The organism is Psychrobacillus sp. FSL H8-0483, assembly GCF_038637725.1.
Lineage (GTDB): Bacteria > Bacillota > Bacilli > Bacillales_A > Planococcaceae > Psychrobacillus.
The window spans coordinates 878,873-994,215 of sequence record NZ_CP152052.1 but is presented as its reverse complement, the minus strand read 5'-3'; the positions used below and the strand labels follow the sequence as shown (position 1 = coordinate 994,215).

The window sequence follows — 115,343 nt, the reverse complement described above, 5'->3', positions numbered from 1 at the left end:
TCAATTGCCCTAAAGAATCAAATAAATATGCATTGTCGTGTTTTGACGTATAGTTTTCAAGGATTTCATTAATTTGACGTCCTCCATTATCCGCATTTGCCTTCGTAAACACCAAATTCACATGCTGGTATGAGTCCAATGCTTTCAATAAGGGATAAATACCGTCTGTTTGAAGATTTGTTTCAGGATGATAAGTAATTAAGAACATAGGTTTATCTTCATTTAACTGTAAATTCGCATACAGCTCTTCCTTTGTCATCAATGGAAGATTTATTATATTTTCTATACCAATTGCCCCTACGTTCCAAACTCGTTCTGGATTTTCCCCTAGCTGAATCACTCGATTTCGGTGAGACTCCGTACTTGTAAAATGCCATGTAGCCATTTTCGTAATCGAATGACGAATCGCATCATCATAAGCACCAAAAGTACACTCCCCCCCATGAATATGCGCTATTGGAATTTGCATGACAAGTGCAGTTTGAGCCGCTGCAAGCATCTCAAAACGATCACCTAATATTATGAGCAAATCAGGTTTTAATCGTTGAAATGCATCTGAAAATCCAATGGTTGCTAGTCCAATCGATTTAGCAACACCCGTAGATGTATCTGAAGAAAGTAACATTTCTACCTTTTCGTTAATAACAAATTCATCTGCTTCTATTTGTTTATATGTTAAACCAAATTCAGCTGACAAATGCATACCGGTTACTATGAGCTGTAGTTCAAAATCAGTTGATTGTTGGATAGCTCTCATTAAGTTGGATAATAGCCCATATTCTGCTCTTGTTCCAGTTACGACACAGATTTTTCGTTTCAAAGCCTACCCCTCCCTTACTGGCGTACTAGGGATATTAATAATTTTTTGATTGAGTCGTTCTGTAGTTGATAAATCAGCTTTTGGCATTTGCGCGTACAGCTTCAATTCGTGCATAGGTGTCCAAATCGGTCGACTCATTACTCCATTTTCATTTAAAAACGTTAGTACTTCGTCTCTTTTTAAAGTATCATCTAAAATCAATGTTTGTAGCCAATAGTTACTAGTCGTATGCTCTGGCTCTTTAAAGAGCGTTACACCTTCTAATGGCGCTACAAGTTCTTCAAAACAAGCTGTTAACAGACGTTTTTGCTCGATAAATTCTGGCATTTTTTCAAGCTGAGCGCAGCCTAATGCTGCGTTTATATTCGGTAAGCGATAGTTATATCCGATTTCATCATGTTCATATTCCCAACGATGTGGCACTTTTGCTGTTGTCGTAATATGCTTTGCATAATTTGCAAGTTCTTCATCATCAGTCAAAATGGCACCACCACCACCTGTTGTAATGATTTTATTGCCATTAAAGCTAAGTGCACTAACTTTACCAAAGCTTCCAGTATGCTTCCCTTTATAGTAAGAACCTAATGATTCCGCAGCATCTTCTACTAATACTAAATGATATTTTTCGCAAATAAGTTGTATTTCCTCTATTTCAACAGGATGTCCAAAAGTATGCATTGGCACGACGGCACGAATGATACGCCCTGTTTCTTTATTGATCAACTGATTTCCTATTACTTCACCAATCTCTAAAATATGAGCTTCTAGCTTATGCGGGTCGAGACCCAATGTCTTTTCAGACACATCTACAAAATGTGGAACTGCTCCTAGATAAGAAGTTGCATTTGCAGTTGCAATAAATGTCAGTGCAGGCATGAAAACTTCTTCATTCACTTGTACTCCTGCTACCTTTAACGCAATATGTAATGCAGCAGTTCCATTCATAACAGCAACAGCACGCTTTACCCCTGTAAAACGTGCTAGATCCTCCTCAAAACGTGTCACATACGCGCCAACTGACGATACCCATCCTGTTTCAATACAATCTGTTACGTATTCGAGTTCTTTACTATTGAAAGTCGGTTCATGCAGTGGCACAAAATCCTTCTTATAATGTTCTTTAATCTGACTTGTAAACGCTAACCATTGTGTATTCATATATTATATACATCTGCCTTATATTGAGCTAAATTCTTCGGATTAGTGAACCATTCAATCGTTTCTTCTAAGCCACGACGGAATCCATCTTTATTGCCATATTGAGGCTGCCAACCAATCAATTCTTTTGCTTTTTTATTTTCAGCCCATAAACGATTTACTTCACTTTTCTCTGGACGAAGGCGTTGTTCATCTGTTTCAATCGATAAATTCACACCCATAATGTCAGCAATCATTTCGGCTGTTTCTCCTATAGATACTTCATAGTTCGACCCAACATTAATTACTTCTCCAATAGATTTTGGTGAGTTCATGACAGAAATAAATCCGCCCACACTATCTTTTACATAGTTGAAATCACGCGTTGGGCTAATAGCACCTAATTTAATTGTCGTTTGTCCACTTGCTAATTGACTAATAATCGTTGGAATAACTGCACGTGCTGATTGACGAGGACCATATGTATTGAATGGTCGAATGACTGCTATAGGTGTATCAAATGAACGATAATACGATAAGGCCATTTGATCTGCTCCAATTTTAGAAGCTGAATATGGAGATTGACCTTGTAACGGGTGATCTTCGTCAATCGGTACATATTGTGCTGTACCATAAACTTCACTTGTAGATGTATGCACAACCTTCTCTACATTTAACTCACGTGCAGCTTGCACGATATTAAGTGTCCCATTTATATTTGTGTCAATATAAGTAGCTGGAGAATGATACGAGTAAGGAATAGCAATAAGAGACGCCAGATGCAGTACATGTGAGCACCCCTTCATCGCTTCTTTTACTCCAAATGGATCTCTAATATCTCCAGAGAAAATGTCTAATGATTCTTTCACTTCTTTAGAGGATTGATCTAACCATCCCCAAGAGTTAAAAGAGTTATAATAAACAAATGCTCGTACATCACACCCCTGTTTAACAAGTTCTTCAGTTAAATGAGAGCCGATAAAACCATCCGCTCCAGTTACTAGGATTTTTTTAGTCATATCTATTACACCTTTTCATGTTATTTACTGTTTATGGTATCGTACAAAATCTTTTTATAATCGGAGTCACTGATAATCGGTATCTATAAGTTTGTTTATCACCTGAGGTGAAGGTCTGTTATGATAACTGTATGAGGAACTTCCGATAGTTTTAGTTCACTTTTAGTGTTGATCCCAACATTACACAAAACAAGCCTTTTTAACTTCTTTTAGTAGTTCCACTGTTTGTTTTAATTAAGGTTCTGTCAACACATAATTTTCCCTTTTCGCAAATAATTCCATTTCATTGCAATCCAGAAACCTCTACATTTAGACATTCTAAGAAGAATGGTTGAATTTCATACTCAAATATATCGGCAACCAATACATAATCTTGTATCTCTAATCCATTGTTAATTTCTTGCAAAAAATAATTTATTTTATCTGTTCTCAAATCAACCGACAAGCTATTTTTATGAAATAAATCGCTTGCTTCCGATAACCATTTAGCACCATCGGTAAAATCTATAATTTGTTGCAATGCAAAAGTAATATGATTTCCACGCAAATTATCGGAAATTGTTTGGCATCCGGCAGGAACTTTTTTAATATATTCATTATAAGATTCAACCACTTCATATAGTACTTCGCTCATTCTATTCATCTCCAAGTTTTGTTTTTTTTATTTGATCTAATAAATTTTCTGTATATTGTCTTGAAAGGTTTGTTGCATTCAAAAGGCGATCATACAGAGTTTGGTTTTGTTCAAATACTCGCTTATATTCTCCCTCTATATTTTCTCCTTTTTTTGGTAAAAATCTCTCCAAAACATCCATTGTGATTGGTTCCACAATGCTATTCATTGAAACCTTTTCAAATAATTGTTTTAGTTTTTTATCCACTTGATTCAAGCCTATAATTGCTTTTTGACTAAACTTATTTTTAGAAGGATTCTCTTTTAAATGTCGTAGTCCTTTATTTAATTGAAGTGTGATTTCTTCATAATCTTTAATTTCTGCTTGAATTCTTTCATGTAGTTCTCGCCAACTCACCAAATCTATAATTGAACTCATCAAATCATTGTTCTCATTTTTCGCTTCCATCGGTTCAATGTCGTCACAAAATTCTTGAAAGGTTTTTTGGTTAAATCCTTTGATTCTCACACCACCCTCTGTACAATTAAAGAAACGCTTTACTTCTTCCGAAACTTCAGCAATCTGTTCAAAACCTTTTTTCATCGAAAGAAAGACAGTATCTGTTAGTACCTCGTTACCATCATATCCTTCTGTAAAGAAAGTTCTCCTTTCTTCTTTGAACTGATCGTTCACATTAGAAAAATATTTATTATGCTCTGCGTGGGTTTTGTTATCCGTGTAAGATAAATCTTGGCCAATCAACGCAATAGGACCGTTTGAAATATATTGAGCAATCGTGAGTGTGTAATTAGCGACCGAAGCACCTCCAAGTAACGTTGGTAAATTTTTTTTAGTCATTTTTTTAATATGTTCATAAACACCTGGTTCGAATACAGGAATAAAGCTGAATGCCGGACCTTTAAACTGTTCTCTAATTTTATAGTGGTTCCTTATACTATATATTAATTTAGATTTTTTAAAGGTACTATCTTTAAAATGATTATAATTCGCTATTGAACCATCTACTGAAACAATATAATCCGCTTCAATATCGTAGTGCAAAAGCGTGGTAACAGTTGATCCTGCTGCAATAAGGAGTATTTTATCTCTTACCTTTTTAAGCAAAGGAATTTGCTTTGTTAAGGAAGGGCCTCCAGAGGCTATCACTACTGGAAGATTATAGCTATTCTCTAATTTAGTTAAACTATCATCTTCAAAAACGTAAAAAAGATTTCGAATGTAATTTTCCTGCCATATTTCAGCAAAAAAATTGACTGTGTTAAAAAAAACAGTATTCATGCTCAAAACATCTTTTACTGTTTTCAGCACTACTTTATATTCGTTTGGAAATAATTTATCGTAATTTGGTGAACATATTAACTTTACATTTACATTATAATCGTTTAGTAAATTATTCAAGGCTGTTTCAATATTTTTTTCCGTAACAGCAGAGATTACATTATAATCTCCTCGATTTGTAAGCGATTCTATCTCTTTAAAGAGTGGGTCAATTATGATTAATCCGTCATTTTTAGTTAATTTATCTTTCAAAGCATCGGCAAAATAACCAAGACCCAAACCAAATAATATATGTACATGATTTTCGGTATATTGACTACTTGCAAACTGCTCAGCTTCTTTTTTCGGATTATATTTACTATGTAAAAAAAAGCTATTGACTTTCAATGTTGGAAATACTGTTTTCGTTTGCATTTTTTCGATGTTAAAATCTTGAATCACACTTTTCACCTCATACTTTATATCGACAAATACATAAGAATATAAAGAAATCCCACTCTATAAAATAGAGTGGGGTAAAAAATAAAAATTGAATTATTGTAAAAGTTGTAGAACACCTTGTGGCTGTTGGTTAGCTTGTGCAAGCATAGATTGTGCAGCTTGCGTTAAGATGTTATTTTTTGTGAAATTCATCATTTCTTTCGCCATATCAACGTCACGAATACGAGACTCTGCAGCAGTTAAGTTTTCTGATGAAGCACCTAGGTTGTTAATTGTATGCTCTAAACGATTTTGAACAGCTCCTAATTTAGAACGTTGTGTTGAAACTGACTCAATCGCTGTATTAATAGAAGTAATTGACTTACTAGCATCCCCTGCAGTAGCAATCTTCACAGCACCCGCAGTAACTTTCAACGCTTTAGAATCCATTGTTCCAATGCTTAATTTAATTGATTGCCCAGAGTTTGCACCGATATGAAATGTTTTTCCTGTGAATTTACCATCTAATAACTTCTGTGTATTAAACTCAGTGTTTCCAGCAATACGATCAATTTCAGCAGTTAATGCAGTTAATTCATCTTGAATTGATGTACGGTCTGTTGCTACGTTTGTATCATTAGACGCTTGTACTGCAAGTTCACGCATACGTTGAAGGATTGAATGTGTTTCATTTAATGCACCTTCAGCAGTTTGGATTAAAGAGATAGAATCTTGAGCGTTTTTTGTTGCCATGTCAAGACCGCGGATTTGTCCACGCATTTTTTCAGAAATCGCAAGACCAGCAGCGTCGTCTCCAGCACGGTTGATTTTGTAACCAGAAGATAATTTTTCTAAGTTTTTAGCAGATGACCCTTGGTTAGCTGTTAAGTTTCTGTGTGTGTTTAAAGCTGAAATGTTGTGTTGAATTCTCATTGTGAGATTCCTCCTTGAATTTTGGTTTATTTAGTTCCACGTCCATGTGGAATTTGTTTGGCAGTATAAGGTCGGCCGCCCCATTTCTGCCTTACATTAGTATTATCGTACCAATCAGAAAATGTTTAATAGTTTTTTAAAGATTTTTTTTAGTAATTTGTTCTATTAACGATTTGGACACATTTAATGCTTCTTTATTTTGTTGCTGAATGCTTTCATATACCTCAGAGCGGTATACTTTTACGTTTTTCGGAGCCACTATACCAACTTTTACTTGATCACCATCTACACTTAATATTTTCAGTTCAATTTGATCGCCTATCATAATGGATTCATCTTTTTTTCGGGAGAGTACGAGCATTAGAAGTCGCTCCCTTCAATAGGGAATCTTAATGGATATGCGTTCCCATCCTGTAATACTAGTTGTTTAGCAATTTTTTGTTCGTGATTGATGAGTACTGGTGCTTGTAAATTTAATGTTGAACTATTAAAAGGTTCTTTTAAAGTTACTATAGAATACGTTAGTAAATTCTCTGAAGATTTTATTTTGAGTTCCTCTTTATCTTCATCTGATAATTCGAATGCATAATCTTTTTTAAATAAAAAAGGAAGAGCAAGTACGAAACCTATTTCTCGTTGTTTTACTGATTGTAAAATTGCAAATGGAGAATCTATTTCTAATGGTAGGATGACAAATTCTGTTATGTCTTCAAAACCAGGCAACCCGTTTTGAAAGTGGATGATTTCTTTTTCTTCTATAGTAACTTCACCTAGAAATTTTGTTTCGATGTTCATGTTTAAGCTCCTTTTAGACAATAACGTCTATTTCTATCGATGGGTTTTGTAGCATATATCCAGATACTTTACCTGGTGTATATTCGTGAACTGGTTTATTCACTTGTGCACTAATTTTCGCTTCTTGTGTTTGTACATTAAAGTCTAGTTTCGCAGGTGTATAATCTAATTTTACAGATCCAATAGAAGGTATAAAGTCTATCCCTAGCTTTGCTGAAACTGGAAAAGTATTTTTTTTTGAAATCGAGACTATTGCATTTGAATTATGGGCAATATCCATCATTTGCCTGCCTTCACTTGCACGTCTAGCTATTCCTTCCATTGCTTTTTGACTACCTTCTGAGGCATATTTTTTGGTAGATTCTAGTGTACCAATTAACCCTATATCTCGCCTTGCTTGGGAAGAATCAATTCTCATAAATCCTCGTGTAGTTTCAATATCAACAATTGCTGCAGGTTGTTCAATTTGTTGTGTTGCTTTTGGTTGACGAATTATTTGCTTTGGTTCTTCAATAGAAAGACCTAATCTAGCATCTGTTGTTCGAATCTGTATTTGCGGAAAGTTCATCTATCTCACCTCTAAAGAAAGCGTTTGAACAAGTTGTCCAAACGCTTTCTATTATCTAATAAAATCTACTAGTGTTGCTTGAATAATTTTAGCCCCAACAGAAAGTGCTGCCTGGTGAATAGATTCTTGAGTTATCATTTCTGTAATGGCTTTTTCATAATCAATATCTTCATTGTTTGAAAGTTGTTTGGTCACAATGACTTCTTGTGCCCCGAGTCTGTTTTCCATCATTTCTACCCGATTTTGACGTGCTCCGATATCTGCACGGGCGGCTAAAACAGTTTTTTCATTATCACTTTTCATTGTTAAATATTTATCAAAATCTTTACCTGTCTTATTTGGATCTTTTAAATCAGCCTCTAACCCGGTAATCATTGCATCTATATTTTGGAATATATCGAGTCCCTTAGTATTTACTGTAATTTCTACTCCATCGTAAACTTCTATATTAACATCCTTATTTACACCTGGTGCTGCTCCCGTCGTTAAAAAGTTTGTACCATCATGTAAAGGTGAATTAGTATTCGTTCCGGAAAAAATATATTTATCCCCAACTTTTGTATTACTCATATCACGCATTTGTTCTTTAATTTGTGTAATTTCTTTTTCAATTTTCGTACGGTCATCTGGTGTTAAAGTGTCAGTAGAAGCTTGTGTAATAAGTTCTTGCACACGATGAAGAGCGATTCCTACTTTATCAAGTGCGTCATCTGAACTATCTAACCAGTTGTTTACTTCTCCGAGATTACGTTGATATTGCTCTACTTTGTTTAAATCAGTACGATAACCTATTCCTTTAATAGCTACCACAGGATCTTGCGAAGGGCGAGTTATTTTCTTACCTGAGTTAATTTGTTCTTGTAGTATTCCCATTTTGTTATAACTTTTTGATAAGTTACGAAGCATATTAGTTGAAAGCATTGATTGTGTTACGCGCATGTGATTGACCTCCTATTGTCTAGTCTTCAGCACCTAGCTACTCGAAGTCAAAGGAATAAATTCTGTGGTGGCTATGAACAACCATGCTCGATTTTTTCCATTTGCTTAAGTTTGCAGGAAGCAGATCACAAAGGCGTTCTCCACACGACTTGGAGACTTTAGCCTTTGTTCTACTCAAAACAGGCGCTTATCCTTTTCTAGCTTATAATCCAACTCGGCCCATGCCGTTGATGATTTTGTCGAGTGTTTCGTCCACTACTGTAATCATTCGCGCTGATGCGTTGTATGCTTGTTGGAAAGTAATCATATTTGTCATTTCTTCGTCTAAAGAAACTGAGCTGACAGCAGCACGATTATTTTCTACAGTTAACTTGATTGTTGCTGAATTATAAGCCAAACGATTTGCTTGTTCCCCATCTACTCCTAGTTGTCCAATCATTGATTGATAAAATGATTGAACAGTTGCTCCTCCTAGGCCTGTCAGTATTCCGGACTTCATATTTGCCAAGAGTATTGCATTTGCTCCGCTTCCTTCTTCACCTATCCCAGAAGAAGCAGCTACGCTTCCAGGATCTTTGATAATGTCAGCATTGACTTTTATACCTGCAGCTCCTGAGCTTGTAACATCAAAGAAATCCGCAATATCAGCACTTCCAGCTAGTGGGTGTCCCTTTTCATGAATAACATTAAAGGCTTTTGCAAACTCATTAGCCATTTGATCTAATTTTGCGAGCATTTCTGGATAGTAACCTTGCGCATTTTTAGAATCTGTTCCATGCCCATATGAATTTATTTGAGACAACATTTTGCCTTTGTTTAATTCCATGTCATCATATGTTATCGGTCCACCTACTACAGCGCCACTTCCTGCCACAGTGAATCCATTGAAAGGTTCAAAATTTTCATTGTTGGACATTCCATTTGGTGAAAGCTTCCCTGCATCTTTACCGTTAATTATCTCTATACTACCGGTTTTTGTTTTAATAGATACTTTTACAGATCCTTCGGCAATTGCTAATGAATTACCCCCGGATTTTGTATATTCAATATCGATCGGAAAAAATTGCGATAACTCATCTAGCAATGTATCACGAGCATCATATAAATCGTTCGGCATATACCCATTTGGTTCAATTGCTTGAATTTGTTCATTCAAAGAAGCAATTTGGTTCAAAATAGAGTTTACATCATCAGTGGATGTTAGAATTTCATTTTTTAAGTTTCCTTGAATATCTGAAAGTTGTTTATGGATATAGTTAAATGATTCCGCTACACCAATACCGCGCTGTACTACTACTTTACGAGCTGCCGCATTTTCAGGGTTTGTACTTAAGTCCTGAAGTGATTTCCAAAATTGATCTAAGGATGCATTTAATCCAAATTCAGACGGTTCCGACATAATGTCTTCCATTTCAGCAATTGCTGTCGATCGTGACTCCCAATAGCCAAGTTTAGTAGTTTCTTGGCGGTACTGTCGGTCAATAAATTGATCGCGAATTCGTTGTACAGATTGTGCTTGCACACCGGTTCCTAAATGACCCGGCATTTTTGGAGCATTAAGTCCAGTTCCCGGATAACCTAGAGTTGCTTCCATATTTACACGTTGGCGTGAATAGCCTAGTGTATTTGCGTTCGATATATTATGACCTGTTGTATAAAGAGCGGATTGTTGAGTATAAAGTCCGCGTTTACTTGTTTCTAATCCCATAAATGTGGAGCCCATGGGGTCGCCTCCTTAAGCTTGAGAATCGAAGTAGGTTTTCTCCTTGGATGGACCTTTTACTTCGTTTTTTGAGTAGTTTATTTGGTCTGGCTTTGGTCTTAACATATCTAAAGTTAAATTGACGAATTGTAGTGATTGAAGTGTTAGTTTTTGGTTTAAATCATTTTGGTACTTTAGTGTTTCTATCGTTAGAAGTAAATTTTTACGGGCTGCTCCTAGTAGTGTTTTTTCTTCGTCTGTGTTGGTATTTTCTAAGACATGTGCAACAGTTGGGTTGTCAGTAGGAGCAATTCCTTTTGCTCGTAGGTAATCCGTTACCTCTTGCTGACGCTGTAGCTCAAGCTGTGAAATACCTGCTACATGTGCTTGCTCATCCTTGAGCAGTTGGTCTAGACTGTCCATGTCACCTGTTTTAATGGCTTCTGTTTTTTTATATGCAACTTCTAGTAAACTTTTGTGTAGCATATCTAGTTTATCTAGGGCTTGCAGAATCTTTTCGATGGACATTTTATAAGCTCCTTTTACATACGGTAATAATTGAGAATGTTGGCTGCTAGTTTTTTAGCATCTACTTTATAAGTGCCAGCATCTATATCGGCTTTTATTGCAGCAACGCGTTCTGCTTGTTCTACTTCTACAGGTGATTTCGTTTGCATGCTTTTGGCAACAGATGAAATCTCCAATTGATCGGCAGTTGTTTTTGATGTGTTTTGTGCTTTCTCGGATAGCTGTTGGTTGCGTTTATATGGATTTACTTGGTTTAAACCAATGTTAGAAATTTTCATGATTGGTTGGCCTCCCCTCTTCTTTATAAAGTGTCTACTGATTATTTCGGTTAAAAATGCGATGTGTTTAGTGTTTTTTGTAGGAAATGTTGGAATATTGGTTGTGCCGTATAAAATTTCTATTTTAACATGGATTATGGGTTAAGTTTTCTTTCGAAGTTCGGTTATAGCTCCTTCGAGTCTTAATTTGAAGTTGTTTTGCTGAGTTCAGTGAGGTTTATGCTGGATTCAGACCTGGTTATGCTCACTTCAGATGAGTTTATACTGGATTGAACCTGATTACAAAAAAACTCCCACGCTACGTGAGAGTTTAACTTCTATCTTTACGATAAGTAGTAGCTTCTTGGTTGTTTACTTTTTCACGAAACTCTTTTGCAGCGTCGAATTGACGTAGTCCAGCTTGTAGTTTTTGGCTACAGCTTGCGCATAGCTTTCCAACGTTTGTTAATTTTCCACAGTTGTCACATGGATAGCCAAGGTTTGGGAACATGGCTGGTTGAAGTCTATTTTTACGTACCCATTTATGTAGAAGCGATTCCTCTACGCCAGTTGCTTCTACAATTCTCTCAACGGTTGCTGCTCGATTTTCACGTTTACGAAGGAATCGGTATACGATTTCGTATAGTTTTTCTTCATTCATCGCGCAGTTATTACATACCTCTCTTAATCCTGTATAGTTAAAAAATTCGCCGCAGGACGGACAATTTTTTAGTTCACCCATTATGATATCCCCCCAAGTACTTTGCTGTCATTTTCTCCTTTTTTATATCGGCTGTTTATCCTTTTATTAAAGTGATGGCATCCACTCTCCTTGCTCCTGTTTCCTTCAAAACTTTCGCCGCGTGGTGAATCGTGGCGCCAGTTGTGTAAATATCATCGAATAAAATATAATTTAGCTCTTCGACTTTACCGATTACTTCAAATAATGGGTTCGCTTCTAAACGTTCCTTTTTCGACTTTTTCCCTTGCTCACTTGTTGCAGTTTTAGCGAGTATATGCTGAAAAGGAATTCCTGCACTATTTAATAGCTCGTCCACCTGTGCAAAGGTTCTTAACACTAGCTTTTCCGGATGCATTGGGATCGGTACCACTATTCCTTCTCTTTTCTCGAATACATGACTTAACTCTTCAGCAAAAATATGTGATAACGCAACATCTTGGAGAAATTTATACTGATGTAAATAGCTTTTCATCGCTTCGTTATAGGAATAAAGTGAAGTAACAGAATCGACTGCCCCTTCATAGCGAGTTCCTTTAAAATTCAAAAAGTCGATTTCTGTCTCAGCTTTTTCAAATTTACTCCAGCACCTACTACATGCAGAGGCTGCTAATTCATATAAAATCAAGCTTCTCCAAGTAGGCGGTGATTGAAAGTTGCTTCCGCAAAGTAAACAGTTCAACTCTTATTCCACCCTTCAATTGCTGCTTTTGCATTGTCCATTTCGTAGCTAATGCCGTGATGGAAAAAGACAATATCTCCAGCAGGATACTGAAAAGAACGCCCGACTCGCCCACTTATTTGAATTAGAGCGCTCGATGTAAAGATTTTCTGTTCTGCTCCAACCACTGCTACATGAACATTTTCAATGGTGATGCCTCTTTCTAAAATAGTCGTTGTGAGTAGGCCTGGAATTTTCTTTTCACGAAGCTGCATGACGATTTCTTTTCGTTTGGGATGCTCGGCGTGGACCCTTGGTAAATGACCTGGAAAGCTTTCGAGCATTTCAATAGTTGGTAAGAAAACGAGAAATGGAATATTATTTGTTGTTTTTTCTTCGATCCATTGCTGCAATTTGTAAGGAACGCTGCCTTTCTTCAATTTTCTTGCGTAGCCATATAAGCTAGCAAATCTAGGGACAGGTAAATCATGCCCGTGATATCTACGGGAAAGAATGGATTGGTTCGTTGTTTTCAATGACTTGGTAGGAGTGGCTGTTACATAGTGAATGGCGGCGTGTTGTTTGGCAGCTTTGATGACGGCTTGCTGCAATGTCTCGTCTGCATAATAAGGAAAGGCATCTGCTTCGTCGACAAATACAACATTAAATGCCTTTTCGAAACGGTACAGCTGATGCGTTGTTGCGAGTACTAAATCAGCGAAGCCTTCTTGATCTGGAGCTCCACCATAGAGTGCATGGATGGTCGTTTTCGGAAATACTTTTTGAAAGCGTGGGAAAAGTTCTAGTATTACATCCGTTCTTGGAGCTGCAACGCATACTCGTTTTCCTGCTTGTAAGCTAGCAAAAATAGACGGAAATAGTAGCTCGGTTTTGCCTGCTCCGCATACTGCATGAAGAAGATGAGATTTGTTTTGACGGACACTTGCTAGAAGTTCTTCACTTGCCTTTTGCTGAGGAGGGGTTAGTTGGCCGCTCCATGCAAACACATGAGCGTTCGCGCCGCGAGCATGCTCTTTGCTCCAAAGTAGAAGCTCAGAGCAACTACTCACCCGCCCCATCCGAATACATTGGCGGCAATAAACGCATATTTGGTTACAACGTGCACAATGAAATGAGTGAAATAAGGTTTGGTTTGTGTTGTGGCACCGGTTACAGACGTACTTCTTTAATTGCCAAAACAAAAAAGAGCTTTCGTCTGATTCGATACCTGGTTTGAGGTGGATGTGGCCACTGTCGATGTGGGCGTCGATGACTTCGCGCGGGAATGGGGTATGTTCGCGAAGCCATATGCGGCCAGTAAGAAATTGTTGTAATTGTTCGTTCATGGGCATCTTCCTAACGTGTTAGGCTAGTCGATTTTCACCCATCCGAGGCCCATCGAGCCTTCACCTAGGTGAGTGCCGATCACTGGTCCGAAATAGCTGATCGTAAAGTGAACATTTGGCATAAGTGGTTGTAACTCGTTTTTCCATGTGATTGCTTCGTTTTCGTTGTTCGCATGAATGATGGTTGCTTGCAGGTTGGCGTGTTTGTTTGCGTCTTCTTGAAGTAGGTCTGCAATTCGTTTCATCGCTTTTTTGCGTGTCCGAACTTTTTCAAATGGTACGATGACTTTGTTTTCGAAGTGTAGAACTGGCTTGACCTGAAGCATCGTGCCAATGACACGTTCGATGCCGTTTAAGCGCCCACCGCGGTGCAGATGATCTAGGCTGTCCACCATGAAGTATGCGCGCACCGTTTGTTTCATCGTGTTCAGTTCTTGCATGATTTCATCTGGATGAGCACCTGCTTGTGCCATTTCTGCAGCACGAAGGACGTAGAAGCCTTGTACCATACAGGAAATTTCCGAGTCAAATGGAAGTACTTTTATATTGTCCACCATTTCGCCAGCTTGTTCGGCACCAGCAAGTGTTCCGCTGATTCCGCTCGATAGATGGATGGAAATGACTGCGTCGTATTCTTTTGATAGTTCTTCAAATGTTTCAACAAAGATTCCGAGGGACGGTTGCGATGTTTTGGGAAGCGCGCGTTCGTTTCGGATTTTCTCGTAAAATTCAGCTGCGTTGATGTCGATTTCTTCTCGGTAAGTGTCATTTCCGATCACAACGCTAAGTGGTACCATGCGAATGTTTAGGCTTTCGCGAGTTTCTTGTGGGATATAAGCCGTACTATCCGTTACTACTACCGTTTTCATGTAAAAAAATCACACTCCTACTCCCTAGTTTACTGAATGTATTAGGGAAATGAAAGGAAAAAATCCCCTGACATGATACATACATGCGGGGGATATCTTTTGTTATTCAGCTGTATCACCAATAAAGTAAACGCTGGTGACTAACCATTTGCCGTCTTCTTTCGCGAAAACAGTTACTTGGCGACCATTACGATCGAGTTTCGCACCTGTCCCTGTTTGTTCCAGTGCAATATGTAAATTGGTAAAAACTTGCGCTTGCGCTTCTGAATCGTCGTATTTAATAATGGTTACGTCTTCGGCAGTACGAATTGTGTCGTACTCATCAAAGGCTTGTTCGACCACGACTTTTTCATCGTTATAGTTGAAGCCTTCTGGTTTTTTGGAGATAACATTCATGTAACGGTCGATATCTTCTGCGTTAAAGGCATCCATATACTCGTCGAATGCCGAGAGTATAGCTGTTTTTTCTTTTTCTGGTACGTTGGTTGCCTCTTCGATGTTGCCACCAGCCATTTCGAAGCCGACTTCGGATTTGTCTTTTGCTCCGTGGTCTGTTACCGTTTGTGCATCTGTTGGGGCTGCATCATTTGCAGATCCTGCGTTTTGCTTTGTATCTTCGGTGCTATTGCAAGCAGCAAGTGTTAGGGCGCATGCTGCGAGAGTAATTGCTTGTATGAGTTTCATCTAGTTCTCCTCCTGCTGCTGATTCTGATAGTTATTTTGTCATAGTTATGACGAAAACTCAATTAATAGGTTTCGCCTAAAATGATAATGAAATTTTCTGACTTTTGAAGTGTGATGTAGGTAGATTGGAGGTGAGTATTTGCAAGGTCATTTAGCTTTATTAAAAAGATTAGGTAATACGCACGAGAATGAGAGTTTTATTCGTGAAGAGATTCGAAAAAAAGAGGCTGGAGAGCGCGGTGAGGATAGACTTTTAGTAAAGCTTGGAGAGTTAAGATTGCTAGGTACGTTTCGGATTATTTCGGATGTAGCGTTGCATGAAGGTGATTGGAAGGTGCAAATCGATTGCCTTGTTGTGACGGATCGTTGTTGCATTGTGTTAGAGTCTAAAAATATGAGTGGAGATTTGAATTTCGATACGAGCACCGAGGAGTTTTATAGACTAGAAGGAAATAATCTTGAAACGCCTTTCCCAAACCCATATTTTCAATTGATGCGTAATATACGATTTATGAAAGATTTGTTACGCAGGTCATTCCCCGAACTTCAAGTAACCGGAGCCATCGTCATGACATCCAAATCGTGTCGAATCCGGAATAAACCTTCCCATTATCCCGTGTTTAAATTAGAAAGCATTATTGAGAAAATTATTCATATGTACAACCATTCTTCTCCTGATTTCCTGTCTGATAAACAGCTGGCTACTCTTGAGCACATGATTCGAGGGGAGCAATCCAAGTTTACGTATCCTCCGTTATGCGAACATTATCGTATTTCTCCGAATGATTTGATTAGAGGTGTGGAGTGTCCGCATTGTGGTGTTTTGGGAATGAAGCGCTTATCGACTACTTGGACATGCTTAGCCTGTAAGAAAAATCATCGCTACGCACATATTTCTGCTGTAAACGACTATTTTCTGTTAATCAAAAAAGAAATTACTAATAAAGAGATTCGAAGATTTTGTGGAATTGAATCCATCTATTCAGCATCTCGCATGTTAAATAAGATGAATTTAGAAGCACACGGCTCCGGTCCTGGGAGATATTTCACGCAGAAAAGTGATAAATAAAGAGAATATGAGAGCAAGTTTTGTTACACGCAAATTTGTCGAGCCTACTCACAATATTGTGGGGGTTATTCGCAACATTCACTCTCGTATGCGCAATATTCCGAGCTGTATTCGCAATGTTTTTGTTATGCGCAACATTATCAGGCTTACTCGCAATATAGCGGGCATTATTCGCAACATTCACTCGCGTATACGCAATATTTGGAGCCGTAATCGTAATGTTTTTGCTTTGCGCAACATTATCAGGCATACTCTCAACATTATAGGTGTTATTCGCAACATTCACTCGCGTACGCGCAATATTTGGAGCGGTATTCGCAATTTTTTGTTATGCGCAACATTATCGGGCCTACTCGCAATATAGCGGGCATTATTCGCAACATTCACTCGCGTACGCGCAATATTTGGAGCGGTAATCGCAATGTTTTTGTTACTCGCAAGATTATCGGGCTTACTCGCAATATAGTGGGCATTATTCGCAACATTCACTCGCTTATGCGCAATATTCCGAGCGGTATTCGCAATGTTTTTGTTACTCGCAAGATTATCGGGCTTACTCGCAATATTATAGGTGTTATTCGCAACATTCACTCGCATACGCGCAATACATTAATGTATTCAAAAACCCTCTTGCCCAAGGGCAAGAGGGTTCATAACTTTTATTTATCTCACTTCAACCCAGCCGTTTTTGATGCCTGTTACTACTGCTTGGGTGCGGTCGTTTACATTCATTTTTTGAAGTATGCTTGATACGTGGTTTTTTACTGTTTTTTCAGAGATGAATAGAGTTTCTCCGATTGTACGGTTACTTTGTCCATCTGTTAATAGTTGAAGTACTTCGCATTCGCGCTTTGTTAGTAAATGGAACGGGCGGCGAATTTCGGTTTGATGGAAGTTTCCTTTATTTTCACGTTCGCTTAGGCGACGGAATTCTGCTACAAGGTTACGAGTTACTTTTGGATGTAGGTATGATCCGCCTTTTGCTACCACTTTAATAGCAGAGACGATTGCTACAGCATCCATTTCTTTTAGCATGTATCCAAGTGCACCTGTTTTTAATGCATGGGATACGTATGATTCGTCGTCATGAATGGAAAGCATAATTACTTTCGCTTCTGGGAATTTTTCCATTAACTCTTCTGTTGCATCTACGCCATTTTTCGTAGGCATATTAATATCCATTAATACAACGTCTGGTAAGTATTGTTCGTACAAACGAAGTACGTCACTACCATCGCTGCCTTCTGCCACAACCTCGAATGTATCTTCGAAATCTAGTATACGTTTTACTCCCTCGCGGAAAAGTTGGTGGTCATCTATAATAATAATTTTTGTCATGTTCATTTCCTCCTATTTAAAAATGGCTATAGTTACTATTCCTTATTTATTGGTATGCTAAACAAAATGGATGTTCCTCGACCAGGTGCTGATATAATTTTCATCGTCCCATCAAGCAAATCAACGCGCTCTTGCATTCCAATTAAACCAAATGACTTTTCTTTTACGACTTTTGGATCAAATCCAACTCCATTATCTTTGACGAAAATATTCATCTTTTGTTTCGTCCATTCGATTTTCACGGATGCTTCTGTGAACTTTCCGTGTTTGATGCCATTTGTTAAGCATTCTTGGACAAGGCGAAAGATTGCTACTTCGAAATTTGGAAGTATTCGTTGTTCTTCTCCAAAGGTTTGGAAATTTATTCTACACATTGGATTGTATTCTTCTGTAGTCATTATGTACTTTCGTAGCGTTGGAATCAATCCTAAATCATCAAGTGCCATTGGACGAAGATCATAAATTATACGCCGAACCTCAGAAAGTGCATTACGAACCATTTCTTTCAGCTCAATGATTTCTTTCATCGCTTCGTCGCCACCGCGTTGTTGATAGGTAATGTTGATCAAATCTGTTCTAAGTAACACATTGGCCAACATTTGCGCGGGTCCGTCATGAATTTCACGAGAAAGTCTTTTACGTTCTTCCTCTTGTGCTTCAATAATCTTTAGTGTGAAATCTTGTTTAATCTTCGCATTTTCCAACGCTTCACCAACGTCTTTTAAATCAGAAGTTAAATAATTCATTACAATATTTACTTGGTTAACGAGCTGGTCCGCTCGTTCGATCATTTCTAAAATCCCCTGTAATCTACGTTCTAATTCATCTCTTCTTTGTCTTAGTTGTCTTTCTTCGTTGCGTTTAATCAAAAGATTTATTTGAATTTCATTAGCAGTTTCATATGCACTACGTACTTGTGGTTCTTCATACGAATCAAAATTCTTGGAGACTTCAGCTAGACGATTTCGTGCTAATCTGGATTTTGATTCGAGCGAATCCCCTTCAATAATAACCGTTTCAATGTTCCCGCGAATTATTTCTAACTCTACTTTCATTTCTTCGAAGCTTTGACGACTTTGTTCGCTTATAATGAATATATCCTTTTTCGAATGATCCATGACTTCGACCATTCGATCGAAAATAACATCTAACGATTGCACTTCAAGATTCTTATTCGTCATCTGTTTTTTCTCCTTTGTACATTCAAATGAGTCTTCATTCATTAGTGCTGACAAATTCTATTATAGCACTTAGTGACTAAAAATAAATTAAAATTAGTTTACAACTATGTTTCAATCGATACAGAAGGGAATTTTTATAATGCGAAATAATTACAAAACAGTAAAAGGCTACGGAGAGTGCGAGATTCTTATTCAAAAGTCGCGCTTTATCACTTACGTTGAACGTGCCGAGACAGAACTACAAGCACAAAATTTTATCAATAATATCAAAAAAATACATAAAGATGCTACACATAACTGTTCGGCATATATAATTGGCGAGCACGATAACATTCAAAAAGCGAACGATGACGGAGAACCAAGTGGAACTGCAGGTGTTCCTATGCTTGAGGTGTTAAAGAAACAGGGTATAAAGGATACTGTAGTTGTCGTAACACGTTATTTTGGGGGTATTAAGCTCGGTGGTGGAGGTTTAATTCGAGCTTACGGAAAAGCGACAACAGAAGGAATTGACGCAGCAAAATTGGTGGAACGACAGCTACATCATTTAATGAAAGTATCTATAGATTATACATGGCTAGGAAAAGTGGAAAATGAAGTGCGAAATTCCTCTTATCCTTTAAAAGAAATTAGTTACGCAGATTTAGTCGAAGTATTTGTCTACACCAAAGCTGAGGATGAGGCAAAATTTGCAGAATGGATGACCGAAATAACAAACGGCCAAGCAAAAATGGAACTTGTCGAAAAAGATTTTCTAGAGTTCGAAGTGAATTAAATTTACCTATTCCCTAATCCGTTGTATAATAAAGGGCAGGTCTAATCTATTGAAACTTATTTATCTATTGTACGTCTAATACTTAGCTATTTGTACGACTGAATAGTACCTAGATTAAGGGAGATAAAATAATGAGAAGAAAATCATATAAAAAAGAAAAAAAGAGGAGATCTAAAAAGCGTACTATATTAACAGTTTCTTTAATAGTAATTGCTTCTTTATTAATCTCTTTATCAACATATGCTGCATATTTGACGAAAAAAGCGGAAACGGCTGCAGACAAAGCATTTGAGGTAGCTGGAGATCGCGGCAAGGGGTCGGACAAGCGCACTGAGAAAGTAGAACCTATTAACGACAATGTTTCCGTTTTATTTATTGGGATAGATGATAGTGAAAAGCGTGATCAAGGTGATTCAGGTAGTCGCTCGGATGCATTAATGCTTGCTACATTAAATAATAAATCGAAAACCGTGAAGCTAATCAGTATCCCTCGTGATTCCTATGTATATATTGACGAGGTTGGCTATAATGATAAAATTACCCATGCCCATGCATATGGTGGAACAAAAGCCGCGATTGAAACGGTTGAAGATTTACTGGAAGTTCCAGTCGATTATTATGTGAAAATGAATTTTAACGCTTTTATTGATGTCGTTAATGCTTTAGGTGGAATTGAAGCTGAAGTTCCTTATAAATTAGTGGAAAAAGACGAAAATGATCAACGAACGGTTAATTTACAACCTGGATTACAGGAGTTAGATGGTCGAGAAGCTTTAGCCTTAGCAAGAACGCGAAAATATGATAATGATATAGAACGTGGAAAACGTCAACAAATGATTCTTTCAGCGGTTGTTAAGAAAGCTAGCTCCGCTTCATCATTCACGAAGTACGGCGAAGTTATTGATGCTGTAGGAGATAATATGAAAACCGATATGACGTTTGATGAGATGAAATCCTTTTTTGAGTATATCAAAGGCGGGGTCCCTCAAATTGATACGCTTACTCTAGAAGGTTACGATGATATGTCAACCGGTACTTATTATTGGAAGCTAGAGGAAGAGAGTTTAGAAGAAACAAGAGATATACTAAAAAGCCACCTTGGACTTCAACCTGAAACGAGTAATATTTCAGACAACAATTCCAATCAAATTAAAGATTATGCTTCCGATGATGATGAATCATAACTAGTAAAGAGCTAGAAAGGGTTTGATAGTTAACCCTTTCTAGCTCTATTTTTTTGTTAAAACTATTTATATATAGCAATATTCCAGAAGAAAAGCCTCCTATTCTATTATAGAATAGGAGGCTAAAAATCTGCGCAATACTTTCAATATATGCTTATATTACTGAAATTGTCATTTACCGATCGTTTTTACAAAGTTTATAAGTGGTCGATAATTCTTTCCTGCTAATCCAATAGCTTCTACAAACAACTCTATCGCTAACAGCATCACCATTAATAAAATAATTGCTCCCCATACGGTTGCCTGTGAGAATATGATTGCTGCAATACCAAACATGGCTGCAATTGCATAAATAATAAGCACAGATTGACGATGTGTGAAACCTACATTCAATAAGCAATGATGTAAGTGTGATTTGTCTGGTGCTGATAAAGGTTGCTTCATACGAATTCTTCGGACGATAGCAAAGAATGTATCTGAAATTGGAACTCCAAGCATAATAATAGGGATTACCAATGCTACAACAGTAACATTTTTATATCCAAGTAAGGCTAGGACAGAGATCATAAATCCTAAAAATAATGCTCCTGTGTCACCCATGAAAATTTTTGCCGGATAAAAATTAAATACCAAAAATCCTAAAGTACTTGCTGCTAATATTGCTGCCATCGCTGCAACAAAAGGATTCCCCATCATAATCGCCATACCTGAAAGCGTGATTAGTGCGATCGCAGAAACACCTGCAGCAAGACCATCTAATCCATCAATAAGGTTAATTGCATTCGTTATACCAATAATCCACAAAATGGTTAATGGGATAGCGAAATAACCAAACTCTAATTGTCCACCAAATACACCAAATGGTAAGTTAATAAATTGTATTTGTAATCCACCATATATAACAATACTTCCAGCTGCTAGGAGCTGACCAAGTAATTTAGCTTTTGCGGTAATCTCAAACATATCATCTAAAACACCTGTAATAATAATGATTAATGCACCCAATAGCATCGCTTTATCGTATTGTCCATCTGGACGATAAAAAGCAAAAGCTACTAAAAAAGCTAAAAATATTGCTAGTCCACCAAGTCTTGGCATGATTCTAGCATGAACTTTTCGGTGATTTGGAGTGTCAACTGCCCCCAAGCGAAATGCTAATCTTTTTACAAGTGGAGTAAATAGTACGGATGCGACAAATGCCAGAACAAGTGTAAAGGCAAGCATCTTCTCTCCTCCTCCTCAACAATATATAATGTTTTAAAACCATTTGTATTATAGCACGTATACAAATAAATATCATTTTTTTTTCTATTTAATTAACCTTTTTACCATACCATTAAGTTTCACTAAAATAGATTTCGCTTCTTTTATTCCAAATAAAAGGAAAATACCTGCAAAACTTATAGTAAAAATGCTTAATCCTACTATAAATGTTAGCCATTTATACTCAAATATTAGAAACTCACTTGATAGATAAGTAACTATTCCAATTAATACAATGGAAATAAAAATCTTCCCAAAATCTTTATTCCATTTATTAAAGAAAGTCAATTCGAATTTTCGATTCGCATAAATAGCTAGCATGATGTAATTTATTGCCGAGGAAATAAATGTCCCCCATGCAATCGCCATTGCACCATGTGAATCAATGAATAAATAAATAACACTAATGTTAATAAGAAATACATTAATAATGCTGAAAATTACAGGTACATATGAGTTCCCTTTTGCATAATAGAATCTGGTTACATAAGTATTTGCCGCTAAAAAAAACATCGATAATAAGAAAACCTTTAAAATAGGTGTTGTGATTGCGGTAGATTCTGGTGTGAATTTTTTGTATTCAAAAATAACTTGTACAAGATTTTCTGCATAAAAATAGGAAAAAAGAGTTACAGGGACTAATAGTATGATTAAATATCTTAGTCCAGTCGTATATAAATTCTTTATAGCCGTTTCATCTTTCTCCGCAACTTTTTTACTTAACATCGGATAAATGACAGTAGTAACTGCTGTCATCAATATAGCTTGTGGGAATTGTGTAAGCTTTGACGCATAGTTTACAGCGGAAACAAATCCATCTGAAAGCATTGCAGAAAATATACGCTGAATAAGCGCGTAAAACTGAATAGTTGCTCCTCCGAGCATAATCGGAAGTGCTAGTAACCAAAGCTGTTTCGTCGATTCTGATTGTTGAAATGAAAAACCAATCGGAAACTTATCCAATTTTTTATACCCTTTTATCAAAAATCCAATCATCAGTATTGCACTAACTAATGCACCAATTCCGTATGCAACTGGACCATACCAATAATACAGGACTAATGAAATAATTAAAAAAGCAGCATTATAAATTAAAATAGAGAAACTGGATAGATGAAACTTAGCATTTACATTTAATAGCCCACTATACCAAGTAGATAAAACTAAAAATATAGTCGAAGGTAACATCCAATAAGACAAGTTTTGAGTAAGTTCTCGCTCTTTTTCGGTCAAATCTCCAAAAAATAAATCGATCGTTGGATTAATAAATAGGAGTACTACTGCAATTAATGCTACTATCGTAACCAAAACTGTTGTAAAGGTTTGCTTAATAAACAATCCTTGATTTGTCTTGGTTTTATTATAGACAGATATAAATGCTGTGGTAAACGCCCCACCTACTACTAAATATAGAAAATTTGGTATAGTATAAGCTGTAAAAATGCTATCTGCTATATAGCTTGTCCCAAATTGATAACCTATAATCATTTCTCTTAAAAAACCAAACAATCTAGCAATAATATTTATAACAGCGACTGCTCCGATAATTTTTAAAAACTTATTCATTGTCTGTCACCCTGTTTAATTGCTGATTCGTAAATGGCAATTAGCTTTTCTGTAATTATTTTTTCATCATGCATGTTTAGTACAGTTTCTGCACTTTCTTCCACGTAATAGTCTGTCGCATGAATGGAGCGTAGCATTTCCTCTGCAAGTGCTTGTGCATTTTGTACTTCAACTAAATGGCCAGCTCCATTCTCAAGCAATGAAACAAGTCCTCCCACACGTGACGCAATGACAGGTGTCCCTGTAGCAATTGCTTCTAATGCTACTAATCCAAAGCCCTCAATATGAGAAGGAAGTACAAATACGTCACTTGCCTGGAACCAAGTAACCAGCTCTGATTGTTTCACTGGATCAATTAATAGAACATCTTCATTAACTAGTGGTTTAATTTTTTCTATAAAAGACATATCTCTTCTAGATCCGATTATAGCTAGTTTTACTTTCACATCTGTCCGTTCTTTTACCTTTTGAAAAGCCTGAAGCAGTTCCTCTACTCCCTTTTGTTGTATAACATTTCCCACAAAAGTGAATAGGTATACGTCCGTATTTAACTGAAGAGCTGTACGAGCTTCATTTTGATCGCCACGTTTAAAAATTTCTCGATTTACCCCCATACTCATAATGGTAATTTTACTAATGGGGATCTTAAAATCTTCTTCTATTTGCTTCGCAAGAACTGGACCAACCGCAATGACATGAGCACTTTCTCGCAAAATCATACCTGTCCATTTACGAATACGCGCATTTTTTTTCGCCATTTTTTCAATATCACCACCGTGAGCTGTCACTACATAAGGAATGCCAAACATCCTTTTTAATAGTAGAGAGAACATTCCGGATGGAAAAACGTAATGTGCATGTGTGATAGATATCCTTTTACTTTGAAATAATCCAGTTTTCATGACACGTAGACCCCAGGCTGCATACTTTTTCAATGCATTTTTCGCACCTGTTGCAGGATTTGTATTTACCCCAACCTCCACGTCCATTCCAGCCTTTTTTAGGGAATCTACTTGATTTTTCACAAAAATTCCGAAAGAGATATGGTCTTGAGTTGGATACATATTACTTATGACAAAGACTTTTTTCATTTTGAATTCACTGCCTTTTGAAATTGAGAAACTCCCTTTAATGCTTCTTGATTTAGATGAGCGGAAACCTTCTTCGTATTCTCTACAGTTGACTTCCAATCTTGAGCCATCTTACCAAAAGCTGCTGCAAATAACGTAGCATCATGTTCCACTGCATCCATTGAAAAACAATATTCCCCAAGATTTGCAAGCTGCATAAAATCATTCACTTTCTTATGATAAGAAACCGCGATAATTGGCGTTTGTGTATCTGTCGCAAGAATAAGTGAATGTAGTCTTGTTCCGATGACGATATCTTGTTCTTTTGTAATAGCAAGAATTTCTTGTGGTGGCAAGTTACGATCGATAATCACTACATTGTCCTTTGATGTCATTTTCGCTAGGATATCCTTTGTTACTGCAGCATCCTGTGGATATTTTGTAGCAAAGAAGGTAATTTCTACTTCACGTTCCGCAGAAAGATTATCTAAATTTCTTGCCATACTAGAAATATAAGCATCATACTTCTCTTCATTGCCTTCTGGCCAGTAATTAGCATTGTAGTAAGGTACAGCTGTCACACCTATTTTTCTTGGAGCCGCTGCATGGACTTTCCCTTCTCGTTTCAACGTAAATGCTGGGTCTCCAATAATAGCAACTGGCTTCTTCACTCCAATTGATTCTAAAAGTTGTTTTGACTGAGGATCTCGAACAGAGACACTATCTGCATGCTTGCACATATAGTTAATAAACCATTTCCCTAGCGAAGTATTGAGTGGACCAGCTCCACAGCCATAAACTACATAACTTGTCCCAGATCGTTTTGCCATCATTGCATACGAACCATATAAAGGGGCTTCTCGTTTATACAAATCCATCAGAATGCCGCCTCCACCTATGACAAGCATGTCGAAAGCAGCTACGTATTTTTTATTCAATTTATACGTTTTAATAAATGTCTTCACTGCATTTCCATTTTTATAATAAAGCGGGTAACTTTCTACACCATACCGCTCAGCTGTTTGAGCCGGGTTATTACTAAATACAGTAATATCCTTACTTTTAATAGAGAACGTGCTTAATAATTGCTCAATAATACTTAATAAAATAGCTTCATCGCCATTATTGTCATTTCCGTAATTTCCTACAATACCTATTTTCATATACTTTCATCCTTTTACACATAATTATTGATTATATCATAACAAAAGCCCCTCTACATAACGCGGAGGGGCTCAAATTTATCGATGAATAGATCGATATAAAAATACGCTAAAATGCATTCGAGTGACTGGGACACTTGGCTTAAATGTGCCATCTGCATAACCAGTTGTAATATCATTAAATGCTAACGCTGAAATGGATTTCTCAGCCCAGTATCCACTCTTCACATCACTAAATTTAGTAGTGGAAGTTCCTGTTAATTTATATGCATTGGTTAAAATAGCAGCCATTTGTGCTCTTGTTAACGTTCCTTGTGGATCGTATAAATTATTTTCTTTTCCACCAACAATTCTTGCATTGGCAACGGCAGCAATTTCTCTGTAATAAGGATGTGTGGTTGGAACATCTTTAAACCCAGGATCCGTCACACTTGTTAAGTCAAGTTTCAATGCACGGCTTATCAATACTGCAGCATGAGCACGACTTAAATTTTGTTCCGGTTTAAAAGTCGAATCCTCATACCCATGAATGTATCCATTATTTGTTAAATACACAATTTCTTTTAAATAAACATTTTTATTAGAAACATCACTAAAAGGTGATTGGAGAGAAGATGCAGGTTCTGTTACTTCTACATCAACAGATACTTTCTTTGTCCCTAGCTGGGCAATTATCTTTCCTTTTCCTGCAGTGTTGCTAGCAGTGAACTTTCCATTACTTGCAATAGTACCAATATTACCCTCCACACTCCAACTCAATTGGCTTGGATTATAGAGAAGTCCATTACCAGCGGCATCTTTTGCTGTCGCAGAAAAATTAATGGTTCCACCAGTATTTACTGTTTTAGCGGAGGAAGCTATAGAAAGTGTCGCAGGTTCCGAAACAATCGTCACAGGGAACGACTGGACTGCAGATTCATAGTTTAGTAACACTCGATCTTGCCCTACTTTGGAAGCTGTGTAAGTATATCCGTTTATGTTTACCAAGTTGTTCTCGGATGAAATAATTACTTTTGAAGGATCAATCGCAATATTATTATAGTAAGCGTCCATAACATAGTTTAATTTTAATGTAATGGAAGAACCTAGTAACATGGTTCCAACTTTATCTCGAGAAGCATTAATATGAGCTGGGCTACTTGTCGGTGCGGTACTTATAGCTTCTAAAATAGTAGAAACTCTCCGTTCATATCCATCAGATGGTCGATTCGCAAGCACAACATTGTTGCTTCCGTAATTACGAATGCCCATAGTTGTAGAGCCGCCACCATCTAAATTAATCGCTCGGTCAAATCCTAACTTTACAAGGTAATCTGCAAATTGCGTTAAAGACATTCCTTTGCTAAAGGACCCTAATCGACCATCTACTGTCACTAAATGAACTTGCTTCTTGTCAGCACTAATCGCTATAGCACTACGTGGAGCTAACTCTGTTGCTCGACTACTACTTGTGTTCATTGTTATATATCTTTGACCGTCTTTTACAAGCATCGGTCCACTTCCAAGCATGAACTGCGAATTTTTCCAGTTTTTATTTATATCAAAACTAACGCTTACTTGCTCCCCAATTTTCATATTTTTAAAGGAGTCAATCCACTTTTTCCCATTTACCGATAAAACAAAACCGTTCTTAGGAACTCTAATGACGTCCTCTGAACCATAATCTCTTATTTGAGTGATTTTACCAGTCAATGTTTGACCAAAATAATTAGACGTAACAGGTTCTTCCGTTTCGATAACAAATTCTAATCCAAATTTATTAGACCCTGTAGTCGTACCTACTTTTTGAGGCGTAAAAATAATCGCTTCATTTTCTTGTCTTTCTCTATTTAAACCAGTAATTTCATAGTCTTGATTATTGTATGAGAGGTTAATATCAAAATCAAAGCTTTCAATATCTGCCGTGCCATCTTCTTTAATCCCAAAAGCAATTGGTGAACTAACATAAGCCGAATACGAATCTGAAAGTACACCACCATTGACAATCTCATTATTTTGAGAGATTAAGTACATGGGAAATCCAGTAGACATATTATAGAACCCAGCATTCACTGCCCCTACTACTCTATTCCCTTCAAAAGAATGACTATTAGCAATCTTAGTTGTTGTCGCTACACTATTAATGGGAGATGGTACTCCAATTTTAAGTGCAGTATATGGATCTTGTAAGTTAATTGCTAGGTGATTAATCGAATTTGTATATGTATTCTTGTAAGTATAATTCTTATATTGAACACCTGACGAAAGTGGTAAATCCTTATTTACTTCTTGAAAAGCGTTCGCTTGTACTGGTAATGCAAAGATTAATACTGCAGCAATTGATCCTACTATAAATTGTGTCCATTTTTTCATCATGTATTATCGCTCCAATTATTTTGAAGCTCCACACCATCCTTTCGTATTGCTCCTAGCATAACAAAAGAAAATCTACTTTTCTATGAAACTATGGATACATTTTCAAAAAGATGGATATTATCGGAAAGAAATGACTACCTTTACGAATTTTAGTCGAGAGGTTATGCTGATTTCAATTCTACTTATACTGGTTTCGATCCTATGTATGCTGACTTCAATTCTACTTATACTGGTTTCAACCACATTTATGCTCATTTCATTCTACTTATGCTGGTTTCAACCATATTTATGCTAGATTCGACTGTTTATGCTGATCTCGATCCTATGTATGCTGACTCCAATTCTATTTATACTGGTTTCAACCCCATTTATGCTCATTTCATTCTACTTATAGTAATTTCAACTCTGTGTATGCTGATTTCGACTCTATTTATCCTGACTCCTCCCTATTTTTATTCCACAAAAAAAAGCAGGAAATCCATGGAGGACTCCTGCTTTACATTATTTATCTTTAAAATGAATAGTGGGATACCATTTATTCATAGCTGCAAAGCTTCCTAAAATGATAAAGAAGAAAATTGTGTAGGCCTTCAGTTCCCAAATATTATAATAGAAACCGGAGAAACCAGTTGAGAACCATAATGCAATCATAAACTTCCCAAACGTAGTATGTCGCTCTTTCCAAAATAACAGAAGCATACCTACTAGGAAACCTGCAAACAATAGAACTCCAATTACACCTGTTTCCGCAATTACTTGAATGTATTGATTATCCGAATAGAAGTTCTTACCACCATATATATCGGAGCGGATTCCATAATTATCGTATATAGGGGATCCGTATGATAATGTTGCGGCTCCACCAAATGTTCCAAATCCAGAACCAGTTAATGGATAATCACTAAATACTTCAAAGCCCTTTTTTAAATAAAAGATACGTCCGCTCTGTGTCATTAACGCTAGATTATCTTCATTAAATGTTTCTTCAAAACGTCCACCAATACTACCTGTAGGACCCCGTTCAGGAGATTCTAATCCAAAACTTTGGAAAAGGGATACCCCTAGGTTGACAGGATAATAAACCAAGATAATCGATGCTATTCCAGCAATGACTAGCCTTTTAATAAGCTTCCAATCTTTAGACAGGAAAATGAAAACTGCTCCTAAAACTGCTGCAGAAATAAATGTCCCTCGTGAATATGTCAAAATAAATATACCGATAAACATTACTAAGCTTACATTCAAGAAAACCTTATAAGATTTATCCTTATATAAATAACTTAAAAATAGTACTGCAACAATTCCAAACATTAACAATAAAGCTAATGAATTTGGATTTCCAGGCAAGCCATAAATTCTTACAATATTTGTGGCAGAAAGCGTTTTATACTTCCAAACTTCCGGCAGGAGCCATTGACGCATCGATAGTTTTTCTACTAACCCATGAATAGAAACTAGCCATGAAGTTAAAAGAGTAACCCACGCAAGACGTTCCAACCATGAAGCAGGTAGTATCGTGCGGGACAAAATATAATACAGCATATACATAATAAGAAATGTTCTTAACTGGAAAATAACAGATGCTATGCTGACGTCATTCAATAATCCAATGATTGAACCAAAGAATAAGAACGCGAAAAATAACCATTCAAACCATTTAAACGTAAGTAGACTTTTTAAATTTAATTTACTTGAAACAAGTAGCTTTGCAAAAACGGCAAATGTGATTATATCTCCAGCTAATTTTAGGCCTGGGTTTATTTCGAGTAAAATTGGTCTTATCGAAACATAGAGAACTAAGAACAGTAGGCTTTGGAATGGCTTAATATACGCAAAAGCCACAAAAAATATAGAAGTAATTATTATTGTTAAATTTGGTGGTAAAAACATACTGATAATAAGAAATAAACAAGCTGCTAGGAAGGTTACAAGATCCTTCTTTGTGATATGTTTCTTAATTTGTGACATTCGATATTCCCTTTCTAGTTCAAAACTTTTTAAAGCTAACCTATTATAACATCTATTTGACTAATTGGCGTATAGTTTTCATTACAATTTCAAAACAATTAATTGGACAAAATGCCCTTATTTTACTATCAAATTTCTGATATTATAGTAGATAGCTTATAAGTTAAAGGGAGGTATTGGCTAGTGAAGAAGCTTTTGGTCCTAGCAATAACAACATTATTAATTTTTAGTACATATTTTTCAAATCTTGCATATGCAAGCGATGTTGATTCTCACCAAATGAAACATGAATTAACCTATTGGATCGCGAAAGATGTCATTCGGGCTGATGCAAAAGGAAATTACAATCCGAATAAAGCAGTAACACGAGGAGAATTTGCCTCATATATTACTCGAGCTTTTGAATTACCACCTTCTACTAAGTATAAATTTAATGATTTAAAAGCGAATAATAGTTTAACAATTGAAATCCAAAACGCTGCTGGAGCCGGAATATTAAGCGGATATCCAGATGGATCATTTAAGCCAAACCAAGAAATTACTCGTCAACAAATGGCTGGAATGCTCTATAAAGTGTTCAGATATTTGGAGTTACCTTTAGAAGAAGTTCAGCTAACTTTTAAAGATGCTGCAAAAATTGACCCTTCTTTTACTAAAGCAGTATCAGCGAATGTAAATTTAAATATTATTCGAGGAAGTACTGAAAAAGCGGGTGTCTATTTCTATCCAAAACGAAACGCAACGATAGGACATGCATCGGCATTTTTATATCGCATGGTGGCAGCAATCGAACTACTTAAACCAGAAGTTGAAGAACCTACAACACCCGAAATACCTGTGGAACCTCCAGTAGAACCACCTACATACCGACTGGACACAATGGTGAATGGAGAAATCTTGAAAGGAAATAAATATAATTCCTATGAAGAAGCATTAGCTAAATGGTCGGCTGGCACACAAGTAATCACTTATAATGATAAGATTGTAAAAATGAATTCTGGACTAGCAAGTGCAGCAGACACAAGTAAAAATTATACTTCTATCTATAGTAATAAAACTCTCACAAATGAGATTACGTATACTACGGAAGGTCGAGAGATGAAATACATAGGAAGTGGTCCTGACTACGTAATCGTTCAAGTTGGTGGGACAATAGGATATGCAAAACATAGTGAAGTAAATTTAACCCCGACTCAAGCAATAACAGAAGATACAAGGGACAGATATGTGAAAAATGGATCTGGGATGTTAAATCACTATATCTATAATCATCTTACGAAGAAACTAGATTACTATACGGTAGGTCCAGCTCCAGATTTCATGGTTCCATTCACTGATTATTTTAGCTATGACGGTGTTCAATTTTACGATGCAAAAGGAACTCTAAAAGGAACTTTCTATTCTTATTTCCAATTCCAATCTCTGAGACAAACAACCAATTACACAGCAGAGGAATTAGACAGTTACATTATGAATGTACTCGCTGAAAAAGAAGCGACGAAGATTGCTCGTTATGCAAACGCGACACAAAAATCCAAAATAATTGGTCTAGGCACTTACTTGAAAGAGATGGAAGCAACATATCGAGTGAATGCGATGTTTATTTTAGCTGCAGCAATGCATGAAAGTGATTTCGGTATTAGTAATTATGCACAAACTATCAATAACCTGTTTGGAATTGGTGTTTTTGATTCTGATCCAAATGCGACAATGTATGCAAAACCAGAAAATAGCGTGTTTGCATTTGTCACACGTTTTATTAATGCAAATTACGGGCTTCCATCAGCAAAATATGCAAATGGATTAGTCCCTGGCAATAAAACAACTGGCGTCAATGTGAGATATGCATCAGATCCATATTGGGGTGCTAAAATTGCCGGACATATGTATCGCATAGACTTGGCACTTGGTTCAAAAGATTATCAGCAAGCAACACTGGCAATGACAACTCCGAATAGCATATTAAACGTTCGCGCTACTCCAGAAGTAACCAGTACAAATAAACTATATACTTATGCTCAAAAAGAGTTAGGCGTAAATGAAGCATTCGGATATCCAGTGGTAATCGTAGACGAAGTACAAGGAACTGACGGCTACACTTGGTACAAAGTTCTATCGGACACACCACCCCCAGCAGATTTTGGTTGGATACGTGGCGATTTCCTTAAGAAGATATCCTATTAACTATTAGAAATGGGTTTGTCATAAAAGTCGTGAAAATCGACTTTTGCTGACAACCCATTTTTTTAGATAGCTCTGTTAAACAATCATGTTGTTACCTGTCGAAAATCCGCTCGCTCTCAGCGGAAGAACTGCCAAGCCTCCTCTTGGCTGGTCATAGGCCCTTCTGAGTCGAAATACGGAGCCGATATACGCAAATCCGTTGCCACATTTATTTTATGGTGATTGGATTGGAAGGCGGCGACTCCAGCGGGAAAAGCATGAGCTGAAGGCCCCGCAGGAGCAAAAGCGACGAGGAGACTGAAGCCATGCCCGCGGAAAGCGTCCGTCTGCAACGGAATCACCTAGATAGAAGTTCTTTTAAGCAACTTGTTCTCCATATTTTCGGATTGCTTTCGGCAGTCTTTTGACATGTCATCACCGAAGGATAATAAGAGTAGAGGGAAATGAATGACATCACTTTCGAGGTCACTGAAAAAGTCTATTAATCATTTCATAGTGAGTTCTTGAACGACATTCTCTTTTTGATTAAATTTAACATTCAAATGATCTATCTCTTAAAAGTGCCCGATTAGCTCTTTTCTTAATTTAAAACACACAAAAATAGCTGGCCCGAAGTCAAATTTATACTTCTGGACCAGCTATTATTCTTTATGTATTTTATTTAGTTCTTTCCAAGAATGTTTTCATTTGTTTATGTGTTACGTAATCGTTAAGACCATAAGAACCGTCTGGTTTTCCAATTGTAATTCCATTTTGTGCTAGGATTTGCACATACTCGCTTGCCCAATGTGTACTTTCAACATCGGTAAATGCAAAAGTTCCCTTTCCTGGCTTTAGATCAAATGCTTCCACTAATACCTTTGCAACATGTGCTCTTGTCATTGGCTTAGAAGGATTGAATTTCCCATCTTCATTACCTGAGAAAATTTTAGCTTCCGTTACTGCATTAATTGCATGGAAATAGTCAGATGTCGCTTTCACATCTTTGTATCGAATGATGCTGTCTGTACTTGATAGTTTTAATGTATCTGCAAGCTTCTGTGCTACTTCTGCTCGACTTGCATAAATGCTCATATCGATCGATGCAGATTTCACTTCTTCTACTCTTTTAGCACCTATGTATTTATCTCCCCAATAGTATGGATCATTTATAGAAGCAACACTTACTCCCTTAGAAGTAGCGGAACTAATAAATTGGTTAGCACCAATATATATCCCTACGTGAGAAACACCTTTTCCAGTTGTATTAAAGAATACTAAATCTCCTACTTCTAAATCACTTTTGCTAACGCTAGTACCTAATTGATATTGGGACTTTGTATCTCTCGGAATATCTATCTGTAAGTCTTGAAACACCTGTTGTACAAATCCGGAGCAATCAAATCCTTGTGATGTAGTACCTCCATATAAATAAGGAACACCTATGTATGTATGAGCTTGCGTTTTAATTTCGTTAGGAGAAGCAGCACCAGCTACTGTAGTATTTATTAAAAGTATAGAAGAACTAAGTAAACAAACTTTCAAAATCTTTTTAAACATTCTCTTTGAATCTCTCCTTTATTCTTTCTATTAGTAATACTATCATCTTTAAATAGCTTCCAACATTACAGTTATATATCAAATAGATAACAAAAATTTCGCTTTAGTAAATGCATAAGCCTTTAGAACCTCGATAGCTAAACTCTTGTAGGATGTTATTCACAACAAAATTTTAATAATTTCCTAGACAACAAAAAACCATTTCGCAAAATTACGAAATGGTTTTTTGCCCCATAATATTAAGGAGCTGAATAATAATCTACAATCCCGTTATAAATAGATTGAGCATATATCTCTAAAAACTTATCACTAATCAATTTATTAAGATCTGCTTGGTTTGTAATAAACCCTAGTTCAACTAAAACAGATGGTATATCTACCATCCTATTAACATAAAAATCCGCTTCTTTTATTCGGCGATCAACCATATTTGCATTTTTAACAATTTCAGAATGAATTTTAGTAGCCAGTACTTTACTTTCAGCTCCATTCTCATTTGATGTCAGATTATAGAACGTCTCTGTACCAGTTACGGAAGCATTATTAATTGCGTTTACATGAATACTTACATAAATTTCTGAAAAAGTTGATTTTGATAAAGCAACACGATCCGGAAGTGTTGGATAGGTATCACCTGTTCTAGTCATTATAACTGTGGCACCTTGACTTTTAAGCTTTTGCTCTACCAGTTTTGCAACTTTAATAACAACGCTTTTTTCAGTTACTCCTTGACTAGAAGATCCTGGATCTGTACCACCGTGGCCTGGATCTATCAATATAATTCTATTTTTCAACACACTACCTGATTGATTCAATAGCTTTAAATATGATTTGTGTGTATAACCTTCTCCACCTGCATATTTCACTTTCGCCCAATAACCATTAATACTTTGTACAGAAACCATCATACCTTTTGTTAATTTTCCTACATTTGGATAAGAAGCACCTGGACCACTGCGAACATTTAATGAAGGAACTGTTACTTTACCAGCTAGATTTCCTAAACCAGTCGGTGGTGGAGTACCAGGTTCTTCTGGAGTCTCAGGACCGTCTGTTTCTGAACTTGTGTACTTAGCATTAATATAGCCTGGAACTCCATTCATTTTTACTAAGTACCATCCATCGTATAAACCGTATGTTTCTACCTTTTCATTTAAGAGAAGCACCCCAACTACACTAGAAGTCGCTAATGGTTTACTTCTTACATTCAACTCAGCAGAAGTAATCTGAACTTGTCCAGTAGATTCTTTAATAGGTTGTCCATTGATATCTAAGAAAGCTGTAAAATCACTGCTGATATAATGTAACTCTCCCTGATAATCTACCTTCAACCAATCGCCTATTTTTTCATAAACTTCTAAAATGTCACCATTATTTACTTGGCCAACAATTGTACTAGATGTATTTGGCTCAGTTCGAACATTTAATGTATCATTAGTTAGAGTAACGATTACTTTTCCAATGGATTGATCGCTATCCGGGGTAGTTATCCCCCCTACTTCTAGCTTAAAAGAATCTTCCATTCCACGAGCTACGAAAAGTGCAAAATGTTTACGTGTAACTCCATTATGAGGCAAATACTTATTACCGTCCCCTTGCGTAAGTCCATTATAGTAAATAGCTTTCACATACTTTGCAATATTGCTAGTTTCCGCTATATCTGTAAAGATAATTGGCTTATTTGCAAATTCTGTTAGACTCAAGTTGAATGCTTTTGCTAAAGCAATACTCATGTCATCTCTTGTTAAAGGTTTATTAATTCCAAAAGTTCCATCACTATTTCCTTTTAAGAAACCAGACTTTACAGCGCGTTCTATGTAGCCTGATGCTTCAGTCCCCACCTTAACATCTGTAAAACTAGATTTGCTTACGATTAAAGGTTTTTGATTACTAGCTTCCACAAGCATTTTTGCTGCTTGAGAACGTTTTAATACTTCGCCTGGCTTATAATATTGCTTACCATTAACTGTATATCCTTTTATTATTCCTTTGTTATATATGTATTCAATTTCTTGATATCCTTCATCGGAAGTAGAAACATCCGAAAATATTTGATTTGCACTCGCTTTAGTAGAAAACGAAGTAGCCGCAATAAGCACGAGACTTGCAATAACCATTTTTTTTAAAAAACCTCTCACTTTTGTTCTCCTCTCTATCCGTCTTTATTAGATACTATCAAAGATGTCCATCAAATAATATCCTACATTTTTACTCTATTCGCTATTTTTTCACTAAATTCCATGTTTCAATAAAAAGAAATTTGGATATTAAATACATTAACTTCATATAATCCCTTCAAATGACCATACATTTTAATAGATTTATTTGTTATGATAGTTATTGACATAATTTTAGGAGGTAATATTTTTGAGAATAAGAAAGTTTTTTGTATTTTTTCTAACAATATCCTTTATTTTCAGCATCCATACCACTATTACGCAAGCAGAGTCTATAGATCAAAAATTTATTGATATACATAATAATTATTGGGCCAAAGATGAAGTTACTCAATTAGTTGGTTTAGAAATTATTAATGGATATCCTGATTTACATTTTAGACCTTCTGTCGACGTATCACGTGGGCAAGCCGCGAATTTATTGACAAGTGCCTTAAAACTTCCCGATTCTCCCTACCAGCCCATTTTTACAGACATTAGTGCAAAATCTAGTTATTTAAAAGGGGTTATGGCCACGTATAAGGCAGGTATTTTTAACGGAAAACCAGACAAAACGTTTGGGGCTGGAGATACGTTAACTCGTGAGCAAATGGCTTCCGTTATTGCGAGAGCTTTTGAATTAGAAAATACAGGAGAAGAAATTTCCTTTAAAGATGATTCGAAGATTAGCGCGTCCCATAAAGAAGGTGTAACACTCCTTGCACAACACAAGATCACTACAGGTAAAGAAGATGGTACGTTCGATCCGAAATCAGGAGTTAACAGAGGAACATTTGTAGTGTTTTTACATCGTGCAATGGTAGCAACAGGAAAGATTGAGCCATTATCAGATGTTACTTTTAACGAAGCACCAACAAATGGCAAGTTGGAGACGGTTCGAGAAGTACAAAATATCGTTGAGGTCCCTCTATCTACTGGTTATAAAACATACATTCGCTCTAAAAACGATTTAAAATATTTAGGTGAAACAACTACTGAATACGGATATGCAACTGATACTGTATATACATATCGAGTGGTAAATTCAAAGGCAACTCTAGAAATTACAAGAAGAGATTTTCCAAATAATGACTATCTCGTTTTCACTAGTTTAATTAATGATTCCAGTACGCCTATTCAGCTTGACTTACTGATGAAAACATCAAATATTGAGAGTTCTAAGTTAATAAGTTATGACCGTTATCCAATAGAGAAAAATGAAGATGACACTTTTGGATACGACCCTACTACCTATCCCAAAGGTATTGTCGAAACTAAAACAGTATCAAACGATGTCTATCAAACTATGTTTAGTAAGCTATATCGTTCGAAGCAACTTACACTCACATATTCAGACGAAGCAAAGAGTGTAACAAGAGATCTTAAAGCAGAAGTTGATGCATTTTCCGATATTCAGCTTGGAGATGCACAACTCACGGTTATACCACTTAAATCTTTAGGTTCAGACATTGTCGATTATTGGTTTATGAAATCGAATGAACTTCTATTTAAAACAAGAGCTTCTATGGACAGTTGGATGCTGGAATCAGCGGTGAACTACCGCAAGCGAAACTCATGGTATACAGCAGATGGACCATATAATAAGATGGCTGTTACTGTCGAACCAATGCCTTCTTCGTACAATGGATTTGGTCGAAACTTACTGATGGTAAAAGAAGATCGTATATTGAAACTCTATGAAGAGAATAAAGAACGATATTTTGAGAATCTACTAATTAATTCATTTGTTAACCTTCAAGTTTTTAAAGGTGATAAGACTTATTGGGAGACGGAAGTAACTAGTACGTATTTAAAAAGTTTATATGGGATTACTGCACCTTTTGTAGATACTAGATTTAATGAGCAGATTGCTCTTTTCCTATATAAAAGTGGAAAAGAGTTTGGTCATGATAATTATAATGAAGCACTAAGAAATTATGCTAATCTATTAACTACTCAGAAAAGTAAAGGAAATTATATTCCAGTTGACGGTAATTCTTACTATATCTCTGACTACTTCCCTGTTGGGCAAAATGTCACTACTCATACTCATTCATCTATGAACCACGTACTTGGGGGGATGAATATTCTACTAACTGCTTATAACGAGTTTGGTGATGTTAAATATTTAACAACTGCTACTAGTATTCAAACAGCAATTAATAAAGATAAGAATTTGTGGATTCGACCAGATCATGATATATGGTACAAAGTTTCTCCGAAAAGAGAATTTGTTGGAAGAGACTATAATCATCTAACGCTGGAAGATTTAATAAACTCCTATACACTTTGGCAGGATATCGACCCAAGTCACTTACCATTTATTAAGGATTTAATTGTTTCAAAAGCTACGTATTTAGATCAAAATCAATTAGGGTACACAACTAAGATTAAAGAAGGCTTTGAACGACTAGGTATGCTGGATTTATTACCTAGTGGCCCGGAATATACGGACGCTAATTAAACAAGCGAAAAGCGACATTTAAGTATTAAACCTGTTCGAGGATGTTTCCGGATTTGCTTTGGAATGAACTTTTGTTACATCATTACCGCGCGATTTATTGTAGAGGAGGATCGTGACTAGCGTCACGATCCTCCTCTACTTTTTCGGTACTCTTGTGACTCTCGTCATTCCGTCGCCTTCCTGCTACTTTAGGCAACAGGTTAGTACTGTTTTGGATAATGAGAGAATAGATTCTTTCTTACTAACGTTGAAGGCTCCCGAAGATGCAATTTCGGGAGCTCTTTTACTGTTTTATAAGTTGGATACTATCTATTTTTCTGTCATAAGACTGTTTACAAGCATTAGAAATTAGTGAAAAATTCTATTCTAAAATGCATTTTTTTAAAGTTATAGTTAACAGATCAACGCTTTCCACATAATGAATGGGGGTTTCTTATTTTAAGGGTATGTTAATTTGAGGGTAGGCACTGAAAAACTAGAAATTAGTATTTTGTAGGTACTATTGCTGTATTTAATTTAAGAGAATTTAGCGCGACGCATGAGACTCCTGCGGGAAAGCGAGACAGACGAGACCCCGCACGAAGCGTAGCGAAGGAGGAGGCTCGTCGCTCGCCCGCGGAAAGCGAATGCCAAAGCGCTAAATTCTCTTAGCGGCTATTTGATAGACAATTTATTAGAATAACACTTTTTTAGTGCCCTTTGAGAGCTTAATTAAAAAAGCATGAAACCGAGGAATAGTTCCCCTGTTTCATGCTTTTTTTATTTACTTGAAAACATATGAACATAATAATAGTTTTTATTTGAATCTAACGCTATACCTACACCAATATTTGTATACTTTTCATTTAAAATATTGGCACGATGTCCTTTAGAATTCATCCAGGCAGTTACAACATTACTAGAATTTTTATATCCATGGGCAATGTTTTCCCCAAACGTTCTATACGTATAACCAAATCCCTCTGCCATGTCCCAAGGCGCACCATATAAAGGAGACTCATGTTCAAAATAATTATGCATGACCATATCCTGTGCTTTGACAAATGCAATTTGATTAAGTTCGGGATCTTCCACTAATATAGGCAGACCCATTTTTTGTCGCTCTTCATTGACAAGTTGAATTGTTTCCAATACAAATTTATCATTACCTTGCTTAATCGTTTTATATTCTTTTACGAATGGATCGTATAATACATTGTTCACACTAGGATTTTCTTTAAACTTAGCGCTCTTATCAATCAATACTATCATTTGCGCACGTGTAACAGCTTGAGTAGGAGCAAACGAATTTTTCGATACTCCAGTGGAAATACCATTTTTCGCAAGAAAAGCTATGTACGGTTTTGCCCAGTAATCCTCTGGTACATCATGAAAAGGCAATTCCACATCCTGTTCTACTGTAAACTCAAACATTAGCACAATAATTTTAGAAAGATGAGCCCTTGTTAACGATTTATTTGGATGAAAGTACTCACCATCTTTAAATATTCCAGCTTTCGTGAGTGCAGCAATTTCATTGTATGCTGAATGCTCCAAACTTACGTCTTTATATGCTGGTTTATAGTCACCTACTTCTGGTAGTTCAATAATTTTACTAATAATTTTTGCCGCTTGTGCCCTTGTTATAGATTCGTGTGGACGAAATGTTCCGTCTTCATATCCTGTAATAATTTCTTGTTTTTGATTGGATAATAAATAAGGATAATACCATGCTTGCTCTTGCACATCCTTAAAAATAGAAGCACTTGCAACGGACGGTAGCAAAGTAACTATTGCTAAAACCATAATCATGGACTTACTTAATAGCTTCATATAAACACCTCCTCTTTTATTATACAGAAAAACCCCCCCATTTTTACAAATGAGAGGATTTTTTTTATTATTTGAGTTAATTTCATATTGCTTTGTCATTAAAATTCGAACATTATCACTTTGTTAATTGAAGCGGCAAGCGGCGACTCCAACGGGATGAGTGAGACAGATAAGACATCACAAACGACGCGTGAGCTGTGGTGATGGCTTATCGCTCACCCCGCGGAAAGCCTCCGCCTAAAGCGGAAAGAATTTAGCTGCATGCGAAAGAGTTGCAATCTTTGTTGGTTTAAATTGTCCATTTTCACCAGATGCAATGTTTAACTCCAGAACCTATTTGAAAATTCAAACTTTATTTTCTAATTCAGAAAACTCCTATCCCTTTATATGTTTAATAACTTGCTTTTACATACATACTTTCTATTAATAATTTCATCGTTTCATTCATACATATAACAATACGTTTTTCCATAAAAGAATCGAGGTTCCTCATGTCTAAGAAGATCATCTGGATTTCAATTATTTCCTGCCTTATAATTGGTGGAGTCATCTATGCAAGTATTTTCTATAATGATGTTTCCACTACGATAGAAACAATACATGAACCTGAAATACGAAAGGTTTCTGATTTAAGGACTACAGAAGTGGAATTAGTCCAAAAAGAACCTTTTTCATTACTCCTGCTTGGTGTCGATGAACGGGAGAATGACAAAGGCCGCTCTGATACAATTATCGTGTTAACTGTTAACCCTTCGACTAATTCAACGAAAATGGTTAGTATTCCCCGAGATACGTATACAGAAATCATCGGAAAAGATAAGCTAGATAAAATCAATCATGCGTACGCTTTTGGCGGGATGGAGATGGCTATGCAATCAGTTGAGGGCTTGCTTGATATTCCTATTGACTACGTCATACAAGTAAATATGGAAAGTTTTCTAGAAATTGTCGATATTATTGGTGGAGTTACTGTCGATAATGAAATAGCTTTTGAAGAAGATGGTTATACTTTTACTGAAGGAAGCATTCATTTAAATGGAGAACAAGCACTAGACTATGTTCGGATGCGAAAGGAAGATCCACTTGGTGACTTTGGAAGACAAGCTAGACAAAAGCAAGTACTCCATGCCATCTTAAAAGAAGGTGCTTCCATTAAGAGTCTTTGGAATTACAAGGATGTATTGGGAAGCTTCGAAAAAAACATCCGAACAAATATGACCTTTGAACAAATGGTGGATATACAAAAAGGATATAAAAATGTACTAAACCAAATGGATACTTTGTCTTTTGAAAAGGGAGAAGGCAAGCTTCTGGATGGTATCTGGTACTATATGATGGATGAAGAAGAGTTGAATAATGTTACCGGAAAATTGAAGGAGCATTTGGAGATTGAATGATCCAGCTCTTTGCATTCGCAAAGACTTATTTTTAATACTGATTTACCAATATCCACCATGAACGCAACGACTTACTTGCGAGCTCAACAAATAACATCTGAAACACGAGAAATCCCACCCCCAAAACGACAAAACCGTTTATTGGGGGTTTTTAGCTTGGGAGAAAACAGTCACTTTTTCCTTTTTACTCGAAAAAAAGTTTGCTACAAAAGCACCTAAAGTTAAATTGATGACCATATTCGCTACAGAAGGTACCGCTGCTAATGAACTAACATGTTCCATTGCAAGGGTAGCTGCTAATGCTGTATTACATATACCAGTGTGAAACAAAATTGCACGAGCATTTTGTTCGGGTACTTTTAAGAGCTTCGAAATCCAATAACCTGCTAACATCGGAATAGAAACTTGAAAAAAGACAGCTATAAAAATAAGCGGTAATGAGGACAAATTTGTTTGAAGCGAGTTTTGGGCACCAGAAATAACGGATAACACTACTATAAAAAGTGCAATCTGGGAAAGTACCGCAGTATAAGGTTTAATTACTTCTATTTTTTTAGCAAACTTCCATTGAAGAAATAATCCCAAAAACAATGGAAGAAATACAATGTAGATAATATTTAAAAACAAGGGCAAAAATGCGATAGGAATAAGTTTCCCTGCAAAAAATTGTACTAAAGTTGGTGTAAGAATTGGAGAAATAATCGTATCCATTGTGGCCATTGTTATACTCAATGCTGCTTCCCCACCAGCAATAAATGTATATATATTAGCGGAAGTCCCGCTTGGAACAGTGCCAGCTAAAATAATTCCCGTTGCTAATTCAGCGTTATCTTTGAAAAATAGATAAGCAACGACAATTGTAACTGTGACCATTACAGTCCATTTTAATAAGACGCCTAAAAGTGCATGCTTTGGTTTTTTAATGACCAATAACAATTTTTCTGTTGATAATGACAATCCCATCAACAAAAAGATCATCCCTAATCCTGCACCTGTAAAACTGCGTATCGGAATAAAAAGGTTTGGAAAAAAATAAGCCATAAACGAAAATAAAATGATCCAAGCAGGTAAGTATTTCGAAATAATATGCGACGCTTTTGGAATAAATTTCATAAATTAAACCTCCATACAACAAAACCTGCGCTTGAAATAGGATCATTTATTCCAAGCACAGGGATTTCTTACTCTGATATCTTCTTATATAAATAGGTACTATTTTCAAACCTATCTAATTTAACCTTATCTCCAATTTGAACGGGAGAATCTACTCGAACTGTCACTTTTACATTGGCGGCATTTAATTGTACAAGTGCAACTGTGTAAGGCGTAATGTCTGCGAATTCAGCTGGTGCGATATGAATGTCCGTAAAACTATAAACAGATCCATCTGAAGCTACTATTTCCTCTATCAGTTTCCCTTTAAAGCATTTCGGACAAACGTATTTTTTGGATATACTTTGATAGTCACACGAATTACATTTATACACTTTCATCCAAGTCTCACACCCTTTCCAAAATATGTACAGTAGAATAAGAACCTGTACCCCCAAGATTTTGCGCAAGAGCAAGTCTTGGATTATCTACTTGGTTTGCTGCATTTCCACGTAATTGACGAACCAATTGGTAAATTTGTGCAACACCTGTAGCTCCGATTGGGTGTCCACGTGAGAGTAGACCTCCACTTGTATTGACTGGTTTATCGCCAGTGGATTTAGTTCGTCCTTCCTCTATAGCTTTCCATCCTTCTCGCTTCTTAAAAAATCCTAATTCTTCAATTGCAATCAACTCTGTCATCGAAAAACAATCATGAATTTCTACTACATCAATATCTTTTGGCCCTACTCCCGCTTTTTCATAGGCAATTCTACCGGATTCACGTATAGCAGGAATAGATAATAAATCTTCCGCATCTTGCATTTGAGTAGGACCAGATGCTTGTGCAGAAGAACGAATATGAATGGTTGATTTCTCCTTGGATATAACAACTGCTGCTGCTCCATCCGTCATAGGTGAACAGTCAAACAATCCTAATGGATTCGTTATCATACGAGCTTCCATAATCTCATCAAATGTTGCAGGTTTTCTAAATTGAGCTAATGGGTTATTTAATGCATGTTCCCTATTTTTCAAAGCTACCATTGCCAAATGCTTTTTAGAAGCTCCTGTTTCGTGGAAATATCGATTGGCGAGTACTCCAAAGAATCCTGGGAATGTTAAACCAGCATTTTTTTCATTGGAATCGTTATCCATCGCTGCATTAATCGCTTGTGTAACGTCAACAGTAGAGGCGTGCTTCATTTTTTCTACACCTGCAACGAGAACCGTATTGTATTCCCCACTCAATATTCCAAGAATACCTTGTCTTAACGCAATTCCTCCTGAAGCACATGCTCCTTCCACTTTTGCAGTAGGAATAAAACCAAGTCCAAGTTCATTGGCAACAATTGCTCCTAATATTTCTTGATTGTAAATAGACCCACCCATGAAGTTCCCTACGTATACAGCGTCTACTTTTGGGTTACCTGCATCTTCTAGCGCTTGAATACAAGCATCAAGCAACATATCTTTCATTGTACGATCTACAAATGTACCAAACTGTGTCATGCCGATCCCATGGATGTAAACGTTTGTCATACAATAACCTCCTTATATTGGTCACGCATTTCTCGTTTTAATATTTTCCCATAGGAACTCTTCGGTAATTCATTCACAATATGAATAGATTTCGGCTTTTTAAAGCTCGCCAAGTTTTCTATACAAAGAGCTATTAATGCTTCTGTAGTAACGGTTTCCTTACCATTTGGAACAACATAGGCTACCACATTTTCTCCCCATTCATCGTCAGGAACTCCAATAACACAAGTTTCTTTTACACCTTGGTGTAAGTTTAGTACTTCTTCCACTTCTCGAGGATATATATTAACACCACCAGAAATTATAACGTCTTTCTTTCTATCGACAATATGCACGTATCCCTCTGGACTCTTCCACCCTAAATCACCTGTATGCAGCCAGCCATCTTTTAACGTATCATTTGTTGCTTTCTCATTATTCCAGTATCCCTTCATAACAAGTGATCCCTTACAAATGATTTCACCAACTTCGCCGTCCTTCACTTCATTGCCTTCAGCATCTACAATCTTCACATCAACAAAAGTCCCTACTCGTCCACATGATTCTAAACGTAAACCAAGCTCTTTTTTCGGCATCATGGTGATGCACATCGGTGCTTCTACTTGTCCATAAGTTTCTGCAAAAATAGAACCAGTTTGATTTAGTGCTTGTTCTAATTTGCTAGCTGCAATAGGAGATCCAGCCATATTAATCGTTTTTAATGTAGATAATTGAGAAGGATCAAAACTTGGATGTTGAATCATTAAATTAACCATTGTTGGTACTAAAAAGATGACTGATACTCCCTCTTTCTTCAGGTCATTCACAAACTCCTCCGGTTCAAATTTGTGAAATACAACTTGCGTAGATCCATATAACCAAGACACATGGGACAAGAAGTTACTACCATGCGTTAATGGAGCAACATGTCCAATCACATCGTCATAATCCACTTCACATACTTGTGCCAAGGATAATGCACCTGCAATCATATTACGATGGGACAACATAACTCCTTTTGGATTACCTGTAGTACCTGATGTGTACATAATCGCAAATAAATCATCTTCATCGACATTTTCTTTAAATTGCTTCCCTGAATTCTTCTGCACCGCATCTTCGTAAGCTTCACCAATTATTAGAACTTCAATGGACGAACCAATAGGGTCAATCAATGCTTGATCTCCAATAATTAGTTTTGGACTTGCGTCATTCAACATATATTGATGTTCTTTTGGATGAAGACGATAATTTAATGGTACTTTTATTAGCCCAGCAAGAGAAACAGCTACATCTAATTCAATATGCTCCAGTCGATTAGACATTAGAATTGCAATTCGATCGCCTTTTTCCAAACCTTTTTCATGAAAATACGTAGAAAGCGCGTATGCTCGGTCCATCATATCTTTATAGGTAAATGAACGATATTGATCCTTAATTGCCGTCTTATTTGGATAAGCTGCAGCAGATTTTAACGCTAATTGTCCTAATGTTTCCATCCCACTCACTCCTTCTTGGAAAACTGAAATACAGGTAAATTAAAAAATGGATCTGGGCCACGTTTTAGTTGCACACCTTCGATAGGTAATAAAATGAATTCCACCGTGATTGCAACTGGATTTTCACCATCTAGAAAGTGTCCACCACTTATATGTTGGTTACAATCTACGAACATTCCGTGAAAGTGTATATCTAACTCACCATCTAATCCATATCCAACGAAACCATTTCCATTTAGTAGCTCAACTTCTGTATCAGTCACTATCTTTGGTGAATATTGAAGTACACCTTTTTTTGTTTTTTCCAATTGTACATAAGTTGCATATGAAAGCGAACCAATGCATTGAAATTGTGCAGCCTCTATATCAAATCTTCTGCACACCTCTTTTATTCCTCCAAATAGATCAACATCTTTCATGAGTCGTCCGACAATGCGATTGGAGCTAGTATCAAGCACTGCTTGGATTCGATCATCCAAAATTGTAACCTCCATCGACTTGAAGCACTTGACCTGTTGCATAGCTTGATTCTGGTGAGGCGAAATATAGAACTGCCTCTGCTATATCTCCTGGTGTACCCATTCGTTTGACAACTTGTTTGCTTAAATCATAAGCAACTCCTGATGTTATCCCTGTAGCGGTTGCACCCGGCGCTACCGAGTTACATGTAATTCCTTGCTCACCCAACTCTTTTGCTACCCATTTGGTTAACGCTATGATAGCTCCTTTAGAAGCTGAATAGGCAGGACCAGATCTTCTGGAGCTGTCTCCTTCACCAGAAGAAACTCCTCCGTTTATTCCTGAAATCGAGCTAATATTAATAATTCGACCATATTTCTGTTCCATCATATGCGGATACACTACTGCTTGGATAAATAAAAAGGCCGCTTTTACATTTGTATCTAAATCTCTATCCCATACATCCATTGTCATATCTTCAATACTCAAACGCCCGCATGTACCTGCATTATTCACTAGAATATGTAACTCACCAAAAGTGTCGGATGCTCTAGCTACTGTTGCTTTCACAAACTCAGCATCTCGAATGTCCCCTAAGCATTCTAATACTTGAGCATCCGCATTTGTAGATCGAATTTTACCAATTGTCTTTGCACAAGAATTTAAGTCTACTAAAACAATATTTGCACCTTCTTTTGCAAGAAAAACAGCAGACTCTGCTCCAATTCCACTTGCTCCCCCTGTAATAATTGCTGTTTGACCTTTCACTCTCATAATTTCATCCCCTTAATAAATTATTTAACATTCATCAAATCTGGTAAAAATGTTGATATTACTGGTACATACGTAATGATTAACAAGATTATGATGGAAGAAACTACAAATGGTACAACCCCCCGTGATATTTCTCCAAGAGACGTTTTGGATATTCCAGTTGCTACGTATAAATTCAATCCTACTGGTGGTGTAAATAAACCAATTGCTAAGTTTACCGTCATAAATACACCAAATACCGTTGGATCTACACCAAGCATAATCATCACTGGAGCTAAGATTGGTACAAGAATATAAAATGCCGAAACTGCATCAATAAACATACCTGCAATTAGTAAAATTACGTTTACTATTAATAGAATAATTATTTTATTATCAGATACTCCTAACATCGCATCTGATAGAGTAGTAGCAATTTGCTCTGTTGTAATGATATAAGCAAAAACAGAGGCTGCACTAACGATAAACATTACCGTTGCCGTTTGAACAGATGCACCTACTAAAATATCAAATAGACTTTTCAGAGATAATTCTTTGTACACAAAGAATCCGACAAATAATCCGTAGAATACTGCAACAACCGCTGCTTCAGTTGGTGTAAAGAAACCACCATAAATACCGCCTAGAATAATAACGGGAATCATTAGTCCCCATAAAGCATCAACAAATGCAGTCCATTTTTCTTTACCAGTTGCTTTTTGTCTTTGGACAAAACCTTCTATTGGACCTTCTTTCTTCTCTTGTCTCCATCGAACATACATTGCAGCTAAAACAAATCCAATTCCCAGTAGAATTCCCGGAATGATACCTGCGATGAAAAGTCGAGCAATGGATACTGGAATTTGGTCACCAGCTACAACTGCAAATACGATGAAAGCGATACTTGGAGGAATGACAATTCCAATTGCTCCAGAACTTGCAACAAGGGCTCCAGCTGTCTCCTTTTTATAACCATTTCCAATCAACGCTGGTATTAAAATCCCGCCGATTGCCGCAACGGTTGCTGGACCAGATCCAGAAATTGCCGCGAAGAAAATGGCAACTAAAACAGTTACGAAAACGATACCACTTTTTCTATGTCCCACTAATGATTGAGCAAAATCAATTAGGCGTTTTGAAATACCTGCTTGCTCCATGATTACTCCAGCTAATACAAAGAATGGAATAGCGAGTAAAGTAAACTTCGAAACACTCGTGTACATAATATCTGCCACTAACTCTAAACCGAATATCCCACTTCCTGTAAATAGAATGGCAATAGAAGAAATAGCCAGTGCAACCGCAATCGGAATTCGGAGAAATACGAGAAGCATAAACAATCCAAACAAAATAATAGCTGTCATACTGATTCTCCTCCTTGCAAGCTTTCTTCACGTAATTCCATAATCGTTACTTGGACTGTGCGATATAAACAAAGAAGTGCTCCTAAAGGCATTGCTAATGAAAACAACCATTGTGGCCAGCCAAGAGAAGGCGTTTTTTGTCCAAGCTCCATTTGGTATAACATCATTTGAAGCCCAAAATATACAAGAACTAAAAATAAGCCTCCCATTAATACACCAACTAATAGTGTAATGCCCTTTTTGAACACTCCATTCGCACGATCATAAATGAGCGTAAAGCCAAGATGTGCGTTTTGCCGCACACCTATAGCCGTTCCTACAAAGGTAAGAAATACAAATAAATTAATCGTAATTTCCTCGGTAAAAGAAAGCGAATAACCAACTAATCCTCTAGAGAGGATATTAGCAAATGCAATTAAGGACATGATGGACATTACCAGTACAACTATCCACTCTTCTAATCTTTTAAGTACTCGATCCACGCTCATTCCCCCTAGTGTTAGCGTTCTTGAAATGCTTTTAGTAAATCTGCTCCCCAAATGTCTTTGTATTTTTCGTAAATTGGTTGAACAGCTTCTTTAAATTCAGCTAAATCTGCTTCTGTTGGTTCATATACTTTTATCCCCGCTGCTTTTAATTCTTCAATTTGTTTCGTTTCTTTTTCACGAGCAATTTTCACTTGGTATTCTGCAGCTTCTTTTCCAAGTCTTGTGAATATTTCTTGATCCTCTTCACTCATAGATTCAAATAGTTTTTTGTTCATTCCTAAAACAAGTGGGTCATATGAGTAGTTCCACAACGTTAAGTAATCCTGTACTTCATTTAATTTAGAAGAATAAATAACGTCAATTGGATTTTCTTGTCCACTAATCGTTCCTTGTTGAAGTGATGTAAATACTTCTGAGAAAGTCATTGTTGTCGGATCTGCTCCAAGTTCGCGATATAAATCTGTATACATCGTGATTCCTGGAATTCGTATTTTTAATCCTTTTAAATCTGCAGGTACTTTAATTTCTTTTGTACTATTCGTAATTTGACGGAATCCGTTTTCCCCAAACCCTAAAGGATGAACTCCTTTTTCTTCGAGGATTTTAGCAATCTCTTCTCCGCCGGTCCCTTTAAATACTTTATCTACTTGGTCTGTATTATCAAACAAGAACGGAGCACTTGCTACGCCGAAACGATCGTCTAAGATCGAATAAATGATAGTTGAGTTAAATGTTAAATCCGTTGAACCTTTCGAAAGCATTTCTACAGCTTTTCCAGAATCCCCACCGGATAATTGTTCATTTGGGAAAACCTCAATTGTAATACGACCATCTGTTTCTTTGTTCACATCATCTGACAGCTTTTTAGCAGCCGCATACCATGTAGAGGAATCATTTACTGTTACCGACATTTTCAATTTGTATTCTTTACCTTCTGTTCCCTCCGCAGAATTTGATGAACATGCCCCTAATAAAAGCATTGCAGCTAACCCTAGCGAACCTAATTTCCAACCTTTTCTTTTCATAAAATAACCCCTCCATTTTTTTATTGGTCAAACATTTTCCCATAAATAAAATCCACCAAATGCAATGCTTGCGTTGTAGAAGATAGCCCTTCTCGTTCGATTCCTACCTTCATTTGCAACAAACACCCAGGATTGGTTGTAATCACTGTGCCTGCACTAATTTCTTTCACCTTCTGCATTTTAGACTCTAATATAAGAGATGCCATTTTAGGTTGAAGTAAATTATATATTCCAGCAGAACCGCAACAAAGCTCTGCATCTGGTAACTCCACAAACGTACAATCTGGAACCGCTTTCAATATTTTACGAGGCTCGTCCTTCACGCCAGTTACGTTTCGTAAATGGCAGGAATCTTGATAAGTGACAAGTCCTGTGGATGAACTTTTAGGTAATTTCTCTAAGTAATCAATAATTCCTAGTTTTGATAATAACGAAGATATATCTATTTGCTTTGCAGTAAACTGTTTTGCTTTTTCATATATGATTGGCTCATTTGTGAATAACTTGTCATATTCATCTAAAAAAGCACCGCAACCACCTGCATTGTTCACAATGAAGTCAATATCATCTAAGTTAAATGCTTCGATATTTGCTTTAGCATTACGTTTCGATTTTTCTATTTCTCCACTATGTCCGTGTAGTGCACCGCAACATTGCTGGTTTTTTGGAATAAGTACTTCACAACCTAATTTTTCTAAGATTGCTATTGTATTTCTATTTGTCTCTTTAAACATCGTGTCCATTAAACAACCTGCAAAAAAAGCGACTTTCACCTTTACTTCTACTTTTTCCGTCTCTTCTTTTTTTCGTTTTGGAGGATCTGGCAATACACTTTCCATCTCTTTCATAAAAGGTGGAAATAGCTCTAAAAACCCTATTTTCCTTACTACTTTTTGTAAGCCTGATTTTTGATAAAATGTTACGAGATTAACAGCTGTTTGCATTTTCTTTTGATCTGCAAACAAGTTATCAAATGCACCTTTGCGAATAACTTTTTCCTTCAAGGATTGAGGCTTTACCGAAAGTACAGCTTCCCTTGTTTCTTCTATTAAAGTGCCGTATTGCACACCTGCAGGACATGCAGGTTCACATGCTCTACAACCTAAGCAAAGGTCAAAAGATTCTTCTACGGATCCATCCCACATGATTTGTCCATCTCGTACGGCTTTCATTAATGCGATTCGTCCTCGTGGTGACTGAGTTTCATCAAAACCAGAATGGATATAGGTAGGACATGCTGGGAGACAGAACCCACATCGCATACAGTCCATTAATCGATCATCATCTACATGTGTTACAAACGCTTGTTGCATTTTTTCTTGTAAAAGGCTTGTCATGTTTGTACCACAACTCTCTGTTTACGATCCTTTGCAAAAATCTTTCCAGGGTTCATAATGTTTAATGGATCTAGGGATTGTTTTATCCCCTTCATTACTTCGATTCCAGTAACTCCAATCTTCCATTCAAGGTAAGGTGCTTTCATTTCTCCTACACCATGCTCACCCGTAATCGTTCCCCCTAGGCGAATGGCACTATCGAAGATTTCACTGAAAGCTGCTTCTACTCTTTCCATTTCCTCTTTATCACGAGCATCTGTTAAACAAGTAGGATGTAGATTCCCATCACCTGCATGACCAAACGTATAGATCATTAATTTGTATTTGTCTGCTATTCGTTGAATTTCTTTTACCATAGTAGCAATTTCAGATCTTGGCACCGTGGCATCTTCTAAAATGGTCGTAGGTCTTTTTCTAGCCAGAACCGATAATGCTACCCGTCTTGCAGTACTAAGTTGTAATGCTTCTTCTGCTGATTGTGCTAGCTGGGTATATTTCGCTCCGTGCTCCATACAAATTTTATGTACCAATTGCATATCTCTTTCTACGGTTTGTAAGTCTCCATCCTGTTCAATAAGAAGCATTGCTTCACAATCTGTTGGAAGACCAATTTTCATGTATTCTTCTACATTTTCAATAGTTCCTTTATCCATAAACTCCAAAGTAGCAGGAACCACTTTTGCTGCTATTATGGAAGATACCGTCTGAGCAGCAGTTTCTAATTGATCATAAAAAACAAGTAAGGTTTGTTTTGTTTGGGGCGATGGAATTAAAGAAAGAATAATTTCTGTTATTACACCGATTGTTCCTTCTGAACCAACAAATAAACTAGTTAAATCATATCCAGCAACATCTTTTGTAAGTTTTCCGCCTGTTTTCAGAATTTCTCCATTTGGCAATACAATAGTTAATCCCTTCACATAATCCCTAGTCACACCGTATTTTAATCCTCTTAATCCACCAGAATTTTCACTAACATTGCCCCCAATAGTGGAGATTTTCATGGAGCTTGGATCAGGTGGATAAAAAAGACCTTTAAGCTCAACTAATTCATTGATATCCTTCGTAATTACACCTGGTTGTACAGTTATGGTAAGGTTTTCTTCATCAAATTCTACTATGCGATTCATTCTATTAAACAGTAGGACTACTCCACCTGCGCTTGGAACAGTTCCTGCTGCTAAATTTGTTCCAGATCCACGTGGAATGATAGGAATTTTATGTTCAGAGCATACTTTAACTATCTCTTGTATTTCTTCCGTATTTGCTGGTGATAATACTAGATCGGGCATCGCTTGAAAGTTTGCTGTAGCATCATATGAATAAGCAAGCTTTTGGGCTGTCGTTGTTTTAGCATTTTCTTTTCCCGTAATAGCAATTAATAATTCGATAACGTGTTCTTCCATATACGATCCTCCTCTTAAGGAAAGCGTTTTCATTTATTCTATTATTCTAATCTTTTAGAATATATAGATTTTAGAACAATTTTCTCGTCACATTTTAGACATAATTTTGTGCAGGCACACAAAAAAGCATCCAGTAATAGATGCTTTTTTGTTTTTACTCACTATTTATTTCATCCAAAAGTCGAATTCCCAAATAAATGAGAAAGACATCATGGAACTCCGAAATATAAAGGCCTGTCATATCTTCAACTTTTTGAAGTCTATATGCCAATGTATTTTTATGAATGTGCAGCTTCTGAGCTGTATTTTTCATCGATTGATTTTCACTAAACCACACACGTAAATTATGAAGTAATTCTTGATCTTTTTGTAAAGGAGCAACTGTTCTTTCAATAAATCGTTCTTTCGTATCCTTTGGCAAACTATGTATGATTAAATCGAATAGTAATTCTCGTTCAAATACAATTCGTCTATACTTTTGAGATACTTTTACCGCTCGCTCGGATTGATTAAACGAAAGTGCCAACTCACTATACGCTACGCGTTCTCCAATGCCAACAGCGAGTTCCATTTTCATTTTACGTTTAACGTGCAACAATAAATTTTCCAACTCTATTTTCAGTTTTGTTTGATCCATCTCAGGTAAAACTAGAATGATTTTTTCTTGCCCCCACCTACTCGCTTTTAGTAATGGATGAATTAACTGGACGGACATGAAAAAATCTACATCCTCTGTTTTGAATCTTCTTTTCTCATCCAATGCTTGAATCATTACAACTTGTGTATATAACTCAACTTCGATATCTAATAATTCTGCTCTATTGTAAAACTGTTTATCTCTTGTATTAGAAGTAATCCAATCGATCATAAAAAATTCAAATTCCCTAATTTTTTCATCCTTTTCTTGTCTTTTCAGCGAGTCTTGTATAAACAACTCCACCACTCTTCTAATAAGTAAAGCTTGAGGTTGTATTTTTTTCGGATCACCCGTTATTCCTAATATTGCTATAGGCTTGTCATCGATTATTATAGGAATCACCACTCCCTTTCGAACCCCACGCAAATTAGAGACTTCCGATTCTTTCATATGGAGTAATTTCTCTGCTTTTATGCAAAGCAGCGCCCCTTCATGAAACTGGTTTACTCTCGTTGGATCAGTACTCACTTGAATAAACCCTCGTGCATCAGTCAAAATCACTTCTTCTTTAATCAAAAGACTCAATTCATTAATAATTCCCTGTCCCAATTCATTAAAATTAAACACTTCCTACATCCCTACCTTTTTATCCATAAAACGTACTATAATTATAGTCTTTATTTTCAAACTATTCCATTTCCTTTTGAACTTTGATTGATTTCCGTTCCAGACGGACGCTTTCCGGGGCAGAAAACATCTGCTATTCCCACTGGAGTCGCCGTCTTCCACTACAATCAATTGCCTACAAAAAACAGGTGTAGAAAAAGACTCGTTTTTCTACACCTGCTTCAATTTATGGGCTTATCTGACAGCCCCTTTTGATATAAGATTAATAGAAATGATATCTATCAAGACTCTTGGATAACTTTAATAAATTTCTCTAATCGATCTAATCCTTCTACTAGAACTGGCATCCCATAGGCATACGAAATTCGAATATATCCTTCTCCAAAGGGTGTAAATGTGCTACCAGGAACAACAGCTACCCCACCTTCATGCAAAAGCTTCGTTGCAAAATCAAAAGAATTCAACCCTATAGTTTCTATTGAAGGAAAAATATAAAATGCTCCATTTGGCTTTTCGACATGCAGGCCCATCGCCTTGAGACGATTGTACACATAGTCACGTCTCTTCACATATTCGACATTCATCTCATCTGGCGTATCTTTGGAGTTAGTTAACGCTTCAATTGCTGCATATTGACTTGGTAAGGAAGCACAAATTGTATTAAATGCATGCACTTTAACGACTTGCTGCATGACTTCTGCTGGTCCCATTAAAAATCCGATTCGCCAACCCGTCATCGAATGTGATTTGGAAAGGCCATGAATATAAAACAGCTTATCTCTTAATTCTGTATAAGATGCAAATGAATGATGATTCCCAGAAAATGTGTTTTCACTATAAATTTCATCCGTTAAAATATAAACATCTTTTTCTATTAATAATTTCACTAGCTGATCCATCGTTTCTTTTGTAAGCACGACGCCAGTTGGATTGGATGGGTAATTAAAAAATACCGCTTTTGTTTTTTCCGTGATAAGTTCGGCAAGCTTTTCTGCTGAAGGTTGGAAATTCGTTTCTGTCGTATCTAAATAGACAACTTTAGCTCCACAAAATTGAATAACGGGTTCATATCCCGCATAGCAAGGAGCGGGTAAAATGACCTCGTCCCCTTCTTCCAAAATCGTTCGAAAAACAGTATCAATTGCTTCACTAGCTCCATTTGTAATAACGATTTCATTTTGAGGGTCATAGGAAAATCCGTATTTATTCGTAAAAAAAGTGTTAACGGCTTGGCGGAGATCTAGTAACCCTGCATTATGTGAATAGCCAGTAAGATTCTGTTCGACTGCACGTATTCCAGCTTCCTTCACTGCTTGTGGTGTAGGAAAGTCCGGCTGGCCAATTGTTAAATTAATAGCATTTGGAAAATGGACTAACTGATTAGAGAACTGTCGGATACCTGGTACTTTTAATGCTTTCGCTCGTGGATTTAAACTTAGAGACATTGTCTGTCAGCCTTCTTTCTTTATTAATAGAATAAACCAATATACTGTTTATACTCATCTTATATAATAGTAATTTTGTTGTAAATGAGTTAATTTCCTAAATAGTACAATGTTATTAAAATACGAATATTTATCGCTTTATTGATCTGAAGCGACGGGAGGCGACTCCAGCGGGATGAGTGAGACAGATAAGACATCACAAACGACGCGTGAACGGCGGTGATGGCTTAGCGTAGCGGAAATCAACTATACTTTATTCCGTGTAATATATATATTTCTTTAGTTTCCTTTAGTATTGTGCGTATTTCTTCATGTAAATTGGAATTATGAAATTGATTCAAATATATATAATTATAAAAGGGCTATGCAACCAAGTAACCTTAACCTGTTGCACAGCCCTCCTTTTATTTATTGTTGAAATTCTTCGCTTTCAAGACTTAGTTGCCATTCGATACCGAACTTGTCCTTCACAGAACCGTAGCATTTGCTCCAAAAAGTTTCTTGTAGCTCCATGACCACTTTTCCGCCTTCTTTAAGTGCTTCAAAAGCAGATCTGACTTCATCTTCATTTTTAGTTACGATTGCTAAGCTAATATTATTACCTAAAATAAAAGGAGAACCAGGAAAAACATCCGAAAACATGACATTGCTTCCACTTAGGTTTAGTCGAGTGTGCATGACTAAATCTTTTGCTTCCTCTGGTAACGTGTAATCAGGACTTTGAGGTGCTTCACCAAAAGTCATAATTTGTGGTTTTTCCGTCTTAAAAACTTCTGCGTAAAACTCTGCAGCCTCTCGACAATTTCCATTAAAATTAAGATATACATCAACAGCCATTTGATACACTCCTCTTATTTAAATTGCTATTCATAGAATTATGAATGACAAGACTATTGTAGCATTTGACTGTTCAAAATAAAATATACCAAATTTATTATTAATATACTTTATCGCCATTGAAGATGGAGTTTTTTACGACAACATAATCTACATTCCGGATTGCTTCTAATTTATTGCCTCCAGCATAAGAAATAGAAGATTGTAGATCTTGCTCCATTTCCTTTAAAGTATCTTCTAATGGCCCCTTGTACTCGACAAACATTTTCTTGCCTTCAACGTTTTTCTTTTCACCTTTTTGAAATTCGGATGCAGAACCGAAATATTCCTTATATTGTTTACCATCTTTTTCTACCATTACCCCTGGTGATTCCTCATGCCCGGCAAATAATGAACCAATCATGACCATAGATGCGCCAAAACGCACTGATTTAGCTATATCACCATGTGTACGAATTCCTCCGTCAGCAATAATCGGCTTACTTGCAGCTTTTGCACACCAACGTAGTGCAGCTAATTGCCAACCACCCGTTCCAAATCCAGTTTTAATTTTCGTGATACATACTTTACCTGGCCCAATACCTACTTTTGTTGCATCTGCACCAGCATTTTCTAATTCTCTCACTCCTTCTGGAGTTCCTACATTTCCTGCAATAACAAAACTATTTGGTATGTGTTTCTTAATATGTTGGATCATTGAAATTACTGCATTGGAATGACCATGTGCAATATCAATTGTAATAAATTCTGGTGTAAGTTGTTCATTTGCTAATTGTTGAATAAATTCATATTCTTCTTCTTTCACACCAACACTGATAGATGCGATTAATCCACGTGATTGCATATCTTTAATAAAAGTTACTCGTTTTTCTGGTTCAAAACGATGCATTATATAGAAGTAACCATTTTCCGCTAAGTAATTTGCAATTTTTTCATCTATAATCGTCTGCATATTCGCAGGTACTACAGGTAATTTAAATATATGTTTACCTAATGTTACCGTTGTATCACATTCCGATCTGCTATTTACCACGCATTTCGCGGGAATTAATTGAATATCCTCATAGTCAAACACATTTTCCATGTATAACACTCCTAAATACGAATAATATTAGTTTTATTTATTTGAACGTTCGTCCATTGGATAATTTACATCATTTCGAATCGTATGTCAAAGATTATTACTATTAATGTGAAGAAAAACGATAAAATGATGGTTGTTTTACTTTAAATCAGTTAGACACGATGAGTTTATAGGAACAAATCCTAAGTTCGCGACATCCATGTGGCAACGGATTCGTGACCAACATCCTGTTGCCCCGAGGACGTTTGACAGTTCGTCCCCGGATAGTGAGTGGATTTTCGTCCATCATAACTTTATCTTTTAACAGGAGTCAATAGTACTTTGTCATAAAATTACGATCGTTTAACACTTCGTTGATGGAAGCGGCAAGCGGCGACTCCAGCGGGATGAGTGAGACAGATAAGACATCACAAACGACGCGTAGCGGCGGTGATGGCTTATCGCTCACCCCGCGGAAAGCGTCCGCCTATAGCGGGAATTAACTATAGTTTATTCCATATAAAATATATATTTTTTGGTTTCCTTTAGTATTGTTCGTGTTTTTTCAGGTAACTCTCTCTATCTACATGCATTTCAATTAATTTGATACGATCGCTTAATTCTAAAACTGCTTGCATAATTTGATGATGCTCTGTTTTGGTTATATTCGTATGACGTTCCATCTGTTCAACAGATTCCTCTACTTTTTGAATACTTCGATTCATTACTCTTACCAGATATTCGACAGTCATATGTAATCAACTCCTTTTATTTAATTATTATTGTAAACATCCTCCAAATTATTTCAAATGTCAGAATTTATTATTTTATAAGAGAATGCCATTTACAGACGAAATAGATATTCAAAATTCAATTTTAAGGCCTTTTTAAACTCAAAAATTTTTTTTGGGACTTCATTTTCTAAATAAAGAATATACTATTTTTAAAGAGTAGAGGAGGAAATATGTGTGTATCCAAATCATGTTGACCCGGAAGAAATGGCTATGCGACAGGATTTAGATGTAATTGCTTCCCTTAATATGATTGGTGAAGGAGGTCCTGTTTTTACGAATGATGAAGATGAAAGTGAAACTGAAACTGAAGTCAAAGTGCAAATCGTAGAGACTGACCCTCCAGAAAATAATACCCATTAATACTCTTCCCCACATTTTGTGGGGTTTTTATATACTTCCAAAATAATAGATTGAATTCGATGGAATATTGTGATAAATTAGACAAAAGCATAAATGAAGCTATCGCTTCATATTTAATTTAAAATAACGGTAAGCCTTCAAAAAGGAGTTATTCCATTGATCATACATAATCTCATCCGAGAGCATTTTGTTTCTATGTCCAAAAGTCAGAAAAAAATGGCAAACTATGTACTTGACCATCCAAGAGATATTGCCTTATGTTCTGCATCAGAACTTGGATCTAGAATTGGCATAAGTGAGTCTACAGTTATTCGTTTCTCCTATACAATAGGATTCTCTGGATATGCCGAATTACAAAAGCTAATGCGCGAACATTATTTTATTAATGAACTTAGCTTAAAAAATACACAACAACCAGAAACCGATATTCCACAAAACAACAGTTTTCATAAACAAATAATGGAAAAAGATCGACAATCCATTCTCACTACTATGAATCAAATAGATGAAGCTTCTTATTACGCTGCCGTTCAGCGTCTGTCGAAGGCTAAATCCGTTTACGTACTTGGACTTCGCACGTCTTATTCCGCAGCCAATTGGCTTTCTTTTTCTTTAGGGCTTGTGAAAGAAAACGTACATTTCATGCGTCCTGAAACAGAAGATGTTATTCGTACAATTACTCAAATGAATGCAAATTCTGTTGTAATAATTATTTCTTTTCACCGTTATCTAAAGGAAACGATTCAAATTGCCGAACTTGTTCGTAAACAAAAAGCATATATTATTGGTTTAAGTGATTCCATGCTTGCCCCAATTCATGTTCATAGCGATGTTTTATTTCCTATTTATTCTCAAAATAAATCGACTTTTGATGTAGTGTCCCCTCTTTTCTCTTTTATGAATGCCATTGTTTCTGGACTAATAGTGGAACAAAAAGACGCATTTAGAAATAGGCAAGAATTGTATCAAAATATACCTAGTAATTTTCTGTTTGAAGAAGGAGACCAATAATAATTCAAGCATCACGGCAAATATCACTATGTTTCGAATTGGCGATACTACATGTAACAAATGCTACGCTAAGATGAATGGTGTTGGGATAAACACGCAGGTGGTTTACCCTCTGATCGTTTGTAAATCGAGTGGTAGATAACGAGTGGAGGAAAAATGGATGCCGGACATTAGGAAATTTGAACAACCCTTTCAAATCACCTTTACTGGACATAATCAACCAGTTTTACTGGAACCGTATTTTTTTAGGCCAACTGAGGAAGCATATGAAGTACCAATTCCTCAACACATTCAAGAAATGAAACTTACCAATCCTGAGCTAGCATTCAAATGGCGATTACAGATTAGAAAAATAATGCAAATATTATTTACGGAGAACTATGAATTATTAGCTGTTCGCAAAACAGATGAAACGGTCAACTATTATCAATTTGTCAAAAAATAACGATTCCACAACATCCAAAGGGGTAACGACATGCACATAAAAAAAATAACAATACGTCAAATGAAAATGAGGATGAAATCACCCTTTGCAACTAGCTTCGGTAGTTTTCAAGAGAAAGAATTTCTAGTATTAGAAGTAACAGACGAACTAGGAAATGCCGGCTATGGTGAATCCACTGCTTTTTCTGCTCCTTGGTACTCTGAAGAAACTTTACAAACCAACTTACATATAATCCGAGATTTCTTAATTCCACTTGTGCTAAATAAAGAAATTAAGCATCCAGATGAGGTTAGTCAAATATTTTCCCCACTTCGGAAAAATAATATGGCCAAAGCAGCAGTAGAAGGTGCTATTTGGGACTTATATGCTAAACGTAATAAGCTATCACTTGCGGATGCGCTTGGAGGAACAGCTGAGAAAATAGAAGTAGGAATTAGTATCGGCATTCAAAAGAGTACAGAAGCATTGATTGAAGTCGTTCGTGGGTATATCCAAGAGGGCTACAAACGAATGAAAGTGAAAATTAAACCCGGATATGATGTAGAAGTAATCCGCTCCTTGCGAGAAGCTTTTCCAGAGGTTCCCCTTATGGCGGATGCGAACTCTGCGTATACATTAGATGATTTAGAATTATTGAAGCAACTAGATGAATTCGATTTAATGATGATTGAGCAACCCCTTGCTTCAGATGATATAATCGATCATGCCAAACTTCAAAAAGAATTAAAAACACCTATTTGTTTAGATGAAAGTATTCTTTCGCTAGAGGATGCACGAAAAGCAATAGAGCTTGGTAGTACAAAAATTATTAATGTAAAAATTGGTCGTGTGGGTGGTTTAACCGAATCGAAAAAAATTCATGACTATTGTATGGAAAAGGGTATACCTATTTGGTGTGGGGGAATGCTAGAAGCTGGCATTGGGCGCGCGCATAATGTCGCTTTAACGTCTCTACCGAACTTTATCCTACCTGGCGATACCGCAAGTTCTTCCCGTTACTGGGAAGAAGATCTGATTACACCTGAGGTCGTTGCCATAGATGGATACATTACAGTTCCTAATGGGTATGGGATCGGCTACGAACCAAATCTAGAGGTTATGGAACGCTATACAGTGGAACATTTTACGTTTGAAGGATGATAATTAGAAGGATTGGGGTTACTTGTTAGCGAGTTGCCCCAAAAGTAGTGGTTACACTATTAGACATCACTCCTCCTATTATCCTAAAACCATTTCCAATTAGACAAATTCCCAGACAGTAGATGCGTCATTTATTATTTTCATGGTATAATAAGACATCCAAATAGAGATAGGAGCATCACTATGTTAAAAGATATTTTTATGGCTTTGTCAGAGAATCAAATATTAAATGGGGCAGCAAAAAAATATGGTTTGAAAATGGGTGCACAGCATGTTGTGGCTGGAACAAACATTGAAGAAACAATGGAAAGCATTAAAAAATTAAATGCATTAGGTATTTCTTGTACTGTAGATAATTTAGGTGAATTTGTTTTTGAAAAGGAAGAGGCTTTAGAAGCAAAAGCTCAAATTATAGCAGTAGTTGAAGCAATTGAAGAACATCAAGTAGATGCGCATATCTCATTGAAGCCATCACAGCTTGGATTAGATATTGACTATGATTTTGCTTTAGAAAACTTAAAGGATATTGTAGCAGCTGCAAATAAATATGGTACTTTCATCAACATCGACATGGAGTCAACCAAACATTTGCAACCATCATTCGACATTTTGGACGAGCTTTCTAAAGAATTTGATAATGTTGGAACAGTAATTCAAGCATACTTCTATCGCGCTGTAGAAGACATTCAAAAGTATAAAAACTTCCGCCTTCGTATCGTAAAAGGTGCTTACAAAGAACCTGCTGAAGTTGCATACCAAACAAAAGAAGAAATCGATAAAAACTATGTTGAATTAATCGAATGGCACTTACTAAACGGTAAATTCACTTCAATCGCAACACATGATCATAATGTCATTAACCACATTAAACAATTTATAAAAGAAAATGATATTCCATATGACAAATTTGAATTCCAAATGCTTTATGGATTCCGAACAGACATGCAGCAACAACTTGCAAAAGAAGGCTATAATTTCTGTACATACGTACCATTTGGTAAAGACTGGTACGGTTATTTCATGCGTCGTCTAGCAGAACGTCCACAAAACATGAACCTAGTAGTAAAACAATTATTCAACAAAAAAACAAACACATTTATCGGTATTGCTGCCGGTGCATTCGCACTTGGAAGACTAACAAAAAACAACAAAAACAAAAGATAAATAAGCAAAACTGCACTGCCTCCATGGCAGCGCAGTTTTTTCTGTGTAAGAGAGTATAAACTTTTCTACTTAGTAATTCTCCAGACGATTACAATCAGGTGAGTGTTACTGGTGCCAGGCACCAGTAACACTTCTGTCATAATACCCAACATCAGACCCTAAACAGAATTAGTATTCGAATGAAGGGTAAGTTGCTTATTAAAATGTTGATAACACACAAGGCACTCTATGAATAGTTGCTTTTGGAGTACTTGGAACTGAACGAGTTCTATACCATTACCTGGATTTCTTGATGAGGAGGGATGCGACTTTGTCGCATCCCTCCTCTTTTTTTCGATAATCGTTTGGTAGTCGTTCGTCCGTCACTCTCCATAGCCACTTATAATAGAAGTACCAAAGCTTTTGGAAATGAAAGAATAGGCCCTTTCCTATTGATGCGGTAAGTAGCCAAAGATACAATTTGGGCTGCTCAGTCCTTCTCTAGCTTTTCGATTGGATGGAAGTGTATCTCTTTTCTATATAGCATCACCCTATTGCCTGCATTAACTTTGCAAAAATAAGCAAGGAACGCATACAGCAAAAACACCACATTCTACGGGGAAGATAGAATGTGGTGTTTTTTTAGATTAGTCGGTTGCGTTGGTTGCGCATATTTATAGGTATAGCTGGTTGCCCTAACGAAATTCCCCAATTAAACGTTGTTGTTAGAAGTTACCACTCTAGGTTGCTTATCAATAAATACAATTATTCTTTTACTAAGTTAATAGTAATTGAGTTAAATGAGAATACACCTAGAGTTTTATTAGAATTTGATGAGAATTTTATTCCCATGTGACAGAAAGTATTTTTCCAGAGATTGCGTGAACTTGAATTGTTGCTTTGCTCGTCTTTTCTTTGGTACTTTCCTTGGTACTTTCCTTGGTACTTTCTTTAATACTTTCTTTGGTACTATCTTTGGATTGGTTCTCAGGTAGTGCCGCTTTCATTACAATTAAGTAATAACCGCCCTCATTTGTTTTCACAAATGAGTTACTTTCCAAAGTTCCTTTATATTGCTGTTGTGCTGTTTTAATCGCTTCTTCTTCCGAAATTAATACGGTTGCCGGTTTATTCGGTTTAATTTCAAGAACTGTTTCTATTACTTCCTCTTTATCTACTGTTATTGAAGCGACTTTTGGTGGTTCTACCTCTTGAGATGATTCTTCTACTTTCACTAGTTCAGTTTGGGACGATTCCTCTTTATTCGTTGCTGCTGTTTTTACTTCTTCTGTTTTACTTGAATCAGAAGTTAATACATCTTTAATTGCATCTTTAATAACTTCTTTAATCTGTTTTTCTTCCTTTTCTTCTTTTGCTTTTTCTTCTGCTTTAGAAGTTGGAGGCTTTACTGATTTTACAGTAGTTTTTTCAGTAGCATTTTCAGTAGCTATAACTGTTTCCGATGGCTGTTTAGAAGTATCTTTTGGTTTTTTACTAATAATTATTTGTGTCGGAAGTTTCACTTCTTCAACATTTGTATTCGTTTCTTTAGGTGTTGTATTTTCAATGAGTGGTTTTTCCACAATTAGAATTGTATCTTCCGTGATAGTATCTATGGATTCTGCTGTTTTATTATCTTTTTCCATAATAAGTGTGTCCGTTTGCTCTAGCGAATAAATTTCACCTGTAACAGCATTCATTTCTACTAAATAAACTGCTCCGCTTTTTGTAATAACCGCTTTGTACATATCATTCATCATCGTAACGCCTGCTACTTCTGCGTCATACATATGCTCAAGTTGGGAGCGGACTTCATTTTCAGATATCAACTGTTGGCTATTTTGTGTGATCTTTAATAAAAGTAAAATTCCTACTGCACCTGTTATCACTACAAACATCAATAGAAATCTTTTTACTTTGAAAAATTTCATTCACGCTTTCCCTCCTCCAATTCTATTTTAATGGACAAACATTAAAAATCGCTGAGAATTGGACTATTTGGAATAAAAATATGAATAGTCGTTCCAAAGCCTACTGTACTTTCTATCGTCAATTGTGCAGACAGCCGCATGGCAATATCTTTTGCGATGGCCATACCGAGTCCTGTTCCACCTGTTTTTCTATTTCGGTCTTCATCTACACGATAAAATCGGTCAAAGATAAACTCTATATCTTTTTTCGAAATGCCATTTCCAAAATCCATAATAGAAATTGTCGTGCCCATTTCATCAGCTATAATGGACGTTTTGATTTCTTGTTCACTATACTTTCGAGCATTATCTAAAATAATAAAAAGTAATTGTCTTAATTGTTCAATATCCGTATTTGCATAGATTGGCCCTTCCCCTTTTAGTAAAAACTTACGATCATATGCAGTTCGCATAGATTGCAAAGTAGATTCTACTAAATCAAATACATCGATTGCTTGGAAATGATGCACATTGTAACCATTCCCTTTTGCCAGTAACAACATTTGAGAGATCATTTCTTTCATTCTACCAGTTTCGCTTATGATCACTTGTACGGATTCTTCAGCAATCGCCTTGTTCTCAAAGCCATGACGTGAGAGTAGCTTTGCATAGCTCTCTATAACAGTTAGAGGTGTCTTTAATTCATGTGAAGCATCCGATACAAATTGCTCTTGTTTTTTATAATTTTGCTCCAGTTGCACCATCATCTCATTAAAAGCAAAACCCATTTGTGCCATCTCGTCTTTCCCTTTAGATCGGACGGCTATTTTTTCATAATTCCCTGACAGCCTACTTTGTGACATTGTATTAATTAATTTTTTAATGGGACTAGTGATAATATTACCGAGCGTTACACTAGAAGCAGTCATGAGAAGCATTCCAGCTATCGTCACACCAACTAATATAAGGCGTAAGAAGTCTAAGTTCTTTTCCACATCCAATAGTATTTTCATCGTCTGAACTTCTACAATATCACCATTCAGCCAAATGACTGGTTTACTTATTGTTAAAATAGGCGCCCCTTGGAATGTTCCAATTGCATACCTATCTCCTACCTCAAGCTCTGGTATATAAGTATTCACCCCGTCTATCGTTTGTACAAACAATTCTGATTCTCCGTATTTATCAATTACTCGAATACCACCAGTAGTAGGAATAAATGTGCGTAAAATAGTCGCCGCATCATCTTCCTCCTTCATTTTACTTAATGCAGTGATTAACTCATCTACATCTGTGTTAAGTTGTTTATATTCCGTATCAAAAGCCATTTTTTCAAATAAAAAATATACACCAATATTCATCATGCTTATGATGACTAACGTAAGGATAGTAGAAAATAGGTGTATTTTTGTTTTAAGCTTCATTCCTTTGCTCCTTCAGTACATACCCAACACCACGTACTGTTTGAATATGAGAAGGCTTTTGATTCTCTTCCAATTTTTTTCGAACATATCTTATGTAAACATCGACAACATTTGTGTCGCCATAATAATCAAAGCCCCATACCGCATCTAATAGCTGCTCTCTTGTTAGCACTTGGGTAGGATGCTTCATTAAGTAAAGCAATAAATCATATTCACGAGGAGTTAGGTTAATCGACTCACCATCATTTGTGATTTCACGAGTTTGTTCGTTTAACATGAGTGAATGAAAAGTATGTACATTCTCTACTTTTATAGCAATAGATGGAGAGGATTTTGTAAACCGAATTGCTGAACGAGCCCGGGCAAGCAGCTCTTCAATTTCAAACGGCTTCGTCACATAATCATTTGCACCTAAATCCAAACCAGTCACTTTATCATCTAAATTACTTTTAGCTGTTAACAAAATAACAGGTGTATCCGATTCTGTCGCACGGATTCGTCTTAGTACATCTAAGCCATTTAAACCAGGCAACATTAAATCTAGCAGTACTAAATCCCACTGTTGTTCTCTATATTTAATCAGACCATCTGTCCCTGTATATGCAATATCTACCGCGTAGCCTTCGAATTCTAACTCCAATTGTAGAACACGAGCAATATTTTCCTCATCTTCAATAATTAAGACATGTTTTGTCATTCCGAAGCCTCCTCTTTCCTCCTATTTTATCACACAACATTAGAACATTTTAATACGCTCATTTTAATAAGGTATCGTTACAGTATTGTTACTGGTGCCAGGCACCAGTAACAATACTGTAACAATCATTTTGGAACGTAAATGAAAAAATGGTTAGGTTAAGAATTTTATTTTGAGGGCTTTTTAGGTGTCACAATTTATTTTTGGAGCGTTTTGATAGTTAAGAACTAAATTGTTGCAGGAAAATGCAAATTGTGACAATTGCGGTTCTATTTTTTTTGTTATATGGTGGAATCAAATCATTGGAGGTGTGTATTTTCTATGGGTAGAATGAGAAGAATTTGGCAACCGGAGATTTTTTATCATGTGACGATGCGGGGAAATAATCGACAGAATATATTTTTGAATGATGGGGACTTTAAGCTCTTTTTTCGTGCATTACACTTCACTTTCAAGAAATATCCATTTACTATCATTGCTTACTGCATGATGAATAATCATTATCATCTGCTTATTCGTTCACCAGAAGTGCCACTTTCAGATGTGATGGCACTCATTAACAAACGCTACTCAGAGTATTTCAAGCGGAAGTATAACTATTTTGGACAACTTTATGAAACGCGCTATTTCGCTAGCATGGTTTCCGATCCTATGAGTTTATTAAATGTGAGTAGCTATATTCACCAAAATCCACTAAATACAACAAGACCTATCGTTGATAAAATAGAACATTATCCTTATAGCTCTTTTCAATATTACTATCAGCACAAAAAACCAGAGCACCCTTTTGTTAATACACAATTGCTTCCAGCAATAATGGAAAGATATCCTGAAATAAAAACGAAAGACTATTGTACGTATTGCGAGAATTTCCGCATGGAAGAAGAAAAACCCTCTCTTAGTCAGTATAGCTTGACATAAGACAGGATTCTTTCTTTAGGCAATTGTTTATTCACTAGGTATAAGGGAGAGCTTTAGATTAGCTACATTACATGCTTCTACAAAAGCATGGAAAAGCGGTCGAATGGTTGAAACTGTGCCTTCCATCATTTCTGGATGCCATTGAACTGCTACGACGAAACGGTTACCTGTTTCCCATTCCATCCCCTCTATAATTCCGTCGGGAGCGATCATTGTTACTTTAAAACCTTGCCCTAGCTCTTTTACTGCCTGATGATGAAAACTATTAACCCCAAGCTCTTCCGATTGATAAATTTCATAGAGTAGAGATTCTTTCTCAATACTCACTGAGTGAAATGCATGATGCTTCACTGCTTTATGGACAGAATGATTCATTCCTTCAGGTTTTTGAGTTTGCAAGTCTTGGTAAAGTGTTCCTCCTGTTGCAACAGTTAATAACTGCATCCCACGACATATCCCAAGTACAGGTAATGATGTCTCCAATAAAACCTTTTGCGCCAACTTTACTTCATGGTTATCGCGTTTTGGTTCAATCAATCCAAGTCCAAATCTAGGGTATTCTCCATAGTAATTTGGATCGATATCCGATCCTCCAGAAAATAATATTCCATCTAGCTTTTGTAAAAGAGGTGTTAATGTTTCTAAATCCTCCGTAATAGGTAAAATTACCGGCACTCCACCTGCACGTTCTATTGCAACAATATAATCGTCTGCAAGCAGTTGCCATTCTTGATTTTTAGCACCTATTCCAGATGCTAATCCAACAGTATCATCAGTTAAATAATTTGCACAAATACCAATAAGTGGTTTCATTGTTCGTCTCCCCGTTTCAATGCTAAATGACATAAAATGATCGCTCCAATTTGAAAGGAGCGACACCTTTACTCTATTCTTATAATTCAACAACCCATCCAAAAGGATCTAAAAGATTACCTTTTTGAATTCCTGTTAATGTTTCATATAATTTGGATGAAAGCTCACCAGTTTCGCCGTTATTCACATAAAATAACTCGCCTTTCCAGCGAAGCTCGCCTATTGGAGAAATAACAGCGGCCGTTCCCGTTCCAAAAGCCTCATCTAACTTTCCATTCAGATAAGCTTCGCGAATTTCTTCCATGGAAACTTTACGCTCTGTAACTGGAACATTCCAATGCTTTAATAGTTGGATAATCGATTTACGCGTAATACCGTCTAAAATACTACCGTTTAAAGAAGGAGTTACAACTTCTCCATCAATTTTGAAGAATACATTCATGCTACCTACTTCTTCAATATATTTTCGTTCAATCCCATCTAACCAAAGTACCTGTGAGTACCCTTCACGATCTGCCACTTCCTGTGCTTTTAAACTGGAAGCATAGTTTCCTGCAGTTTTCGCAGTACCAGTCCCCCCTGCAACAGCACGAACATATTCATTTTCTACAAGAATTTTAACAGGGTGAATACCCTCTTTATAATAAGAACCTACAGGTGACATGATAATGATGAAACTATAAGTAAGAGCAGCGGAAACCCCCAAATGAGCCTCGGTTGCAATCATAAATGGTCGAATATATAAAGATGTACCAGGTTCAGCTGGAATCCATTCTTTATCAACCTCAATTAACTGCTTCAATGCTTCAATCGCATGATCTTCATCGATTTTTGGCATGCTCAGTCTGTCACATGAAATGTTCATACGCTTCATATTTTCTTCTGGACGGAATAAACGGACAACACCGTCTTCTGCTAGATAAGCTTTCATGCCTTCAAAAACTGTTTGCCCATAATGAAAAATAGTTGCAGAAGGATCTAAAGTTATTGGCTGATAAGGGACAATTCGATAATCATGCCAGCCTACACCATCTGTATAATCTGCAATAAACATATGGTCAGTAAACGTTCTACCAAATAGAAGTTGGTCTGCTGGTACTTTTTCTTTCTTGTTTTCATTTTTTGTAATTTGAATTTTTAGACTACTCATGTCGTAATTTTCCCCTATCAATAAAATTTATTAAATTGCAACTAGTTTCTGTGTGCAATATATTATATGCAATTATACTACTTTTAAGAAAATTGGAAATACCTTTTTAAAATTAATTTCAAAAACTTTAAGTACATGAATCAATTTCATAATTCCAATTTAAAAAAACAAGAACAATACAAAAGGAAACTAAAGGAATATATATTTTAACGAAATAAAGTATAGTTATTCCCGCTATAGGCGGACGCTTTCCGCAGGGTGAACGATAAGCCATCACCGCAGCTCACGCGTCGTTTGTGATGGCTTATCTGTTTCATTCATCCCGCTGGAGTCGCCGCCTGTCGCTTCAATCAACTTAAGTATAAATGTTTGTATTTTAACAACAAAGTACTATTTATGAAATTAACTTACATATTATCATTCTGTTTCATTTGAATTACATAAATTCTCATTTTTCCATAAAAGTATTAGACTTTCTACCGATAAATTAGGTATACATATAAATTCTAAAAATTTTAAGGAGGCAATAAATTGTCCAAAAAACACAAGCTCATACTCCCAATGATAATTCTACTATATAGTTACTTCCTCTATCCGGTTCAAGCAAATGCATCCACTATTGTAAAAGGAACATTTGTAGACGTCTCTTATGAAAATGTTTCTTTACCTAATGGGGCTGTTGATAAAATAATAAAAACAATTACCATTCAAAATAACAGTGGTAAAACAATTTCTTTAAATATCGATAAATACGCTTCCCTTTCCATTAATTCTACATCGACAACAATAGATGCATTCAAGTTAGGAATGAAAGTGGAAGCTGATGTCAATTTACGTAAGGTGAAAGCACTTCGCGGCTTCATTGATGTATCTCAAGAAAAAACAGATGCTATCGGAAAATCCATTGCTGGAACAATTAATAAAATTGATAAAAAAGGTACTTTTATTTCTATCAGACTTGATAATGGAATATCTAAAACCTTCTATATAAATAATGAAACGGAATTTTATAAAGACACTAATCTTGTTGATCTAAGCCTTTTATACGAGGGCGATCGAGTGAAGTTAAAGATAGAAGAACATAACTCTAATATTCTTACTTCTGTTGAAGTAATTACGCAAGGTGCTATAATAGAAAACCTTTATAAAGGTACTATTAAACAAATTGACCCGATTCAAAACAAGTTAATTGTAAATGATGAACAAGTATTTCGCGATTGGAAGTGGCAATCTCAAATACCTGTTGGTAATTCTTCCAAAACATATTCAACCAAAACACCAATCTTTGTTGGCAATAAACAAATAGAACAAGATCAGCTCCGCTACTATGCCAATGATGAAGTTTACTATGTAACAGTTAGTCAATTCGGAAAAGAAATCATTCAAAAGATCGTGATAAAGCGGACGAATGAACGAACGTTTTATGAGCCTATGACTTCTATCAATACGACTACCAAGAAAATTGGATTAAAAAATATTGGGATTGTTCCATATCATGACGGATCCATCATTATTCGTAATGGAAGATTAGTTGACTCCTATAGTCTTCAATCAAGTGGAACAGCCTTTGTCGTAACAGATGGAACGAATACAAGCCAATACGCAAACATTGTGCATGTGACAAATGATGGATTCCAAAGCCCGAATTTAGCAGAACACGCCGTTTATTATGGAAAAATTAGCTCCGCTGGGACATACAATATTACCATTAATAATGCGAAGAAACTATCAAACAACTATTGGACTACTGCTCCAATTACAAGACTTACTATGAGTGATGATACGAACGTGGTGGAAGATTTCAGACGTTCAACAATATCCGTAGTCCCTAGAAATGAAATGGATGAAAGAATTGGCCAATATGGCTACTTCTACGTTCAAGACAACCAAATTGTTGCCGCTCATATTGTTGGTACTTCGACTAATATCGCTCAACTAGTTTCCGTAGGACGCCTGGAATATGCAGCGCACGGAACAACACTTCGAGTACAAAACGTAAGCCACTGGTACCAAGGTATTTGGAAAGAAGCAGGCAAAATTTATAGTATGAATGTTGAACAAGCTACAATTATTAAAGATGGAAAAGTAATAACCATTGATGAATTAGAACCAAATGATCGACTATTCATCATTCATGAGTCTGTTGTAAAAGGACGTATCATTTTAGTCAATTAAGTAGAAAGTGGCATGTGAGCATCTATGTTTACATGCCACTTCAACTTTGACATGAAAAGAGGGAAATAATATAAACATGAACACATTTATTAAGAAACTATCTATTTATTTTACAGCAGTTATCTTATCACTTGTTTTATTCAATGAAACAACAAATGCAAAAGCACCTGACTTTAATGGAGGTGTATTAAATGAATATACATATGAAGAAGTAATCTTCTTATCTGGAGCACCTGTTAAATTCTCTGGAAAAGCGACCATTACAGAAAAAGAAAATAAAAACCTAATAACGACAACTTATAAATTTAATCTCTCCAATGCATTAGGAGATAAATTAACTAGAAGTATTGTATATGTCTCTACTTTAGAAGCTTTTGAAGATAAAGGTCAAACTACCTCCAATACTTCTGTCAAAAGTTTTTCTGAAAAAGTGACAATCGGTACAGATACCTATACATTAGATGATTTTCAATTTTCTCAGGCTTCTGTCATTGATAATCGACCTGCAACAGATTACTACTCAGGTAATATAGTCGGTCGTAAAATTTATCTTAAAACTTCCAAAGGAACAGGAAGTTCAACAAATAAAGAGACCATTACCGTATTTATTAATGGAAGAGATGTAGGATATAAAAACTTTTGGGGTGCTACTGAAACACAAGTCATGGATTACGAAATAAACACACGTCTAGGAAATGCATTTATCACGAGCAAAGTTTCGGACAGTAAATCGAAAATACTTCAATATGAACCACATCCTCCTTCTCTATCTAGTTTTGTTGGTGGACATACCGTTATTAACTCAAGCAATATGATTTCGGAATATACATATGATATTCCATATGCAAAAATTGCAAGTAATAAAAAAGGTACTATTAATCTAAATCAAGAAAAAGTTCCAACAATTGAACGACTAATTGTCCCTAAATTTCGCGATTTATCTAACCACTGGGCAAAAGATGATATCGAAAAGCTGTATTCTCTCGGTATTTTTGATGAATCAAGTTCATTTTTCTCCCCAAATACACCAATGAATAGATACCAATTTACAACAGGAGTATTAAAGGCTGTGGATCTTCGTGTTCTAGAACAACCTAAAAATAAAAAGCCTCCTACTAAAGCAATTTTTTCTGATTTAGATCCTAAAGCTCCTGATTATTTATATATTGAGAGCGCCGTTGAGAAAGGCATTATTAATGGAGTAAACCCAAGTAAATTTGCACCAAATCAACCTATTACGAGAGCTCAAGCTGTAGCTATTTTAGTTCGTGCTTTAGGTTTGGAAGGGCGCGCACCAAGTCCTGGATTCAAAACTAATTTTGCAGATGATAAAAAGATACCAGCATACGGAAAGGAAAGTGTCTATGTAGCAACGGAGCTTGGCTTAATTAATGGAGATGAGAAGAATCGATTTAATCCAAATCAATCTTTAACTAGAGCACAATCTGCTGCAATGATTGCTCGATTTTTAAACTTTCTAGAAAATGATTTAAAACAAAATTATCGAGATGATATGCTCTTTTTTGATTAGGCTCTGTTAAACATTCATTTTGTTAGGCACGAAAATCCGTTACCACATGGATGTGGCGAATGTAGGATTTGTTCCCAGAATCCCGCTTGGGGGTCTTGGCAGTCCGTTAAACTGCAGGAGTCTCGCGGATTTTCGTTATAAAACATAGCCCTTGATTAATAGAAAGGAAAGATTAGATGAAAAAATTGAAAATGCAATCAATACTACTTCTTATGATGACTTTACTTTTTTTTATTCCTAGTATTACGCTACAAGTAAATGCTGCTAATCTCTATAAAGACATTAATAAGGATTATTGGGCCTATTCTTCGATTGTATGGGCCAATAAAAAAGGGATCATGAAAGGTTACCCTGATGGAACATTCGGACCTACTAAAGCAATAACTGAATCTCAGTTAGTATCCGTACTTTCTAAATTCGATACTTCCTATAAGGCAACTGGTTCTTATATAACAAAGCCCGGCGAGCCTACCTCCGCTGGATATTATCGATACTTCAAAAGTAAGAATATGCCTGTAAATGGTTATACAAACACAAAAAAAAGAGATAAAGCAGTTACAAGAGGGCAGTTTGCTCGAATCATCGCAGCAGCAGATGGTCTGAATCTGACAGAACCCTATGCGGTACAGTATTTTTACAGTCAAAATCTTTCTAGTGGTTCAAGTGGAAAGAAAACCTATGAAGATTTCAATCCAGCTAAAGCATTAACTAGAGCAGATGCAACTGTTTTTCTAAATAGACTTGCTAATCGACGGACATTTAAGATATCAGGTATAAGTGGTACCATTTTTGGAAGTGATAATGTAGCGATAGATAAACCTACTGATTTTCCAGATACAGGTACAATTGTTTTTCCAGGTCCCTCTGATAAAGAACCTGATAAAAAACCCGTTTCTCCAACGTATGATTCTCGCCTAGCAGATATGGACATACAGCATCCGACATTAATTGCAAACGGAGTAGATTCATCTTTCATTACACTCATTTTAAAAGATTGCTATGGAAACACTATTTCATATGATAAATCTATTCCTTTTGTTGTTACTTCTAAATTAGGAGCAACTATTACAGGTGAACAAGGTGGGAAATGGTCTAGCTCGACTACTCTATACACAGACGGTCCTGATATATCAGCACAAATAACCGCATTAAAATCAACAAAATCACTCAATGATACAATTTCATTTAAGATTAGTGACACTAACAGCACTGGAGTAAATATGGCCTGCTATAAAAATCCTGTTTCTGTGAAAATAAGTTATGATCCACAAGCAGAGCTTCGTATTGAACATGAAGTTTTTAATAAGGAGTCGATCTCTGTTAAAGCATCTATTGTTCGACCAGGTGGTCAAATCATAACAGATTATAATGGAAAGGTTCGCTTCGACTCTGCTCAGCTTTCTTTTTCAAATAATGAAGTAAGTTTTGTAAATGGAGTTGCTAGAACCTCTATTAAATCTTATCCATGGGGGGATTCTTCCCTTAGTGCTAAAATTTCACAAGGAGATGCAAGATACACAAGCGAACTTACTTCCATTTTAAATAAATTTCATAGTCACGAGATAAATGGTGACCGTCCGCTTTATGCAGATTACAGCTGCCCTAGAGACTTTGAGGTTGGATTTATTATAGACTCGTCTGGAAGTATGAAACGAAGCGATCCAAGCCGACTTCGCGTTTCTAAATCACAGGAATTAATATCTATACTTAATGCTCCGACAAATGTTGGTGCACATTTTGATTCAAAAGGTTACCTTCTTGGAAAAGGATCTCCTTCCTTTATTAGTTCTACTTTTAACCAAGTTAGACAAGCTGGTGGAACCAATATTGCAGATGGACTTGATAAGGCATTTGATTCTTTTTCAACGAACAACACACCCAAAATAGCTATTTTACTAACTGACGGGAAGTCTAGTACAAGTAAGATTGTTTCATTAATTCAAGAGGCTAGAGACCGTAATATTACTGTATATACAATCGGACTTGGAGATAAAAAGTTTTTGAACGAAGAACTACTGGAACAAATAGCAAATAGTACAGGTGGTAGTTATTATCATGTTGCAGAAAGTACTGATATTGCTGCTGCTTATCAAGCAATTCTAGACGAAATTTCATGTGAAACCAACATCCCAAGTTGTTCCTATTATGATCAAGGATTCCGATCAGCTACTATTAAGTCTACTAGAACAAGCTTTTACATGAACACGTTTATAAGTGAAAATTGTGGGGAAGTTGCTAGAGTGATCGTTCAATTTACATCACTAGATGGTAAAATTGACTACGAACTCATTTATAGAGGACAAAATTATTATGCACTTGAAAAAGAAATACACGAAATTACGGACCTTACCCTTTTCACAGAAGGTACATTTATTGCATATGATGCTGAAGGAAATAAAATTGGCGAAAAAACCGTAACGATTCAATAAATAATAAAAACGTCTCGAGTGATATTCATTCACTTGAGACGTTTTTTGTACTCATATTTATTTAAACGAAAATGAACCAAAGAATCATGGTCACAATAATGGTTGTCACACCTTGTAACAATGTTGCCATTGTTTGTGCTTTGTAAGCATCCGTTACTTTCATACCGCTGAACTGCGTCACGACCCAGAAGTAGCTGTCATTTACGTGACTCACCGTCATAGCACCTGCCCCAACTGCCATCACAACTAGCGCTAACGGTAATGCACCTTCGACACCTATAGTTGGTAGCATTGGTGCAATTAATGAGGAAGTTATGACTAGTGCTGCTGTAGAAGATCCTTGAGCTGTTTTCAATGCTGCTGCGATTAAGAAAGGTACTAATAAGAACCAAGCTCCGTTTGCAAGAGCACCTAAATCCATTTGCTGCAATAAGTCTGCTACACCAGAGTTTTTAATAACTGTACCAAATGATCCACCAGCACCTGTGATTAATAGAATAGGAGCCGCTTCTTTTAAGCTTTCGCCAATCCATCCCGATAAAGTCTTTTCACTAATTTCCGGTAACAGTAGGAATGAAGCAAACACTCCAAATAATAATGCTACTGTCGGTGCCCCTAAAAATCGTAGGAATTGCGTAAAGCCTGTTTCGCTACCTGTCAATGCCGCTACCGAACCTATACCGATTAATACAATTGGCAATACGATCGGAAGAAATGATTTAAATGTAGATGGCATTTTACCAAATGACTTAATTACTTCTTCATAATCTAGCGCTTCTTCCTCATCTGCTTGTACTTCAATTGTTGTACCTACTTTTATTGCCCATAGATAACCAACAATTACCGCTGGAATTGCGACAAATAAACCAACTAATATAATGGTTCCTAAATAATCTGTTGCACCTATGTTACCAGCAGCTGCAATCGGCCCTGGTGTTGGTGGTACTAGCGTATGGGTTGCATATAAGCCTGTGGATAACGCAATGGCCATCGATGCAACTTTTACTTTCGCACGCTTAGCTAATGATTTTTTCAAGCTAGATAAAATAATGTACCCAGAGTCACAAAATACGGGTATCGACACAATATACCCTATAATAGACATTGCTAGTTGTGGACGTTTCTCCCCTAAAACCCGAAGCACCACTTCTGCCATACGATATGCTGCACCAGACTTTTCTAAAATAACTCCGATAATCGTACCTGCAACAATGACAATACCAATACTCGTCATCAGCCCGCCAAAACCAGCGTTTACATTTTCTACGACCGTAAGTAGTGGCATACCTGAAGCAATACCCACAAAAAACGCACTAATTAAAAGAGCTAAAAATGGATGAAGTTTGAACACGGCAGTTGCTACAACCACAAAAATAACGCCTAATAAAATGACTAAAAACAACATTTTCTCACACCCCTTTTTCTATTATTAACTGCATTGTTTCTTTTGTTCTCAATCGTAAATAAAAAGCAGCATTTCGAATCGATTCTTCTTTTGAAATCTCGCTATCTGCTACACTAGCTAGTTTATAAAAATAAGTAGATAGTTCCGAAAAACTCTCTTCTTCAATAAAACCAGAAATTAATATTACAGGAATACCTTTCTTTTTTGCAGCATTCGCAATGCCAATAGGCGCCTTACCAGAAAGTGTTTGATTATCTGTTTTCCCTTCGCCTGTAATGATGAAATCAGCACCCTCTATTTGTTTATGAAAGTTAATAGCTTCCATGACAACCTCTATACCAGGTTTTAATTCAACTGGGAAAAATGCAAGAAATGCACCGCCGAGTCCCCCTGCTGCACCTGCTCCAGCTCGATTATGAAGCGTGATGCCAGTCAGACGTTCAATATTATTGGCGAGATGCAATAAGTTTTGATCTAGCGTCTCTACTAAATCAGGTGTCACGCCTTTTTGAGGGCCAAAAATAGCTGTTGCTCCATTTGGACCGATAAAAGGATTATCCACGTCACAAGCGATGATAAAATGACATTCCTCTATTCGTTTATCAAAGGTAGTTACATCTATTTCATACAAATCTCTTAATGATTGCGGTCCTTGTGGTAATGCTTCTCCGTCTCTATTTCGAAACTTCATACCCAAAGCCTGTAACATTCCGGTACCACCATCATTTGTCGCACTACCACCAATTCCTACAACAAATTTTCTGTACCCACTATCTAGTGCATGACGGATGAGCTCCCCAGTTCCATAAGTAGAGGCTTCCAGTGGATTTTTTTCATGCTCCTCTAAAAGCGTTAAGCCAGATGCTCTCGCCATTTCAATGACGCAAGTTTTTCCGTCTCCGAGCACACCATATTCCACTCGAATTGGTCGGCCAAGTGGATCTTGTACTTCGAGATGAACGGTATGCCCATTTGTTGCAATAATCAGAGGTTCAAGTGTTCCTTCTCCACCATCTGCTACAGGAAGTAGTACAGTTTCGATCATTGGGTTAATTTCATTCATTGCAGCTACCATTTCTTGTGCAGCCTCTGTTGCTGTTAATGAACCTTTGAAAGAATCAGGACTAACAACGATTTTCATAGGTTCTCCCCCTTTTTGTTAAGCGCTTACATAAAATTATAGTGTTAATAATTTTTATTTACATTATACTTATTGTATAAGTTTTCTGTATTATAACAGGTGGTATTTTATACTTATCGGAGGTTCTATGATTACAAAACAACTTGCCCAACAAATTGTTGAACAGACGACGCTGAGGCTTCACCGAAATATTAACGTTATTCAAACGAATGGAATGATTCTTGCTTCAGGGGATCAACTACGTGTAGATAGCATTCATGAAGGGGCAGTTAACGTTGCCCAAACGAAAAAGCCTTTGTGGATTACAGAGGATAATAAACACTTATTTCCTAGGACGAAGCCAGGTATTAATTTACCTATATTTTTTCAAGAGGAATTAGTCGGGGTCATTGGAATCACAGGAAATCCAGAAGAAATCGAAGAAATTGCAACACTTGTCCAGCTTACAACCGAAATGATGGTCCACCAGGCGCTAATTGTTTCCGAACGAGAATGGAAACGAAAAATGCAAGAGATGGTATTTGAAGAATTAATGAGTGGACAACCGATTCAAAAAGTCATTTTCGAACGAATAAATAAAATAGGTTTTCTAAATAAACCCCCATTCCATGCAATAATGATTGAAATTAGCCCAGAATCAAAATCATACCAAAATATTTTTCAAGGAATCGAGCAGTTTTTTCATAGCGATTCTATTTTAATTGGACATTATCAATTAAACGAACATTTTATTCTTACTTCTGACCTAGACGAAAAAGTTTTTAACCGGAAAGTTGCGTTGCTAGCGGAAAAATTAAAGAAATATAATGCACTTCCTATAGGGATTGGACAGATTGTACATTCTCTTGATCAGGTGCATCACGCTTACCAAACCGCGAAAATTGCTCTACAATTTGGTGACCGACATAAGCCAATTATTCATTTCAAAGAGGCAGAAATTTTTTCATTGTTCAAAAAGGGAGAATCTCCAGAAGCAAAACATTTTACACATCGAGTTCTATCCAATTTAGATGACAAGCTCGTTAGCACACTACAAGCATATTTTAATGTCAATCAACAACATGCAATATGTGCAGATACATTAGCAATTCACCGACACACACTTACATATCGTCTAAATAAAATACGCGAGTTGACTGGATATAACCCAACCATTTTTCAAGACGCCATCATACTACAAATCGCATTATGGATGACGATCCGGAAAAACTGATAAGTGCAGCACAGAATTGCATTGCAATGCACTGGACTGCACTTGATGTCCATTTTCAAGAACGCCAGAAAAGTACTGTAGCCAAGAGGTAGAAACACTTGGAGAAAGTGATCGACATTGTGGCTATTCTTTCCTTTCCAAAATCTTTGGCACTTCTTTTACAAGTAGTTATGGAGTGTGACGAATGAACGACTACCACACGATTATCGTAAAATTTGGAGGGATGCAACTTTGTCGCATCAAGAAATCCAGTTAATGGTGTAGAACTCGTTCAGTTCCAAGCACTGCAAAAGCACCTATACGTAGAGTGCCTAGGTTGTTATCACCATTTTAATAAGCAATTTACTGGGTACTTTTGGTTAATCAACACGTGTGCTAAACAACAAAAAAACCGTTTCAGCTTTTCCACTGAAACGGTTGTATGGATCATTATTTTTTTGCTACATATACAGATGCCACTTTCTTAGCACCTACGTATTTGTTCCCCCAATAATAAGGGTCATTTAATTTATCAACTCGAACACCTTTTGATGTAGAAGCATGAATGAACTTTCCACTACCTATGTACATACCAGCGTGAGATACGCCTTTACCTGATGTATTGAAGAAAACTAAGTCTCCCACGGCTAAATCCGCTTTTTTTACTGTTTCCCCTGTGCTATACATTCCTGCTGCTGTTCTTGGCAATGAAACACCATTTATCCTGTAAATGTAATTGAGGAAACCTGAGCAATCAAATCCTGCCTTTGTTGTTCCACCATAACGATATTCAATTCCTATTAGACTTTTCGCACTTGATACGATTTGAGTTGATGCTACAGAGCTTGCTGCTTCTGTATTTCCTGCAAATGTTCCCGCTGCTAAAACTACAGTTAAACTAAAGATAGTAATGATTTTTTTAAACAAAGAAGTCAAAACTTGTTCCTCCAAAAGACACGTATTGAAAAATTCATATAACTAATTTCTGAAAATTTCTCTATACCTATACTAACACGAACAAAACAGCCGTGACTTTACAGTTGTGTAACAAAATGATTACATTAATCTCATTAACAGATTGGGCTTATCATTTAGTTGAAGCTATTTCAGATTCGTTATAGCTGTTCGTTAATTTTTTTGCGAAATCCTCTAATGTATGTTGAGAATGTATTCGAATACGATTGATGCGAAGAGGGTCGTCAAACATTTTTACAGTTCCTTCTCGTATCGTAAATCCTAAACGAATGTTATTTTCCTCCATAGCAGCTAATGCCTTATCGGATGTTTTTCCATACGGATATGCAAGAGAAAGTATTTCATTCTCTGCGTTTTGCAAGGAAGTTAATAAAGTGGAGCCTGTATTTAGATCATTACTTATCGCAAAAGTAGATTCAGATTCTAAGTAACTTTTATTCGTTTTACTATTAAATCGATGAAAATCATGAGTATGCAATTGATAATTAAAAACATCGTCCGTTCTCATTATGTCATTAGCACCGATATATTGATATTTCCATAAATCAAACGCTTCACTTTGCTCGGGCACTTTACTACTAATCAGAAAGCTGATTGCTTTAAAATCTAATCGCTTTAAATAAAGATATGCATATTCCACATTTGATAAATAACCATCATCGAATGTAATTAAAAACACTTTATCCGGGAGTGTTGCTTTTCCTTTTATCCACTCTTCAAATACATGTAAATCTACTGTTCTCCAACCATTTTGTTTCAAATATCTCATTTGTTCTCTAAATTTATTTGTTTCCAAAACAGATAAATTACCTTCATATATTGTACCCAATTTTTCATTGGCCAAATGATGATACATTAATATAGGAATTCCAGTATCTTCTTCTGTACTCTTTCTATAAATGTACCCTATTTGCCCACCAAATTGTACTTGATAAAAGCCAGCTTCTGCTTCTTTAATTGGGACACGAATACCTTTTTTTATTTTACCGATTACTTTTCCACCTGGTTTTGACTGATTATAAACAGATACTTCAGATTTCGTGACAATATTAGTAATATAAGACTCTACCGAATAATTTGCTTTTCCTACTTTTATTGCATTGTCTTTCTGTACATACATCTCTCCATTTCCGAACGGTAATACAAAATACTCTTCTGTCTCTCCTACTAAGTTATACTCCATACCTTTCAATAATCCCGCTAAAGGATAAAACTCGCCTTCTGAGAGTTTTCCATAAGCAACTTCTCTTTTTAATAATTGAATGCGTTCCTGACTTTGTGTCTCCTCTGCTGAAACAGTTTCGTCCATTAATAATATTGAACTAGCTATCACTAACAGAAAAACAACGACTAATTTCTTATACACTTTCCAAACCTCTATTCATTTAATACTATAAGCAATTAGCAAATTATATCATAATAACGTTAAAATAATGGATTTTTTTATTAAAATGCATTAAAATCTTACATGTCATATTAATTAAATGTACATATATTGCATATCTTTTCTTCCCGCTTTTATGGTATAAATAGGTGAATACATAATTATTTAATGGATTAAAGAACAGGGGAGAAATAGAAAGTGAAATTAAAAAACACACTAACAATTCATTTGGGAGCGATTATTGTTGGGATAATCGTAGTTATGCTGTTAATTACTTCTGTTGCTACATATAAAACAGCCTATGACGAATTGTATAAGGCTGCAGGGATAGAAGCATATGGCTGTGCAAATATTACAACTGGTCTGATAGCACCAAATGATATTAAACAAATAATCGCTGGTGATACTGCGACCATTGATGCCGTTGGTAAGCAGTTAAACTGGACAACTGCACATAAAGATATTTTTGAAACCCAATATATTATTGATCTGGATGGAAAATTATTAGCACTCGATGATAATTTAAAAGAGCTAGGTTATAAGGCTGGCGATCAATTTTATACAGATGAAGAAGCCGTTAAAATGCTTACAGAAATGGGACATCCTACATACACAGAAAGTTATGAATTCGCTGGCATGAAGCGTCTTTCTGGTTATGCACCTATTTTTGAAAACCACGATCCTAATGGGAAAATTATCGCTATTAGTGTTATTGATTTTGATGCCTCTATTGTGGCAGATCGAACTTGGGATGTTGTAAGTAAAGGATTACTTGTAAGTGTAATTCCATTGATTCTTGCTTCATTCGTTACCTTTTTATTAATTAGAAGAAAAACTAAACCGCTTTCCGCACTCATTACCTATGCTGGTGAAATCGCAAATGGCAATCTTGCTGTAAAAGATACGAACTTTACGAGTAAGGATGAGATCGGTGACTTAAGCCAAACGCTGAACAGTCTCTCTGGTAACTTACGGAATATTATTGGAACTATACAAACGACTTCTCTTCAATTGTCTCGAAATGCGGAGGAAACGTCGGCTTCTTTAAATGAAATGAAAGATGCTATCCATCAGGTAGCTACGAATATGAGTGAAAATGTGGCATCTATATCAGACGGCACGATCACTGCAGAGCGATCTTCTTCCATTTTACAATCACTGGCGGCAGGTCTTCAAAATTCGAAAGAAAATGCAGATGCGAGTGTTATGAATTCCAAAACGACGATGCAGACTGCTAAAGAAGGACTAACTCGTGCAAGCGAAATTAGTCGTGACATGGATAAAATTCGTAGTGCATCTATTGAAACTGGTGATACCATTCAGCGTTTAAATGAAGCAACGACTAAAATTCAGCATATTACCGGCTCCATTGCAGCAATTGCAGCTCAAACGAATTTACTTGCCTTAAACGCATCCATAGAGGCTGCTCGTGCAGGTGAACAAGGGAAAGGATTTGCTGTTGTTGCTGAAGAGGTTCGAAAACTAGCGGAGCAATCAAATGTAGAAGTCAATCAAGTCGAAATGATCGTCAAAGATATTACAGAAAGTATTCAACTAGTCGTTTCTTCTACAGAAGAGAGCACAAAACTGATTGAAACAGGTTCTGTTACCGTTCAAGAAACATCTCAATCACTAAGCGACATTTCAGCCGCAGTTGCTCAGACAGTGGAAGAAATTTCGATGATCTCTAACATGACAACAATGGAAGCGGAAAATTCCAAAGAGGTTGTGAAATTGATTAATCAATTAACTGAATCTATACACGAAATTGAAGAAGTAACAACATCCATTTCAGCAGTGACCGAAGAAACTACTGCGTCCATCGACGAAGTTGCTACCCGCTCAACTGAAACTAGTCAAGTCGCACAAGAGCTTCAACAAATCGTATTAAGATTTAAACTTTAAAATAAATGAAGGGACCATCTCTCAGTCACATTGTGACTGAGAGATGGTCCCTTTTCCAATGTATTATTTCTGTTCCAGACGGACACTTTCCGCGGGATTCTACCGCAAATATACTCTAAAGAACAATAGCCTTATTTAACAGAGCTTAAAAAAGGGGCATCCCAACGTTGGAAAAACGTTCGAAAGCCCCCTCTTCTATTAATGAATGCCGTGCGCAACCATTGCGTCGGCCACTTTTAGAAACCCTGCTATGTTTGCACCTACGACTAAATTACCAGGAGAACCATAACTTGCAGCAGCCTCATGACAACTTTCAAAAATGTTCTTCATTACTTGTTTTAATTTCTCATCCACTTCTTCCAATGACCAAGATAGACGCATGCTATTTTGAGACATCTCCATGGCAGAAACAGCAACTCCTCCTGCATTTGCAGCTTTTGCTGGTCCAAATAAAACACCTTTCGCTTGGAATGCAAGAACCGCTTCTTCTGTACAAGGCATATTCGCACCCTCACCAATTGCTTTTACTCCATTTTGAATAAGTAATTTAGCATCCTCTTCTACCAACTCATTTTGTGTAGCACACGGCAAAGCAATATCGCAAACTACCGACCAAATATTCCTGCAACCTTCATAGTAAACAGCATTTTTATGGAACTTTAAATAATCTTGAATTCGTTGATTCGTGAATTCTTTTATTTGTTTTACAGTCTCTACATTAATCCCATTTGGGTCATAAATATATCCACCTGAATCACTACATGCCAATACTGTGGCACCACATTCAATTGCCTTCTCCATCGCATAAATTGCAACGTTTCCTGAACCGGAAACAATGACATTTTTGCCAGCAAAACTATCCCCTGTCTGCTTCAGCATCTCCTCCACAAAATAAACAGTGCCATAGCCTGTAGCTTCTTTTCGACCTAAGCTTCCGCCATGGTTGGGATCTTTTCCTGTGAAAACCCCAGCCTCATAACCACCCTTTAAGCGATTATATTGCCCAAACATATAGCCAATTTCTCTTTTACCAACGCCAATATCTCCTGCCGGCACATCCATATCTGGTCCAATGTATTTGCTTAATTCCGTTATAAAACTTTGCGTAAACCGCATTACTTCGCGCTCTGATTTCCCTTTAGGGTTAAAATCAGAACCACCCTTCCCTGCTCCTATCGGCTGTCCAGTTAACGCATTTTTAAAGGTCTGCTCAAAAGCCAAAAACTTCATAATACTGCTATTAACAGTAGGATGGAATCGAATCCCACCCTTATAAGGTCCAATACTATTATTAAACTGAACGCGGAAACCACGATTCACTTGCACCTTTCCAACATCATCTTCCCAAGCTACACGAAACGTAATTACTCGATCTGGTTCCGTTATACGCTCTAAAATCCCATTATGAATAAACTCAGGATGCTTCAAAAACACAGGACGAAGCGAATCAAATATCTCTCGAGTCGCCTGCAAAAACTCCTTCTCCCCAGGATTGCGCTTCTTCACCATTTCATATACTTCATGCACATAATCATTGGCTCTATTTCTCTGCTCCACACTATTTCCATTCAACAAATCCATATCCACCCCTCACTTCTACTTGAATTATTTAGTCATTATTCTATTCTACTATTATCTCCAAAATCTCATATCCATTCAACTTTTATAAACTTTTGTTAATAATTATACATTTTAACCTAACCGAATATGTTCTAGCGTACTCCTGACTTTTTGAACGATATTACAGGAGCGTTACTGGTGCCAGGCACCCGCAACAATTCTGTAATAAAAGCAAAAAAAGTGACTCCACTTAGAACTTGGGAGTCACTTTAACTATTAGTATAAACTTTTTATGAGTGTTTCTAGCATAACTGGCATTTCGACGAACGCGCTATCGACGTGAAGGCGCTCTGTTTTTTGATGTGCGTCTTTCCCGAATGGGCCAACATTTAGTACAGGTCCTTTTAGCTGCGCCATATCTTCAAATGGAATGCTGTACGTGTCACCCCATACCGGCGTGTTACTTTCAAAGGCAGACCATCCGTTTCCGTCATCCTCATAATTTACATAACTTAAATCACAAATGCCATTAAAATAGTGGATTTGATCGATTTTGTTGTTAAACGTTTGTGCAGATTTTTTCATTAGCTCTACCAACTCTTTTACAAGTGGATGATTAGACGTGTTAACTGCTGGATAATATGGTGGTGCAAATAGGATTACCGTTGCAGGTGCTAGCTCTTGGCACTGAATCATCAGATTGTCTACGATGCGTAGTGATTTTTCTCGATCGTCCCAATCATCATGCTGAAGCGCTTCCCGTTTCAAGCGTTCCACTTCTTCTGAGCCTAATTTTTTATTCGCATATGCAAGTAATTGTTCGTAGCGAAGAACTTTCACATTACCTACACCTTTTACTTGCTCGCGGTCGCAAATTAGTTGGTAGTCCTCGTTCAAAGCAGACATTGCTTCATTTGCCACTTGTTCGAATAAATCCATAACTTCCGAAGCCGTTCGTTTCAATAAAAACACATTATACAATGCAACCGCACGATAAGGAGTTTGTGTCGAATAGGACATCTTTAAATCTTTTTGCTGCAATGAAACCGGTAGTGGAGTGCTTTCTCCAAGATCCGTCTCACAAAATAAAGGATTCCATTCCATACGCTGCGTCAAATAAGATGCAATATAGTTCGCCGTCATTCCTTTCATCGGCTCTCCAACATGAGTCTCCTTCCCGTAAAACAAAGCTGCAGGCATGATTTTCCCAATAGTTCCAGAGTAAATATATTCATGAATATCCGTTGGGCTTTGAGAAAACGAAGGCTCACTATTTAAAAATAATTTATACGTCAATCCGAATTCTTCACGAATACGTACTAACTGCGTAACCGCTGCTCGCATACCTGCAGAGTTCACTTCTTCATCAGGAACTGTAGTCAAAATAAGATTGATTGGCCACTCTTCTACACTTGCTTTTTCTATCAACTGCATATGCAGAGCCAGTCCCATTTTCATATCCATTGTTCCACGGCCAAATAAATACTTGCCTGTTTCCAAATCAATTCGAGCCGACTCTGGTAAATCGGTTGGATTCTCCATAAGCTTCTTCGTTAATTCCTCTGGAAAATACGCAAGCGGTTCTAATACACCATACTCTTCCGTCTGAACCGTATCAAAATGGCTAATGAGCACAACCGTCTCCGTCGCCTCAGGATGTTTATATAAACCCGTGACAACATGTCTACCAAGACCTGCATCATGTAACTGCAAATGACTTGGATGCTCTTGAAAATACTTCAACTCTCTCAACTTATCAAGCGCTTTCGGAGCAAAAGTAGTTTCCCCTTCCGTCAACGTAATACTATTCCAACTAACAATCTCACAAAGCAACGCGCGAAGTTTCTCCGGTGTATCCCATAATAATTGATTCATCTCCATTATCTCCTTTATCTATCAATCCCCTACTATATTAAATAGGTTGAATAGTGTCTAATTTGTGTGGGTGCCTGGCACCTTAATAACTCACCACATTTTCCACTGAGCGGAAAACGTTTCCGTATATCGGAAAGTTTATATTTAAAATATAGATGCTCCATGATATAATGTCAATATATTAAGAAAACTTTTTTATTTATATATAAAAATAGGCGGTGTATTATATGCAATCTATCATCCGAGCCATGACCGTTGCAAAAGTATTAGCATCTCACTCAACGGAAAATGGCGTTACCATATCAGATTTATCTAAGCAATGTGAGCTTCCACTTAGTACGATGCACAGACTCCTGCAAGCAATGATCAAACAAGGGCTAGTCGAACAAGACGAACGTTCTAAAACCTATCGACTTGGAATACGTTGGCTGGAATACGGACTGCAAGTGTATGAATCTATCGATTATGTCAGCAAAATTAGACCAGAATTAGAACGATTGTCCAAAGAAGTTGAGGAAAGCGTCTATTTAAACAAGCCACTTGGTAATGAAGCAATCATCGTAGAAAGAATCGACAGCGAAAAAAACCCGATTCGAATTTATGACCAACTCGGTTTACGTATCCCAATGAACATCGGTGCAGCAAACAAGGCCATGCTAGCCGCGATGTCTACAGACAAATCAATCGCTATTTTACCTCAGTTGTTACCTGCTGATAAAATTGCCGAATTCCAAAAAACGCTGGAGGATATTAGAAAACAAGGCTTTGCCATAAGCCATTCAGAAAGAACGGAAGGCACGTCATCAATTGCTGTATCTATAAAAGACGGCTTTGGCCGAGTTATTGGTGCCATCAGCATAGGTGTCGTCAGCTTCAACCTCACAGAAGAACGTCTAGAATACCTAAGAACTAAAGTAATCGAAACCGGTAAAAGAATTTCTGCAAAAGTAGCTTCTGGTAGCTAAAGAACATAAGCACAAGCGCCTATGTTAGAGGAATACAGTCTAAGTTCGCGACATCGTGGTGCTCCTGCGCAAAATAAAAGAACATTTCGCAACGACTATATGACCTGCATCCTGCAGGCCTCCGAAAGGCAAATGGGGATGGGGTAGGTCTGTAAAGTGCGCCACTTCCTGTGGCACCTAGAGCATAAAAAAAGAGGACGATCGTCTATTGAACGATCGCCCTCCTTGCTTATTTATATGTAACAAAAATGTTTCTGGTGCCTGGCACCTGTAATATTTTTGCAACAAAACTTCTAGTTGTTCTAGCTAAAATGCTTATTTCAAGTTAGCCCATTCATTTTCAAGCCATGTTTTGAAATTGTCGCCTTTTTCGCCTTCGTATGCATCATACACATCGATTCGCATTCTTTTCAATTTCGTTAAAAATTCCTCAAATGTATGACCAGCTGGTAAGCTTTTTTTCACTCGAACGAATACTTTATTTGCACCTTTGATAACTTCAAACTTTGTTTGTTTTGGTAATTGAACGTCTTCTCCAAATTCAAGGAGTATGCGGTGTGCTGCTTCTTTAATTTTGTACACTGGATCGTTTGCTACTCTTACTTTTAATACATCGATTACTTGACTAGTATTATACCTGCCCAGTTCCTCGACAGCATCATAACGCGCTTTCCAATTTGCCGTGCGGTTTGCTGCTTTTTTTAGTTCCTCATAATTCTCTGGCAACTCATTTGTGACGATCTTTTTACTCAATCTATCCAAACTCCTTTTATGTTCTTATATTAATTATTTTCTCCATCCCATCATTATATACTACATCATTCATAACTCCTATTTTTATCTAAATAATCGACAGAAACTAAGTAATTTCAACAATATTTTGAACTTTTACACAATCTATTGAAATTAATTTTCCTCGCATGATATACTCCAATAAAAAGGGGTGGGAGAATTTGGGAAGTATCAGTCAAATGAAGAAGTTTAAATATTACTTAACTTTTAAAGGTGGGCATGACTTAGTATTCGAAACCGACACCGACCTCCGTAAAGCAAAAAAAGACAAAATAAACGGTGGTACCTTTGTAGTTACAGAAAATCAGTACACGATTAACATTTCACAACTAAAAAGTATAAAAGTAAAAATACAAAAATAGCCTACTCACCACCCTAGACCTCTCATACATATAAAACGCATGATACTCGATAAAATCGAATAACATGCGTTTTTTTAGTTCATCCCTTTCATATTACAAAAGTATTGCTGGTGCCAGGCACCCGTAAATCTTCTGTAATATGAAGATAAAAAAAAACCGCAAACTCCTTGATTTAAAGGATTGCGGTTTTTGGAACTAGTTATATTGATAGAATCCTCGACCAGTTTTTCTGCCTAGATGTCCTGCTCGTACATGTTTTCGAAGTAAAGGAGGGACACGATATTTTGAATCTCCTGTTTCCTCAAATAAAGTTTCTGCAACCGAAAGTAACGTATCAAGACCGATTAAATCAGCTAGCGCCAATGGTCCAATTGGTTGATTTGTTCCAAGCATCATGCCCTTGTCGATATCTTCTGCAGATGCAATACCTTCTCCAAGTACAAACATAGCTTCATTTAACATTGGCACAAGAATACGATTCACAACAAACAAAGGTGCATCGACAATAGAAATACTTTCCTTGCCTATCTTCTGCACTAATCTAGCAATTATTTCGTAAGTCTCATTCGAAGTGTCTGAACCTCGAATAATTTCGACTAGTTTCATCACCGGAACAGGATTAAAGAAATGCATACCAATAACACGATCTGCTCGATCTGTGGCAGCTCCAATTTCCGTAATACTTAGACCAGACGTATTAGAAGCAATAATAGTCTTCTCCTCACAAATTGCATCCAGCTCAGCAAACACTTTTTTCTTCCAATCGATATTTTCGACTATTGCTTCGACTATAACATCCATATCAACTAGGGCATTTTTCTCCGCCGTAAACGTAATCCGAGAAAGCACTTGGCCAATTTCATTAAAATCTCGATCTTCCTTCTTGTATAGTCTCCATAAATTAGCATCGATCATTTTAGCAGCCTTACCAAGCATTTCTTTGTTCACATCACATAGGATAACTTCATATCCAGCTGAAGCCATCACTTGCGCAATGCCATTACCCATTGTCCCAGCACCTAAAACACCAATTTTCATCAACGAAACCTCCCACAGACTATCAAACATAACGGATTACTTACTTCATTCCTAAAGATAAAAATTACTATGTACGCAAGCTTAAAAAACCCCAATTCTATAATATTTCTATATTAACCCATTACCAAAATGAACATATTCCTTCAATTATCAGATTATTATTCACTAATAATTATACTAACAATAAGGAAAATGTAAATATCAAATTCACGCAAAAGTTTGATATTTTTCATCCATTACATTTATATATCAATTTCATTACGGGGGCCTGGCACCCGCATTACCAGTCTCCCGTAATAACAACCTAAGTTAACGGGGCCAAATAAAAAAGTATCTTTCAAAACTATTTATTAATAGCCTCGCAAGATACCTTTTATCAATCTATAAAATTATACTGTGTAAATACCTTGTTACTCCCTACACACTTTCAATAATGACCGCAATCCCCTGGCCACCGCCGATACACAAACTAGCCACTCCGTATTTTAAGCCACGTCTTTTTAATTCATATGCTAATGAAAGGAGAATTCGCGTACCGCTCGCTCCAACGGGATGCCCTAACGCAATCGCACCACCGTTGACGTTTGTCTTTTCCCGATCTAATCCAAGTTCTTTTTCAACTGCTAAATATTGAGAAGCAAATGCCTCATTGATTTCAAACAAATCCATATCCTCTAATCGTAGCTCTGCCCGTTCCAATGCTTGTCGAATAGCGGGTACTGGACCAATTCCCATAATAGAAGGATCGACCCCTGCCACACCCCACGAGATGATCTTCGCCATCGGAGTTAACCCATGCTCCGCTACCGCTTTTTCACTAGCCACAATAACAGAAGCTGCTCCATCATTGATTCCGCTAGCATTTCCTGCTGTAACCGTCCCATTTTTTATAAAAGATGGTTTCAAGGAAGCAAGTTTTTCCGACGTCATATCTCCTCTAATATGTTCGTCTGCTGAAACAGATACAAACCCTTTTCGAGTGGGAACTTCCACTGCAATAATCTCTTCTGAAAATACTCCAGTCTCTTGCGCTTTCGCTGCACGTTTCTGACTTAAAAGAGCAAACTCGTCCTGCTCTTCTCGTGATAGGTTATACTGCTCCGCTAATTTCTCCGCCGTCATTCCCATGCCGCTTCCGATATACTCATCATTCAACGTGCTTAACACCATGTCTTCATACACAATCGTTCCAAGCTTCGCACCGCCAAATCGGGCATGAAAATTCGCATAAGGAGCCAATGACATATTATCTACTCCACCAGCTAAAACGATTTCTGCTTCGTTCAATAAAATCAGTTGCGCAGCAGACACTACAGCCTGTGCACCCGAACCGCATAAACGATTCAGATTATATGCAGGGACCTCCATCGGCACACCTGCTTTTAGCGCAATATGCCGCGATAAAAACGCCGCATTTGTACTCGAGTGAATAACATTTCCATAGATAACATGATCAACTTGATCTGCATCTACCTTAGAACGTTTCAAAGCTTCGACAGCTGTCGCTACTCCTAAATCATCCGCTTTCACATTGGCAAAAGAACCACCAAAGCTCGTGAAAGCTGTTCTTGCTCCGTCTACTAGAAAAACTGAATTCACATAATTTCCCCCTATCCTTCTTGCATTGCATTTTTCAGTACTTATCCACTTGCTTTCCTAGGCAAGCTTTTGATAATTTCCGTAACAAACATCTCTCAAATACCCCTTAGATTAAATAATAGAGATCGGTGCTTAATACATTTAATTATCAGAAAAATCTTTCTTTCAAAACTATTATACTTCCATTTATATGAAAGTAAAACCTAGATTAAATGGACCAACAAATGGAAAGTTGGATAAAATAGGCTCTGTTAAATTAGATTGTTGTTTTTTAGAAGAATATATTTTGTGACGAAAATCCGCGAGACTCCTGCGGAAAGATGGGCTACCAATACTCCACAACAAGCTTGCGAGTGAAGAGGTTGGCATTCGTCCGCGGAAAGCGAGTGGATTTTCTTCCACAACAACATGATCGTTAAACAGATCCAAAAAATAAAATAAATCCAATCTCTCTCAAGGAGGGATTGGATTTCTATTTCTTATGAATTAAAACACTTTCACACTTTCCACTGCTTGTTGGACACTCCCAAACGTTTTAATTAATCGTCGCTACTTCTTTAGTCGACAACCCATGGTCGATAGAAATTTGAGTTATATATTTTAAATACATTAAACGATTTTTGGCATATGGTTTAATGAGTGTAGAAAACTTTCCGAAAACAGCTGCTTGCTGTTCTCCAGCCATTCTCTCTACACCTCCCCTAGATAGATTCCACTGCTTTTCCTAAATCCTTACTTGTAATCTTCCAATGCGACGCATTCCAAACAACTGCCCCTTTGTTAATCAAAAAAGCTTGTGGCGACTCGTGCCGAACGCCTAAATCACGTTCAATCTCATTAGACACCGCACGATTTTGAATCACCTTCACTAAATACGTTTTCACGGGCGAATTAAACGAAGTAAACTCCCCATACGCTCGTGCACTAACTGGACAAGTTGTACTATGCTTAAACAATAACACTGCCTTTTCCTTCGACTCCTCCAAGACAACCTTCCAATCCTCAACCGAAGTAATCTCCTTATACCCTGCCAACTAAATCATCCTTTCTAAATAACAATCTTCTCACTAGTTCTTTACCCCAATATCCCAAAACCCAACAACATAATCATTCAATTCCTTAATTCCATTTTACACTAAGCACTCTTTAATGTTTCCTTTTTTCCTAGTGTATTCCACTTCCTCTGATGTTACAGAAGTATTACTGGTGCCTGGCACCAGTAACACTTCTGTAACGTTTATTCCTCAATCTTCTCATATCCATTTTCTAAGAAAAATCTTTGAAGGCAGTATACCTAAAAAAGATGTCTTTGTAAGAACTAATACCACCACCTGCTACACATCTTTCTACTATGTTGTTTTATATAGCTTATTTTTGGGCGATAAAAAAGTATAGGCTTTACTGTCTCGAAAGGAGAAATAGTACACCAACTTCAATTAGAAATTAAAAAAGAAGATGGAGAAAAGATAACATATTCTAACAACACAAAATAAAAAAAGCCAAGTCGGACATTCTACTCCAACTTGGGTTTTTACCTATTTATCAGTCCTTAAAACATAGCTCCACTAACCTTATAACTGCATTATTCATATTCTGCAAGTAGCTAATTAAACAACTGCTTCCATGTATTTATGAAACACCTTTTTTTCAAACAACTGTATATATTCTAATGTTTCATCTGGTGTAAAGAAAAACACAAAATCATGCTGCTCTCCTTCTACTTCTCGATCATAATCTAGCACACAAATATTTTTAACACCTTTTGATTTCAAATTTCGAATCAAAATTCTTGTATGTATATCAAAGCCCAAAATTACATGAACTGGCATTTTAATTAGTTCCATCCTGTTTCCTCCAAATACTCACAATCTCTTAACTTTAAATTATTCACCTCTCATTAGCAATAGGAAGTAAACAGCAAGCAAATTTTCTGGTTCTGATTTTTATTTAGACCGTTCAGATTCAGTTTATTACAGAAGTGTTACTGGTGCCTGGCACCAGTAACACTCCTGTAGTAATACCACGCAGCCGTAAATTCTTGTAACAAAAAATCCCCACAAGTCAAAATGACTCATGGGGTTTCAAATCCACTACCTATACTTTTTCTCATCGTTTTCTATCTTTGCACAAAGTAAACCGAATGCTGTTCCTAACAGTGCACCTGCTGCGACTTCTACTGGTTGATGTCCCAGAAGTTCTTTGAGTTCCACTTCTCTCTGGACATACTCAAAACTCGGGAAGTTTCCTGACAAAGCCGCCACATTATCTTCTAAATCGTTGACCAACTGCGCGATTTCGCCTGTATGCCTTCTAATCCCTTGCGCATCGTACATGACGATTACACCAAACACTACGGCAAGTGCTGTTTCCGTGTGCCGTGTCCCTTTATTTGCAGCGACATAAGATGCCAAGGCTGAAACCCCTGCAGAGTGGGAGCTTGGCATTCCCCCCGTTGTAAACGCTTGTTTCATATCCCATTTTCCAGTAAGTTTTTTATGCGTCAGTATCTTTAATCCCTGTGCTATACCAATTGCGGATAACGCAGTTACGATTCCTCTATTCATTTTTTTCATAAGTAGCCTCCAACACTCTTCATGATGGTATGTATTTTCTTCTATAAGATTCCCTCTTTAGGAAGAAATAATCGAAAAAAATTTAACTTTTTTTATTCAATAAAACCGGCGCGAAAACATAATCTCCTCTTTCTACTAGCTCTCCAACCACCACAGGAACCCTACTAGAAAAAATCGGTCCATCGACGACAACCGTATGAAACTCTCCATTTTCGCCACACGAATCAATCCCCGCTGCTTCCAGTTCTTCGACAATCTCTTTCGTAAACTGCTTTCCAACATATTTCGCCGGCATCATGGATGTATTTACCACAACAATCCATGCTTCAAAACCAGCGTCCAGCAGCTCTTCCACAATGTTTCTTCGAGGCTCCTGCCACAAAGGATGTACAGCGACAATGTCCGACTTTGCACAGGTATTCTGCACCCATTCCAAATGTTCTTCTATATCAATATCCCCAAAGACACCATGCGTAATTCCTTCATCCCGAAACTCATCCATTGCACCAATAAATTGATTTTCATACGAATTCCAACTTGTCTCTTTGATGAATAAAGGCACCCCAAGCCGTTCCGCTTGCGCTTGAACAACTTCGAGAGGAAGCGCATGTGATTTGGAAATATCCCCATCCTCTTCAAACATCGTCAAAATCTTTTTCGGGGTCATCCCTAATTTCAAAGCACGATAATACGCCATCGCAGAATCTTTGCCACCACTCCACGAAGAAACAAAAATAGTGTTTTTCATACTTCATCACACTCCTTTTTTATGATTTTGAATCCAATCAAACCTATTAATAACACTTACTTGTTGAATAAATATGTAAAGTATTACGTATAATTTAACACAAAATTCAACATAATAGCACAAGCACCTAGTTATTTGTCACTTACAGAGAGGAGTTCAATTATGTGGATATAAAGCTACATCTCCCCACCCGGAGCAAATCATTCAACATTACATTCCTTCTATTAACACTTGCTATTTTCGATAGCATTGTTACTGATTTTGGTATAAGTAACAACTACATCTCAGAAGCAAATCCCTTGATGCGAATCATATATGAAACCAGTGTACCTGGATTTTACGCCATAAAAATTATCCTTCCCCTCTTATTTATGTATTTAATCTCGAAATTTGAACCGAAAAGGTACTTGCAGTTATTAATTGCTGCTGCCCTTTTCTTATACGCATTCGTGCTTTTTCAACACATTTATTGGTTATACTTAATCTTTGTAGCAACCTAAAAAATCCAGCAACCACTTAGCTGCTGGATTCATTTTATTGCTTTTTAACTGCACTTTTTTCTTCTCTTTCCCATTTTTTCAATAAAGGATAAGGATCGTAAGCCCATTCTGTCCGCCCATTATATTTATACATACCGTAGTGAAGATGAGGAGGAAACTTACCAGAAGTCCCTTTCTTCCCATATCCCGAACTACCAACATAACCAATGACTGAACCAGGTTCCAGAATGTCCCCTTCTTCTATTCCTTTCGCAAAACTCGATAAATGGGCATAATAGTGATACGTATTATTTACATCTCGAATGCCAATTCGCCAGCCCCCATAATCATTCCACCCCTTTGTTTCTACCACACCATATGTAGCAGACTTCACAGGAACTCCACTAAAGGAAAACAAATCAGTACCTTCGTGCATTCGACGTCCGCCCCAGCCTCTTCTATCTCCCCAAGTACTGCGATAACTATAATCGTGTCGAATAGAAAGAGGAAAAGCACGCTTATCCAAATTCAACATTTCAAAATGCTTGTAAATTTTAGCATTGGTCATAATCTGATTAACGGTCATATCTCGCACATAATACTCTTTAAGAGCCTTTTTAAAATCTCTTTCGGAATGAACACGAGCACTTAAATATTGAGTCAATGTCAACATGACATCATCGTCATTTACTCGATCGGCCAATTCATCATTATTACCATCAACTCCATTACCAGCAAAGAAAACAATCGAGGTTAAATCCGTATCATTCTTTAACGGATTCAGTACTCCAGTCCAAAAGTCCTCGGAAAACTGAATAGCAACTACACCTTCGCTTTTAGGTATATCATTGCGGACTTCTTGAATATTCCGTTCATATTGATCCACCGCAGCCAGATAATACCAAGGTAAGGTATCCGTAGAATACTTAATATAATAATCCATCCGATTTTCTAAAATTTCTTCTCTCGACGGCACTTTTTCTTCTGCTAAAACAGTGAAAGCAAAGAGAAAAAATAGGACACTTATGGAAAAGGTGATTTTAATCCAGTGAATCAAACAAAATACCTCCTTTTTTAATACTTTAAATAGGATTCCCAGTTCAGCTTGTTTCATGAATAAATAAAGTTCAGATTTCTTATACAATAAATGGCTTATCGCAACCAAAAAAAAATCGACTGTCAGAAAACAGTCGCCCCAAGCTAAATCATTGCAGGAATCAGATTTCATTTACAATAAATGGCTTATCGCAATCAAATCACTTTAACCGAGACCAAATCGCTTCTAAGCGAGACCAGTTTACCTGTAACCGAGACCAATTCCACCCTAACCGCAACCAAATATAAAACGACTGAAAATAAACTGTCGCCCTAAGCTAAATCATTGCACGAATCAGATTTCATTTACAATAAATGGCTTATCGCAACCAAATTACTGTAACCGAGACCAAATCGCTTCTGAGCGAGACCAATTTACCTGCAACCGAGACCAATTCCACCCTAACCGCAACCAAAAAAAACGACTGTCAATAAACAGTCGCTTTCAACAAATTAAATTATTTCGCACAGGCTTCAATAAAAGCTTTAAAAATAGAAGCCGAAACCGAATCATTTTCTAAAAGCAAGCATTCCGGATGCCACTGCAATCCTAAAACGAATGCATGATTTTTACTTTCAAACGCTTCAATGATTCCGTCGCTCGCAATTCCACTCACTTCAAATCCACTAGGCATATTTCTGACAGCTTGGTGATGAAAACTATTTACTTTAAACTTCTCCACTCCAACGATGCTACTTAAAAAGGAGCCTTCTGTCACTTGCACAAAATGGGATGCATACGAGCGAGGCGCCTGCTGATCATGTTGAATTAGCTGGACATCGGTCTGCGTATAAATATCTTGATACATATCTCCACCCGCAGCGATGCTGATAATTTGAGCTCCTCGGCAAATCCCCAATATTGGCTTATTTAGCTCCAGCATTTTTTGGATAAGTGCTACTTCAAACACGTCTCGCTCCGGCACGATACTTCCAAGCCGTTGATGAGGCTCTTCTCCAAATAAAGTTGGGTCAATATCTCCTCCTCCAGTTAAAAGTAGCCCATCTATCATCCCGACAATTGATTCGATGACATCCTCTTTGACATTTGGGAGAACAATAGGAACACCTCCGAACTGCGTAATAGCATCAATATTATAAGTAGGTACACTAAGTACATGTTCCTTTAGGTTCGATGAAATACCAATAATCGGTTTCATAATAATCTCCTTTTCTTCTACATTACTCAGCTACTTTAAGAATTTGTCTAGACGCATAAAAAATACGATCTATCACTCCAGTTGGATCCGGTAAAAATTGAATTCTATCTTCTTCATTCACAATAAACAAGTTTTCTCCAATACATCGCAATGGACTTATTGTCACTCCAGAAATGATAGCAAGTTGATTGTCAACTACTTCCACAACGACTTTCATTCCCTCACCAGATTTATAAGTGCCAACAAATGACATCAAGTCTTCCTCTTGCATTTGATAACTGTCGAAGTGAAGATGTGTGGCACTAGCCTCTCTATCTTCTAACACATTGAGTGCACCCATCAATAGCTTGTCTGTAGGAACGTCAGATAAATTACTTAAAATCACTCCCGACAAACCCTTCTCAGGAATAACCCCCATAAACGAGGAAACTCCTTTTAAACCTCCACCATGATTAATGAACGTTGTGCCAAAATAATCTGGAATAATGCGTAAACCATACCCATAAAATCTTCCTTTTTCGAATTCTACATGAGGATAAATCATTTGGTCGACACTTTCAGCAGTCAAAATACGCTCTTCACCGACGACACCCTTATTCCGAAAGATCTCCAAAAATTTCAATATATCATTCACAGAAGATTTGAGATAACCAACTGCCCTCATCGAAGGAGCATCCCACCATAATGGAGCTGCATATACCTCCACGCCATCTGCGGAATGCTTAGCGGCATATAACGTTGTAATATTATCCATGGTATCTATATTCGTAATATCAAAAAAACTATTTTGCATATTAGCCGGTTGCAAAATATGCTCGGTAATATATTCTTCATATGCTTGTCCGCTTACCCTACTAACGATAATTCCAAGTAAACCATAAGAATCATTCGAATAGCTATAAGCAGTACCAGGATCTCCGAGTAGCTTAACGTCGAGCCTGGCTATAAAATCGAGCATCTCTTCATACGTATCAATAGCTGCTCCCGGATGATTAACCAAATCTAATCCATAGTCTTTTGCAGAAGGATCTTGGTCAATGCTACGTTTTCTAGCATAAACATGGGTCGAAATGGGAGGAAGTCCAGCTGTATGGGTCATCAAATGATGAATCGTAATCTCTTTCGTTTTTTCTATATCTGCTGTACGAAAATCCGGTAAGTACTTTATTACCTTGTCATGTACGGATAGCTTCCCCAATTCTTGCAATTGCATAATAGCGACACATGTAAATGATTTTGTCATAGAAGCTATTCCAAAAACGGTATCTGCATTCACCGGTAGCTTTTTCTCTACATCTCGAAATCCAAAATCCTGCTCATATAGGCGTTTTCCCTCTTTATTAATACCAATTCCTACACCTGGGATATAGTGTTTTTCCATCATTTTGAACGCGTATTCCTCAAAAAGTTCCATCGATTTTATTTGACCCATATATGAAAACACCCCTTTTAATAGAAAATTTGCTCCCAATCCCACTGCTCAAATCAGAATTTGTTCATAATAAATCTCTTTCGAAACATTTTAGCATAATCAACACTATAAAAGTACATAATATTCAAAAAATTTTACCGATAATAATAATCAAAAAAGCACCTTTACCCCTAATAAAAATACCAAGAACCAATCGGAATTAGAAAACTCCTTGGTTCTTGGCACTTCTATTATGTATATGCGCAATTTTTTTATTTAGAATAATAGTTCAGTCACCCATTTACTAACTCTCGCTAATAATGGTATCATCCAGTTCTAATTTTCGATAATATTTGTTTAATAATACACCAAATATAGAAGCCAAAATTTGTTGAAAAAGCATTCCTAATACAACTGGAACAGCCACAGGTGCAGGGAAATAAGTAATTGCTAACACCACTCCAGCACTTATATTTCTCATTCCACCAGTAAATGTTAAAGCAATAACCGTTTCTTTTTGTTGCTTACACCAAATTGCAACTAAAAAGGAAATCACGTAACCTAAAAAAGCAATTGCCAAAACCGTAAAGGCAATTCCCACTACTTTAAGTTTGACATCTAATAAATAAGGCGCCACGACTGCTCCATTCAACATGACAACAATTCCCATGCCAATTTTAGAAATCGGTGATAGCCGAGCACTCAAAATATTTACTACCTTTCCTTTTGTCACCTGATTTAAAGTCATTCCGATAATAGAAGGAATAACAATCATCCAAAACAATCCTACCATCATATGAAAGGAATCTATTTGGACATTTCCTCCGACCAATAATGACATCGTTAACGGGACAATAAAAGGCGATAGCAAAGCTCCGATTAATATAATCGTTAGGGCTAACGTATTATTACCTTTACTGATCGATACCCACACAAAACTAGTGATTCCAGTTGGAATGGACATCATTAAAACCATACCAGTAATCGTATAAATATCACCCGTAAACACAACATGACCAATTCCCAAAGCCATCAGAGGCATGACAATATGTAAGACAATAAGAGCAATAAAAATCGGAAATGGATGTAAAACGGCATTTTTAAATGATGCAAAATTTGAATTAAGGCTTCCTGTAAACGTCATAAAAGCAAAAATCCACGGAATTAAATAAGAAAAGTCCACGATATAATCTGATATCAGCACACCAATTACAACACTACTTGGAATAAAAAACGGCATCGCTTTTTCTAAAAATCTATTTATCTTTAAAATCATGCTTTAGAATCTCCTTGACCAATATGACATATAACTCTTAACAATAATTAGATACGATTATTGCATCTTAATCAATCACTTATTCAAAAGTATTTACAAATCAAATACGCGAAACTGATACCCACCAAATCAATAGCAACATCCACCAATCTTCCATTTCGGTAAAAATAAAGCTGCAGAATCTCCGTAAAAGCGGCAAAAATGACCGTTAATACGAATGCAACTCCATATTTCCTCACCCAAAGTAGATGGAGAACATATAGAATGGCAAAACAAATCATATGACCTGTTTTTTGAATTACATAAAATTTTTCTGTTAATTTCATATCATTGATAATAAACAGCTCCGAAAAATTGGGGTTTGTCTGAAAGGTGAAACCTACAACTTGATTATATAAAAAGGCGTGTGCATCAAATGTGCATATCGCAACCAAAATAAAGGAGGACCATAAGAAAGTTAAAAAAGGATAAATTAACAAATTGCAACACCTTTCAAAGGAAGAATTTACATCTTTCCTTAATAGTACAATTTACTTAATTAAAAATCCATTTTATTCCTCTAACCTATTTAGCCCTTCTACCTTCATACCTAATAGAAAAAAGCCGTCGAACATGCAAAGCTCGACAGCTCTTATTTTTCTTTTCAACATCCTGCTATTTCACTTTGAAATTCACTAACACGCTTTTAAGAAGAGGTTTACCAGATTTGTCTGTTAACTTATTGGTTATCATTAATTGATAGGGACCTGATTTATAGCCTTGCTTAGGGGCAGTTACAATAATTTGTTTTGGATTATCTTTGGATACTTCGAGCGCTACGTTCATAAGTTGTGTACCATCCTTCACCACAAAAATCGAACCTAGGACACTAGCAGGATTTACTTCTTTGTTTAAAGTCACGGTCCATTGCTTGTCTGCTGCTACTAACTCTGTTTTATCTATTTTGCTTCCCCATTCACCAGTGGGATTTGGAAAAGCACCGTTTACAGGTATGCTATATTGAAGAAAAAATTGATTGGCGATTACTCGATATCCCGCTTCATTCGGATGAATATCTTTAGGATTTTCTAAATAAGAAGCACCGTTTGCATCAAAAGTAGATGCTACATCAATAAAGCGAATCCCCTCATTTTTTGCAATGCTTGCTAAACGATTATTTACAATAGTAAATGCAGTTTTTAATTGTTGTTTGGACGCCGCATCCTTTAAATGCGGAAGTGGAAAGTAATAACCAAATAAATAAATATCTGCCTCAGGATTTATAGTTTTCACCTGTTTAATTGCGGTGGTCAGATTACCCGCTACCGTATTTAAAAGCGTAGTCGCTCTAGTTAGATCAAAATTAATACTTTCATCTGCTGGATTATACATGTCATCTATAAAATCATTGGCACCACTTATAATCGTGACTAGCTCTGCCTTTTTTAATGCTTGTTGCACATCATCCCGTTTTAATGTATGCAACAATCCATCACTTGTCTCACCAGAAGTAGCAAAGTCCTTTGTAAACGAAGCGAGCATTTCTTTCTTAGCAAGTTCTTCACTAATCATATCTGTGAAGCCCCTACCCACTTTTACTCCATATGGCGTATGTCCAGATGCTAAAGAATCACCTAATGCTACATAATCTATTTTCACATTCTCCGCAAGTACAGCAGGAGTACTCACGCTAAATACAAATAAAAATGCTGCCAATAAAAATGCCGTAAACCTTTTCAATACGTAACCCCTTCTCTTTCCTTTTTCATTTACTTTACCCTAAGCGCAACCAATTCCACAAAATATTTTTACTTTCAAAAAACAAATGATCTGAAGTGGATAAATTTCACAATTTCATTACAGAAGTATTACGGGTGCCTGGCACCCGTAATACTCCCTCCGTACTTTCCCATCTGAAATCGATCTTATTTTGCTCCAGCTTCCATTAAGATTGCTTCTATCTCTTGGAATCCTCTTTTTCGTGCATGTTGTAAAGGTGTGACCCCATCACCATCTGCTAGATTGACGTCTGCTCCGTGGTCGATTAGTAGTTGGACGCTTTGTTGTTGTCTTTCATTCCCGTCATTTAAAATGATTGCTTCCAACAGTGCTGTCCACCCAAGATTATTTACGTGATTCACATCAATCGAAGTATTTGAAAGAAGTTCTTTTATGACCTCTACATACCCATGTTCTGAAGCTGGTATGAGAGCAACTCCGCCGTATCGATTTGTAATGGCCGGATCAGCTCCCGCTGCAATGGTAAGCTTTAAAATCTCTAAATATCCTTCTGCCCCTGCATACAGAAACGGATTATTTTTCATCTCATCTCGAATATTCACATCTGCTCCTGCGTCCACCAACACTTTTGCAGTTTCCACATCATTTCCATAAGTAGCAATCATGATGGCAGTTCGACCTTGTGCATCTTGCCCATTAATTTCTACCCCATCAGCAATTAATGCTTGAACCAAATGAACATCCTTCTCCTCTACCGCTTGTAAAAATTGCTCTTTCTTCATCCCATTATCCACTCCTTCATAATCACTCTCTCTCTTTTCCTTTCCCAAACAACCTTGCAGTAAAAAAATGCACATCACTAAGAAAAATAACCTTCGCTTCACATTACCAAAACTCCTTCATTATTTGATGTGGCGAATGCAGGGTTTGTCCCTATAAACTCGTTACGGGTTATTGGCAGCCCATTTTTCCGCAGGAGTCTGGCCGATTTTCTTCACAAAATAGATGCTTCTAAAAAACAACAGCCTAATTTCACATACCCCTGAAAATAAAGGATATCCACTTCTCCCCCATTACTGATATCAACGGGACATCTAGTTACTTTAAATAAATCCTATCATTCCAAATCTATCTTCCTTTTATTCTCTCCAAAGCATCCCCAATCAATAATGGAAGATACGCATTCAAATCTCTAAATGGAAAACCTAATTTTCTTGCACGCTCATTGCTAATCAACCAAGTCTTAGAAAGATTAAAGGGAGAGACATTAGATTCATTTGGCGTAGAAGTAATGATGGCAGATGTTTTTGCCTTTTCTTCTATCGTAGTCATCATTTCACTTAATTTTACTTTCCCATTAGAAGTCGCGTTAATGGTGCCAGTGAAATCTGAAAGACCAATCCATGTTAGGAATTGACCAGCCTCTTCCTCCGAGATGAAATCGATTGATGCATCTGGATTTACAAGATGAATTTCTTCTTGATTAGCTATTTTTTCAATATGGAAATGAAGACGCTTCGTGTAGTCATTTAAACCTATAACAATTGGAAATCTCACTGCCACTACTGGGAAAGGAGCTTTTTGAAAAAATACAGCTTCTGCTTGTCGTTTCCCTTCATGATACGTAAAGTCTTCTTTCGGCCCTTGAATAATTGTATGCTCTGCAGGAATAAAGTCTTCTTCCACGTATCCTACTTCTGCATCCCCTTCGTCATATACTGACTTAGAGGAAGTGAATACATATTTCTTTGTGTTATTCTTAAATACTTCGATAGCGTCCAAAGCTTCCTGGGAAGAATAACAGATTTGATCGAAAACGATGTCCCACTCTTCCGCTTCCAACTGATCCTTGTAATCTACCAAATTCAATCGATCCAAAACAATTCTATTTACTCTAGTTGAAAATGGATCAACCATTTTCCCCCTAGTCCCTATCGTGACCTCAAATCCTTCTTCCAATAAGGCTTCTACTAGATGCACTCCAAAAAATCGTGTTCCCCCTAAAACTAACGCTTTTCTCATCATTTTCTCCTCTCCCTTTTTTCAAATAATTAAAGTTACTACTACATTATACTAACTTTTTTAAATATATAGAAAATACTAGACGTGTCCCTAAAATATTAATAATGCATAAGATCGTTACAGGTATGTTACTGGTGCCTGGCACCAGTAACACCACTGTAATAATTATCGTTATGAGCTATCGTTATGAGCAAATGGCAACCTCGCATAAAGATAATAATAAGTTCATATAGTAGTAAATCGGCTTAATATGGGAGGGGTATGGATGGGCTATTACGTGAAAGTGGAAAAAGGTGTGAATATTTATGTGGAGGATGTGAACCCGGCTTCGACTAAGACCATCTTATTTGTTCATGGTTGGCCGGCAAATCATCAGATGTTTGAGTATCAATTTGATCATCTTCCAGCATTTGGTTATCGATGCATTGGTATTGATATTCGCGGATTTGGAAAGTCATGTCGACCGTGGGATGGTTACTCATATGACCGGTTGGCTGATGACATTCGGGTCATTATCGATACGCTACAGCTCGAGGATATTACACTGGCCGGGCATTCAATGGGGGGAGCCATTTCTATTCGATATATGACTCGACATGGAGGACATAAAGTCTCAAAACTGGCTCTATTCGGAGCTGCAGCCCCTGTTTTCACACAGCGTCCTGATTTCCCCTATGGAAAAACGATAGAAGAAGTCAATACACTAATAGATGCAACCTATACAGATCGTCCGAAAATGGTAAGCGACTTCGGGGACACCTTCTTCGCACGTTATTTAACAAAAAGCTTTCAAGAATGGTTTCAAGGGCTTGGATTAGTGGCATCGGGGAACGCAACAGCAAAGTGTTTAGTTTCCCTTCGTGACGAAGATTTACGGAATGACTTACCTCGCATCCAAGTGCCTACTGCGATTTTTCATGGAAGACAAGATAAAGTATGTCCTTTTGTTTTAGGCGAATTAATGCACGCAAGTATTAAAAATTCGATATTGATTCCTTTTGATTACAGTGGCCACGGTCTATTCTACTGCGAATTAGACAAGTTCAATCAGGAGCTTGCAGCATTTATTGGATAATGAAGAGTTCACTATAATATAAATTCGAAAGACTAAGTAGATTCCTCTAGAATCCATTTAGTCTTTTTGCAGTGCAAAGCTAGATAAACCTACTGGACAACTTTCTAGTAATTTTAACAGCATCTACTCAGATTTATGTTTACCACAGCTGCTCTTACAGTATTTTTGATGTCTCTATAGAATAAAAGACCAAACAGATTCATCCAGAATCCATTTGGTCTTTCTCTATTAATAAAATTATTTTACTGTATATTTTTTCGTCTCTAGTTGTTTGTTATTTTCATCATAAGCAATGATGGTAACAGTGGTACCCGCAGACGTATCTAACAAAGTAGAAGTAAACTTGTTACTTCCTTGATAAACCATGTCTACTCCACCAACAGTAACTCTATATACGTCAGCACTGGATTGAACTGTTAGTGTCGTAAAGTAGCTATTTGTCTCGCTTTGGACTGATTTAATCTTCAGCTTGGAATCCTCTATTTTGAAGGGAACTTCGATTGCAGTTTTTAATGCTTTTCCTTTAGAAGATTGAACTGTTTTTTTTATTACCAATTGATATTCTTTTCCTACTTGATAAGGAGTAGTTGGCTTCACTTCTACTACGTACCCATTATTAGAAGTTAAAAAAGTAGTTGGATGCACATTTTGACCATCAGTTACATATACATTACTTTTCGTTAAAGATTTGGAATCCAGTTGTGCGTTAAAACGAACTTTCCACACTTTATTAACATCTTCAGTTGTTTTATAATCCCACTTCTCCGCCAAAGTTGGCATTTGAGAAAAAGATACAACAACCAAAAGGGCAGCTAGGAAAGAATACAAGAATCTTTTTACATTCATGATTATTTTTCTCTCCTTATCTTTGGACTTTCAAGTCGTCTATGGAATAATATTTTAAGATGTCTTTCATTAAACTTTTTTCTGTAAGAATTGGATAAAGAGAATAGGACCCTGCTAAATCTTTTTTAGGTAACTCATTATACGTTTTACTACCTTTGGCAATTTTCTTATAAATATCTGCTTGCAACTGTTCGTTACTATTTCCAAAAACAGATACTTTCATTTCGCTATTTTTATCAAGGTTTTGGAATACAAAAATAAATTTATTATTTCCACTTACCTCTTTCGTTACCCCACCTATTGTCACTGCAACTTTTTTTACAACACTACTTGTTTTTACTTCAATAGTTGTAATACTACTATTTTTTGTTCCTGTACTTGCTACATCAATTGTATTGAGAGAAATAGACTCTACGTTTTTCTTAGGTACAATTAAACGACTACTTTTAATAATAGCATCTGTAAGATCTCCTTCTAAGAACTCAGCAAAAGTCATCGTTATGTTTCCTAGTGATGGTAAAGTGATTAATAAATTCCCCGAAACTACCACGTCACTTTTAGAACTTATTATTACCGATTTTGGAATAGTAATTTTCACATCTTGATTTCGTATAATTGCATACCCAGCAACAGCTGGTAGAGTAATCGTTAAAGTGGAACCTGATAGTTCGAACTTACCTGAAGACTTGAAAGCTGCAATAACCTTTGCCCACTCTTTTGTCTGATCTGATGTAGTGAAGCCTTTTAATAAAGCTGCTTGTTTACTTTTGTTCGACGTAATAGTAGGATCCCATTGAGCACCGTTTCCTAGTGTAATCGTAATTGCTTTTCCGCCATTTACAATATCTGTATCAATCATTACATTAGCACCACCAAGAGAAGCAGTTGCGGTTTGTCCTATAGAAATTACTTTGTCAGCTTTTATTGATTTATTTGCACCAGTAATCAAATTTTGTGGGATCTCCACCGTTAAATTATTTACTCCAGTAGAAGTAAAATTAGGAACTGCCGGTAATGTAAAAGTAACTCTGTTTTTTGTAACCTTAACATCCTTCACAGTTAGTGCTGAAGTTACCGCTGATGATCCTTGTAATATTTTGATATACTCCGTAATTGGCTTAGAAATATCAAACTCGGCATTCTTAAGGTCCACAACAATTGTTTTTTTACCTTTTATTACGTCTGAAGGGTCTAGTGTTGGATATGCAGTTCCAGATACATCAGCTTTTACTGCAAGGATTTTAAATGTTGGTTGAACTTCTAACTGTTTAGTCGAGAATGTTAATAAACTTGGATCAATTGTTAAGCTAACAATACTATCTGTATCAATATCGTAAGAATTACCATTTAAAGTAATTTCTACTTCTGTATCGCTTTTTCTTACGATTGACTTCGCATTCAATTGTTTATCGGAGAATCCACTCATTAAAAGTCCAGCTTTTGAAGCAATATCTTTCACCCATACATCATTTTTCAAGGTGATCATGATAGTCTTTTCACCCTTTACAATATCAAACTCATTGATGTTTGATAAAGCTGACCCCGAAATAGTAGCAGATAGGTCAGTAATCGGTGTAACATGAAAAGCTTCTATTTGTGTCGTGTCAATACTAGGAGTAGCCCATGTTGCATTAGGATCCAATTTGACCGCAAATGAATCTCCTGAAACTCTGAAATCAGGAATAGCAGGCAATGTAATGGTTACGACAGTATCACTAGTCCTTATTACTTTTGCATTAGCATTTATAATATTTTTATAGGAATCACCAAAATTAAATGCATTAAGTAAAGCCTCACGTTTCGCTGTATTTGATGCGATATTGGAAATCCATTTTGCATTGACTAACGTAACTTCAATCGTTTTACCACCTTTTAAGATGTCTGACTGTGATACGGTAGGCGTTGCAGAACCTGAGATTAGGGCTTTAGGTGATGCAATAATATCAAAGGAACTTTCTGGTAAATTCACATCCTCTTTTAATAACTGATAAGGTAATTGAAGCGAAATAGTTTGGTTCGCTGTAAGGTGATAACTAGATAATGAAGGAATTGAAATTGTTACGGTATCAATGTCTGTTCGAACAATATTTCCAAGTGGTATCGAATTTTTTACTTGTTCCCACTGTTCTGATTGATTTGTCGCTACCAACGCATTAATCAGAGCAAGTTTTTTAGCATCTGTAAAGTCGTCAACCCATTCGGCATCTGTCAAATCAAGAACAATTTTTGCGTTTCCAGTCTCAATATTCGCTTCTGTCATAGTAGTTGCATCAACCGTTAATTTCGGGTCAGTAGCAAATGCAACAGATGGCATTACTGTGTAGAGAACAAGCATAAAAGCAATAAGTGGTAATAACATTAATTGCAAGCGTCTGTTCATTTTTTGATTATTTTTCATTGATTTAGCTCCTTTTTATATAGTAAAAAATATGTATGTGTCTTGAATAATTCCCTGGGAAATATGCAGAAAGGTCTGTCGAAAATACTTAAAATAAGTCGAGAAGAGCCGATAAATAGCATGTTAGTAAAAAAATACTTGAATAGATACCTCCTATATAAAAACTTCCGTACTATACATTACTATACTATTAACCTAGTCTATTAGCAATTTTTTTCAAAAAATGAATATCATTACTTTAGTCCCTGATATTAATATACTATTTTATATTCACTAAAAAAAAATCCTCTCAAGTCAATGACAACTTGAGAGGATTTTTTCATTTTAATCAACACCTATGATTTCAAAATCTTCTCCATTTCCCGGGTTTTGATTAGTTGCAAGTTCACTTCTGTAAATAAACGATGCGACTTGACCGCGTGTTACAAATGAATTCGCTTCAAAGGTTGTTTCTGTTTTACCTGTAGTAATCTCGTTAGAGTATAGTGTTTGAATATAATCTGCGTACCATTGTTTATTATTTATATCTTTAAAAGGAAGATTTGAAAGCTTTTGTACTTCCATATCAAATCCTAATACAAGAATTTGGGCAATATGTGCACGAGTTAGGTTAGCTGTTGGTTTAAACGTTTTATTATCATATCCTTTAATGATACCTGCATTTACCAGTGCAGCGATATGCCCATAATACGGATGACTTTTTGGTACATCTGTAAAGCCAGGATTTTTTACATTTACTGTATCTAAGTCCAACGCTAACGAAATAATTTTAGCCGCATGTGCCCTACTTATATTTTTCCCAGGTCTAAAAGTTCCATCCTCGTATCCATTAATGATACCTCTTGAAGACAAACTAGTTACACTTTCATAGAAATGTTGGTCTACACTAACATCCGAAAAACTCTTTTCTTTTGCTTGTGAATTAATTGGCGCTGTTGCAACACTTACACCAATGGCTAAGAATGCCGCTACAGTTACTTTCAATAACTTGGCATACAAATTTTGCTTCTTCATTAGTTCACTCCCTCTTCTATATATAAATGACAACCCTTCACAATGTTACCATATTTCCTTTCCATTCGGAAAAATTAGCATAAAAATATCCTAATCTATTGGTTATTAAATATGAAGATAAGCACTTTAACGAGTTATGTTATTCTATCTAACGCATTAATAATTCAAAACTATTTCATAGAATACAGGAAAATAAAACACCTTCAATCCGACTGACATCAGATTAAAGGTGCCTTTTAGTTACTACATTTAACTTTCAAAAATAGGTTGCAAGAGCTCCATATGCAAAGTACAGAGAAAGTAGTGATAATGCTGCAAATACCCCATTCTCTACTGCTCCCCCTGTTGTCATCGTAATAGGAAAACGAATGGTCATTTTTATTGGAAATAACAATTTAATGCCATTTTTAGTTGCCATGTCCAATATGTAATGACTCACCATTCCAACCAAAATGCCCTTTATCACCGATTCATTGGTCACGAATGAATTTAATAACGCTCCCATCAGAAATAAAAATAGCAAACTATGGGTGAAGGAACGATGGCCAAAAAGTGAATTAATCACTTTTGATAGGAGTGGAAACGTCCGACCAATTTTGCTACCTCCATGGCAAATGTCTGGTAGCAGTGCTCCAACGACACCTGCACCAACTAAAAGCACTGGATCATAATCCGAAACTTGTGCAAAAGCAAGACTTGCTGTGATACCGCCTAAGATGTGTGTGTTTCCTGTCATGCCTTGTTTATTCTCCTTTTTCCTTTTATCATACACGAACGTGCATTCTACTACTTTACACCATCTGGACAAAGGAATGGAGCAATTCACAATAATTTGTTCTTTTAACAAATAAAACTGTATCTTTTAGACATTTATCTAGGTATGAATTTTATTATTTCGTGGTACTATTTTCTAATTTTTGATAAGTATACTCGAGAAATTCCTCTTTCAGCATAAAAAAACGTTTCTCTCTCATAGCGTTACTATGAAAAAGAAACGTTTTTAAGTATATTTTAATTTTCCAAAGTTACATACTGCTTCTGTAAATACTTATACATTACGGATACCTTATCTGAAATTTCATTGTTTTCGAATTCTAAAGACTTAAGTGTCTCATTTGCATCTGTTGTTAAAACGACATCTACATTTAAAAGAGCTAATTGCTCGATGATTTTTTTCATAAATGCATTTTCTAAACCTTTTCCTTCTTCCGTCATACTTAAGATGTGAAAGGTAGCTACTAGCCCTTGTAAATTATCTAGATCACAAATCTTCTCTAAGCTTGTCAGTGCAGTATATAAATCCGCGCAAACGCACACTGCGTCTACACACACATCTAAATATGTATCTTGGCTAAGTTTCACCAAATACATTGTGGCATGTCCAACAGTAATCGCTCTTTCTAAGTCTTCTGTATATCTTAAGCATGTAGCCTGAGCACTGAATATTGGCGTACCTTCTTCAATATTCAATTGAAAATCAATATAAACATTTAAGTTTCCCACATCAATTCTCCTATTCTATCAAACAGTGAATTACCTGATTCTTACTCGGATATACGCTTTAGCAAAGTAAAAAATCATCCGCTTTTCCTTTTATCTTATCTTCTTGCACAAAAACAGTAGGAGACGAATTTTTATAATAATAATTTACTAGTAAAAAATGATTCCGTCTTTTTACTTTCCTCTAAAATCGTTCCCTATGTAGAGGTCTTTTTCTCTATGAATGAGGTTATAGGTACTGATTGTGGTGAGTAGTCTTTGTTGTTGTTTTAATAGGACGTGTTTGGAAGCATTCACAGTAACACATGTACCATCAAAAAATGTTAGTCTCGAAATCCCTTTACTAAGCTCTTCCACTTCAAAGTGATGATTAAAAATCCAAACACATTCTAATTTTTTATAGGACATTGTCGGGAAAGCGCCAATCTCACATGGATGGATGATAAGTGGTGTTTTATTCAGATAGTTCATCATTTTTTTGATTGCTTCCATTCGCCCTTCTAGCGTAGAAGCATAACGAATACAAGCTTTGTCTAGTAAATAAATCACTGTCTTTCCTGAAAAATAAATTCCATGGGTTGTAGTAATTTTCGATTGATAACCATCTAAAAAAGATGATTCGATCATCAAAGTTCGCTTACCAATTAGTTTTGAATCACAATTGATCAAAAATATATCTCCCCTTGCCGTCTCCTTATTTACATCCTACCAAATATCCCCACACTCTCATAGTCTAAATATACTGAATAAATATATTTTTTTGGATTAAATTCATCCAATCGTCACATATTTTATTATAATATTACGCATTTTCTTATTATTCGTTAGGAATCGTCAAGTTTTTTCTAGAGAAAACGTCCTATATCCCTAAAAAATCGCACTGTTTATGTATTCGAAAAGAGATCATACACAAATTATGCTAATTGGAGCGAGTACTATATTGCATACACTGAGAGCCAATCTTGCGATTTACTTTGGTGAACTTGCGATTATTAGTGTCTATCTTGCGATTAGAGGCCATATTTTGCGATTCGTTGAGTCGATTTTGCGATTACGTTGGCGCATTTCTAAAAATTGGAAATGTTTGCCGACCACTTGATATGGGTAATCTAAATAAAATGCCTATTGGGAGTGATGATGATGTTAAAAGGTAAGAAACGAGCTATGCTAATAGGAGGAGTTGCTGGCTTCGCTTTTATGTATCTTTATAAAATCGAAAATAGAGAAACTGCGAAAGTAACTATGAAAAATACGAAAACGAAAGTTTCTTCCTATGTGGATTCGAGGAAACATCAGCCTACACAAATGACGAAAGCTGGTCATTCAGATCCTCATGATCCAGATGATAATCGGATGGTAGAGGAAGGCTCCATGTATAGTGTGCGATACTACAATGAAAATGTACAAGATAGCAATGGACAATTAAATTTCCCAAAATCTCAAAAGAAAAAGCGACCTAGCACAGAAGAATCTTTATCCAAAGATAATAACGAATCTCCAGCAAAACAGGAAAATACAGATAGAGATCCTACCCACTCAAGTAATACTTAAATACGCTTCATTTGAGTAAAATGAAAAAGTTCAAAAATAAAATGGAAGCTCTTTGCTAATGCAAAGAGCTATTTTTGCGTTCATCCCCTTACTTTATAAAGGAATATGATGGGTGAACAAAGAATGTTACACATATAATGGTTACATCGTTTGAATAACTGGGGGAGAAACATGTGAGATTATCCGAAATCCATCCATTGTTTTATCACATTAGAATAAAACAAAAATGGCTATTTCGCTTTATACAGAACGTGAGAGACAGAAAAAAATTTGCCAAGCATCTGATGAAAACGTCTTATGCTTATACTTGTAAAAAACACCAATCGCTTTTACGGAGGCGTTTAGGTGATAGCGATCCACAGCTCCAAGAAAATAAGATAGTGAATCTTTCCATTGCAGCGAGTAAAATCGACGGAATTGTCATTTCCCCTGGTGAAGTTCTTTCATTTTGGGAATTAGTAGGTAAAACAACCAAGGCAAAAGGATATATAGAAGGTATGCAACTCTCTAGGGGAGAAGTGAAAACAGGCTTTGGGGGAGGAATCTGTCAACTAGCTAACCTTCTTTATTGGATGGCCTTACACACACCTTTGACCATTTTAGAAAGACATCATCACAGCTTTGATCCGTTCCCGGACGAAGGAAGAGTTCTTCCATTTGGCAGCGGTGCAAGTGTTTTTTACAATTATGTGGATTTACGATTTCGTAATACAACGGAACAGTCCTTTCAGATACGCGTTTGGTTAACCAATGATCACCTAAAGGGAGCTATTTATACGAACGAGGAAATGCGCTACTCTTATCATCTTGAGGAACGGAATCATTCATTTTCAAAGCAGCATGAAAAGAACTTTAGACAGAATGAAATATGGAGAAAAACGGTGGATAAAAGAACAGGGAACTATATGAAGGAAGAACTACTAATTAAAAATCATTCGGAAGTTAAATATGAAATCAAGCCAGAGATGTTGCTAAATAGTTAGAAGCGGCAGCCAAATTTTCTCGCCATTCCAAGTCTTAAAAATCAAAAAACGCCCGAAGAAAAATGCATTATTTTTCTTCGGGCGTTGTATTTTAAGGCGCACTATTCTTTTTTCTATCCCAAGGAGTACCTAATAATGGCAGAGCCCAGCGATCCAATCCGTACCATCCTGCTACTTTCCAAGCAAGTACTAACCAAGTGGCTAGGATGAAAAGCAATGGATTAGTACTAAGCGTTCCAGCAAACAGAAAACTGACGTTCATGAAAGCACCGAAAAAAGCTGCGATTCCAGTAAGTAAACCGAACACTAAGCCCAATCCTACTAATAACTCGCCATATGCTACTAATAACTCGCCATATGCTACTACGAACGAAAACAACTTTGCATGTGGGAGCACAGTGTTTTCAAGAAAAGTTGCAAACCATCTAGCCACATCTGCGCCTTCCTGTGATTTTGCAAGTGCACCATTCACAAATCCGGTGAGTGCAGCTCCAGCATTTTCCCCTGTCCAAGCATCATTGTGTAATTTCCCCCAACCAGCTTTCAACCAAGTGGAACCTAGATAAAGTCGGATAATTAACCAAATAACCGCAGAATGAGTACTACTAAATAAGAATCGAGAAACTGGGTTCTCTGGAAAATAAACAGTACTTTTTTCTCTCATATAAATCACTCCTCTTTAACCTCATTGTATAATCTAACATTCTCCTTTTCTATATAGTCATGTGTCTATCATGTAAACAAAAAAGGAATTTTCTGTTACATCTATGGTTTGAGAGTATTACGAATATAAGATTTAGAATTTTCATATAATTAGTACAAAATGAACGCACGAGAAATAAGAAATAAAGGAGGATTATTGTTTGAATTGTTCAAATTGTGATCGCGAACAATCTGTTGGGATGTATTGTAGTATATGCGGAAATAAATTAGAGGAGCTTGTTTTGAATACGGAACCTATTGCTTCTAGAACGCGATCAGTAAAACCAAACGTACATGTAGAAAATATTAAAACGAAATTGAAAACATATAGTTCTTATTTGATTCAACGCCTAAAAAAACCTTCCCTTGCATACAATCGTGGAGAAGATGAGTTTACGAGCAGCATTGTTAGTATTATTTTATTTACCGTACTTTTTACACTTTCCTTATTTTTATTAACTAAAAACTTAAATGCAAGTCATTCACCGAACTTTTTATCCTTTTTTATGGAAGCATTTTTACTTACATTCTTTATGATCGGAATCGTCTTACTTTCCATTTTTCTAATCAGCAATTATTTTGGCCCACAACATACATTTAAAGCAATCATCTGTTTTTATGGAGGGCAATTATCTCTACTCATTATTGGGTTAACAGGTTCCATATTACTTATGCTTGTAGAATCAGTTACATACGGAAATGCTCTTTTAACTATCTGCTTAATTTTCGGTATTTTTATATTACCACTTTATGTTATAGGATTTTTGCTTACTAAAAACCAATCTGGAATTGACCCACTATATGGATTTATGTTGTATATTGTAACCTTTATCATTCTATTTATATTGTTTCTCACCATCGTTGGTGATTCAAAAATAGGTGGATATTTTGATCATATGAATTACTTATTTTAATACAAGAAGAAAGAGATACCTTCATGGATCACTCAGACTGTAGACAAACTCAATTTTGGGTGCATAGAGTTGTATATTAAATTCGGCAAGGATCACCACTTCGCTTTCCGTGGGCTTGGCTTCAGCCTCCTCGTCACTGCGTTCCTGCAGGGTCTTCTGCTCAAGCTGTTCCCACAGGAGTCTTCGTGGTGGTCCTTGCCTTATAAACAATTCCTTATAGATATCCACTATCTTTACTTTTAATTAGATAAAGCAACCTCTTAAGGAATATTTATTAATATTCATAACTGTTGTTTATAAAAATACTTTTGTCGTCAGGCTGAGAGATACCTTCATGGATCTCTTTTTGCTTTTTCAGATTACTAAGTACTTAA

At 36.6% G+C, this 115,343-nt stretch carries 102 protein-coding genes (1 of these 102 cut by a window edge); 23 read left to right on the top strand and 79 right to left on the bottom strand.

The features are described from left to right. The 18 genes from neuC to MHB48_RS04425 form a co-directional block, all read right to left on the bottom strand. Window positions 1-820, bottom strand: partial view of a UDP-N-acetylglucosamine 2-epimerase gene (gene neuC / locus MHB48_RS04510; RefSeq protein ID WP_342600365.1) — the 5' portion only. It extends 308 nt beyond the left edge of the window; the window shows 820 of its 1,128 coding nt (coding positions 1-820); it begins with the start codon at window positions 818-820; the stop codon falls past the left edge of the window. A 3-nt stretch (window positions 821-823) separates the two neighbouring features. Beyond that, window positions 824-1,978, bottom strand: a complete 1,155-nt coding sequence (locus tag MHB48_RS04505; RefSeq protein ID WP_342600364.1) for a LegC family aminotransferase — start codon at window positions 1,976-1,978, stop codon at window positions 824-826. Beyond that, window positions 1,975-2,976: an NAD-dependent 4,6-dehydratase LegB gene (locus tag MHB48_RS04500; protein WP_342600363.1), complete on the bottom strand. Its 1,002-nt coding sequence runs from the start codon at window positions 2,974-2,976 to the stop codon at window positions 1,975-1,977. The genes MHB48_RS04505 and MHB48_RS04500 overlap by 4 nt, the downstream gene beginning before the upstream one ends. Window positions 2,977-3,259: 283 nt before the next feature. Then, a complete protein-coding gene (locus MHB48_RS04495) occupies window positions 3,260-3,610 on the bottom strand; it encodes a hypothetical protein (RefSeq protein ID WP_342600362.1) in 351 nt (116 codons plus the stop codon). A 1-nt stretch (window position 3,611) separates the two neighbouring features. Then, entirely contained in the window at window positions 3,612-5,330 is a 1,719-nt protein-coding gene (locus tag MHB48_RS04490; RefSeq protein WP_342600361.1) for a 6-hydroxymethylpterin diphosphokinase MptE-like protein, read from the bottom strand. Window positions 5,331-5,423: 93 nt separating this feature from the next. Continuing rightward, a complete protein-coding gene (gene hag / locus MHB48_RS04485) occupies window positions 5,424-6,242 on the bottom strand; it encodes a flagellin Hag (RefSeq protein ID WP_342600360.1) in 819 nt (272 codons plus the stop codon). A 136-nt stretch (window positions 6,243-6,378) separates the two neighbouring features. Beyond that, entirely contained in the window at window positions 6,379-6,603 is a 225-nt protein-coding gene (gene csrA / locus MHB48_RS04480) for a carbon storage regulator CsrA (RefSeq protein WP_342600359.1), read from the bottom strand. Next, a complete protein-coding gene (fliW, locus tag MHB48_RS04475; protein WP_342600358.1) occupies window positions 6,603-7,037 on the bottom strand; it encodes a flagellar assembly protein FliW in 435 nt (144 codons plus the stop codon). The genes csrA and fliW overlap by 1 nt, the downstream gene beginning before the upstream one ends. 13 nt (window positions 7,038-7,050) lie before the next feature. Further along, a complete protein-coding gene (locus MHB48_RS04470; protein ID WP_342600357.1) occupies window positions 7,051-7,605 on the bottom strand; it encodes a DUF6470 family protein in 555 nt (184 codons plus the stop codon). Window positions 7,606-7,656: 51 nt separating this feature from the next. Next, the gene (flgL, locus tag MHB48_RS04465) at window positions 7,657-8,544 is read right to left on the bottom strand and encodes a flagellar hook-associated protein FlgL (RefSeq protein WP_342600356.1); all 888 of its coding nucleotides are present in this window, start codon (window positions 8,542-8,544) and stop codon (window positions 7,657-7,659) included. 202 nt (window positions 8,545-8,746) lie between these two features. Continuing rightward, window positions 8,747-10,267: a flagellar hook-associated protein FlgK gene (gene flgK / locus MHB48_RS04460; RefSeq protein WP_342600355.1), complete on the bottom strand. Its 1,521-nt coding sequence runs from the start codon at window positions 10,265-10,267 to the stop codon at window positions 8,747-8,749. Window positions 10,268-10,279: 12 nt separating this feature from the next. Then, the gene (locus MHB48_RS04455; RefSeq protein ID WP_342600354.1) at window positions 10,280-10,774 is read right to left on the bottom strand and encodes a flagellar protein FlgN; all 495 of its coding nucleotides are present in this window, start codon (window positions 10,772-10,774) and stop codon (window positions 10,280-10,282) included. 14 nt (window positions 10,775-10,788) lie between these two features. Beyond that, the gene (gene flgM, locus MHB48_RS04450) at window positions 10,789-11,052 is read right to left on the bottom strand and encodes a flagellar biosynthesis anti-sigma factor FlgM (RefSeq protein WP_342600353.1); all 264 of its coding nucleotides are present in this window, start codon (window positions 11,050-11,052) and stop codon (window positions 10,789-10,791) included. A gap of 310 nt (window positions 11,053-11,362) precedes the next feature. Beyond that, window positions 11,363-11,773, bottom strand: a complete 411-nt coding sequence (locus tag MHB48_RS04445; RefSeq protein ID WP_342600352.1) for a TIGR03826 family flagellar region protein — start codon at window positions 11,771-11,773, stop codon at window positions 11,363-11,365. Window positions 11,774-11,828: 55 nt separating this feature from the next. Beyond that, window positions 11,829-12,452 (bottom strand): ComF family protein, encoded by a 624-nt coding sequence (locus tag MHB48_RS04440; RefSeq protein WP_342600351.1) that lies wholly within the window; start codon window positions 12,450-12,452, stop codon window positions 11,829-11,831. Beyond that, window positions 12,449-13,501 (bottom strand): DEAD/DEAH box helicase family protein, encoded by a 1,053-nt coding sequence (locus MHB48_RS04435; RefSeq protein ID WP_342600350.1) that lies wholly within the window; start codon window positions 13,499-13,501, stop codon window positions 12,449-12,451. The genes MHB48_RS04440 and MHB48_RS04435 overlap by 4 nt, the downstream gene beginning before the upstream one ends. A gap of 299 nt (window positions 13,502-13,800) precedes the next feature. Further along, on the bottom strand, window positions 13,801-14,646 hold the full coding sequence (locus MHB48_RS04430) for a DegV family protein (protein WP_342600349.1): 846 nt from the start codon (window positions 14,644-14,646) through the stop codon (window positions 13,801-13,803). 102 nt (window positions 14,647-14,748) lie between these two features. Next, window positions 14,749-15,330, bottom strand: a complete 582-nt coding sequence (locus tag MHB48_RS04425; protein ID WP_342600348.1) for a nuclear transport factor 2 family protein — start codon at window positions 15,328-15,330, stop codon at window positions 14,749-14,751. Between the two features lie 139 nt (window positions 15,331-15,469). Here MHB48_RS04425 and MHB48_RS04420 point away from each other — a divergent pair, with 139 nt between their 5' ends. Then, complete coding sequence (locus MHB48_RS04420; RefSeq protein WP_342600347.1) at window positions 15,470-16,399, top strand: nuclease-related domain-containing protein; 930 nt, start codon at window positions 15,470-15,472, stop codon at window positions 16,397-16,399. Between the two features lie 663 nt (window positions 16,400-17,062). Here MHB48_RS04420 and MHB48_RS04415 read toward each other — a convergent pair. Continuing rightward, a complete protein-coding gene (locus MHB48_RS04415; RefSeq protein ID WP_342600346.1) occupies window positions 17,063-17,737 on the bottom strand; it encodes a response regulator transcription factor in 675 nt (224 codons plus the stop codon). Between the two features lie 35 nt (window positions 17,738-17,772). Next, complete coding sequence (locus tag MHB48_RS04410) at window positions 17,773-18,918, bottom strand: histidine kinase (protein WP_342600345.1); 1,146 nt, start codon at window positions 18,916-18,918, stop codon at window positions 17,773-17,775. 139 nt (window positions 18,919-19,057) lie between these two features. Between MHB48_RS04410 and MHB48_RS04405 the strand changes: the two genes are divergently transcribed. Both MHB48_RS04405 and MHB48_RS04400 read left to right on the top strand, forming a co-directional pair. Further along, window positions 19,058-19,693: a YigZ family protein gene (locus MHB48_RS04405; RefSeq protein WP_342600344.1), complete on the top strand. Its 636-nt coding sequence runs from the start codon at window positions 19,058-19,060 to the stop codon at window positions 19,691-19,693. A 131-nt stretch (window positions 19,694-19,824) separates the two neighbouring features. Then, on the top strand, window positions 19,825-20,877 hold the full coding sequence (locus tag MHB48_RS04400) for an LCP family protein (RefSeq protein WP_342600343.1): 1,053 nt from the start codon (window positions 19,825-19,827) through the stop codon (window positions 20,875-20,877). 171 nt (window positions 20,878-21,048) lie between these two features. On the opposite strand, the gene MHB48_RS04395 is transcribed toward MHB48_RS04400, so the two are convergent. The 6 genes from MHB48_RS04395 to MHB48_RS04370 form a co-directional block, all read right to left on the bottom strand. Further along, window positions 21,049-22,101 (bottom strand): MraY family glycosyltransferase, encoded by a 1,053-nt coding sequence (locus MHB48_RS04395; protein ID WP_342600342.1) that lies wholly within the window; start codon window positions 22,099-22,101, stop codon window positions 21,049-21,051. 84 nt (window positions 22,102-22,185) lie between these two features. Further along, window positions 22,186-23,706 carry a murein biosynthesis integral membrane protein MurJ gene (murJ, locus tag MHB48_RS04390; protein WP_342600341.1) on the bottom strand — a complete coding sequence of 507 codons (1,521 nt, stop codon included), beginning with the start codon at window positions 23,704-23,706 and terminating at the stop codon, window positions 22,186-22,188. Then, entirely contained in the window at window positions 23,703-24,797 is a 1,095-nt protein-coding gene (locus MHB48_RS04385) for a glycosyltransferase (RefSeq protein ID WP_342600340.1), read from the bottom strand. The genes murJ and MHB48_RS04385 overlap by 4 nt, the downstream gene beginning before the upstream one ends. After that, window positions 24,794-25,939: a polysaccharide pyruvyl transferase family protein gene (locus MHB48_RS04380; protein WP_342600339.1), complete on the bottom strand. Its 1,146-nt coding sequence runs from the start codon at window positions 25,937-25,939 to the stop codon at window positions 24,794-24,796. The genes MHB48_RS04385 and MHB48_RS04380 overlap by 4 nt, the downstream gene beginning before the upstream one ends. Window positions 25,940-26,017: 78 nt before the next feature. Next, window positions 26,018-28,294, bottom strand: a complete 2,277-nt coding sequence (locus MHB48_RS04375) for a phosphodiester glycosidase family protein (RefSeq protein ID WP_342600338.1) — start codon at window positions 28,292-28,294, stop codon at window positions 26,018-26,020. Between the two features lie 501 nt (window positions 28,295-28,795). After that, window positions 28,796-30,262 carry an O-antigen ligase family protein gene (locus MHB48_RS04370; RefSeq protein ID WP_342600337.1) on the bottom strand — a complete coding sequence of 489 codons (1,467 nt, stop codon included), beginning with the start codon at window positions 30,260-30,262 and terminating at the stop codon, window positions 28,796-28,798. Window positions 30,263-30,445: 183 nt separating this feature from the next. Here MHB48_RS04370 and MHB48_RS04365 point away from each other — a divergent pair, with 183 nt between their 5' ends. Further along, on the top strand, window positions 30,446-32,446 hold the full coding sequence (locus MHB48_RS04365) for an S-layer homology domain-containing protein (protein ID WP_342600336.1): 2,001 nt from the start codon (window positions 30,446-30,448) through the stop codon (window positions 32,444-32,446). 657 nt (window positions 32,447-33,103) lie between these two features. On the opposite strand, the gene MHB48_RS04360 is transcribed toward MHB48_RS04365, so the two are convergent. Continuing rightward, entirely contained in the window at window positions 33,104-33,985 is an 882-nt protein-coding gene (locus MHB48_RS04360) for a C40 family peptidase (protein ID WP_342600335.1), read from the bottom strand. A gap of 239 nt (window positions 33,986-34,224) precedes the next feature. Continuing rightward, the gene (locus MHB48_RS04355) at window positions 34,225-36,123 is read right to left on the bottom strand and encodes an N-acetylmuramoyl-L-alanine amidase (protein ID WP_342600334.1); all 1,899 of its coding nucleotides are present in this window, start codon (window positions 36,121-36,123) and stop codon (window positions 34,225-34,227) included. A 229-nt stretch (window positions 36,124-36,352) separates the two neighbouring features. Between MHB48_RS04355 and MHB48_RS04350 the strand changes: the two genes are divergently transcribed. Beyond that, window positions 36,353-38,605, top strand: coding sequence for an S-layer homology domain-containing protein (locus MHB48_RS04350; RefSeq protein WP_342600333.1), 2,253 nt, complete (start codon window positions 36,353-36,355; stop codon window positions 38,603-38,605). A gap of 759 nt (window positions 38,606-39,364) precedes the next feature. On the opposite strand, the gene MHB48_RS04345 is transcribed toward MHB48_RS04350, so the two are convergent. Then, complete coding sequence (locus MHB48_RS04345; protein WP_342600332.1) at window positions 39,365-40,417, bottom strand: S-layer homology domain-containing protein; 1,053 nt, start codon at window positions 40,415-40,417, stop codon at window positions 39,365-39,367. 491 nt (window positions 40,418-40,908) lie between these two features. Here MHB48_RS04345 and MHB48_RS04340 point away from each other — a divergent pair, with 491 nt between their 5' ends. Beyond that, window positions 40,909-41,814 (top strand): LCP family protein, encoded by a 906-nt coding sequence (locus MHB48_RS04340; RefSeq protein WP_342600331.1) that lies wholly within the window; start codon window positions 40,909-40,911, stop codon window positions 41,812-41,814. A gap of 138 nt (window positions 41,815-41,952) precedes the next feature. Here MHB48_RS04340 and MHB48_RS04335 read toward each other — a convergent pair whose 3' ends face one another. From MHB48_RS04335 to MHB48_RS04260, 16 genes are all read right to left on the bottom strand, one after another. Beyond that, a complete protein-coding gene (locus MHB48_RS04335) occupies window positions 41,953-42,927 on the bottom strand; it encodes a bile acid:sodium symporter family protein (protein WP_342600330.1) in 975 nt (324 codons plus the stop codon). A gap of 68 nt (window positions 42,928-42,995) precedes the next feature. Then, window positions 42,996-43,307, bottom strand: a complete 312-nt coding sequence (locus MHB48_RS04330; protein WP_342600329.1) for an OB-fold domain-containing protein — start codon at window positions 43,305-43,307, stop codon at window positions 42,996-42,998. A gap of 7 nt (window positions 43,308-43,314) precedes the next feature. Further along, window positions 43,315-44,448, bottom strand: coding sequence for a beta-ketoacyl synthase N-terminal-like domain-containing protein (locus tag MHB48_RS04325; protein WP_342600328.1), 1,134 nt, complete (start codon window positions 44,446-44,448; stop codon window positions 43,315-43,317). Next, window positions 44,445-45,926: an AMP-binding protein gene (locus MHB48_RS04320; RefSeq protein WP_342600327.1), complete on the bottom strand. Its 1,482-nt coding sequence runs from the start codon at window positions 45,924-45,926 to the stop codon at window positions 44,445-44,447. Before MHB48_RS04320 ends, MHB48_RS04325 begins: the two co-directional genes overlap by 4 nt. Before the next feature lie 5 nt (window positions 45,927-45,931). Next, window positions 45,932-46,405: a PPC domain-containing DNA-binding protein gene (locus tag MHB48_RS04315; protein WP_342600326.1), complete on the bottom strand. Its 474-nt coding sequence runs from the start codon at window positions 46,403-46,405 to the stop codon at window positions 45,932-45,934. After that, window positions 46,398-47,159, bottom strand: coding sequence for an SDR family NAD(P)-dependent oxidoreductase (locus tag MHB48_RS04310; protein WP_342600325.1), 762 nt, complete (start codon window positions 47,157-47,159; stop codon window positions 46,398-46,400). The genes MHB48_RS04315 and MHB48_RS04310 overlap by 8 nt, the downstream gene beginning before the upstream one ends. 20 nt (window positions 47,160-47,179) lie before the next feature. Further along, complete coding sequence (locus MHB48_RS04305; protein ID WP_342600324.1) at window positions 47,180-48,502, bottom strand: TRAP transporter large permease; 1,323 nt, start codon at window positions 48,500-48,502, stop codon at window positions 47,180-47,182. Further along, on the bottom strand, window positions 48,499-48,990 hold the full coding sequence (locus MHB48_RS04300) for a TRAP transporter small permease (protein WP_342600323.1): 492 nt from the start codon (window positions 48,988-48,990) through the stop codon (window positions 48,499-48,501). Before MHB48_RS04300 ends, MHB48_RS04305 begins: the two co-directional genes overlap by 4 nt. Window positions 48,991-49,001: 11 nt before the next feature. Next, window positions 49,002-50,015 carry a DctP family TRAP transporter solute-binding subunit gene (locus tag MHB48_RS04295; protein WP_342600322.1) on the bottom strand — a complete coding sequence of 338 codons (1,014 nt, stop codon included), beginning with the start codon at window positions 50,013-50,015 and terminating at the stop codon, window positions 49,002-49,004. A 20-nt stretch (window positions 50,016-50,035) separates the two neighbouring features. Then, window positions 50,036-51,352 carry a (Fe-S)-binding protein gene (locus MHB48_RS04290; protein WP_342600321.1) on the bottom strand — a complete coding sequence of 439 codons (1,317 nt, stop codon included), beginning with the start codon at window positions 51,350-51,352 and terminating at the stop codon, window positions 50,036-50,038. Continuing rightward, entirely contained in the window at window positions 51,349-52,758 is a 1,410-nt protein-coding gene (locus MHB48_RS04285) for an FAD-linked oxidase C-terminal domain-containing protein (protein WP_342600320.1), read from the bottom strand. Before MHB48_RS04285 ends, MHB48_RS04290 begins: the two co-directional genes overlap by 4 nt. A 154-nt stretch (window positions 52,759-52,912) precedes the next feature. Further along, window positions 52,913-54,022: a sugar diacid recognition domain-containing protein gene (locus MHB48_RS04280; RefSeq protein WP_342600319.1), complete on the bottom strand. Its 1,110-nt coding sequence runs from the start codon at window positions 54,020-54,022 to the stop codon at window positions 52,913-52,915. A gap of 281 nt (window positions 54,023-54,303) precedes the next feature. After that, the gene (locus MHB48_RS04275) at window positions 54,304-55,467 is read right to left on the bottom strand and encodes an aminotransferase class I/II-fold pyridoxal phosphate-dependent enzyme (RefSeq protein ID WP_342600318.1); all 1,164 of its coding nucleotides are present in this window, start codon (window positions 55,465-55,467) and stop codon (window positions 54,304-54,306) included. Window positions 55,468-55,875: 408 nt separating this feature from the next. After that, the gene (locus MHB48_RS04270) at window positions 55,876-56,304 is read right to left on the bottom strand and encodes a VOC family protein (RefSeq protein WP_342600317.1); all 429 of its coding nucleotides are present in this window, start codon (window positions 56,302-56,304) and stop codon (window positions 55,876-55,878) included. Window positions 56,305-56,404: 100 nt separating this feature from the next. Further along, window positions 56,405-57,388, bottom strand: a complete 984-nt coding sequence (guaC, locus tag MHB48_RS04265; protein ID WP_342600316.1) for a GMP reductase — start codon at window positions 57,386-57,388, stop codon at window positions 56,405-56,407. 524 nt (window positions 57,389-57,912) lie between these two features. Further along, window positions 57,913-58,119, bottom strand: a complete 207-nt coding sequence (locus MHB48_RS04260) for a hypothetical protein (RefSeq protein ID WP_342600315.1) — start codon at window positions 58,117-58,119, stop codon at window positions 57,913-57,915. 216 nt (window positions 58,120-58,335) lie between these two features. Here MHB48_RS04260 and MHB48_RS04255 point away from each other — a divergent pair, with 216 nt between their 5' ends. From MHB48_RS04255 to MHB48_RS04235, 5 genes are all read left to right on the top strand, one after another. Further along, window positions 58,336-58,521: a hypothetical protein gene (locus MHB48_RS04255; protein WP_342600314.1), complete on the top strand. Its 186-nt coding sequence runs from the start codon at window positions 58,336-58,338 to the stop codon at window positions 58,519-58,521. Between the two features lie 156 nt (window positions 58,522-58,677). Continuing rightward, window positions 58,678-59,532 carry a MurR/RpiR family transcriptional regulator gene (locus MHB48_RS04250; RefSeq protein WP_342600313.1) on the top strand — a complete coding sequence of 285 codons (855 nt, stop codon included), beginning with the start codon at window positions 58,678-58,680 and terminating at the stop codon, window positions 59,530-59,532. 160 nt (window positions 59,533-59,692) lie between these two features. Next, window positions 59,693-59,977 (top strand): hypothetical protein, encoded by a 285-nt coding sequence (locus tag MHB48_RS04245; protein ID WP_342600312.1) that lies wholly within the window; start codon window positions 59,693-59,695, stop codon window positions 59,975-59,977. Window positions 59,978-60,007: 30 nt separating this feature from the next. Beyond that, window positions 60,008-61,117, top strand: coding sequence for an o-succinylbenzoate synthase (gene menC, locus MHB48_RS04240; protein WP_342600311.1), 1,110 nt, complete (start codon window positions 60,008-60,010; stop codon window positions 61,115-61,117). A 183-nt stretch (window positions 61,118-61,300) separates the two neighbouring features. Next, window positions 61,301-62,281 carry a proline dehydrogenase family protein gene (locus MHB48_RS04235; RefSeq protein WP_342600310.1) on the top strand — a complete coding sequence of 327 codons (981 nt, stop codon included), beginning with the start codon at window positions 61,301-61,303 and terminating at the stop codon, window positions 62,279-62,281. Between the two features lie 821 nt (window positions 62,282-63,102). Here MHB48_RS04235 and MHB48_RS04230 read toward each other — a convergent pair. From MHB48_RS04230 to MHB48_RS04220, 3 genes are read right to left on the bottom strand one after another with little or no spacing between them, the layout of a single operon-like run. Beyond that, complete coding sequence (locus tag MHB48_RS04230; RefSeq protein ID WP_342600309.1) at window positions 63,103-64,191, bottom strand: hypothetical protein; 1,089 nt, start codon at window positions 64,189-64,191, stop codon at window positions 63,103-63,105. 41 nt (window positions 64,192-64,232) lie between these two features. After that, window positions 64,233-65,594 carry a HAMP domain-containing sensor histidine kinase gene (locus MHB48_RS04225; protein ID WP_342600308.1) on the bottom strand — a complete coding sequence of 454 codons (1,362 nt, stop codon included), beginning with the start codon at window positions 65,592-65,594 and terminating at the stop codon, window positions 64,233-64,235. Then, window positions 65,584-66,291: a response regulator transcription factor gene (locus tag MHB48_RS04220; RefSeq protein WP_342600307.1), complete on the bottom strand. Its 708-nt coding sequence runs from the start codon at window positions 66,289-66,291 to the stop codon at window positions 65,584-65,586. Before MHB48_RS04220 ends, MHB48_RS04225 begins: the two co-directional genes overlap by 11 nt. A gap of 321 nt (window positions 66,292-66,612) precedes the next feature. On the opposite strand from MHB48_RS04220, the gene MHB48_RS04215 reads away from it, so the two are divergent. Next, window positions 66,613-67,212: a transposase gene (locus tag MHB48_RS04215; protein ID WP_342600306.1), complete on the top strand. Its 600-nt coding sequence runs from the start codon at window positions 66,613-66,615 to the stop codon at window positions 67,210-67,212. 27 nt (window positions 67,213-67,239) lie between these two features. Here MHB48_RS04215 and MHB48_RS04210 read toward each other — a convergent pair whose 3' ends face one another. Both MHB48_RS04210 and MHB48_RS04205 read right to left on the bottom strand, forming a co-directional pair. After that, window positions 67,240-68,058 carry a gamma-glutamyl-gamma-aminobutyrate hydrolase family protein gene (locus MHB48_RS04210; RefSeq protein WP_342600305.1) on the bottom strand — a complete coding sequence of 273 codons (819 nt, stop codon included), beginning with the start codon at window positions 68,056-68,058 and terminating at the stop codon, window positions 67,240-67,242. Window positions 68,059-68,104: 46 nt separating this feature from the next. After that, window positions 68,105-69,175, bottom strand: a complete 1,071-nt coding sequence (locus MHB48_RS04205) for a branched-chain amino acid aminotransferase (protein ID WP_342600304.1) — start codon at window positions 69,173-69,175, stop codon at window positions 68,105-68,107. A 531-nt stretch (window positions 69,176-69,706) separates the two neighbouring features. Between MHB48_RS04205 and MHB48_RS04200 the strand changes: the two genes are divergently transcribed. The 3 genes from MHB48_RS04200 to MHB48_RS04190 all read left to right on the top strand — a co-directional run bounded on the left by MHB48_RS04200 (window position 69,707) and on the right by MHB48_RS04190 (window position 75,310). After that, window positions 69,707-71,350 carry a hypothetical protein gene (locus tag MHB48_RS04200; protein ID WP_342600303.1) on the top strand — a complete coding sequence of 548 codons (1,644 nt, stop codon included), beginning with the start codon at window positions 69,707-69,709 and terminating at the stop codon, window positions 71,348-71,350. 76 nt (window positions 71,351-71,426) lie between these two features. Further along, window positions 71,427-72,881, top strand: coding sequence for an S-layer homology domain-containing protein (locus tag MHB48_RS04195; protein ID WP_342600302.1), 1,455 nt, complete (start codon window positions 71,427-71,429; stop codon window positions 72,879-72,881). A 176-nt stretch (window positions 72,882-73,057) separates the two neighbouring features. Next, a complete protein-coding gene (locus MHB48_RS04190; RefSeq protein ID WP_342600301.1) occupies window positions 73,058-75,310 on the top strand; it encodes an S-layer homology domain-containing protein in 2,253 nt (750 codons plus the stop codon). A 61-nt stretch (window positions 75,311-75,371) separates the two neighbouring features. Here the strand turns inward: MHB48_RS04190 and MHB48_RS04185 are convergent, their stop codons facing one another. Together MHB48_RS04185 and MHB48_RS04180 are read right to left on the bottom strand one after the other, a co-directional pair. Next, complete coding sequence (locus tag MHB48_RS04185; RefSeq protein WP_342600300.1) at window positions 75,372-76,715, bottom strand: GntP family permease; 1,344 nt, start codon at window positions 76,713-76,715, stop codon at window positions 75,372-75,374. 4 nt (window positions 76,716-76,719) lie between these two features. Further along, on the bottom strand, window positions 76,720-77,856 hold the full coding sequence (locus MHB48_RS04180; RefSeq protein ID WP_342600299.1) for a glycerate kinase: 1,137 nt from the start codon (window positions 77,854-77,856) through the stop codon (window positions 76,720-76,722). A gap of 127 nt (window positions 77,857-77,983) precedes the next feature. Between MHB48_RS04180 and MHB48_RS04175 the strand changes: the two genes are divergently transcribed. Continuing rightward, window positions 77,984-79,069 carry a sugar diacid recognition domain-containing protein gene (locus MHB48_RS04175; protein ID WP_342600298.1) on the top strand — a complete coding sequence of 362 codons (1,086 nt, stop codon included), beginning with the start codon at window positions 77,984-77,986 and terminating at the stop codon, window positions 79,067-79,069. A gap of 429 nt (window positions 79,070-79,498) precedes the next feature. On the opposite strand, the gene MHB48_RS04170 is transcribed toward MHB48_RS04175, so the two are convergent. Then, entirely contained in the window at window positions 79,499-79,984 is a 486-nt protein-coding gene (locus MHB48_RS04170) for a C40 family peptidase (RefSeq protein ID WP_342600297.1), read from the bottom strand. 151 nt (window positions 79,985-80,135) lie between these two features. Continuing rightward, window positions 80,136-81,389: a polysaccharide deacetylase family protein gene (locus MHB48_RS04165; protein WP_342600296.1), complete on the bottom strand. Its 1,254-nt coding sequence runs from the start codon at window positions 81,387-81,389 to the stop codon at window positions 80,136-80,138. A 216-nt stretch (window positions 81,390-81,605) separates the two neighbouring features. On the opposite strand from MHB48_RS04165, the gene MHB48_RS04160 reads away from it, so the two are divergent. Further along, on the top strand, window positions 81,606-83,312 hold the full coding sequence (locus tag MHB48_RS04160; RefSeq protein ID WP_342600295.1) for a HAMP domain-containing methyl-accepting chemotaxis protein: 1,707 nt from the start codon (window positions 81,606-81,608) through the stop codon (window positions 83,310-83,312). Between the two features lie 198 nt (window positions 83,313-83,510). Here the strand turns inward: MHB48_RS04160 and gdhA are convergent, their stop codons facing one another. Then, complete coding sequence (gene gdhA / locus MHB48_RS04155; protein ID WP_342600294.1) at window positions 83,511-84,893, bottom strand: NADP-specific glutamate dehydrogenase; 1,383 nt, start codon at window positions 84,891-84,893, stop codon at window positions 83,511-83,513. Window positions 84,894-85,148: 255 nt separating this feature from the next. Beyond that, window positions 85,149-86,747: a M20/M25/M40 family metallo-hydrolase gene (locus MHB48_RS04150; RefSeq protein ID WP_342600293.1), complete on the bottom strand. Its 1,599-nt coding sequence runs from the start codon at window positions 86,745-86,747 to the stop codon at window positions 85,149-85,151. Window positions 86,748-86,974: 227 nt separating this feature from the next. Here MHB48_RS04150 and MHB48_RS04145 point away from each other — a divergent pair, with 227 nt between their 5' ends. Beyond that, complete coding sequence (locus MHB48_RS04145) at window positions 86,975-87,712, top strand: IclR family transcriptional regulator (RefSeq protein ID WP_342600292.1); 738 nt, start codon at window positions 86,975-86,977, stop codon at window positions 87,710-87,712. A gap of 315 nt (window positions 87,713-88,027) precedes the next feature. On the opposite strand, the gene MHB48_RS04140 is transcribed toward MHB48_RS04145, so the two are convergent. After that, complete coding sequence (locus MHB48_RS04140) at window positions 88,028-88,465, bottom strand: HEAT repeat domain-containing protein (RefSeq protein ID WP_342600291.1); 438 nt, start codon at window positions 88,463-88,465, stop codon at window positions 88,028-88,030. Between the two features lie 218 nt (window positions 88,466-88,683). Here MHB48_RS04140 and MHB48_RS04135 point away from each other — a divergent pair, with 218 nt between their 5' ends. Then, window positions 88,684-88,866 (top strand): hypothetical protein, encoded by a 183-nt coding sequence (locus MHB48_RS04135; RefSeq protein ID WP_342600290.1) that lies wholly within the window; start codon window positions 88,684-88,686, stop codon window positions 88,864-88,866. A 195-nt stretch (window positions 88,867-89,061) separates the two neighbouring features. On the opposite strand, the gene MHB48_RS04130 is transcribed toward MHB48_RS04135, so the two are convergent. From MHB48_RS04130 to MHB48_RS04060, 15 genes are all read right to left on the bottom strand, one after another. Next, entirely contained in the window at window positions 89,062-89,934 is an 873-nt protein-coding gene (locus tag MHB48_RS04130; RefSeq protein ID WP_342600289.1) for a 3-hydroxybutyryl-CoA dehydrogenase, read from the bottom strand. A gap of 387 nt (window positions 89,935-90,321) precedes the next feature. Further along, a complete protein-coding gene (locus tag MHB48_RS04125) occupies window positions 90,322-91,503 on the bottom strand; it encodes an acetyl-CoA C-acetyltransferase (RefSeq protein ID WP_342600288.1) in 1,182 nt (393 codons plus the stop codon). Between the two features lie 535 nt (window positions 91,504-92,038). Further along, window positions 92,039-92,188 (bottom strand): hypothetical protein, encoded by a 150-nt coding sequence (locus MHB48_RS04120; RefSeq protein ID WP_342600287.1) that lies wholly within the window; start codon window positions 92,186-92,188, stop codon window positions 92,039-92,041. 16 nt (window positions 92,189-92,204) lie between these two features. Next, on the bottom strand, window positions 92,205-92,537 hold the full coding sequence (gene ytxJ / locus MHB48_RS04115) for a bacillithiol system redox-active protein YtxJ (protein ID WP_342600286.1): 333 nt from the start codon (window positions 92,535-92,537) through the stop codon (window positions 92,205-92,207). 573 nt (window positions 92,538-93,110) lie between these two features. Beyond that, window positions 93,111-93,347: a hypothetical protein gene (locus MHB48_RS04110; protein WP_340918086.1), complete on the bottom strand. Its 237-nt coding sequence runs from the start codon at window positions 93,345-93,347 to the stop codon at window positions 93,111-93,113. Window positions 93,348-93,593: 246 nt separating this feature from the next. Continuing rightward, window positions 93,594-94,076: a divergent PAP2 family protein gene (locus MHB48_RS04105; protein WP_340918084.1), complete on the bottom strand. Its 483-nt coding sequence runs from the start codon at window positions 94,074-94,076 to the stop codon at window positions 93,594-93,596. Between the two features lie 82 nt (window positions 94,077-94,158). Continuing rightward, the gene (locus MHB48_RS04100; protein ID WP_342600285.1) at window positions 94,159-94,824 is read right to left on the bottom strand and encodes a diphthine--ammonia ligase; all 666 of its coding nucleotides are present in this window, start codon (window positions 94,822-94,824) and stop codon (window positions 94,159-94,161) included. Between the two features lie 534 nt (window positions 94,825-95,358). Next, complete coding sequence (locus MHB48_RS04095) at window positions 95,359-96,360, bottom strand: M23 family metallopeptidase (protein WP_342600284.1); 1,002 nt, start codon at window positions 96,358-96,360, stop codon at window positions 95,359-95,361. A gap of 496 nt (window positions 96,361-96,856) precedes the next feature. After that, on the bottom strand, window positions 96,857-97,558 hold the full coding sequence (locus MHB48_RS04090) for a gamma-glutamyl-gamma-aminobutyrate hydrolase family protein (RefSeq protein WP_342600283.1): 702 nt from the start codon (window positions 97,556-97,558) through the stop codon (window positions 96,857-96,859). A gap of 22 nt (window positions 97,559-97,580) precedes the next feature. Further along, window positions 97,581-98,990 carry a serine hydrolase domain-containing protein gene (locus tag MHB48_RS04085; RefSeq protein WP_342600282.1) on the bottom strand — a complete coding sequence of 470 codons (1,410 nt, stop codon included), beginning with the start codon at window positions 98,988-98,990 and terminating at the stop codon, window positions 97,581-97,583. Between the two features lie 283 nt (window positions 98,991-99,273). Next, on the bottom strand, window positions 99,274-100,245 hold the full coding sequence (locus tag MHB48_RS04080; RefSeq protein ID WP_342600281.1) for a bile acid:sodium symporter family protein: 972 nt from the start codon (window positions 100,243-100,245) through the stop codon (window positions 99,274-99,276). Window positions 100,246-100,328: 83 nt separating this feature from the next. Then, window positions 100,329-100,724, bottom strand: a complete 396-nt coding sequence (locus MHB48_RS04075) for a VanZ family protein (RefSeq protein WP_342600280.1) — start codon at window positions 100,722-100,724, stop codon at window positions 100,329-100,331. Window positions 100,725-100,899: 175 nt separating this feature from the next. Continuing rightward, complete coding sequence (locus MHB48_RS04070) at window positions 100,900-101,964, bottom strand: GDSL-type esterase/lipase family protein (RefSeq protein ID WP_342600279.1); 1,065 nt, start codon at window positions 101,962-101,964, stop codon at window positions 100,900-100,902. Between the two features lie 185 nt (window positions 101,965-102,149). Next, window positions 102,150-102,746, bottom strand: coding sequence for an ankyrin repeat domain-containing protein (locus MHB48_RS04065; protein WP_342600278.1), 597 nt, complete (start codon window positions 102,744-102,746; stop codon window positions 102,150-102,152). Between the two features lie 346 nt (window positions 102,747-103,092). Continuing rightward, on the bottom strand, window positions 103,093-103,986 hold the full coding sequence (locus tag MHB48_RS04060; protein ID WP_342601296.1) for an NAD-dependent epimerase/dehydratase family protein: 894 nt from the start codon (window positions 103,984-103,986) through the stop codon (window positions 103,093-103,095). Between the two features lie 265 nt (window positions 103,987-104,251). Between MHB48_RS04060 and MHB48_RS04055 the strand changes: the two genes are divergently transcribed. Next, on the top strand, window positions 104,252-105,061 hold the full coding sequence (locus MHB48_RS04055; RefSeq protein WP_342600277.1) for an alpha/beta hydrolase: 810 nt from the start codon (window positions 104,252-104,254) through the stop codon (window positions 105,059-105,061). A 237-nt stretch (window positions 105,062-105,298) separates the two neighbouring features. Here the strand turns inward: MHB48_RS04055 and MHB48_RS04050 are convergent, their stop codons facing one another. From MHB48_RS04050 to MHB48_RS04025, 6 genes are all read right to left on the bottom strand, one after another. Then, a complete protein-coding gene (locus MHB48_RS04050) occupies window positions 105,299-105,907 on the bottom strand; it encodes an Ig-like domain-containing protein (protein WP_342600276.1) in 609 nt (202 codons plus the stop codon). A gap of 16 nt (window positions 105,908-105,923) precedes the next feature. Then, window positions 105,924-108,305 (bottom strand): hypothetical protein, encoded by a 2,382-nt coding sequence (locus MHB48_RS04045; RefSeq protein ID WP_342600275.1) that lies wholly within the window; start codon window positions 108,303-108,305, stop codon window positions 105,924-105,926. A gap of 324 nt (window positions 108,306-108,629) precedes the next feature. Next, window positions 108,630-109,319, bottom strand: coding sequence for an S-layer homology domain-containing protein (locus MHB48_RS04040; protein WP_342600274.1), 690 nt, complete (start codon window positions 109,317-109,319; stop codon window positions 108,630-108,632). 256 nt (window positions 109,320-109,575) lie between these two features. Further along, on the bottom strand, window positions 109,576-110,055 hold the full coding sequence (locus tag MHB48_RS04035; protein ID WP_342600273.1) for a metal-dependent hydrolase: 480 nt from the start codon (window positions 110,053-110,055) through the stop codon (window positions 109,576-109,578). Between the two features lie 275 nt (window positions 110,056-110,330). Further along, complete coding sequence (locus MHB48_RS04030; protein WP_342600272.1) at window positions 110,331-110,822, bottom strand: hypothetical protein; 492 nt, start codon at window positions 110,820-110,822, stop codon at window positions 110,331-110,333. 171 nt (window positions 110,823-110,993) lie between these two features. Then, window positions 110,994-111,488, bottom strand: a complete 495-nt coding sequence (locus MHB48_RS04025; RefSeq protein WP_342600271.1) for a competence protein ComK — start codon at window positions 111,486-111,488, stop codon at window positions 110,994-110,996. Window positions 111,489-111,953: 465 nt separating this feature from the next. On the opposite strand from MHB48_RS04025, the gene MHB48_RS04020 reads away from it, so the two are divergent. Then, window positions 111,954-112,370 carry a hypothetical protein gene (locus MHB48_RS04020; protein ID WP_342600270.1) on the top strand — a complete coding sequence of 139 codons (417 nt, stop codon included), beginning with the start codon at window positions 111,954-111,956 and terminating at the stop codon, window positions 112,368-112,370. A gap of 173 nt (window positions 112,371-112,543) precedes the next feature. Beyond that, a complete protein-coding gene (locus MHB48_RS04015; protein WP_342600269.1) occupies window positions 112,544-113,353 on the top strand; it encodes a VanW family protein in 810 nt (269 codons plus the stop codon). 91 nt (window positions 113,354-113,444) lie between these two features. Here MHB48_RS04015 and MHB48_RS04010 read toward each other — a convergent pair whose 3' ends face one another. After that, window positions 113,445-114,017 (bottom strand): TQO small subunit DoxD, encoded by a 573-nt coding sequence (locus MHB48_RS04010; protein ID WP_342600268.1) that lies wholly within the window; start codon window positions 114,015-114,017, stop codon window positions 113,445-113,447. Between the two features lie 199 nt (window positions 114,018-114,216). On the opposite strand from MHB48_RS04010, the gene MHB48_RS04005 reads away from it, so the two are divergent. Then, entirely contained in the window at window positions 114,217-114,969 is a 753-nt protein-coding gene (locus MHB48_RS04005) for a hypothetical protein (RefSeq protein WP_342600267.1), read from the top strand. Window positions 114,970-115,343: the final 374 nt, after the last annotated feature.

Bases quoted from the DNA above. Each gene is read 5' to 3' on its own strand.
- flgL (WP_342600356.1), bottom strand. From the start codon at position 8,544: ATGCGCGTAACACAATCAATGCTTTCAACTAATATGCTTCGTAACTTA.
- MHB48_RS04335 (WP_342600330.1), bottom strand. From the start codon at position 42,927: ATGAAATTTATTCCAAAAGCGTCGCATATTATTTCGAAATACTTACCT.
- MHB48_RS04145 (WP_342600292.1), top strand. From the start codon at position 86,975: ATGCAATCTATCATCCGAGCCATGACCGTTGCAAAAGTATTAGCATCT.
- MHB48_RS04050 (WP_342600276.1), bottom strand. From the start codon at position 105,907: ATGAATGTAAAAAGATTCTTGTATTCTTTCCTAGCTGCCCTTTTGGTT.
- MHB48_RS04110 (WP_340918086.1), bottom strand. From the start codon at position 93,347: ATGGAACTAATTAAAATGCCAGTTCATGTAATTTTGGGCTTTGATATA.
- MHB48_RS04430 (WP_342600349.1), bottom strand. From the start codon at position 14,646: ATGAAAACGGTAGTAGTAACGGATAGTACGGCTTATATCCCACAAGAA.
- MHB48_RS04210 (WP_342600305.1), bottom strand. From the start codon at position 68,058: ATGTCATTTAGCATTGAAACGGGGAGACGAACAATGAAACCACTTATT.
- MHB48_RS04180 (WP_342600299.1), bottom strand. From the start codon at position 77,856: ATGAAAATCGTTGTTAGTCCTGATTCTTTCAAAGGTTCATTAACAGCA.
- MHB48_RS04020 (WP_342600270.1), top strand. From the start codon at position 111,954: ATGATGATGTTAAAAGGTAAGAAACGAGCTATGCTAATAGGAGGAGTT.
- MHB48_RS04405 (WP_342600344.1), top strand. From the start codon at position 19,058: ATGCGAAATAATTACAAAACAGTAAAAGGCTACGGAGAGTGCGAGATT.
- MHB48_RS04175 (WP_342600298.1), top strand. From the start codon at position 77,984: ATGATTACAAAACAACTTGCCCAACAAATTGTTGAACAGACGACGCTG.
- MHB48_RS04360 (WP_342600335.1), bottom strand. From the start codon at position 33,985: ATGTTTAAAAAGATTTTGAAAGTTTGTTTACTTAGTTCTTCTATACTT.
- MHB48_RS04225 (WP_342600308.1), bottom strand. From the start codon at position 65,594: ATGAAGCTTAAAACAAAAATACACCTATTTTCTACTATCCTTACGTTA.
- MHB48_RS04495 (WP_342600362.1), bottom strand. From the start codon at position 3,610: ATGAGCGAAGTACTATATGAAGTGGTTGAATCTTATAATGAATATATT.
- csrA (WP_342600359.1), bottom strand. From the start codon at position 6,603: ATGCTCGTACTCTCCCGAAAAAAAGATGAATCCATTATGATAGGCGAT.
- menC (WP_342600311.1), top strand. From the start codon at position 60,008: ATGCACATAAAAAAAATAACAATACGTCAAATGAAAATGAGGATGAAA.
- MHB48_RS04310 (WP_342600325.1), bottom strand. From the start codon at position 47,159: ATGAGAGTGAAAGGTCAAACAGCAATTATTACAGGGGGAGCAAGTGGA.
- MHB48_RS04285 (WP_342600320.1), bottom strand. From the start codon at position 52,758: ATGGAAGAACACGTTATCGAATTATTAATTGCTATTACGGGAAAAGAA.
- MHB48_RS04380 (WP_342600339.1), bottom strand. From the start codon at position 25,939: ATGAAAATAGGTATTGTAGGAAATTACGGAAATGACAATAATGGCGAT.
- MHB48_RS04260 (WP_342600315.1), bottom strand. From the start codon at position 58,119: ATGACTGTCGAATATCTGGTAAGAGTAATGAATCGAAGTATTCAAAAA.
- MHB48_RS04195 (WP_342600302.1), top strand. From the start codon at position 71,427: ATGAACACATTTATTAAGAAACTATCTATTTATTTTACAGCAGTTATC.
- MHB48_RS04080 (WP_342600281.1), bottom strand. From the start codon at position 100,245: ATGATTTTAAAGATAAATAGATTTTTAGAAAAAGCGATGCCGTTTTTT.
- MHB48_RS04090 (WP_342600283.1), bottom strand. From the start codon at position 97,558: ATGAAACCGATTATTGGTATTTCATCGAACCTAAAGGAACATGTACTT.
- MHB48_RS04185 (WP_342600300.1), bottom strand. From the start codon at position 76,715: ATGTTGTTTTTAGTCATTTTATTAGGCGTTATTTTTGTGGTTGTAGCA.
- MHB48_RS04500 (WP_342600363.1), bottom strand. From the start codon at position 2,976: ATGACTAAAAAAATCCTAGTAACTGGAGCGGATGGTTTTATCGGCTCT.
- MHB48_RS04470 (WP_342600357.1), bottom strand. From the start codon at position 7,605: ATGAACTTTCCGCAAATACAGATTCGAACAACAGATGCTAGATTAGGT.
- MHB48_RS04330 (WP_342600329.1), bottom strand. From the start codon at position 43,307: ATGAAAGTGTATAAATGTAATTCGTGTGACTATCAAAGTATATCCAAA.
- MHB48_RS04275 (WP_342600318.1), bottom strand. From the start codon at position 55,467: ATGTCTCTAAGTTTAAATCCACGAGCGAAAGCATTAAAAGTACCAGGT.
- MHB48_RS04245 (WP_342600312.1), top strand. From the start codon at position 59,693: ATGCCGGACATTAGGAAATTTGAACAACCCTTTCAAATCACCTTTACT.
- MHB48_RS04290 (WP_342600321.1), bottom strand. From the start codon at position 51,352: ATGACAAGCCTTTTACAAGAAAAAATGCAACAAGCGTTTGTAACACAT.
- MHB48_RS04445 (WP_342600352.1), bottom strand. From the start codon at position 11,773: ATGGGTGAACTAAAAAATTGTCCGTCCTGCGGCGAATTTTTTAACTAT.
- MHB48_RS04105 (WP_340918084.1), bottom strand. From the start codon at position 94,076: ATGAAAAAAATGAATAGAGGAATCGTAACTGCGTTATCCGCAATTGGT.
- MHB48_RS04205 (WP_342600304.1), bottom strand. From the start codon at position 69,175: ATGAGTAGTCTAAAAATTCAAATTACAAAAAATGAAAACAAGAAAGAA.
- MHB48_RS04065 (WP_342600278.1), bottom strand. From the start codon at position 102,746: ATGAAGAAAGAGCAATTTTTACAAGCGGTAGAGGAGAAGGATGTTCAT.
- MHB48_RS04340 (WP_342600331.1), top strand. From the start codon at position 40,909: ATGTCTAAGAAGATCATCTGGATTTCAATTATTTCCTGCCTTATAATT.
- MHB48_RS04135 (WP_342600290.1), top strand. From the start codon at position 88,684: ATGAAGAAGTTTAAATATTACTTAACTTTTAAAGGTGGGCATGACTTA.
- MHB48_RS04060 (WP_342601296.1), bottom strand. From the start codon at position 103,986: ATGAGAAAAGCGTTAGTTTTAGGGGGAACACGATTTTTTGGAGTGCAT.
- MHB48_RS04505 (WP_342600364.1), bottom strand. From the start codon at position 1,978: ATGAATACACAATGGTTAGCGTTTACAAGTCAGATTAAAGAACATTAT.
- guaC (WP_342600316.1), bottom strand. From the start codon at position 57,388: ATGGAAAATGTGTTTGACTATGAGGATATTCAATTAATTCCCGCGAAA.
- MHB48_RS04150 (WP_342600293.1), bottom strand. From the start codon at position 86,747: ATGAATCAATTATTATGGGATACACCGGAGAAACTTCGCGCGTTGCTT.
- MHB48_RS04235 (WP_342600310.1), top strand. From the start codon at position 61,301: ATGTTAAAAGATATTTTTATGGCTTTGTCAGAGAATCAAATATTAAAT.
- MHB48_RS04400 (WP_342600343.1), top strand. From the start codon at position 19,825: ATGAGAAGAAAATCATATAAAAAAGAAAAAAAGAGGAGATCTAAAAAG.
- flgM (WP_342600353.1), bottom strand. From the start codon at position 11,052: ATGAAAATTTCTAACATTGGTTTAAACCAAGTAAATCCATATAAACGC.
- MHB48_RS04190 (WP_342600301.1), top strand. From the start codon at position 73,058: ATGAAAAAATTGAAAATGCAATCAATACTACTTCTTATGATGACTTTA.
- MHB48_RS04010 (WP_342600268.1), bottom strand. From the start codon at position 114,017: ATGAGAGAAAAAAGTACTGTTTATTTTCCAGAGAACCCAGTTTCTCGA.
- MHB48_RS04415 (WP_342600346.1), bottom strand. From the start codon at position 17,737: ATGACAAAAATTATTATTATAGATGACCACCAACTTTTCCGCGAGGGA.
- MHB48_RS04085 (WP_342600282.1), bottom strand. From the start codon at position 98,990: ATGGGTCAAATAAAATCGATGGAACTTTTTGAGGAATACGCGTTCAAA.
- murJ (WP_342600341.1), bottom strand. From the start codon at position 23,706: ATGAATAAGTTTTTAAAAATTATCGGAGCAGTCGCTGTTATAAATATT.
- MHB48_RS04410 (WP_342600345.1), bottom strand. From the start codon at position 18,918: ATGACGAATAAGAATCTTGAAGTGCAATCGTTAGATGTTATTTTCGAT.
- MHB48_RS04055 (WP_342600277.1), top strand. From the start codon at position 104,252: ATGGGCTATTACGTGAAAGTGGAAAAAGGTGTGAATATTTATGTGGAG.
- hag (WP_342600360.1), bottom strand. From the start codon at position 6,242: ATGAGAATTCAACACAACATTTCAGCTTTAAACACACACAGAAACTTA.
- MHB48_RS04035 (WP_342600273.1), bottom strand. From the start codon at position 110,055: ATGACAGGAAACACACACATCTTAGGCGGTATCACAGCAAGTCTTGCT.
- gdhA (WP_342600294.1), bottom strand. From the start codon at position 84,893: ATGGATTTGTTGAATGGAAATAGTGTGGAGCAGAGAAATAGAGCCAAT.
- MHB48_RS04425 (WP_342600348.1), bottom strand. From the start codon at position 15,330: ATGAAACTCATACAAGCAATTACTCTCGCAGCATGCGCCCTAACACTT.
- MHB48_RS04455 (WP_342600354.1), bottom strand. From the start codon at position 10,774: ATGTCCATCGAAAAGATTCTGCAAGCCCTAGATAAACTAGATATGCTA.
- MHB48_RS04325 (WP_342600328.1), bottom strand. From the start codon at position 44,448: ATGACAAACGTTTACATCCATGGGATCGGCATGACACAGTTTGGTACA.
- MHB48_RS04375 (WP_342600338.1), bottom strand. From the start codon at position 28,294: ATGATGAAAAAATGGACACAATTTATAGTAGGATCAATTGCTGCAGTA.
- MHB48_RS04305 (WP_342600324.1), bottom strand. From the start codon at position 48,502: ATGACAGCTATTATTTTGTTTGGATTGTTTATGCTTCTCGTATTTCTC.
- fliW (WP_342600358.1), bottom strand. From the start codon at position 7,037: ATGAACATCGAAACAAAATTTCTAGGTGAAGTTACTATAGAAGAAAAA.
- MHB48_RS04320 (WP_342600327.1), bottom strand. From the start codon at position 45,926: ATGGAAACATTAGGACAATTAGCGTTAAAATCTGCTGCAGCTTATCCA.
- MHB48_RS04345 (WP_342600332.1), bottom strand. From the start codon at position 40,417: ATGAAGCTATTAAGTAAGTCCATGATTATGGTTTTAGCAATAGTTACT.
- MHB48_RS04385 (WP_342600340.1), bottom strand. From the start codon at position 24,797: ATGAAAAAAGTCTTTGTCATAAGTAATATGTATCCAACTCAAGACCAT.
- MHB48_RS04220 (WP_342600307.1), bottom strand. From the start codon at position 66,291: ATGACAAAACATGTCTTAATTATTGAAGATGAGGAAAATATTGCTCGT.
- MHB48_RS04045 (WP_342600275.1), bottom strand. From the start codon at position 108,305: ATGAAAAATAATCAAAAAATGAACAGACGCTTGCAATTAATGTTATTA.
- MHB48_RS04130 (WP_342600289.1), bottom strand. From the start codon at position 89,934: ATGTTTGATAGTCTGTGGGAGGTTTCGTTGATGAAAATTGGTGTTTTA.
- MHB48_RS04395 (WP_342600342.1), bottom strand. From the start codon at position 22,101: ATGCTTGCCTTTACACTTGTTCTGGCATTTGTCGCATCCGTACTATTT.
- MHB48_RS04100 (WP_342600285.1), bottom strand. From the start codon at position 94,824: ATGAAAAACACTATTTTTGTTTCTTCGTGGAGTGGTGGCAAAGATTCT.
- MHB48_RS04270 (WP_342600317.1), bottom strand. From the start codon at position 56,304: ATGGCTGTTGATGTATATCTTAATTTTAATGGAAATTGTCGAGAGGCT.
- MHB48_RS04295 (WP_342600322.1), bottom strand. From the start codon at position 50,015: ATGAAAAGAAAAGGTTGGAAATTAGGTTCGCTAGGGTTAGCTGCAATG.
- MHB48_RS04040 (WP_342600274.1), bottom strand. From the start codon at position 109,319: ATGAAGAAGCAAAATTTGTATGCCAAGTTATTGAAAGTAACTGTAGCG.
- flgK (WP_342600355.1), bottom strand. From the start codon at position 10,267: ATGGGCTCCACATTTATGGGATTAGAAACAAGTAAACGCGGACTTTAT.
- MHB48_RS04370 (WP_342600337.1), bottom strand. From the start codon at position 30,262: ATGTCACAAATTAAGAAACATATCACAAAGAAGGATCTTGTAACCTTC.
- MHB48_RS04120 (WP_342600287.1), bottom strand. From the start codon at position 92,188: ATGGCTGGAGAACAGCAAGCAGCTGTTTTCGGAAAGTTTTCTACACTC.
- MHB48_RS04300 (WP_342600323.1), bottom strand. From the start codon at position 48,990: ATGAGCGTGGATCGAGTACTTAAAAGATTAGAAGAGTGGATAGTTGTA.
- MHB48_RS04215 (WP_342600306.1), top strand. From the start codon at position 66,613: ATGGGTAGAATGAGAAGAATTTGGCAACCGGAGATTTTTTATCATGTG.
- MHB48_RS04230 (WP_342600309.1), bottom strand. From the start codon at position 64,191: ATGAAATTTTTCAAAGTAAAAAGATTTCTATTGATGTTTGTAGTGATA.